Source organism: Streptomyces sp. NPDC055189 (genome assembly GCF_053606765.1).
On the sequence record NZ_JBSGSG010000007.1, the window covers coordinates 114,202 to 200,924 of the forward strand.

Here is an 86,723-nt window from a genome sequence, read left to right on the forward strand (position 1 = left end):
ACGGACGGGATACCCGGTACGCACGGGGCACCCGATACGGACGGAATACGCGGATCACGCGCCACCCGCAGAACCGTCCTGGCAGCCGCACTCGGCGGCGCCGCCCTCACGGTCCTGCCCGCCCGGACGGCGAGCGCCGCCGCCACCCTCACCAACGGGGGATTCGAGAGCGGCGCCACCGGCTGGAGCACCTACGGCACCGCCGCCGCGTCCTTCGCCGAGGCAGGGGGTCGCACCGGCGGCCGGCGCCTGTCGCACTGGTCGGCATCCGCGTACAAGGTCGAGACCTACCAGTACCTCACCGGCCTCACCGACGGCACCTACACGCTCACCGCCTGGGTCCGCTCCAGCGGCGGCCAGAAGTCCGCCTACCTGGCCCTCAAGAGCGGCTCCGCCGAACAGCGCACCGACCTGCCGCCCACCCCGAACGGCACATGGATCCGCCTCGTCACCTCCGTCACGGTGACCGGCGGCGCGTGCACCGTCCGGCTGTACTCCGATGCGAACGCGGGGAATTGGGCGAACTTCGACGACCTCACCCTCACGCCGGGATCGACCGGGCTGCCGATCAAGGGCGCCGACATCTCCTCGCTCAAGAAGAGCGAGGACCTCGGCGGCGTCTACCGCACCGGATCGGGCGCCGAGGCCGACGCGCTCGCCGTGCTCAAGTCCGCCGGGATGAACTACGCCCGCCTGCGCGTGTGGGTCGACCCGGCCGACGGCTACTGCGACAAGGCGCATGTCCTCGCCGTGGCCAAGCGCGTCAAGGCGCGGGGCATGAAGCTCCTCGTCGACTTCCACTACTCCGACACCTGGACCGACCTGGGTGCCCAGACGATCCCGTCGGCCTGGGCGGGACACTCCTACGCCCAGCTGACGAAGGACGTCCACGACCACACGTACGACGTCCTGAACGCGCTGAAGGCGCAGGGCACCACCGCCGACATGGTGCAGATCGGCAACGAGCTGAACGGGGGCATGCTGTGGCCCGCGGGATCGACCTCCGACTGGTCGCGGCTCGCCGGTCTCCTGACGGCGGGGGCGACGGCCGCGAAGGCGGTCTCGGCGGGCACGCTGGTGGCCCTGCACCTCGCCAACGGCGGCGACAACGCCCTGTACCGCACCTGGTTCGACAACGCGGTCTCCCGAAAGGTGCCCTTCGACGTCATCGGCCTGTCCTTCTACGGCTACTGGCACGGTGCCCTCAGCGACCTCCAGGCCAACATGGACGATCTCGCCGCGCGGTACGCCAAGCCGCTCTTCGTCGGCGAGACGGCCTACCCCTTCCGTCTCGACAGTGACGACGACTGGGAGGACGTCATCGACAAGACCGGGGAACTCGTCGGCGGTTATCCCGCGACCGAGGCGGGCCAGGCGGCCTGGTTCCGCGACATCCAGAGCGTCGTCGAGGCGGTCCCGTCCCGCCGAGGTCTGGGTGTCTTCTGGTGGGACGCCACCTGGACCGCCGTCGAGGGCAACGGCTGGGACCCGACGGACCCCTCGACGGGCAACGCCTGGGAGAACCAGGCGCTCTTCGACTACGACGGCGTGCCGACCGATGCCATGAGCGGATTCACGCACCGCTAGCCCGGGTTGCTCAGGCCCGCATCACAAGGCGGTCCACCGCGGGGTTCCCCGAGCCGTACGCGTGGTTCCCCGAGCCGTAGGGCACCGGAAGCAGTCCGCCGTCCCCGGTCGCGTACAGCGCCTGTTCGAGTCCGCTCACCAGGTGCTGTACGTCGATCGGCGGCCGGACCACCAGGCGCAGGAAGCGGCTGGAGCTGCCGATCTTGTTGCCGCACTCGCGGACCAGGATGCCGTGCTCCACGAGGAGCCGGTCCCGCAGGACCGCTCCGTCGACGCCGTCGGGCAGCCGCACGTACACGAAGTTGCCCTGTGAGGGATAGCTGGTGAGGCCGGGGAGGCGCCCGAGGTGCCAGATCATCTCCTGGCGGTCCCTGCGCACCTGACGCAGGCTCAGGTCATAGGCGTGGCGGTGCTGCTTCAACATGAACACCACCGTCTCCGCGAAGGAGTTGAGGTTCCACTTCGGCAGCGCGGCACGCACTCTGCCCGCCAGGCCCGGATTGGCCACGAGATAGCCGAAGCGCACCCCGTGCAGCCCGAAGTTCTTGCCGAGGCTGCGCAGCACGATGACATTGGGCCGCAGGACCGCCTCGTCGGCGACGCTCGACTCCGGTCCCGCGTCGGCGAACTCCAGGAACGACTCGTCCACGACGACCAGATCGAGATCCTGCAGCGCGTCGAGCAGCGCGAGCACGGAGCGGCGCGGGAGCATGCCTCCGTCCGGGTTGTTGGGGTTGCAGATGACCGCTGTGCGAGAACCCCGCGAGCGCACGAAATCCACGAAGGCTCCCGGATCGAGCACGAAGCCGTCGGACTCGGGAAGCAGGAACATGTCCACGCGCTTGCCGGTCTCCATCGACTGATCGGTCCACCGCCCGAACGTCGGCACGGGCACGGCGAGCGCGTCGCGCACCAGCAAGTGGTCGATCCAGGTGATGAGTTCGGTCGAGCCGTTGCCCATCACGACGGTCTGCGGGTTGAGCCCGAGCACGGCACTGAGCTCGGCGGCGATGGTGTCCGCGCCGCTCGGGTAGTACGTGAGGATGTCCCGCAGCCGCCCGCCGAGCTCCTCGTACATCTCGGGAGTCGGGAAGTAGGGATTGCACGGGATGCAGAAGTCGACGAGCGGCTGTCCGCTGTGCGCAGCCGCCCTGTTCAGCGCGGAGTACGAGGGGGTGTGCGCGGTGGACGCGCGGAAGAGAGCGGTGACGTTGCCCGCGTCTGCCATGGGAGGCCTCCGGATGGGGGAGGTGGTGTCTCCCGTACATACGTACGCGGGAGCGCGCATGCTCAACCAGTGGGGCGCCAGGGGGGATTGAGACAGCTCCCGGCGGCCGGGGGAGCCCCGGTCAGCTCTCCGGGATCCAGACCCGCATGGCCCCCTCCTCCCGGTTCGCCCACGCGTAGTACGGCACCGCGGTCAGCCGCGTCTCCCGCCCCCGGGACCGCACGCGGCCGGATGCGGTCACGACGGTGACGCCGCCCAGGAGATCCGGGCGGTGGCCGGTGGCGATGCGGGCGGCCGGCGCGAGGGTCACGTCGTCGAGACGCAGGCCCGCCTCCTGGTCGACGCTCTCCAGGCAGTACACGAGGGGCCCGCGCTCCAATGCCAGGCAGCCGCGGACGGCGTCCACCCGCGGATCCGGTTCCTTGAGCCGTACGTCCAGGGCCAGGTCCAGGACGACGCGCTCGCCGGGGCGCCAGCGGCGGCGGATCCGCAGCCAGCCGGGGTCGGTCTCGGTGCGGTCCTGCCGGTCCTGCCGGTCCGGCGCGGCCACCGTGAACTCGGCGCACCAGGCGGGGATGCGCAGCGAAAGCGTCCATTCGCGGTCCGCCGGAGCCGTGTCGACGGTGACCGTGACGCGGCCCTTCCACGGGTACTCCGTCTCCACGGTGACCGCCCCGCCACCCACTGTGCCGCCCGCGCCGTCGGTCGCGTACGTACCCGTCGCGTACTGGTGCAGCTGCAGGCCGTCCGCGTCGCCGCTCGCCACATAGTGGGGGAGCGAGGCAAGGAGGCGCATCACGTTCGGCGGGCAGCAGGCGCAGCGGAACCAGGGCGTGCGGCGGGCCGTTCCGTCGCCGGGAAGGGCCTCGTGGTCGTCGCGGACCTGGAGCGGGTTGACGTACAGCCAGCGGTCGCCGTCCAGGGAGACTCCCGACAGGAAGCCGTTGTAGAGAGTGCGCTCGATCAGGTCGGAGTAGCGGGTCTCGCCGGTGAGCAGCGCCATCCGCCAGGACCACTGCACGGAGGCGATGGCCGCGCAGGTCTCCGCGTACGCCCGGTCGGGCGGCAGCTCGAAGGGCTCGCCGAACGCCTCGCCCTCGTGCCGTGCGCCGACCCCGCCGGTGAGGTACGTCTTCTCGGTGGTCATGGCGTGCCAGAGCCGCTCCAGGGCCTCGCGCAGCGAGGTGTCACCGGTCTCCATGGCCAGGTCGGCGGCCCCGGCCAGGAGATACAGCTGCCGCACGGCGTGCCCGGTGACCGTCGGCGCCTCGCGTACGGGGAGATGGTCCTGCCAGTACGCCGGACCCGGATCGCGGTGGCGGTCGGCGCCCGCCGCGAGCAGTCCGTGGCCGCGACGGTCGGTGAAGTGGCCTGCGAGGTCGAGGAAGCGCCGCTCGCCGGTCTCGCGGTACAGCTCCACCAGGGCGGTCTCGATCTCCGGATGCCCGCAGATCCCGTCGGTCTTCCGGTCCGGCGTGGCGTCCGCCCCGAAGACGGAGTCGATGTGCGCGGCGAACCGCACGGCCACGTCCAGGAGTTCGCGGCGGCCTGTGGTGCGGTGGTGCGCAACGGCCGCCTGGATCAGATGACCCGCGCAGTACAGCTCGTGGCCCCAGTCGAGCTCGCTCCAGCGCCGTTCGGGGCGGGCGACCTGGTAGTACGTCTGGAGATAGCCGTCGGGTTCCTGGGCGGCGGCGACGAGCGACACCAGGCGGTGCACGTCCCCGCCGGGCCCGTCCCCGCCGGGTTCGTCGGCCAGCTGCCAGGAGGCGGCCTCGAGCCACTTGTGGACGTCGGAGTCCTGGAACGGGTAATCCCCGGCGAAGGCGCCGGAGCCCTCCGCCGCCGCACGCAGATTGGCCAGGTTCCCCGCCTGTTCGAGGCGCCCGGGGCCCTGCGGGATGCTCACCGAGGCGTTGACGCGCCGACGGGCCGCCCAGAATCCGCCGGTGATGCGCGCCCCGGACGCCGGGCGCAGGGCGGTGTGCGCGTTCGCACGGAGACGGATCGGTCCCGCGGGTATGTGCGGGGGCGTGAGATCGGGCATGCGTGCCAATTCCTCTGCGCCACGTTCGTTCGGCATCTGGAACATCGTTCGGAAATTTGCTGCTGCCGCCGACGCTACCCCTCGCCGCCGGGCGCGGGGGAGGGGTCGACCGCATGGGCTTCTACGATCAGGGCCCATGAGCCCCCGTCTGCTGGTCTACAGCCGAACGACCGCCTACCGGCACGCGTCGATCCCGGCCGGAATCGCCGCCCTGCGCGAGCTCGCCGGCACAAGCGGCTGGTCCGCCGACGCGACCGAGGATCCGGCCGCCTTCGAGCGGGACCTGTCCGGCTACGCGGCGATCGTCTTCCTCTCCACCAGCGGCGACGTCCTCACGCCTGCCGGGCGGGCCGCGCTGCGGGCGCACCGGTCGGCGGGCGGCGGCTTCATGGGCGTCCACGCGGCGGCCTGCACCGAGTACGACTGGCCGTACTACGGCGAGCTCCTCGGCGCGCGCTTCGCCCGCCACCCCGCGTACCAGCCCGGTCGCCTGACCGTCGAGGATCACGCACACCCCGCCACCGCGCACCTCCCCGCGACGTGGGAGTTCACCGACGAGTGGTACGACTTCCGGTCCTCGCCGCGCGGTGCGGTGCGGGTCCTGGCGTCCGCCGACGAGTCCTCGTACGAAGGGGGCGGGATGGGCGCCGACCATCCCCTGGTGTGGTGCCGCGAACAGGGCGGAGGCCCGGTGTTCTACACGGCACTCGGCCACGCCGCCGAGGCCTACGCGGACCCGGTCTTCCGCGCCCACCTCCTTGGCGGCCTGCGGTATGTGACCGGGCACGGGTGAGCCCCCGCCCGGCGGGGGCGGGGGCTCGTACCTGCCGGCCGGTTCGTACCGGCGGCTAGAGGGTGCCGGAGGCGGCGATGGTGACCTCGGCCTTGGTGGCGCCGGACTGCGAGCCGTAGCTCTCGATCTTCTTGACGAGGGCCAGGCTCTCCTCGTCCGCGACCTCACCGAACACGACGTGCTTGCCGTCGAGCCAGGTCGTGGCGATCGTGGTGATGAAGAACTGCGAGCCGTTGGAGTTCGGGCCCGCGTTGGCCATCGACAGCTGGCCCGGCTTGGTGTGCTTGAGCGTGAAGTTCTCGTCGGGGAACTTGGCGCCGTAGATGCTCTTGCCGCCCGTGCCGTTGCCGGCGGTGAAGTCGCCGCCCTGGAGCATGAAGTCCGGAATGACGCGGTGGAACGACGAGCCCGCGTAACCGAAGCCCTTCTCGCCGGTGGCGAGCGCGCGGAAGTTCTCCGCGGTCTTCGGCACGACGTCGTCGAAGAGGTTGAACGTGATGCGGCCTTCGGGCTTGCCGTCGATGGTGATGTCGAAATAAGCCTTGATTGTCATGGTCCTCATCCTGTCATTGCCATGTCCCCGCCCGCCAACCGAACCCCCTAATACCTCCCCCATGGCTCCGGTGACCAGGCATAATGCCCTCCGGACCCGGGCCGTGTCAGTCCATGGTCGAGCCGATGGACGTGCTGCCGGTCGTCAGGAACGCCGTCGCGGGCAGGGCTCCGCCCGCCTGGCGGGCGCCGTACACCGTGGTGGCGTCCTTGGAGCGGAAGGCCGGGGTCGCGACACCGCTGTCCCAGTTGTTGGCGGCCGAGACGGTGCCGGAGCCGGGCTTGGCCGGGCCCGTGCCGTTGCCGACGGCCAGATTGCGGGCCAGGCGGCCCTTGCCCGTCGCGAAGTAGAAGCCGGTCTCCTTGTTGGCGTACGCGGTGTTGCGGTTGAGGTTGATCGCGCCGGGGTTGGAGTTCTCGGTGAAGCCGTGGAGCGTGTTGTCCCAGGCCGCGTTGTTGTTCACCACGTGCGCGGCGCTCGCACCGCCGCCGCCCAGCTTGAACCCGTTGCCGTTGCCTTCCCAGGCGGAGTCGTTCCAGCGGTTCTTGCCGTTGCCGAAGGCCCAGGTGTGCTCGACGGTGACGGGGGACGCGTACTGCCACAGGTCCAGGCCGTCGTCGGCGTTGTTGAACAGACGCGCCCCGGTGATCTTGTTGCCCGTGCCCGAGCCGAACTTCACCGCGAGGCCGTCCGCGTTCTGGCCGTGCGTGGCGGCGTCGTAGTTGCCGTGGCTGTCGAGGTTCTGCACCAGGTTGTCGGTCGTGCCGTCGCCGCGCAGGGTGAAACCGGAGTCGCCGTTGTCGGCGGTGACCAGGTTCTTGAAGATGCCGCCCACGGACGAGGTGGCGACGAAGCCCTGCGCGGGGGAATTGCGGAAGGTGAGGTTCTGCACGGTCCAGTGATCGCCGTAGATACCGGCGAGCCAGGAGCCCTCGGCGAGCTTCGAACCGTCGATCGTCACCTTCTCGGTGCCGTACGCGGCGAGGGTGATGCGCGCGGAGGCGCTGCCGTTCGCCGTCGACTTCAGGGTCTTGGCCGGGTAGTACGTGCCGCCCCGCACCTGGATCGTGGTCCCCGCCGACGCGTTCGCCACCGCGGTTTCGAGGGCCGCGGCGGTCGAGACGACCACGGTGCCGCTCGCGGCCTCCGCGTCGTCCGGGGCGAGACCCAGGTGGACGCCGCCCGCTCCCGCCGCCACGGCGACGGCGGCGGCGAGGGTGATCGTGCGGGTCCTGCGGTGGCGTCCGGTGCTGCTGCTCACAGCAGACGTTCCTCTCCTAGGGGGTGTGGTGCGGCGGCTGCCCGGGAACCCCATGACCTCCGGGCAGCCGCCACCCCCTAGTGCCCGCCGCGCGCCGGAAAGGTTGCCGCGCGGAAGGATCTTCCTCAGCCGGTCCGCGACCCCCTCACTCGGTCCTGATCCTCATGAAGGTGATCGAGTTCGCCGGGAAGGTGTACGAGAAGGACTCGGACACCCCCTTGAACGTCGAGGTCACCGGCTTGACCGGCGTCGCGTCCTTCGTGTTCTCCGCGGCCGGGTCCGCGGCCAGCGTGGTCACCTTCGCGCTCCGCCCGACCCGCGCGCCCGGGCCGAGACCGACCTTGGTGCGCGCCTCGGAACCCTGCGCGTTGACGACCTTGACGATCAGGTCACCGGTGGCCTTGTCGCGGGTGACGACCTGGCGGAACGGCTCGGCGATCTTGTCGTCCGTGAACGAACCCCACTTCTTGCCGTCGAGGAAGAGCGTGACCTGGCGGCCGCGCACCTCCACGCGCAGGTCATAGGTGCGGCCCGTCTCGATGGCCGTGGTGTCCTGGACCATGGTCTGCTTCGCGCCGTCGACGCTCTTCTCGACGGCCGACTGGGTGTTGTTCCAGCCGCCCAGGTTCCACCAGTAGTGGTTGCCGGAGTCCTTGACCCCGAAGGCGACCATGAAGCCCTCCTTGCCGGACTTCTTGGTGGCCTTCACGTTCAGGTCGTAGTTCTGCCAGCCCTTGTCGCCCGCCGTGACCAGGGTGTTCTCGGCGGCCTCGTCGGACTGGACGTACGCGCCGTCCTGGACCGCCCAGGTCCCCTTGTCCGCCGCTCTGCTCCACCGGCCGTCGTCGCCGGAGAAGTCGTCGCTCAGGAGCGTCTCGCCGTCCTCGCCGGTCACCTTCACGTCGTCGTACGCGGCGCGGGTCGCCCAGGTGGACAGGCCGACGGCGCCGGTGATGGGGCCGGACGTGGCGGGGGTGGCCGATGCCGTGGACGGCACGACCTCGTCACCGACGTGGCGCATGAAGAGCTTCTGCGTCTCGTAGTTGGCCGAGCCCCATGACTGGTCGTTGTCGTACCAGATCATGTTCGGCTTCCACTGCACGTAGTCCTCGTTGGCGAGCAGCGGGGCGTACGAGGCGAGCTTGACGACATCCGCGTTGCGCTCCAGGCCGGTCATGAAGGCCGCTTCGGACAGGGCGTTGGAGAACTTGTTGCCCTGCGAGGCGTACTCGCCGAGGAAGACCTCGGGGCCCTTGCGGTCGTAGGAGTCGTAGCGGTCGTTGTTCTCCAGGAACCACTGCGGGCTGTTGTAGTAGTGCTCGTCGACCATGGCGACGTCGGCGTCGCGGTTGAGCTGCCATGCCTTGTCGAAGGTCGAACCGCTGTCGTCGGGACCGGAGTTGGAGATGACGGTGATGTCCGGGTACTTCGCCTCGATGGCGGCGCGGAACTCCTTGAAGCGGGCGAAGAACTCCTCGGGGAGGTTCTCCTCGTTGCCGACCTCCAGGTGGGTGAGGCGGAAGGGCTTCGGGTGGCCCATCGCCGCGCGCTTCTTGCCCCACTCGCTGGTCACCGGGCCGTTGGCGAACTCGATGAGGTCCAGGGTGTCCTGGATGTGCCGCTTGAGGAGTGCCGGGTCGTCGGTGGCCTTGTTCTGGCCGCAGCCGGTCACCAGGGCGGGCACGACGGGCAGCGGCATGGCGCCGGTGTCCTCGGCGAACTGGAAGTACTCGTAGTAGCCGAGGCCGTAACTCTGGTTGTAGCCCCAGAAGTTGGCGTTGGTGGCGCGCTGCTCGACGGGCCCGATGGTGTCCTTCCACTGGTAGGAGCGCTTGCGCTGCCAGCCGGACTGCTCGTCGTACGCCTCGTGGGAGCCGGTGTTGACCAGGCAGCCGCCGGGGAAGCGCAGGAAGCCGGGGTCCAGGTCGGCGATCTTCTGGGCGAGGTCCTTGCGCAGGCCGTTCGCGCGGCCCTTGAACGTGTCGCGGGGGAAGAGGGAGATCTCGTCGAGCGAGACGGGGGCCGCGTCCGAGGCGACCGTGAGCCGGCCGGTGTCGGAGGTGCGGTCCGCGGTGAACGTGGCCTTGTACTTCGCCCAGCCGCCGCGTGCGGTGACGCGACGCGCCGGGGCGAGGTCGCCGGAGGCGTCGCGCAGGGCGATGGTCAGTGGCGCCTTCTGCGTTCCGCTGGTGCGCGCCCAGACCGAGAAGTCGTAGCGATCGCCCTTGGTGACCGCGAGACCGGTGTTGTAGCCGGTGTTGGTGACGGACGAACTGCCGCTCAGAGAAAGGTAGTTGCGGTTACGGGCGTTGAGGCGGCCGTCGTCGTTCACCACCTCGGCGGAACCGGACGTGTCCCATGAGGTCAGCGGCTTGTAGGCGGAGTTGTCGGCGGTGCTGTACTCGAAGGAGCGGTTCTGGACGAGCTCGGCGTAGAGGCCGCCGTCCGCCGCGCGGTTGATGTCCTCGTAGAAGACGCCGTACATCGAGTCGTCGATCTTCGCGCCGGTGCGGGCCGGGTCGACGTCGATGGTGTAGTCGGTGGGTTCGGCCGCGGCGGTGGGTCCCGCGGCGAGCGTTCCGGCGAGCAGGGCTCCCAGGGTGAGCCCGAGTCTCCATCGTCTGCGTGCCATGCGTACCCCAGTCCTCGTCTGCCATCGTGCGGCGTGTGCGGTATTTCGAACACTGATCAGTAGGTCGAACGGTCGAACGGCAACTTAGGTAGCGAAGAGCGGCTCGTCAACGCATTGCGCAGGAAGTGACGGAGGTGGACCCCGGGGTTCGTGATCTCGAACAACTGCCGTGAAAATCCTGGGACTTCGCCGCCGGCTCTGTCCGAACCGTTGACGCGCCCCGCGTTCGACCTTACGGTCCGTTCGAAGTTGCGAGCAGCATTCGAAATATCGAACAGAAGTGAGCCGCAATGTCACCACCCCTCCCGAGCCGACGAGGTGTGCTCGGCTCCATCGGAGCGCTCGCCGTCGCGGGCAGTTTCGGACTCGCCGCCGCCAATCGCAGCGCGTCGGCGATCGCGTCGGACGCGGACGTACGGGTCCGCTACTGGAACCTGTTCTCCGGCGGCGACGGTGCCAACATGATCGCGATGCTTGACGCCTTCCGCGCCGCGAACCCCGACGTCGACGTCAAGGACTCGACCCTCCAGTGGGGCAATCCGTACTACACCAAGCTCGCCATGGCGGCGTCCGGGAACCGCGCCCCCGACCTCGCGGTGATGCACCTGGGCCGGATCCCCGGCTTCGCGCCCGGACAGCTGCTCGACCCCTGGGACGTGCGGCTGCTCGCGAAGTACGGGGTGCGCGAGGCGGACTTCAACCCGGTGCTGTGGAAGCGCGCCGTCGTCGACGGCAAGCTCTACGGCGTCCCCCTCGACATCCACGCCCAGCTCTGCTTCTACCGCAGGGACGTGTGCGAGCAGGCGGGACTGCTCGCCGCGAACGGCGATCTGGCGGAGGTCACCTCGCCCGAGGACTGGTTCAAGGCGCTCAAGGCCGCGAAGAAGGCCGTCAAGGGAGACGTCCACACCATCGGCATCAAGGCCGACGAACCCAACTTCTCCTGGTGGTTCTTCCTCTCCTTCTACACCCAGCTCGGCGGCACCTGCCTCAGCGCCGACGGCCGGGACGTCACCCTCGACACCGACAAGGCCACCCGGGTCCTGGAGTTCCTGCGGCAGCACCTGACCGACGGCTACTCCACCGCGATCGGCATCGCCGACGCCGAGGCCTTCGTCAACGGATCGGCCTTCACCTGGGAGGGCAACTGGTCGGTGCCGGTCTTCAGCGGGGCGAAGCTCGAATACGGCGCGACCCCGCTGCCGCCGGTCTTCGGCAAGCCCGCCACCCACACCGAGTCCCACTGCTTCGTCCTGCCGCACCAGTCGCAGCGCGGCGGCGCCACCAACGAGGGCGCGCACCAACTGGCCGCGTACGTCGTCAAGAACGCCACGGCCTGGGCGCGGGGCGGTCACATCCCCGCCTACCTGCCCACGCTCGACGACAGGAAGTACCTGTCGCTCGAACCGCAGTCGGAGTACGTCTTTGCGATGGACCACATGGCCGTCGAGCCGCCCGCCTGGTTCGCCGGATCCACCGGACTCCTGGCCCAGCGCATCGGCCCCGTCATCGCCTCCTCCAACGTCGGCTCCGCCAAGCCGGACGCCACGGCCCGCCGCATGAAGGACGTACTCGAAAAGCTGGTCGCCATGAAGAACCCGATGGAAGGCAGATCCGCCACCGAGGGAGGGGCAGCCGCGTGAGCGCCCTGGACACCGCGGTCGCACCGGCCGCCGTACGGCCCGCCCCGGCGACGGACGCCGCATCACCCCGGACGCGACTGACCCGCCGCCTCCAGCACGGCGGCTGGTTCGTCGCCCCCTTCCTCGTCCTCTTCGCGCTCTTCGTGCTGCTGCCCATCGGCCGCGGCCTGTGGCTGAGCTTCACCGACGCCAACATCTCCGGCACGGGCGAGAGCTTCGTGGGCCTCGACAACTACCGCGAGGCCTTCGACAACCCGCTCATGTGGGACGCCCTCGGGCACAGCGCGTACTTCACGCTGCTCGTGGTGCCCTGCATCGTCGTCCTCGCCTTCCTCCTCGCGATGCTCGCCCACCACATCGAGCGCGCCAAGTGGCTGTGGCGGCTGTGCTTCTTCGCGCCCTTCCTGCTGCCGTCGACGGTCGCGGGAAACCTGTGGCAGTGGCTGTTCAACCCGGCCACCGGCATGATCAACCATGTCTTCGGGCTCGACACGCCCTGGCTGACGCAGAAATCCACCGCCCTGCTCGCCGTCGTGATCACCACCCTGTGGTGGACGGTCGGCTTCAGCTTCCTGCTCTTCCTCGCGGCACTGCAGAACATCCCGAACCACCTGTACGAGGCCGCCGCCCTGGACGGCGCGAACGCCTGGCACCGCCTGGTGCACATCACCCTGCCGATGCTGCGCAACATCACCGGCCTCGTGATCACGCTGCAGATCCTCGCCTCGCTCCAGGTCTTCGACCAGGCCGTGGTGATGCAGGACTTCGGTCCTGGCCCCGAGGAAAGCACCCGGACCTTCGTGCAGTACACCCTCGAAGAGGGCTTCACCGCCTACCGCGTCGGCTATGCCTCCGCGATCTCCATCATCTTCTTCGTGCTCATCGCGGCCGTCGCCCTCGGCCGGATGTGGCTCCTGCGCAAGCGTGAGGAGGGCGTGCGATGAGCACGGCCGTCGACGTACGGAAGAACAGCGGCAAGAAGCACAGCGGCAAGAAGAAGTGGACCCCGAGCCAGATCGTGCTCACCGCGCTCGGCGCCGCCGTCTCCGCGGTGTGGATGACACCGCTCCTGTGGGCCCTTTTCACCTCTCTCAAGTCGGAGACCGAGGCCGTCGAGGTGCCCACCCACTGGGTGCCCGAGGAATGGACGGGCCAGGCGTGGAAGGCGCTCTTCGAGAGCGGCAACATCACCAACTGGTTCGTGAACTCACTCGTCGTCTCGGTCTGCGTCACCTTCATCGTGGTGCTCGTCAGCGCACTCGCCGGCTACGGCTTCGCGCGCACCGAGTTCCGGGGCAAGAACGCGCTGCTCGGCCTGGTGATGGCGGGCCTGATGGTGTCGCCCGCCGTGCTCGGCGTCCCGCTCTTCACGACCGTCCAGTCCATGGGGATGGTCGACACCTACTGGGGCATGATCCTGCCGCAGTGCGCGCCCGCCGCGATGGTCTACATCCTCTACAAGTTCTTCCAGTCCATCCCGCACGAACTGGAGGAGGCCGCGTACATCGACGGCGCCGGACGCTGGCGGGTCTTCTTCACCATCGTCCTGCCCCTGTCCAGGCCCTCGCTCTCGGCCGTCGGGATCTTCACCTTCATAGCGTCCTGGAACAACTTCCTGTGGCCCTACATGGTGACCAACAACCCCGACCTGATGACCATGCCGAACGGCATCGCGACCGTCATGAACTCCTACGGCATCCAGTGGGCGCAGCTCATGGCCGGCGGCCTCATGGCGGGCCTGCCCCTGGTCGTCGTGTTCGTCTTCTTCCAGCGCCAGATCATCAGCGGCGTGGCCCATACGGGCCTGGCCGGCCAGTGAATCCCCTGCTGCCACGCTCTGCCGAAAGGTTCCACATGGCCCCCCGTTCCGCCCGCTTCACGCTCGACCCCGCCTTCGCCGTCGGCGACGTGGACCCCCGGCTCTTCGGCTCCTTCGTCGAGCACCTGGGCCGGTGCGTCTACACCGGCATCTACGAACCGGGCCACCCCTCGGCGGACGAGGCGGGGCTGCGCACCGACGTGCTCGGACTCATCCGCGAGCTCGGTGTGACGGCCGTGCGCTATCCCGGCGGGAACTTCGTCTCGGGGTACAAGTGGGAGGACTCCGTCGGGCCCGCCGACGAGCGGCCGCGCCGTCTCGACCTGGCCTGGCACTCCACGGAGACCAATCGGTTCGGGCTCTCCGAGTACATCGCCTTCCTGCGCAAGATCGGCCCGCAGGCCGAACCGATGATGGCGGTGAACCTCGGCACGCGCGGTGTGGAAGAGGCCCTGGAACTCCAGGAGTACGCCAACCATCCCGCCGGCACCGCCCTGTCCGACCTGCGCGCCGCGCACGGCGACAAGAACCCCTTCGGCATCCGCATGTGGTGCCTGGGCAACGAGATGGACGGGCCGTGGCAGACCGGCCACAAGACCGCGGAGGAGTACGGCCGTCTGGCGGCCGAGACCGCCCGCGCCATGCGCCAGATCGACCCGGACGTCGAGCTCGTCGCCTGCGGCAGCTCGGGCCAGTCCATGGAGACCTTCGCCGAGTGGGAGGCCACGGTCCTGGCCGAGACCTACGACCTCGTCGACCACATCTCCCTGCACGCCTATTACGAGGAGACCGACGGCGACCGGGACTCGTTCCTCGCCTCCGCCGTCGACATGGAGTCCTTCATCGAGAACGTCGTCGCCACCTGCGACCACGTGGGCGCCCGCCTGAAGTCCAAGAAGAAGATCAACCTTTCGTTCGACGAGTGGAACGTCTGGTACCAGTCCCGGCCGCACCCCGAGGTCGAGGAGAGCCTGCGCGACTGGCCCGAGGCGCCGCGTCTCCTGGAGGACAACTACACCGTCACCGACGCGGTCGTCGTCGGCTCGCTCCTGATCGCGCTGCTGCGCCACGCCGACCGGGTGGCCGTCGCCTGCCTGGCCCAGCTGGTCAACGTCATCGCGCCGATCCTGACCGAGCCGGGCGGCCCCGCCTGGCGCCAGACGTCCTTCTTCCCCTTCGCGCAGGCCTCGCGGTACGGCCGCGGCCAGGTCCTGGACGTGCGCGTGGACTCACCCGCGCACGAGACGCGGAAGTTCGGCGAGGTGCCCCTGCTGCACGCGACGGCCGTCCGCGCCGAGGACGGCACGGTCACCGTGTTCGCCGTCAACCGGAGCCAGAGCGAGGAGCTGTCGCTCGAAGTCGCGCTCCAGGAGCTGGAATTGAGCGACGTCATCGAGCACAGCGCGCTGTCCGACGCGGACCCCGACGCCCGCAACACCCTCGCGGAGCCGGAGCGCGTCACCCCCCACGGGGTGAGCGGCACGGCACTCCGGGACGGGACGTTGAACGCCGTCCTGGAGCCGCTGTCATGGAACGTGATCCGGCTCGGCTAGCCCCGGCCTCCGGGGGTGGACCGGCGAGGGGCGGGGCCGCGAGCGGGTCAGTAGGCGACGGGCCATCCGGAGCTCCAGTTCAGGAGGTTGACGCCGAGCTTGGGGGTGCCGTTGTCCTGGCCGTCGTAGTAGTGGTAGACGAGCAGGTCGCCGTCGGTGTCCTTCATGACCGACTGGCCGCCGGGGCCGATGTAGCGGCCGTGGCTCTCCTGCACCGGGGTCCCGCCGTTGTTCATCATGCCGACGCCGTTCTTGTCGACGTAGGGGCCGGTGACACCGGAGGAGCGGCCCACCTTGATCTTGTACGTGGAGCTGGTGCCCGCGCAGCAGGTGTCGTATGAGGCGAAGAGGTAGTAGTAGCCGTTCCGCTTGACGATGTAGGGAGCTTCGACGGCCTTGGTGCCGGTGGGACGCGAGGCGAGCGAACGCCGGGTCGTGTCGCCCGCGTACTGCTTGCCGGTCGAGGGGTCGATCCGGATCATCTTGATCCCGGTCCACCAGGAGCCGAAGGACAGCCACCACTTGCCGTCGTCGTCGACGAAGAGGTTCGGGTCGATGGCGTTGTAGTCGCTGGACGTGGTCGAGGTGTACACGGCGCCGTAGTCGGTCCAGGAGCCGGGCTCGCCGGTGGTGGAGCCCGCGAGGCCGATCGCGGATTTGTTGGAGCCGAAAGACGAGACGGAGTAGTACATCAGGTACTTGCCGCCGTGGTACGAGATGTCGGGTGCCCAGACGTCCCCGGTGGAGTTGTAGTTGTTCCACCAGCTGGGGCGGGTGGGGAAGGCGGAGCCGCTGCGGCCGAAGGCGATCCGGTCGGTGGAGGTGCGCAGTTGCAGGCCGTCGCCGGTCGAGTAGAGCAGGTACTTGCCCGACGAGGTGCGGGCCAGGGTCGGGTCGTGTACGACGATGTCGCCGGTGACCTGGCCCGGGTTGGGGTAGGCGGTGGCGCTGCCCGGGATGAGGGCGAGCAGCGCGGCGGCGGGCAGGGTGATGAGGGCTCTGCGCCGGAAGGGGGAACGGTTGGGGGTGCGGATGGGGATGCGGTTGGAGGTGTGGATGGGGGTGCGGCTCACTCCGGACTCCTTGCGTGGCGGCTGTAACTCCCCCTGTTCGTAGGGGAGTTGAGCGGAGGCGGTACGACAAGTGGTCGCCGCCCGCCCCCGCGAGGTTGCCGCCCGCGCACGTATTACAGCGCCGGATACGCGTTCTTCAGCAGCTCCTGGAACTGGGCCGAGAACCACTTGCCCGAGATCGGCGCGTCCGGGAGCGCGCCGGAGGGGTTGAAGCCGTTGCGGGGATTCCCCTCGTATGTCGGGTCACACATGCGGTCGAAGCCCTTGCCCTCGTCGTTCGGGATCTCCTTGCTCGCCCCGTCGGACTCACCCGGCGGCTTGATCCACACATAGGCGTCGATGCCGGCCTCCGGGGCGGTCTTCGGCCGCTCGCCGAGGCCCGCGCCAGACTGGTTGCACCAGTTGCCGATGTGAATGCGCCGGTCGTATCGGCCGCCTTCCACGTACGAGTCCACGTCCGTCGTCGGGCCGGGGCCCGCGGGCCGCGCCGAGCCGCCCCAGCCGTTGCGCGAGGTGTCGATCAGCATGCCGATGTCGGACCTGAAGCCGGTGGAGACGAGCTGATCGCGGAAGGACTGGGCGAAGGAGAGCTCGTCGACGGAGCGGTTCCAGTCGACCCACTTGGACTCGCGGACCGACCGGCCGTTGACCGTGTCGCCTATCTTGAAGTTGTTCTCCTTCAGGGCGCTGTAGTTCGCCGTGTTGGTGATGAAGCCGTGCACGTTGTCGACGCTGCCGCCGTCGGCGGTCGCCGCCTGGTGCATGACCTGGGCGGAAGCGGCGAAGTTGTCGTCCCAGCCGATCCAGCCGTGGTGGCCCGCGTCCACGTAGTTGTAGACGTTCTGGACGGCGCCGAGCTTGCGCAGCGCGTATCCGACGCCCTTCACGTAGTTGCCGTTGGCCTTCATCACGTCGCACTCGGGCGTCGCGGTGGGGCGGCTGCCGGTGTTGGTGACCAGGTTGGGCAGCGAGTCGATCTCGACGGTCGTGACGATGCGCAGATTCGCGTACTTGGAGTCGGCGAGGATCGCGGCGATGGGGTCGATGTAGTCGGTCTGGTACTTGTCGATCTCGGTGGGGCCGAGTTCGCCGTTGGAGGCGAGGGCGGCACAGTCCCGGCCCGGCAGGTTGTAGATGACGAGCTGGATGACGCCCGCGCCCTGCGCGATCGCCTCGTCCAGGTGGTCGCGCAGGCCCATCGATTCGCCGGCGCCCTCGATCGCGGCGATCCGGTCGAGCCAGACACCGGTGGGCTGGTCCGCGATGGCGCTGCCGCCCGGCTCGGCGGCGGCCTTCGCCGACCACTCGGGGTTCACGTAGGGCTTGGCGCCCGCGTACGGATTGTCGACGCGCGCCGCCGCTGCCTGAGTCTGCGTACCGCTGCTCGCGCCGTCGCCCACGGCAAGCGCGGTGCCGCCGGTGGTGGCGAGGACGGTGGCGAGTGCGGCCAGGAAGAGGGCGCGGGATCTGCGGTGCCTGGTGTGCGTGCGGCTCATGGTGGGGGTGATTCCCTTCAGGTGTGGGGTGTGGGGTGTGGGGTGTGGGGTGCGGGGGTCTTCGTGGGGGTGGCGCCCCGTAAGGGGCCCGGGGAACTGCGCGACAAGCCCCCACCGGCCTGCGGGTTCATCACCGCGACGGCAGCGAAGCGCTCGGTGGCGCCTGTGGCCATCACGCCGCGGTAGACGCCGCACCCTCCGTCGCCGCGACGGAGGGCGGCGCCGGTCCGGCGGCGACGAGGACGGCGCCCGCAAGCACGGCAAAGGTGCGGAACAGGCGCGGGGGACGGGGCATGAGCGACTCCTCGGATCGAACCGGAATCGCTCCCACTGGTGCCGTGGAAGCTAGCAGGAAGTCGCCGCCGGGAACAGAAAGGTTGGCGTGTTCTTCAGATTCTCCGGATCCGCGTCGTCGAATTCATTCGACAACTCCCTTTCGTGTGCGGGCTCTTGACATCACGGCGAATCGGCTGAACTTTGGGAGCGCTCCCACTGCCGCTCCCACTGGTGCTCCCGCTCCCCAAGCGGAGCACGCCCCCCCCCCATCGAGCCGTCAGGAGACATCCCCGCATGTCCGCATTCCCCCAATCCCCCCGCTCCGGCCCCTCCAGACCGGAAATCAGCCGCCGCAACCTGCTGACACTGGGCGCCGGCGCCGCCCTGGCCCCTGTCATCGTGGCGCTCAACCCCGCAGGTCACAGCGCCCATGCCGCACCCGCGGCGACCGAGTACGAACAGCGCTTCCTCGACCTCTACGCGAAGATCACCGATTCCGCGAACGGCTATTTCTCGCCGGACGGAATTCCGTACCACTCGGTCGAAACCCTCATTGTCGAAGCCCCCGACCACGGGCACGAGACGACATCCGAGGCATACAGCTATCTGCTCTGGCTGCAAGCCATGTACGGCAAGGTCAGCGGCGACTGGAGCCGTTTCAACGCGGCCTGGGAAACCATGGAGAAATTCATGATCCCGACCCACGGCGACCAGCCGACGAACAGTTTCTACAATGCGGCGAAACCAGCCACGTACGCCCCCGAGCACGACCAGCCGTCCCAGTACCCGGCCCGGCTCGACCCCGCGGTCGGGGCCGGCGCCGACCCGATCGCAGCCGAGCTGAAGAGCGCGTACGGGACCGACGACATCTACGGCATGCACTGGCTCCAGGACGTCGACAACACCTACGGCTACGGCGGCGACGCCGCGGGGCCCGTCTACATCAACACCTTCCAGCGCGGCTCCCAGGAGTCGGTCTGGGAGACCGTCCCGCACCCCACCCGGGACGAGTTCGAGCACGGCGGCAGGAACGGCTACCTCGACCTGTTCACCGGCGACGCCTCCTATGCCAAGCAGTGGAAGTACACCAACGCCCCCGACGCCGACGCCCGCGCCGTCCAGGCCGCCTACTGGGCCCACGTCTGGGCGTCGGACCAGGGCAAACAGGCCGACGTGGCGGCAACGGTCGCCAAGGCGGCCAAGATGGGCGACTACCTGCGCTACGCCCTGTTCGACAAGTACTTCAAGACCATCGGCGACTGCACCGACCCCTCAGGCTGCGCACCGGGCAGCGGCAAGAACAGCTCGCACTACCTGCTGTCCTGGTACTACGCCTGGGGCGGCGCCACCGACACATCGGCGGGCTGGGCCTGGCGCATCGGATCGAGCCACAGCCACGGCGGCTACCAGAACCCCCTGGCGGCCTTCGCCCTCAGCGCGTACGCCCCGCTCGCCCCCAAGTCGGCCTCCGGAAAGGCGGACTGGGGCAAGAGCCTGACCCGGCAGATCGAGTTCTACCGCTGGCTGCAGTCTGCCGAGGGCGCGATCGCGGGCGGTGCCACCAACAGCTGGCAGGGCCGCTACGCGAAGCCCCCGGCCGGCACCCCCACCTTCTACGGCATGGCCTACGACGAGAAGCCCGTCTACCACGACCCGCCCTCCAACCAGTGGTTCGGCTTCCAGGCCTGGTCGATGGAGCGCGTCGCCGAGTACCTCCACGAGACCGACGACCCCGCCGCGAAGACGGTCATGGACAAGTGGGTGAAGTGGGCGCTCTCCGAGACGAAGATCGCCGCCGACGGCACCTACAGCTTCCCCTCGACGCTGAAGTGGTCCGGTCAGCCCGACACCTGGAGCCCGGCAAGTCCCGGCGCCAACACGGGACTTCATGTCTCTGTCGTCGACCGCACCAATGACGTGGGTGTGGCCGCCGCCTACGCCAAGACCCTCACGTACTACGCCGCCGCCACCAACCACACGCAGGCCGCCACGACGGCCAAGGCGCTCCTGGACGGCATGTGGCAGCACCACCAGGACCCCCTGGGCATCGCCGTGCCCGAGACCCGCGCCGACTACGACCGGTTCGACGACGGGGTGTACGTCCCCGGCGGCTGGACCGGCACCATGCCGAACGGCGACACCATCGACTCCGGCGCCGACTTCACCTCCATCCGCTCCTTCTACCGCGACGACCCCGACTGGCCGAAGGTCGCGGCCTATCTCGCCGGGGGAGCGGCGCCGCAGTTCACCTATCACCGGTTCTGGGCGCAGGCGGACATCGCCCTGGCCATGGGGGCGTACGCCGAGCTCCTCGAACCGGCGTCGGGGTCGCGGTGACCGCCCGTACGACGCGCGCCGGGAAACTGCTCGGCGCCCTGTGCCTGATACCGGGGCTGCTGCTCGTGGCCGCCCCTTCCTCCGGAGCCGACGACACCGAGGAGAAGGCTGCCGCGTACACGAAGGCCGCCGCGTACACCTGGAAGAACGTGCGCGTGGACGGCGGCGGATTCGTCCCCGGCATCGTCTTCAACCGGTCCGAGAAGAACCTCGCCTACGCCCGCACCGACATCGGCGGCGCCTACCGCTGGCAGGAGAAGTCCCGCTCCTGGACCCCGCTGCTCGACTCCGTGGGCTGGGACGACTGGGGCCACACCGGAGTCGTCAGCATCGCCTCCGACACCGTCGCACCCAACAAGGTGTACGCCGCCGTCGGCACGTACACCAACGACTGGGACCCCGGTAAGGGCGCCGTCATGCGCTCGGCCGACCGCGGCAGGACCTGGAAGAAGGCCGGCCTGCCCTTCAAGCTCGGCGGCAACATGCCCGGCCGCGGCATGGGCGAACGCCTCGCCGTCGACCCGCACGACAACCGCGTCCTCTATCTCGGGGCGCCCAGCGGCCACGGCCTGTGGCGCTCCACCGACTCCGGAGCGACCTGGTCGGAGGTGACCGCGTTCCCCAACCCCGGCAACTATCAGCAGGACCCGTCGGACTCGACCGGCTACGCCTCCGACAACCAGGGCATCGCCTGGGTCACCTTCGACGAGTCCACGGGCGCATCCGGCTCGCGCACCAAGACCGTCTATGTGGGCGTCGCCGACAAGGAGAACGCCGTCTACCGCTCGACGGACGCGGGCGTCACCTGGTCCCGCGTCGCGGGGCAGCCCACCGGCCACCTCGCCCACAAGGGCGTGCTCGACGCGGAGAACGGCTACCTCTATCTCGCCTACAGCGACAAGGGCGGCCCCTACGACGGCGGCAAGGGCCAGGTGTGGCGGTACGCGACCCGCACCGGCGAGTGGAAGAACATCAGCCCCGCCACCGACGCCGACACCTACTTCGGCTACAGCGGGCTGACCGTCGACCGGCAGCATCCGGGCACCGTCATGGTCACCGGCTACAGCTCGTGGTTCCCCGACACCCAGATCTTCCGCTCCACCGACAGCGGCGGAAGCTGGACCGGTGCCTGGAGCTATGCCGCCTATCCCGAGCGCACCAACCGCTACACGATGGACGTCTCGTCCGTGCCGTGGCTGTCGTGGGGCGCGAACCCCGCGCCGCCCGAACAGACCCCGAAACTGGGCTGGATGACCGAGGCCCTGGAGATCGACCCCTTCGACTCCGACCGGATGATGTATGGCACCGGAGCCACCGTCTACGGCACCGGGAACCTGCGGCAGTGGGACAGCGGGGGCAAGTTCACCGTCACCCCGATGGTGAAGGGCCTGGAGGAGACCGCCGTCAACGACCTGGCGGCACCGGCCTCCGGGGCGCCGCTGCTCAGCGCGCTCGGCGACATCGGCGGCTTCCGGCACACGGACGTCACCAAGGTGCCGCCCCTGATGTACACCGGGCCCAACTTCACCACCACGACCAGCATCGACCACGCCGAGTCCGACCCGAATACGGTGGTGCGGGCCGGCCAGCTCGACAGCGGGCCGCGCGTCGCCTTCTCCCGTGACAACGGCGCCTCCTGGTCGGCGGGCAAGGAACCGCCGGGGGTCTCCGGCGGCGGCACGGTCGCCGCGTCCGCCGACGGCAGCCGCTTCGTGTGGAGCCCGGAGGGCACGGGTGTGCACGCCAGCGGTGACCGGGGCGCGTCATGGACGGCGTCCACCGGCATCCCGCAGGGCGCGGTCGTCGAGTCCGACCGGTCCGACCCGAAGACGTTCTACGGCTTCAAGTCCGGGACGTTCTACGTCAGTACGGACGGCGGGGCCACCTTCACCGCGAAGGCGTCCGGCGGGCTTCCGGCCGAGGGCCCGGTGCGCTTCAAGGCCGTGCCCGGAGCCAAGGGCGACATCTGGCTCGCGGGCGGAAAGACGGGCGGCACGTACGGCCTGTGGCACTCGACCGACTCCGGTGCGAGCTTCACCCGCGTCCAGGGGGTCCAGGAGGCCGACACGATCGGCTTCGGCAAGGCCGCTCCCGGCTCCGGCCACCAGACGCTCTACACCAGCGCGAAGATCGATGGGGTGCGCGGCATCTTCCGCTCCACCGACGCCGGCGAGAGCTGGGTGCGCGTCAACGACGACACCCACCAGTGGGGCTGGACCGGCGCGGCCATCACCGGTGACCCGCGGATCTACGGGCGGGTGTACGTCGCCACGAACGGCCGTGGCATTGTGTACGGGGATACCAACTCCCCGGACTGACAGGGGTAGTCGAAGCGCTTCGATACGCCTATGGACAGTACATGGGTGTCCCTCTAGGGTCGAGAGGGTCCGAAGTCGAAGCGCTTCGCCACCGCCTCTAACCCCCCAGGAGAGCCGTATGGTCACCCTTGCCGAGGTAGCCCACCACGCCGGAGTCTCGGCCAGCACGGTGAGCTACGTACTGAGCGGCAAGCGGTCCATCTCCGCCTCCACCAAGGACCGCGTCGAACGGTCCATCCAGGAGCTCGGCTACCACCCGAACGCCGGCGCCCGGGCCCTGGCCAGCAGCAAATCCAACATCATCGCGCTCATGGTGCCGCTGCGCACCGACATGTACGTGCCGGTGATGATGGAGATAGCCATCGCCGTCGCCACCACCGCACGCACCCACGGGTACGACGTCCTGCTCCTGACCGGCGAGGAGGGCCCCGAGGCGGTCCGCCGCATCGAGGGCAGCGCGCTCGCCGACGCGATGATCCTGATGGACGTGGAGCTGCACGACGAACGGCTCCCGCTGATCCGCGAGACCGCCAGGCCCGCCGTCCTCATCGGCCTGCCCGCCGACCCGACGGGACTGACCTGCGTCGACCTCGACTTCGTGGCGACCGGCGCCCAGTGCGTGGAGCACCTCTTCGGGCTCGGCCACCGGGAGATCGCCGTGATCGGCGAGGCCCCCGCCGTGTACGAGCGGCACACCGGCTTCGCCGAGCGCACCCTGGACGGGCTGCGCGCGCGGGCCGGCGAGCTCGGCGTGCGGGTGCTGCACCGGCCCTGCGAGGGGACGTACGACGCGCTCGCCGCGACCCTGGCCCGGATCTTCGACGAACGCCCCGGCACCACGGGCTTCGTCGTGCAGAACGAGTCCGCCGTGGAACCCCTCCTGAGCCTGTTGCGCCGGCAGGGCCGCGCGATTCCGGAAGACGTCTCCGTCATCGCCGTCTGCCCCGACCAGGTCGCCACCCAGGCCTCGGTGCGGCTCACCTCCGTCGCCATCCCCGCACAGGAGATGGGGCGGCAGGCGGTGGAGCGCGTCGTCGCCAAGCTGCGGGGACAGGGGGCCGATGAAGTGGCGCTTCTCGTACCGGAGTTGACGGTGCGCTCCAGCTCGGGCCCCGGACCCGCGCAGGGCTGACGGCGGGCCGGTGACGGGACGGGGGAGCTGCCCCGCCACCGGCCGCGCGGAACCCCTCAGGGGGTGGTCACGTCAGGGGGTGGTCACGGCGGGACGCGGCGCCTTCGCCATGCCGGAGCCGATGAAGAAGCTCGGGTGCGGGGGCTGGTTGTAGGCGGTGTTCTGCCAGGCAAGCGCCGTGCGGTACTGGATGTCGTGGAGCAGTGTGGTGATCTTCGTGCTCGTTTCGTGCGGGGTGGAGTAGATCCGCAGCGCCTTGTTGTCGGAGGTGCGCCACACGACCTCCTCGCGCCAGTCGCCCAGGATGTCCCCGGAGAGCGCGGGAGTCGCCTTCGTGCCGTTGTTGGACGCCACGGAGGTCCCCGTCAGGAGCCGGGTCTCGCCGCCCGTGCCGTACTTGTCGATGCGGGTGCCGTCGAGGAGTTCGCGGGTGGTGTCGCCGTCCCACCAGTTCACGAAGTTGACGCTGGACGGCTCGCGGCCGACGGAGGCTCCGGACGGCGAGCGCAGGGTGCTGTCGGCCGCGGACCACGACTCGGCGCCCGCCGAACCGGCGTAGATGTCGGCGGACACACCGCGCCCGTTGTCCGAGCCGGACGCCGTGGTCCACAGGCGCTGTCCCGTGCGGGCGTCGGCCATCCAGGAGCCGGGCTTGGAGCTGTCCTCGGACACCTTGAAGTACTCCAGGCCCGTGCGCGAGGGATCGAGGTCGCCGACGTGCCCGGCGTCCCCGTGCCCGAGCTTGGTGGTCCACAGTCCGCTGCCGTTGTCGTCGACGGTCATCGCGCCGTAGACGATCTCGTCCTTGCCGTCGGTGTCGACGTCCGCGACCGAAAGGCTGTGGTTGCCCTGGCCGTCGTACCCCTTGCCGGTGTTCGTCGAGGAGTTGGTGTCGAACGTCCAGCGCCGGGTGAAGGCACCGTTCCGCCAGTCCCAGGCGGCGATCACGGACCGTGTGTAGTAGCCGCGCGCCATGATCAGGGACGGCCTGCTGCCGTCCAGGTAGGCCGTTCCGGCGAGGAAACGGTCCACGCGGTTGCCGTAACTGTCGCCCCAACTCGACACGGTGCCGCGCGCCGGGACGTAGTCGACGGTGTCGAGCGCGGCGCCGGAGCGGCCGTCGAACATGGTCAGGTACTCGGGGCCGGCCAGGACGTAGCCGCCGGAGTTGCGGTGGTCGGCGGACGAGCTGCCGATCACCGTGCCAGCGCCGTCCTTCGTGCCGTCCGCCGTCTTCGTGGCGACCTCGGCCCTGCCGTCACCGTCGTAGTCGTACACCTGGAACTGCGTGTAGTGCGCGCCCGAGCGGATGTTGCGGCCCAGGTCGATCCGCCACAGGCGGGTGCCGTCCAGCTTGATGCCGTCGATGACCGTGTTGCCGGTGTAGCCGGACTGGGAGTTGTCCTTGGCGTTGGTGGGCTGCCACTTCAGTACGAAGTCCAGGGCGCCGTCCCCGTCGAGATCGCCGACGGACGCGTCGTTCGCCTCGTAGGTGTACGCCACGCCGTCCGGGGTCGTGCCCCCGGCGGGCGGCGTGATCGGCACGTCCTTGTACCCGGCGCGGAACTGCACCGCGTGCACGGAGTCGCCCTGCTCGCTGCCGTCGACCACCGCGCGCACGGTGTAGTCGGCGCTGTTGGGGGCGCCCGCGTGGAAGTAGTTCGTCGAGCCGGTGACCGGCGAGGAGTTGACCTTCGTACCGCCCCGGTAGACGTTGAAGGCCACGTCGTCGTCATCGGTGCCGAGCCAGCGCCAGCTGACCAGGTTCCCGGCGTCGGTGTGCACGCTGACCACCCCGCGGTCCAGTGCCTCGGCCTGGCGGGTGGTCGCCGCCGACGAGGTGGACGACAGGGCGATGAGCCCTCCGGCGGCCAGGGCGCCCGCGACGACGGCGGTGAGCAGGACCCGGCCGCGGGCCCGCCGTGCTCTTTTGCCCCGGCGTCGGCGGAGTGAGCTGTGCGGGTGATCGGACATCGGATGCTCCTGCGGGGGAGAGGGTTCGGGGGAGAAGGTGCCTGGGATGTGTCGCCGCAGGACGCGCGGAAGGTTGCCGCCCGGATGAGGCGGACTGAGCGGAGCGGCCCGCGCAGATCACCCGCCCCCCGGGGCTCCGTGCGGGCCTTGGCTCAGATCTGACTGGGATTCCGGACATTGTTCGATCTCTCGCACGGACGTTGCTATGCTCGCGCACCGCACTTCGGCGGCACGGGGGCCACCGGTGCGCGTGCAGAGCCGCGCAAGCACAGAAAGAGGTCACCCGTGGGGACAGCCGTCGACGACGCAGCCGCCGCGGAGTTCCATGAGTTCTTCGAGCGGCACTACACCGAACTCGCCCGCCTCGCGCACATGTTGACCGGTGAGAAGGACGCCGCGGACGATCTCGCGGCGGACGCCCTGGTCGCGCTCTGGCACCGCTGGGACCGCGTGCGCGCAGCCGAGCACCCGGCCGCGTACGCGCGGGGAGTCGTCGCCAACATGGCGCGCAGCCGCATCCGCAGCGCCGTCCGCGAGCGCCGCCGGGTGGCGCTCTTCTGGGGGCAGCGCGCGGAGGGCGTCGACGACCCCGACGTACCCGCGGTCGTCGACGTCCAGGAGGCGTTGCGTACGCTGCCGTTCCGTAAGCGGGCCTGCGTGGTCCTGCGGCACGCCTTCGACCTCTCGGAGAAGGACACCGCGCTCACCCTCGGGATATCGGTCGGTACGGTGAAGAGCCAGACGTCCAAGGGAATGGCGGAGCTGCAACGGCTCCTGGGCGAGCTGGCCGCGTCGCAACTCGTGGGAGGGAGGCAGTGATGGACGACGTACGCAAGCAGCTGCGCGATGCCGCGGCGGAGCACCGCCCCGACCGGGAACGGATGCTCGCCCGGATCGAGCGCGGCATGGAGCGCGACGCCGTCGGCCCCGGCGCCCCGCCCCGCGGCAGGCTGCCACGGCCCGCCCCCTGGCTGCGTATCGCGGGCGCCACGGCCGCCGTCGCCGGGGTCTTCGCGCTCGGCGGCTACGCCGTCGCCTCCGTCGTCCGGGGCGACGAGCCGCCGCCCCGCACCGTGGGCACACCCGCAGCCCCCGAATCCCCGACCGGGCCGAGCCCCTCCGCGTCGGTGCCCGAGGACGAGAACGCCAAGCCGAGCTCACCGGCCGAACCCACGCACTCCTCGGGCAAGACGACGAACAGCCCGCCGGGGAAGGACAAGGACCGGGACACGAACCGGCCGCCGAAGAAGTCCGCACCCCCGCCCGACACGCGGCGCGTCGCCCCGGACGCCAAGGGCGTCGAGGACGGCTACCTCTGGAGCGACGGCTCCATCGACCCGCAGAGCAACGACTTCTGGGCGCAGAGCACCCTCACCTTCAAGACGGAGAAGCCCCTCACCGCGCTCACCGTCGAACTGCGCGTCGCCCAGACCGGCGGAGTCGCCGACGCGGGCAACTGGCGCTCCCTGCCCGCCGAGGACTTCACCGTCTCCGTGCGCGAACAGGACGGCGAGCTGGTCTACCGCTGGACGCTGAAGGCGGGCCGGACCGTCCCCGCGGGGGAGCACGTCTTCGCGGGCCAGTACAACCACGCCGAGGGCGGCAGGGACGCGGGCGAGGACACCTACGCGGCGGAGGCGACCGCGTCGGGCCAGAAGGCCGCCGTACGCGGCGACTTCGCCCGCACCTCGTAGAGCGCGGGAGAAATCTTTCCGCGGGGCGGCAACCTTCCGCATCCGGGCGGAGACCAGCAGACGCAAGGTCATCCCCCCAGCGAAAGAGCGGTCCCCATGACCACGCAACGAGCCGAACTGCGCAAGAGCCGCAAGCGCCGCCTCACCCGCCGCCGCGCCGTGGGCGCGGCGGGCGGCGCGCTCCTGCTGACCGGCGCCACCCTCGGCGCCAACATGCTGCTCTCCCCGGCCGGAGCGGCGACCACCGCCGCGGCCGACTGGCCCACCCCCACCGGCAGTAAGGCCGTCACCAAGACCATCGAGGTCTCCGGCACCTACGACGGCGCACTCCAGCGCTTCTACGGCAGCGGAGACCTCGGCGGCGACGGCCAGGAAGAGGGCCAGGACCCGATCTTCAAGCTGAAGGACGGCGCCGTCCTGAAGAACGTCGTGCTCGGCAAGCCGGCCGCCGACGGCGTGCACTGTTCGGGCAGCTGCACCATTCAGAACGTGTGGTGGGAGGACGTCGGCGAGGACGCGGCCAGCTTCAAGGGCACATCGACCAGCTCGGTCTACAACGTGACCGGCGGCGGCGCGAAGGGTGCCGACGACAAGGTCCTCCAGTTCAACGGCGCGGGCAAGCTGAACATCACCGGCTTCCAGGTCTCGGACTTCGGCAAGCTGGTCCGCTCCTGCGGCAACTGCTCCAAGCAGTACAAGCGCACGATCAGCATCAGCGACGTGGACGTGACCGCGCCCGGCAAGTCCCTGGCCGGCATCAACACCAACTACGGCGACACGGCGACCCTGAGCAAGATCCGCATCCACGGCGACAGCAGCAAGAAGATCAAGCCCTGCGTCCGCTACACGGGCAACTCCTCGGGCGACGAGCCCACGGAGACGGGAAGCGGCCCCGACGGGACGTACTGCAAGTACAGCGCCTCGGACATCAGCTACCAGTAGCGGCTGTCGGCGGAGAACCCCGGGAATAACAGATCGCTCGCACCGGCGGTGAGTGATTGAGTCTCTACTTCATGAAGTAGACCTCAGGGAGACCGAGTTGCTCCGCCTGCATCTGACGGCCGCCACGCTGCTCAGGGTGTCCGCCGAGGGAGTGGCGACCGCGCTGGTGCTCACCGTCCAGTCGCGCACGGGGGACGCGGCGAGCGCCGGTTTCGTACAGACCGCGATGACGCTGCCGTATGTCGTCAGCGGGCCGGTCATCGGCCACGCCCTCGACCGTACCGACCGGCCGCGACGCCTCGTGATCGCGCTGGCCTGCGGCTATGCCGTCGCGACCGCGCTGCTCATGGCGTCGGCGGGGCGCTCGCCGCTGGTGCTCGTGCTGATGGTGGCCGCCGTGGTCGGCTGCGTCGAGCCGGTCGTGGCGGCCCTCACCGGTCTGCTGCCGCGGTTCGTCCCCGCGCGGCGGCTCTCGCGTGCGTACGGCCTGGAGGCGTCGAGCTACAACGTCGCGGCCATCGCGGGGCCCGGCCTCGCCGCGCTGGTCGCCGCGTTCGCCGGTGCGGGACACACCGGCATCGTGATCGTGGCCGCCGCCGTGCTCGGCCTGCTCGTCCTGCCCCTGCTGCGGATCCCGCCGCCGCAGGGCGGGGCGGAGCGGACGCGGACGGGGCTCGCGCAGGTCGTGGGGGGCGGGTTCTCGGTGCTCGGGGCCAACCGGGTGCTGCGGGCCCTCACCGTGTCGACGATGTTCGCCTGGTTCGGCTACGGCGGGTTCGCGGTGGCGGCGGTGCTGCTCGGCCAGGACATCGGCGCGGGTGCCGCGGCGGGCGGACAGCTCCTGGCCTGTTTCGCGCTGGGATCGCTCGTGGGAGCGCTGGCCTCCTCGCGCCGGCTGACACCCGAACGCGCCGAACGCGTTGTGAGCATCGGCCTGTTGGGGTTCGGCACGTCACTCGCCGCCCTTGCTGTGGTGCCGTCGCTGCCCTGGGCGTGGGTGGTCTGCGCTGGGGCGGGACTGGCCGAAGGACCGCTGTTCGCCGCGACGCTGATGCTCCGTCAGCGCGAGTCGCCGCCGGAGCGGCTCGGCCAGGTCAACACCACCGGCGGCAGCCTGAAGATCGGCGCGTCGGCGGGCGGCGCGGCGCTGACCGGGGTGTTCGCGGGCACGCTCGGAGCGGACGGGATGATGCTGGGCATCGCCGCGTGCCAGTTGGCGGGGGCGGTGCTGTGGCTCGTGCTGCGGCGGCTCCCCGCATCCGCGGCGGCGGTGTCCCGCAGCGCGTCCTGAACCGGGGCGGCCGTGACAGCCCCGGTCCAGGATGCGACGGCGCGTCTCAGCGGTCCTTTCGCTTCGGTGTCCAGTCGGTGAGGTAGGCGGCGCGCGTCGCGGACGTCGCCTGTGCGCGCGTGAGTTGGGGGCGGTTCTCCGGCACGGTGACGGCCGCTCCCGGACCCGTATTGCGGTACTCGGCGAACCGCTGGTCCTGCCAGGGATAGGCGTCCCGCATGTTCGCGTACGGGGCCACCGCGTCGATGCCGCGCCCGAGGTGGCTCTCGCGCACCGTCAGCATGGGGCGGGCCGTGGTGTCCGAGCTGGGGACCCAGGGGCGGGCCAGCTTGTAGTACGCGTCCGGGGCGCCGCTCGTCACCCGGCTGCGGGTGACCAGGTAGCCGCGCGGATTGGCGACGGCGGTGGACGGCGCGAAGACGAAGCCGTACGGCGCCGCCGCCAGGTCGCTCCGGGTCAGTGTGTGGAAGCGGCAGCGCTCGAAGACCGCGGTGGCCCGCCCGAAGACGAAGTCGACGTCGCCCTCCACATAGCAGTCGTCGAAGTACTGGCGGGCGAAGGAACCCGGGTCCGCGGTGTCGGCGTAGAGCGTGTCCTGGTGGCCCAGGAAACGGCAGCCGAAGAACGCCGAGCGGTCGCCCGTCACCTTGATGGCGACGGCCTGGGTCCCGGTGTAGTCGGGGTGGTCGGCCCGCAGCCAGTCGTTGGCGAACGTGACGGCGTGGGCGGTGAAACCGGCGGCGCGCACGGTCGTGGTGGCCGAGCCGCTGGTGCCGTAGGTGCCGGACCCGTCGGGCTTCGGGGTGCCGGCCGCGTTGTCGTACACGATGACCGTGTCGCGCGGGTCGCCGCTCGCGCCGATGAGGGTGAGCCCGGCGCTCGCCTCGGGCACGGTCACCGTCTCGCGGTACGTGCCAGGGGCGAGGACCAGGGTGAAGCCCGGGCCGGACGCGGCGCTCACCGCGGCCTGGACGGTGGTGTGGTCGCCGTGGCCGGCCGGATCGACGTACAGCGTCCGGCGGCCGGGGCGTGACCCGGCGGCGCGGGCGGGGACGGTGGCGCCCAGGGCCAGGGCGGCGCCGACACCCGCGCCCGTGGTGAGCAGCGTACGGCGGCTGAGGGGTGTCGGAGGGGAGTGGTGCGAGGGCATGGCTGATCCTTCGCTGTGCGGCTCGGTTCAGGAAATGCGGGACGGGAGGGGATCAGCGGCGCTTGCCCGCGCCGGCCTCGCGCTCGAGCAGCTTCGGCAGCTTGCGCGGGTCGTCCACCCGCGTCCGCAGGCCCGGCGTCCAGCCCGCGCCCGACCGCAGGGTCTCCTGAGGCAGCTCCGCGTTGTGGACGGCGATGAGATCCACCCGCTTGCCGTTGACGTAGTTGGCGTCGGCGGTGACCGGCGCGTCCTTCCACTTCTTGAGGATCTTCGCGGCGCTGACCCCGGCCGGGAGCGTGAACGCGTTCTTCTGCGCGACGAGCTGCGACTCCTGGCCGATGCCGAAGGAGTACTGATAGCCGCCCGCGGGGACCACGTAGTGGTTGTTGTACGTGTCGACCTGTCCGAAGCGGACGCGCGGTGCCCGCTCGACGATGTCCCGGAAGACGTTGTGATGCAGGGTGACCCGCAGCTTGCCGCGGTCCGTGTCGCCCGCGCTGTCGCTGTTGCCGATCATCAGGGTCTTGTCGTGGTCGGCGAAGACGTTCCAGGACGCGGTGACCAGGTCGGCGCCGCGCACGACGTCCAGCTCGCCGTCGTGCTGCTGGTAGATCTCGCCGTAGTAGGACGGCAGCGAACTGTCCGGGTGCTCGCCGTCGGTGAACGTGTTGTGATCGACCCACACATGCGTCGAGCCGTACACGACCATGCTGTCGTACTCGGAGTTCCAGGCGCCCGTGTCCCCGTCCGTGGGATCCCACTGCGGGAAGCAGTCAAGGGGGCTCTCCAGGGTCAGGTTGCGGACGACGACGTTGTCCACGCCCTGGATCTGCAGGCTGCCGCCGACGATCCCGGCGTTCCTGCCGATGCCGACGATGGTCGTGTCGGCGGGGACGTACGCCTTGATCGCCGCTGCCTGCCGGGTCGCCGACGCCGCCCGCAGATCCTCCTGCGCGCCGCTGACCGGCGTGTCGTGGCCCCACACCGCGGGGTCGTAGTCGGCGAGGTACCGCTCGAAGTCGTAGCCAGCGGCCTCGAAGGCGGCGCAGCCCTGCGCCGTGGCGTCGAGCGTGCCCCTGACCTCGATGATCCGGGGAGCGTCCGCGTCGTCCGCGAGCGCGGCCCGCAGTTCCTCCCAGGTGGTGACCGTGTAGGTGTGCGCGGCATCGGCCCCGGCGCCGCCGGTGGTCCCGCCCTCGGCGGACGCCCAGCCGTCGCCGCGCGGCAGCACGTCATGTGTGCCCGCTGCCGAGGCCGGGGCGCCGGTGACGGCCACGACCAGCGCGGTGCATCCCGCGAGCAGGGTGAGAGATCTGCGTACGGCTGTGCTCGTCGTCCTCGTCGGTCTCTTCTTCACGTTTTCACGGTCCTTCCGGCCAGGTGATCCAGGAGTCGGGTATCGCGTCGTCCAGACGCCGCACGTCGCGCGGCGCGAGCACCCCGCGGTGCAGCAGCTCCGCCGCCACGAGACGGGCCACGGCGATCGCGCCCGGCGGATTGAAGTGCGTGTTGTCCTGCTCGGTGGCGGTCCAGTTGAAGTACGCCTTGGTCTCCTCGGCGCCGAGCTTCTGCCACAGGGCGAGCGACAGGGCCTGCACGTCGAGCAGCGGCACGTCCTGCGCTTCGGCGAGCGCCCGCATCGCCGCCGGGTAGTCGCCGTGGGTGGGCAGCGCGGTGCCGTCCGCGCCGAACTTCCTGCGCTCGACGGCGGTGGCGAACAGCGGCCGCGCGCCACGGGAGCGCGCCCCGTCGACGTATCGCGTCAAGTACTCCTGGTACGTGGACCAGGGCTCGGTGTAGCGCGTCGGGTCGGCGCTCTTCTCGTCGTTGTGCGCGAACTGTATGAGGAGGCGGTCGCCGGGACGGATCGCTTCCAGGATCACGGCGAGGCGGCCCTCGTCGGCGAAGCTCTTCGAACTCCGGCCGTTCACCGCGTGGTTGGCGACCACCTGCCGGCGGTCGTGGAGGAAGAAGGGCAGGGCCATGCCCCAGCCGGTCTCGGGCGCCGCGTCCGCGTACTTCTGCGCGGCCGTGGAGTCCCCGGCGATGTAGAGCGTGCTCGCGCGACCAGCTCCGGGACCCGGTCTTCGTGCGTGGCCGAGCGCCGCCGGGGCCGCGGCCACCGCGAGCGGAAGGCTCGCGAGGGCCGCGACCGCACGGCGTCGTCCGACGCCGTGCGCGGGGCGCGATGTCACTTGTTCTGTTCTTTCCACTCGGCCTGGGCCTTGTTGAGCTGCTCGGCGAGCGTGTCGAGGAAGTCCTTCGCGGACATCTTGCCGAGCAGGACCTTCTGGTAGTTCGGCTCGTTGTCGGCCTTGCTGATGGTGTTCCAGTCGGGCAGGTAGTACGGCAGCTGCACGACCTTCAGGGAGCCGTCGTTGAGCGCGGCGGCGGCCAGCTTCGTGGGCTCGGCCTCCTTCACCCAGGCGTCCTTGGACGCCGCGGTGTTGGCGGGGATGGCACCGGCCGACTTGTTCCACTTGCTGTTGGACTCGTGCGATGCCGCGAACTCGATGAACTTCCAGGCGGCGGCCTTCTTCTTGCTGGACTTGAACAGGCCGAGCCCGTCGACCGGATTGGAGACCTGGACGCGGACGCCGGCGTCGGTCGTCGGGTTGGGCAGGCCGCGGAACTTGCCTTCGCCCAGAGCCTTCACGTGATCCGTGTAGGAGCCGAGATTGTGGCTGAGCATGCCGATCTGGCCCGTGTCCCACTGGGCGTTCATCTTCTTGAAGTCGTTGTTGACGTCGGCCGCGGGGGTGTTGTTCTTGTACAGCGCGACGTACTTCTTCAGCGCCTCGACGTTCTTCGGGTCGTTGACGGTGGTCTCGTCGCCCACCCAGAACGATCCGATGCCGGACTGGCCGTAGGCCGCGTCGAGGGCCTGGGCGATGGAGCCCTCGCCGCCGCGGATGGTGTAGCCGAACTTGTTGTCGCCCTTGGCGGTGAGCTTCTTGGCCGCCTCGTAGAACTTTTCCCAGTTGGTGGGGGCGTCCAGGCCTGCTTCCTTGAACAGGTCGGTGCGGTAGTAGAGGACGCCGTTGCTCGCCGACGTCGGCACCGTGAAGAGCCGGTTGCCGCCGCCCGCGGCCCGGACGCTGTTGACCATGCCCGAGTTCAGCTTGCCGTCGAGGGAGCTGCCGTTCAGCCGGTCGTCCAGCGGCTCCAGGGCGTCCTGCGCGGAGATCCCGGCGAGCATCGCGGCGCCGACACCGCCGACATCGGGCAGCCCGCCGCCCTGGATGGCGGTGTCGTACTTGGACTGGACGCTCTCGGCGGGAATCGGCACGTACTTGACGTGGATGTCCGGGTTCTTCGCCTCGAAGTCCTTGATGATCTCCTTCCAGACGTCGGTACGGACACCGCCGTTGTTGTCCCAGAAGGTGATCTCGCCCTTCCCGGAACCCTCGTCGCCCTTGTCCCCGCCCGCCCCGCTGCCGTCGTCGCCACAGGCGGTGGCGGTCAGCGCGAACGCGGCGGTGAGCGCGACGGCGGCTGCCGCGCGACGGCTTCTGGTTCTGTTCCCGCTGGTGTTTCCGCTTCTGTTTCCACGGATCGTGAGGTTCATGGCCGGCTCTCTTCTCCAGATGTACGGGTGTGCTTGTACGGGCGTGCTTGTACGGGTGGTGCGAGGTGCTGTGGGGTCAGGGGGCGATCGCCTTCTGCGGCCCGGAGAACTTCTTCACCAGGCGGGGGACGGCGGCAGCCGGATCGAGGTCGTAGGCGTAGAAGTCGCGCGGGTCGAAGGCCGCCCCCCACGCGTCGTGGCGTCCCGTCGTGTTCTTCACGATCGAGCCGCGCTGCACCAACTCGGCCGTGTCATCGGCCTGGTAGGGGTGCTGGACGTCCTCGTAGAAGCTGTTCTCGATGACCATCTTCGTCCTGCCGCGCGCCCAGTTGCCGTAGGTCCACATGGGGTCGCCGTCGGGGACCTGCGCCGACACGTAGTTGTTGTAGAGGTGTGCGTAGGCGCAGTTGTCGGCGGAGGGATTGCGCTGCTTGGTCCCGCTGAACCAGTTGTGGTCGATGGTCACCTGCGTCTTGACCTGGTCGGTCCAGCCGATGCCGAAGGCCTTGTTGTGGTTCTCGAAGCGGTTGTACGAGACCGTGATGTACTCGCTGTCCTTGCGCAGGTCGATCAGGCCGTCGCCCATGCGCGTGAGCCGGTTGTGGTCGATCCAGACGTGGTCGACGGAGTCCAGCTGGATCGCGTCGAAGTCCTGCGTCTTGCCGTCCCAGTCGCCGGCCACGTACGAGTCGCGGATGGTCAGGTTGCGGATGATGACGTTGCTCGTGCCGGGGTTCAGATGCAGCTCGCCGTGGACGATCTCGCCGGTTCTGCCGACGCCGACGATCGTCTTGTCCGAGGCCACCACGATGTCCGAGCCGAACGGTTCGACGGCCACCGTGCCCTTCACGCGGATGACGTAGGGCTCCTCGGCGCCCGCGTACTTGGCGAGCGATGCCTGGTCGGTGACGGTGACGACCTTGCCGCCCGCGCCCCCTGTGGTGCCCCCGGCCAGTGAGGCGAAGCCGTGCGGGGTGCCGGAGACGCGGCCGTGGGCCGGGGCCGCGTCGGCGCGCGCCGGATCGTGCAGGGTCGTCAGACCGAGGACGAGGGCCAGCGCGGCGACCGCCGCGAGGGCGCGGGCCCCCAGGCGTCCGGTGCTGTGCAGGTGCTGCTCCATTGCGGCTCCCAACAGGCTTACGGGCAGGGTCAGTCGGCGGTGGTGATGCGGAAGTGCGTGAACAGGGCTGTCCCGGCCCCGTTCCGTCCTGCCGGTGCCGTGGCGAACAGGCCGAGCAGGGCGCCCACCCAGCGCCACGGCGACGCGGCGAAGACCGGGCCCGACGCCCGGAAGCCGTCGCCGGTGTCGGCCGAGAAGCGGCAGCGCGCGCCGTCCGTGATGTCGATCCGCAGGCGTGCGGTGCCGTCGGGAGCGGGGCGCGGATGCCCGGCGTCGCGCTCCCGTTCGGCGACGGACTCGGCGAACCGGTGGACGAGGCGGACCGTCCCGTCGCCGTCGCGTTCGAGGCCGATCCAGTTGAAGGCGTCGCCGAGCACGGCGAGCCCGGCCCTGGCGTCGGCCGCCGTGGCGTCGAGGCGCAGACCGACCTCGACGGTGCACGGCGTGAGCGGCAGGCGCTGGGTCAGGACGTGCGGCAGGCGGCGCAGGTCGTGGGCGTCGGCGGACCGTACGCAGGCCAGGCGCAGACCGTCCGCGCCGTGCGAGGTCGCCCAGCCGTCACGGGGGTTGGCGGACCACTGCCACTGGCGGCCGTGCCGCCCGCCGGGGAAGTCGTCGTCGGTGGCGGGCGCCGAGGCGGGCTGCGCGGGCAGGTCCGGCTTCTTGTGTACGGCGACGGGGGCGCCGTCGTCCCCGATCACCGGCCAGCCGTCCGTGTCCAGGCTCAGTGGCTGGAGGTGGACGACACGGCCATAGGCCCCGCGCTGCTGGAAGTGCAGGAACCAGTCCTCGCCGGCCGGGGTGCGCACCCAGCCGCCCTGGTGGGGGCCGTTGATGTCGGTGCCGCCCTGCTCCAGGATGATCCGCTGCTCGTAAGGGCCCTGGAAGGTCCGTGAACGGAAGGCGCCCTGCCAGCCGGTCTCCACGCCGCCGGCGGGGGCGAGGATCCAGAACCAGCCGTCGTGGAGATACAGCTTGGGCCCCTCCAGGGTGAACCAGCCGGGAATCAGGTCGGCGTCGATCAACACCTGCCCCTCGTCCAGGAGTTCACGGCCGTCGGGGCTCATGCGGTGACCGGTGAGCCGGTTCTTGACGCCGGAGCGCGACTTGGCCCAGGCGTGCACCAGATAGGCCTCGCCGCGCTCCTCGTCCCACAGCGGGCAGGCGTCGATGAGCCCCTTGCCCGCCTTGACGAGGTGCGGGCTGCTCCAAGGGCCGCGGATGTCGGGGGAGTTGACCTGGTACACGCCGTGGTCGGGGTCGCCCCAGAAGATCCAGAACCGGCCGTCGTGGTGCCGGATCGACGGCGCCCACACCCCGCAGTCGTGCCGCGGCGATGCGAACGCCTCCGCGGGTTCCAGGCGATCGAGGGCGTGCCCGATCAGGGTCCAGTTCACCAGGTCGCGGGAGTGCAGGAGCGGCAGGCCCGGCGCGCGCCCGAAGCTGGACGCGGTGAGGTAGAAGTCGTCGCCGACGCGGACGACGTCGGGGTCGGACCAGTCGGCGGCCAGGACGGGATTGCGATAGGTCCCGTCACCGAGGTCGCCGGTGCGGCGACCGGGGAGGGCGTTCACGCGGTCACCGCCTTGCGGACGAGCCCCGCGCACTCGGCACGGCCCGGCCGGCCGTCGGAGACGACGGTGATGACACGGCGTACGACGGTCTCGCCGGGGCCGATCGGCAGGCGCCGGGTGTGCGCGAGCGAGGAGCCGACGCCCGGATACTCCGCGGTGCGCACGAACCACGGGTCGCGTCGTGTGCCGGGCGTCGCCCCGGCGAAGACGAGGGTCCAGCCCTGGCCGGCGAGCGCCAGCCAGTCGGCGGTGGAGCCGTGGACGGCGGCCTCCCCGTCGGCGTCCGCGGTGAACACCTCGGGTGCCCGCGTCTCTTTGGGGGCGCGCCAGAAGAAGCCTCCGTAGGCGGCGCCGGGGCGGCCGTTGGTGGCGGGGCTGCCGATCGAGATCTCCGTGTCTGCGGGGTTGGTGAGGGAGAACGTGAAGTCGAGGGCCCAGGCGGACGGGGTGAGGGGCGTGACGGCGACGGTGCGCCGCTCGCGCAGCAGCTCGCACTCCCCGTCGAGCCAGCCGACCTCCTCGACGAAGCCGTCCGGGTCGCGCAGCTTGAACTCCAGGTGGCGCTGTTCGCCGTGGTTGTCGAGTTCGGTCGGGCCCTGGTCGCGTACGTAGGTGCGCCCGCCCCAGAAGTTGCGGCCCGCCGCGTCGGGCACGGCGACGCCGACGCCGAGGTGGTGCGGGTGGTCGGCCGGGCCCGACTCGGTGACGGCGAGGCCGCCGAAGGTGCGCACGGGGTGGAGATAGGGGCGGGGCGCGAGCCGCGGTGCGGCCGAGGGGTGGATGACGTACCGGCCGACGGGGCGGCCCGAGCAGCGCAGCATGAGCGCGGTGTCGGTCGCGGTTCTGTTCATGGCGTTCTCACCTCGGTGGGGTCTCGGCGGTGGGGGAGCGAGAGGTGGCGGGCTCGGTGGCGGGGATCTGGGAGCCGGACACGGGCGCGGGCGGCTGGTCGGGCAGGGCCCAGAACGCGCCGAGCTCCGCGTAGCCGCACAGCGTGTCGGCGCTCGCCGCGACGAGCCCGTCGATGCCGTGCACGACCCGTCGCCGTACGCCCTCCTGCTCGGTGGGCAGGACGCGCCAGGCCTCGGCCGGCAGGGCGCGCGGTTCGGGTGCCGTGCGTACCGCCTCGACGACCTTCATGAAGGCGCCCGTCGACGCGGGCGGAACCAGCAGCCCGGCGCGGCCCGCGAGATGGTCGACGAGGTTTTCGAGGAGGTCCGTCCGCCCGTGAAGGACCTCCTCGGGTCCGTGACCCGCGCGCTGCACGAGCACCCGGTCCTGCTTGTACCAGAAGGTGATGCGGCCCCGGGTGCCGTGCGCGATGACGTACGGCTCGTCGGGCCGCTCGGCGCAGAGGGTCGCGGCGACACCGACGCGGCCGCCGCCCGCGGTGGTGATCCCCACGAACGAGGTGTCGTCGGACTCGATGGCGTTGGCGCGGAACAGCTCCGTGTCCACCCGCGTGACGTCCTCGGCCCGGCCGGCCCCGGCGACGGCCAGCGCGGTGGCCACGGCGTGGGCGAGGGGGTTGGTCAGGACCCCGTCCACGACGTCCGCGCCGCCCATCCGGCGCCGCCCCGCCCAGGGCGCGCGCCGGTAGTACGCCTCGTCACGCGCCCAGGCACCCGCCGCGCCGACACCCGTCGGCTCACCGATGGCTCCGTCGGCGATCAGGGCGCGGACGGCGGGCACGGCGTGCGAGCCGAGCGACTGGAAGCCGACCTGGCAGACCACGCCCGCGGCGTCCACCGCGTCGGTGATCCGCTCGAAGTCGGCGTACGAAGGGGCGGGCGGCTTCTCCAGGAGCAGGTGCACGCCGCGCGCGGCGGCGGCGAGGGCCAGGTCCGCGTGGGTCGGGATGGGCGTGCAGATGACGGCGACGGCGGCCCCGGTGGCGTCGAGCAGACCGGCGAAGTCCGCTGACTGCGCGGGCTCACCCAGGCCTTCGAGCTCGGCGCCGGTCAGCGGATCGAGCTCGCAGATTCCCACGAGCCGTACGAGACCGGCCTGTTGGAGTCGCCGGATGTTCTCCAGGTGCCAGCGGCCGTGTCCGCGCGCACCGGCCAGGACGAGCGGCAGCGGGGTGCGGTGCGCCGCGGCGGCCGGCTGGGAAGCCCGGCCGCTCATCCCTTCACCGCCCCGGCGCTGAACCCGGTGACCAGCCACTTCTGGATGAAGGCGAAGACGATCACGACGGGCAGGGCGGCGATGACGCCGCCCGCGGCGAGCGCCCCGAGGTCGACGCTGTCGGCGCCCATCAGGGTGGCGAGGCCGACCGGGATCGTCTGCTTGTCCTGGTTGGAGAGGAACATCAGGGCGAACAGGAAGTGGTTCCAGCTGTGCACGAAGGCGAAGGAGCCGACCGCGATCAGACCCGGCCGCAGGAGAGGCAGGACGACGGCGCAGAAGGCGCGGAAGCGTCCGCAGCCGTCGACCCAGGCGGCCTCCTCCAGGGAGTACGGCACGTTCTTGATGAACCCGCTGATCAGGATCATCGAGAGCGGCAGCTGGAAGACGGCCTCGGCGATGATGACGCTGCCGAGGGAGTTGATCATCTGGAGGTTGGCGAAGATCTGGAAGAGCGGCACCAGCATCAGCGCGCCGGGGATGAACTGCGAGCAGAGCAGCGCCAGCATGAAGCCGCGCTTGATCTTGAAATCGAAGCGGGCCAGGGCGTAGCCGCCGGCCAGGGCGACGAGCGTCGTCATCAGCATCGACAGGAGGCCGACGATGAGGCTGTTCTGGAAGAAGAGCGCGAAGCTGCGCTCGGTCCACACCTTGTCGAAGTGCTCGAAGGTGATCGGCCAGGGCAGCAGCGAGGTCGAGCCCGCCGGGCGGATCGCGAAGAGCAGCATCCAGTAGAAGGGGATGAGGGTGAACAGGAGATAGAGGCCGAGCGGGAGATAGATCTGCCAGCGGGGGGCCTCGTCCCAGGGGCGCCGCTTGGGGGTGCGCGGGCCGCCGGTGAGCGGCCTCGCGGGCTCGGTGGGTTCCGCGGTGTCGGCTGCCCTGTTCAGGTGCTGTGTGGTGCTCACTTGTCCTGCCCTCCGAACTTGCTCAGCCGCAGATAGACCATCGAGCAGAAGAGGAGGATCACGAACGCGATCGACGTCAGCGCGGAGGCGTAGCCGAAGTCGTGCGAGTCGACGGCGATGGACGCGATGCGCAGCGGCAGGGTGGTCGTCTCACCGGCGGGTCCGCCGCCGGTGAGGGTGTAGAGCAGGTCGACGTTGTTGAACTCCCAGACCGCGCGGAGCAGCGTGGAGAGGATGATCGCGTCCTTCAGGTGCGGCAGCGTGATGTGGAAGAACTGCCGGAAGCGGCTGGCGCCGTCGACCTCCGCCGCCTCGTACAGGTCCTTCGAGACGGACTGCAGGTCGGCGAGGATGAGGATCGCGAAGAAGGGCACACCGCGCCAGAGTTCGGCCACGACGACGGCCGGGAAGACGGTGCCGGTGTCCGAGAGCCAGGACGTTCCGTACGAGCCGATCCCCATGTCCGCGAGGTAACGGGTGATGCCCGTCTGCGAGTTGAAGATCAGCAGCCAGATCGTCGAGGTGAGCACGCCGGAGACGGCCCACGGCGAGAAGACCAGGGCACGGGCCATCGCCCGGCCGATGAAGGTCTGGTTGACGATCAGCGCGAGACCCAGGCCCAGGAGCAGCTGCAGGACGACCTCGACGGCCACCCACTGGAGGCTGAAGCCGAGCGTCTGCCAGAACTGCGGGTCGTCGGTGAACGCGGTGACGAAGTTGTCGAAGCCCGCGAAGCCGTCACGCCAGGGCTTGGTGGGGTTGTAGTGGCGCAGGCTGTAGTAGAAGACGCTGATGACCGGGTAGGCGATGAAGCCCACCATCAGGAGTCCGGCCGGCGCGATCAGCAGATACGGGAGGCGGCGCGGGGTCGCTCCCGTTCGGCGCCGGTGCGCACCCGGCGTGCGGCGCCGGGGCGGTGGCTGCGGTGGCGATTTCGCCACAGCTGAGGCCATGTCTGCTTCTCCGTTCTCATGGGCGGCACACAGTCGGCGAGATGAAGCGCTTCGCAGACGTTGTTCGAAATCTCGTACAAAAAGTGCGCGTACAGAAAGCGCGTACAGAAAGCTCGTGCAGAGGTGCGGCGGGGGTGCTCGGCTCAGCCCGCGTACGGGTCGGGGACCTCGCCCTCGCGGGCCAGGAACGCGAAGTCGCAGCCGGTGTCGGCCTGCGTGATCTGCTCGCTGTAGAGCGCGCCGTAGCCGCGCCCGTAGCGGGCGGGCGGCGGTGTCCAGGCCTCGCGGCGCCGCTCCAACTCCTCGTCGGACACGTCGAGATGGAGCGAGCGCGCCTCGACGTCCAGGGTGATCAGGTCTCCCGTACGGACCAGGGCGAGCGGTCCGCCCACGTACGACTCGGGCGCGATGTGCAGCACACACGTGCCGTACGAGGTGCCGCTCATCCGCGCGTCGGAGAGCCGCACCATGTCGCGCACCCCCTGCTTGAGCAGGTGGTCGGGGATCGGGAGCATGCCGTACTCGGGCATGCCGGGACCGCCCAGGGGGCCGGAGTTGCGCAGCACGAGGACGTGCTCCGCGGTGATGCCGAGCGCCGGGTCGTTGATGGTGCGCTGCATGTGCCGGTAGTCGTCGAAGACGACCGCGGGGCCGGTGTGCCGCAGCAGGTGCGGCTCGGCGGCGATGTGCTTGATGACGGCGCCGTCCGGGCAGATGTTGCCGCGCAGGACCGCCACACCGCCCTCGTCGGCCAGCGGCTTCTCGCGGGGGCGGATGACCTCGGGGTTGTGCACGACGGCGGACGCGAGCTGTTCGCGCAGCGTGTCGTGCGCGACGGTGGGCCGGTCCAGGTGGAGCACGTCGGTCAACTGGGCCAGGAACGCCGGGAGTCCGCCCGCGAAGTGGAAGTCCTCCATGAGGTACTGCCCGCCGGGCCGCAGGTTGGCCAGGACCGGCACGGTCCGCGCGATCCGGTCGAAGTCGTCGAGCGTGAGTCGTATGCCGCTGCGGCCCGCCATCGCGATCAGGTGGATCACGGCGTTGGTGGAGCCGCCGAGCGCGAGGACGGTGGCGACCGCGTCCTCGTATGCCTCCGCGGTGAGCAGCTTCGACAGCTTCAGGTCCTGGCGCACGAGGTCGACGATCCGCAGCCCGGACGCGGCCGCCATCCGGTCGTGCCCGGAGTCCACCGCGGGGATGGAGGAGGCGCCGGGCAGCGTCACGCCGAGCGCTTCGGCCGCGGCGGTCAGCGTGGAGGCCGTCCCCATGGTCATGCAGTGGCCGGGGGAGCGGGCCAGACCGCTCTCCAGCTCGGCCAGCTCGCAGTCGCCGATGAGGCCTGCGCGCTTGTCGTCCCAGTACTTCCACATGTCGGTGCCGGAGCCCAGGACCTCGTTGCGCCAGTGCCCGGGCAGCATCGGCCCGGCCGGCACGAACACGGTCGGCAGGTCGGCGCTCGCGGCGCCCATCAGCAGGGCGGGCGTCGTCTTGTCGCAGCCGCCGAGCAGTACGGCACCGTCCACCGGATACGACCTGAGCAGCTCCTCGGTCTCCATGGACAGGAGATTGCGGTAGAGCATCGGGGTCGGCTTCTGGAAGGTCTCCGAGAGCGTGGAGACGGGGAATTCGAGGGGGAAGCCGCCCGCCTGCCACACCCCGCGCTTGACCGCCTGCGCGCGATCACGCAGATGGACGTGGCACGGGTTGATGTCCGACCAGGTGTTGAGGATCGCGATGACGGGCTTGCCCAGATGCTCCTCGGGCAGATACCCCAGCTGCCGGGTGCGCGCCCGGTGGCTGAAGGACCGCAGCCCGTCCGTGCCGTACCACTGGTGGCTGCGCAGTTCCTCGGGCGCCTTCATATCGCCCACGCCTTCACCAGCGCCGCTATCTCGTCCCGCCGCTCGACGGGCAGGACACGGCTCGGCGGGCGCACCTCGCGGCGGCACAGACCCAGCGCGGCCAGGGCCTCCTTGACGACGGTGACGTTGTCCGCGGAACTGTCGGCGGCGCGCAGCTCCTCGAAGCGGCGGATGCGCTCCCAGACCTCCATGGCCGCCGGATAGTCACCCGCGCGCAGGGCTTCGAGCATGTTCAGGGACACCTCGGGCGCGACGTTGACCAGGCCCGACGTGAAGCCGGTCGCGCCCACGGCCCAGTACGCGGGCGCGTAGAGCTCGGCGAGCCCCGCCACCCATACGAAGCGTTCGAGCCCCGCGTCCCTGGCGAACGCGGCGAAGGCGGCGGCGTCCGGCGTCGCGTACTTCGCGCCGATCACATTGGGGCACAACTCGCCGAGATCGGCCAGGCGCCGGCCGTCGAGACGGGGATTGCGGATGTACGGGACGACGCCGAGCCCGGGCACGGCGGCGGCGATGGCGCGGTGGTAGTCGACCCAGCCGTCCTGGGAGACGTACGGATGCACCGGCTGATGCACCATCACCATGTGCGCCCCGGAATCCCGTGCGTGCCGGGCGGCGGCGATCGCGGTCGGCAGGTCATGGCCGACGCCGACGAGCACGGTGGCCCCGCTGCGGCCTGCCTCCTCCATGGTCAACTCGGTGACCAGGCGGCGCTCGTCGGGGTCCAGGGCGTAGAACTCGCCGGTGTTGCCGTTCGGCGTGAGGGTGTGCACGCCGCCGTCGGTGAGGCGGCGCACCAGGGTGCGGTAGGTGTCCCGGTCCACGGAACCGTCGTCGGCGAACGGGGTCACCGGGATCGCGACGACGTCGGCGAGCGCGGCACGCAGGGCGGCGAAGCGGGAGTTGTCGAAAGGCGCGGTCATGAAAGATCCCCCTCCGGGAACGCCCGCTGCACGAACGAGGCGATGTGGTCGTGGAGCCCGCGCGCCGCCGCGTCGGCCTCACCGGCGAGCGCGAGGCGCAGGATCTCCCGGTGTTCGGCCGCCTCCCGCTCCCAGGACGGCAGGGCGGCCCAGGCGACGGCGGAGACCAGGGCTGCCTGGTCGCGCACGTCGTCGAGCATCCGGGAGAGCAGCGGGTTGCCGCACGGGACGTAGAGCGCGCGGTGGAACTCGCGGTTGGCCAGCGAGCGTTCGGCCGCGTCCGACGCGGTGTCGGCCCGCTCCAGGGCGTCGCGCGCCTCCTCCAGGAGCGCGCCGGAGCGGACGGTGCGCCGCAGTGCCTCCGGTTCGAGCAGCAGGCGTACGTCGTAGACCTCCTGCGCCATCGCCGCGTCCACCGTGCGCACGGTGGCGCCCTTGTACTGGCTCATGACGACGAGCCCGGTCCCGGCGAGCGTCTTCAGCGCTTCCCGCACGGGCGTCTTGGAGACGGCGAACTGGGCGGCCAGTTCGGTCTCCACGAGTGGCTGGCCCGGAGCCAACTGCCCGGTGAGGATGCGGTGCTTGACCGCCTCGAGCACGTACTGCGTGCGCGAGGGGATGGGGTGGGGCGCAAAGTTCATCGATGCTCTCAGTCGTCGTGCAGCCGTCGTGTGGCCGTCGTGCAGACATCATGCGTGCAGTCGTCGTGCGGCCATGATCGTGACGGCCATCGCGTATCGCGTCTCATATATGACGTACGAAGTACGACGCGATGAAGTTAGGTCGCGGACAGCCCCGCGTCAACGTTTCGCGCAGGAAAACTCGTTCGGGATTTCGGAGTCGGCGTGATCGGACTCGAAGCGCTTCGACAGTTCCTGTCCGAACCGTTGACGTACTGACTCGGGCTCCCTACCTTGTCCCGGCAAGCGCTTGCCTAAAACGATTCAATCGCGTGCTGACGCACTGACGGAGGACGAACTGTGCCGATGAATGGGGAAGTTGACAGGCGCGGCCTGTTGAAACTGGCCGGCGGTTCGTTGGCGGCCCTCGGACTGACCGCCGCCGGCTGCGGCGGCGGAAGCGGGTCGGGGGACGGCACCGTCACCATCCGGTACGCGTGGTGGGGCTCCGACGACCGCGCCAAGCGGATCAACCGCACCATCGAGCTCTTCGAGAAGAAGTACCCGAAGATCAAGGTGAAGACGGACTTCCAGCCCTATCTCGACTTCTGGAAGAAGTTCAACACCCAGGCCTCCGGCGGCAATCCGCCGGACGTCTTCCAGAACGCGATCGGCTTCCTGCGCAAGTACGACCAACGCAATGTGCTGCTCGACCTGAACGCGCAGGCCAAGGCGGGGAACCTGCGCCTGGACGGCTTCCGTGCTGGCCTGGAGAAGTTCGGCGAGGTCGACGGCAAACTGCTCGGCGTCCCGGTCGGCAGCAACTCCATGGCCCTGGTGATCGACAAGCCGGTCTACGAGAAGGCCGGGGTCACCCCGGAAATGGGCTGGACCTGGGACGACTTCCACGCCGCGATGGAGAAGATCCGTAAGCAGGGCAGGGCGGGCGACAGCGGGCTCTACGGCGTCATGTACCTCTACGACCCCTACCTGCGCCAGCAGGGCAAGGCGTTCTTCACCAAGGACGCTCTCGGCTTCGACGAGGCCGACCTCAAGGACTGGTGGACCAAGGGATACGCCGGGGTGAAGTCGGGGATCTACTCCGACCCGAAGAAGGTCGCCCAGATCAAGCCCAAGTCGGCCGTCGCCGCCGAGATCGCCGCCTCCGAGTTCACCTGGGACAACTTCACCGTCCGCTACACCGCCGAGGGCAAGAGCAGCTACGGCCTCGCGCCGCTGCCCACCACCGACGGCAAGAAGACGGGCCAGTATCTCGGTTCGCTGATGCTCAGCGGCTCCAAGCGCACCCAGCACCCCAAGGAGGTCGCGCAGTTCATCGACTTCATGGTGCACGACCCCGGGGTCGCAAAGATCATGGGATACGACCGCGGGGTGCCCACCACGACCGCGCAGTACGAGGCGTACAAGCCCGCCGAGGAGAAGGACAAGGTGATCGCCGAGGTCAACAAGGAGATCGCCGCGTACGAGGAACAGCTGGTCGACGCCGGTGTCCTGGAGACCATCACGCCGCACCCGGCGGGCGCGGACGTCTGCGAGGCCGCGTTCCTGCGCATCGCCGAGGAACTGGCCCTGGGGGAGCGATCGGTGGACGAAGCGGTGAAGCAGTTCTTCACCGAGTGCAAGACCGCGCTCGGTACCTGATGGGCGGCACGATGACGTCCCTGCGGACCCCCGCGGCCCCGGTCGCCACCGAGAAGCCGAAGCCGCCGCGCGGCGACCGCCTCCCCGCGGCCGCGCGGCGGCGACGGCGGGGCGAGAACATCGCCGGCCTCCTCTTCATGTCGCCCTGGCTCGCGGGCTTCCTGCTGCTCACCGCGGGCCCCATGGTCGCCTCGCTCTACTTCGCCTTCACCGACTACAACCTGTTCGACGCCCCCAAGTGGATCGGCCTCGACAACTTCACCGAGATGTTCGGCGACCCGCGCTGGCGCAAGTCGGTGGAGGTCACGCTCTGGTACGTCGTCGTCGGCACCCCGCTCAAGCTGGCCGCGGCGCTCGGCGTGGCGCTGCTCCTCAACCAGAAGCGACGCGGACAGGCCTTCTACCGGGCCGCGTTCTACGCCCCGTCCCTGATCGGCGCCAGCGTCTCCATCGCTGTCGTCTGGAAGGCGATCTTCTCCGACGACGCCATCGTCGACCGTACCCAGCGGGCGGTCTTCGGCATGGACGTGGGCGGCTGGACCGGCGACCCGCAGTGGATCATCTACAGCCTGATCGCGCTCACCGTCTGGCAGTTCGGCGCCCCGATGGTCATCTTCCTGGCCGGTCTGAAGCAGGTGCCGCGCGAGCTCTACGAGGCGGCGGAGGTGGACGGCGCCGGCACCTGGCGGCGGTTCTGGAACATCACCCTGCCGATGATCTCCCCGGTGCTCTTCTTCAACGTCCTCCTGGAGACCATCCACTCCTTCCAGATCTTCGCCTCGGCCTACATCGTCGGCGGCGGCGCGGGCGGCAACGCCTGCGGCCCGGCGGACGGTTCGCTCGTCTACACCTGTTATCTCTACGTCCAGGGCTTCGAGAACAGCCGGATGGGCCTCGCCTCTGCCATGGCCTGGATGCTGCTGCTCGCGGTGGCCCTGGTGACGGCGGTCCTGTTCTGGTCCCAGAAGCGCTGGGTGCACTACGAGGAGGCATCCCGTTGAGCAGCGCAGCACGCGGTCCCTACACGGGACTCGCCGCCCGTCGTCGGCGCGGGGCCGGTTCGGCGGCCTGGCACATCGGGTCCCTCGCGGTCCTGGCCGTGGTCCTCTACCCCGTGGTCTGGGCGATCGGAGGGTCGTTCAAGCCGAACGAGGAGATCGTCGGAAGCCTCGACCTGTTCCCGACGGACCCCATCGTCGCCAACTACGCCGGTCTCGCCGACGGCATCGCTGACATCTCCATCTCCACGTTCTTCTCCAACTCGCTCTTCCTGGCCCTCGGTTCGGTGGTGGGGGTGCTCTTCTCCTGCTCCCTCGCGGGCTACGCCTTCGCACGGATCAAGTTCGCGGGCCGCAATCTGCTCTTCGCCCTGATGATCGGCACCCTGCTCCTGCCGTACCACGTGCTCCTGATCCCGCAGTACGTGCTGTTCCAGAAGATGGGCCTGATCAACACCTATACGCCGCTGCTGCTCGGCAAGTACCTCGCGGTGGACGCCTTCTTCGTCTTCCTGATGGTGCAGTTCATGCGGAACCTGCCCAGGGAACTCGACGAGGCGGCGCGGCTCGACGGCTGCGGGCATCTGCGGATCTACTGGTCGATCGTGCTTCCGCTGTGCAGGCCCGCCCTCATCACCAGCGCGATCTTCACCTTCATCAACTCCTGGAACGACTTCATGGGGCCGCTGATCTATCTCAACGACCCCTCGAAGTACACCGTCTCGCTCGGTCTGAAGATGTTCGTCGACCAGGAGGGCCTGGCCAATTACGGCGGCATGATCGCCATGTCCCTCGTCGCGCTGCTGCCCGTCCTCGCGTTCTTCCTGGCCTTCCAGCGCTATCTGATCGACGGTATGGCCACGTCGGGTCTGAAGGGCTGAGGCGGGGTGAGCGGGACATCCGTCAAGAGGTCCCTCTTCATGGACCGTTTCGGCGCCTTCGCCGAGTGTCTGCTGACCGGGGTGTGGATCGCGCTCGCCGCCCTGCCCCTGGTCACCCTGCCCGCTGCTTTCGCGGCGGGGTCCCGTCACCTGAAGCGGCATCTGGCCCATGAGACCTCCGGGTGGCGGGAGTTCACCGCCGACCTGCGCGCGGCTGCGCGGCGCGGCTGGCTGGTGGGCCTCGCGGGATGGGCGGCGCTCGCCCTGCTCCTGGCCGACATCGCGTTCGTACGGGCGGGGCTTCCCGGCGGCACGTTCGTCGGCGCGGTCGGGGTCGTCGCCTTCTTCGTCCTAGTGGTCGCGGGGCTGCGGGCGGCCGCGAACTGGAACCCCGGCGCGTCATGGCGCGCGCTCCTGACCGGGGCGGTGCGCCGCACGCTGCGCGATCCCGCCGGCTCGCTGGTGATCGTCTGCGGCTTCGCGGTGGTCGCTGCGTCCGCCTGGTTCGCCCTGCCGCTGGCGGCTCCCGCCCTGGGGATGGTCGCGGCGGCCGCGCTGGCCGTCGAACGGCGCGGAACGGCCGCCTGAGGCCCGCATTCCGGAGCCGAGCACCCCCGTACGCACATCGCAGTCTGTCATGCCCACGTAAAAAGAAAGGATCGCCATGTCCCCGATTCCCCGCAGGTCCCTGCTCAAGGCCGCCGCCGTGGCCGGTGCCGCCGCGCAGTTCAGCTGGGCGCTCGGCCGCAGCGAAGCCGAAGCGGCGCCCCGCGCGGCGGCGGACGACGGCCCCGTCACCGTCGGCTGGCTGGAGAAGGGCGGGCTCGGCGCCGCGCCCGGCTCCACCTTCGGCGTCCCCTGGCCCAAGGGCGCCCACCCCGCCGGGCAGAAGTTCGCCCTCGCCACCGCCGACGGCAAGGACGTCCCCGTACAGACCTGGACCACCGCCCACTGGCCCGACGGCTCGGTGAAGTGGACGGCGCACGCGGTGGGACCGGAGGCAGCAGGCACGGAGAAGTTCCGCCTGAGCGCCGGGGCGCCCGCAGGGTCCGGCAAGGGCAGGAAGGTCACCGTCACCGAGACCCGCAGAGCCATCACCATCGATACGGGCGTCATCAAGACCGTCATCTCCAAGGACGGCGAGAAGCTCGTCGAGTCCGTCACCCGCGACGGCGTGAAGATCGCCGCCGACGGGCGCCTCGTACTCCTCCGGCAGAGCGACCTCGACGACGGCGACCACGGCAACGCCAAGTGGGACCGGTTCGACGGCGAGATCAGCGGCGCGAAGGTCGAGCAGGACGGTCCGGTGCGCGCCGTGGTCCGTATCGACGGCAAGCACCGCAAGGGCAGCCGCAGCTGGCTGCCCTTCAGTGTGCGCCTCTACTTCTACGCGGGCGCCGACTCCTTCCGTCTGGTGCACACCATCACCTACGACGGCGACGCGGAGAAGGACTTCATCCGCGGCCTGGGCGTCCGCTTCAGTGTGCCGATGCGCGACGCGGCGTACGACCGGCACATCCGCATCGCGGGAGAGGGCAAGGGGTTCCTGACCGAGGCGGTCAAGGGCATCACGGGCCTGCGCCGTGACCCCGGCGCCGCGATCCGTACCGCCCAGGTAAAGGGCGAGAAGCTGCCGGACCCGGCGACCTGGGACCAGCGGGTCACCACCCGCCTCCAGTACATCCCGACCTGGGGCGACTACACCCTCGCCCAGCTCTCGGCGGACGGCTTCACCCTGCGCAAGCGCACCAAGCCGGGGCACACCTGGATCACGGCGGGAGGCGGCGGCCGGGCGACCGGATTCGGATACGTCGGCGGGGTCGGCGGCGGCCTCTCCTTCGGCCTTCGCGACTTCTGGGAGAAGCACCCCGCCCAGCTCGACATCCGGGGCGCCGCCGGTGACACGGCCGAGGTCACGCTCTGGCTCTGGTCGCCCGAGGCGCAGCCGATGGACCTGCGCACGTACCACGACGGCATGGGGCAGGACACCTACCCCGAGCAGATCGAGGGCCTCAACATCACCTACGAGGACTACGAGCCCGGCTTCGGCACCCCGTACGGCATCGCCCGTACCAGCGAGCTGATGTTCTGGGCGAATGCCGCCACCCCCTCGGCGGCCACCCTCGTCGACCAGGCCGCCGCCGTCCGCACCCCGCCGCAATTGGCTGCCGCCCCCGAGCACGTGACGAAGGCCGGCGTCTTCGGCGGTCTCTTCTCGCCCGTCGACCGCTCGACCCCCGCGAGGGCGATGATCGAGGACCACCTCGACTTCCTCTTCACGTACTACAAGGACCAGGCCGAGCAGCGCCGCTGGTACGGCTTCTGGGACTACGGCGACATCATGCACACCTACGACGAGGACCGTCACCAGTGGCGCTACGACGTCGGCGGCTACGCCTGGGACAACTCCGAGCTCTCGCCCGACCTGTGGCTCTGGTACGCCTACCTGCGCTCGGGCCGCGCCGACATCTTCCGGTTCGCGGAGGCCATGACACGGCACACCGGCGAGGTCGACGCCTATCACCTGGGCAAGTGGGCGGGCCTGGGCACCCGGCACGGCGTGCAGCACTTCGCGGACAGCGCGAAGCAGCAGCGGATCTCCACGGCCGTCTACCGCCGCCCCTACTACTTCCTCACCGCCGACGAACGCGTCGGCGACCTCATGCACGCCCTGGTCGACTCCGACGAGACCTTCCTCGTCCTCGACCCGCTGCGCAAGATCCGCACCGAGCCCTACGAACCCGACCGCAACGCCCTGTCCATCGGCTTCGGCACCGACTGGAGCGGCCTCGCGGCGGCCTGGCTCACCGAGTGGGAACGCGGCGGCCCCAAGGCGGCGAAGGCGGAGGCGCGCCTGCGCTCCACCATGGCGACCATCGGCGCCCAGCCCAACGGCTTCGTCCAGGGCAGCGGCCTCTACGACCTCGACACCGGGAAGTTCGCGGTGGCCGCCGAGCCCGTCGTGAGCGTCTCCCACCTCTCGGCGATGTTCGGCCTGGTCGAGATGTGCGCCGAGCTCATCGACCTCGTGGACGAGCCGGAGTTCAAGGAGGCGTGGCTGGACTACTGCCGCTACTTCAACGCCACCAAGGCCGAGCAGAAGGAGCGCTACGGCACGGACTTCGGCAGTCTGCTGCTCTTCCAGGGGCACTCCCGCCAGGACGCGTACGCTGCCGCCCGGTCCAAGGACGAGAAGCTCGCGGCACGCGCCTGGCAGAAGTTCCACGAAAGCGACGGCTATACGAAGGCGATGAGCTGGGGCAAGACCGACCTGGAGGGCCCGGCGGTCCTGGAGCCCGGCTACGAGAATCTGCGGATCAACACCAACGAGACCGCGCTCTTCGGCCTCGCCGCCATCCAGAACCTCGCCCTGGTCGGCGACAAGCTGCCCGGCTAGCTCCCGGACACCGTAAGGGAGTTGGTGGTGAAGTCCAGGCCGCCGGCCGAGCCGCTGATCTCGTAGCCGAACTGCACGTCGCCGATGGTCTCGTTGCCCATCCAGCCCTTGGTGTTCTTGATCCACTTGAGGATCGGCAGGATGTCGACGGTCCCGGACGAGGAGTCGGAGGTGCGCAGGAACGAGAAGACCTCGTTGGCGCCGTTGCTGCCCTTGTAGACCGCCCAGGTGTGACCGCCCAGGCTCACCGTGCCCTGGGCGGTGCCGAGGGGGCCGACGTTTCCGTTGTAGTTGACCCAGAGCATGATCTCGTAGTCGTAGTCGGTGTCCCAGATGTCGTACGAGGAGTTGTAGTCACCGGCCGACGGGACCTTGACGTTGTACGAACTCTTCAGCGAGGACAGCGAGTCGACCGGCTTGCCGATGACCTTCTTGGAGTTGGGGTAGGACTTGATGCCGCTCGTGTTGGGGTGGTCGGCGCGCACGCTCCACTTGGTGCCGGAGTCCGCCGATATGCACTGGTTGCCCGCGCCCGAGCCCCAGATGTTGTTGTAGAGGGTGTAGCCGTTCAGGCTGGTGTTGCCCCACTGGTCGCAGGAGCTCCAGACGGCTGCCTGGGCGGGGGCGGATGCGAGCCCTAAGGTCGCGCCCGCCGCCAGCGCGGGGGCGAGCAGCAGTCGGGTGAGGGCGTGGCGGGGGTGTCGTGTCATGTGTCGTCTCCAGGGTGGGGCGAGGAGTGCCGCGGGTCCGGGGCGGGCCCGCGGTCGTCGTCGGCGCGGCGCAGGACGGCCACGCCGTGGCGGCCGAGGGAGATCGTGTCCTCGGCCTTCCTGCCGGTCAGCAGATCGAGGTGCCGGCCCGGTACGGGCACGGTCACCGGCTCCCGGCCGTGGTGCAGGAGGAACAGGAGATCGCCGCGGCGTACGGCCTCCACTCCGCGGGGGAGGCCTGCGAGCAGAGGCCGTACGCCTGCTTCGGCGGCCACGCGCGCGAGCAGGTCGCGCAGGGCCCCGGGCTCGGGAAGCGTGGACAGGTACCAGGCGCGGTCGCGGCGAAGCACCGCCGGTAGCCCGTCGAGCTCACCGCCCCGGTAGGCGCAGACCGTCTCGGCGCCCTCGTCGGCGAGGAGTTCCTCGGACCAGAGGGTGCCGGTGAATTCGCCGCAGTCCACGCGCTCCCCGTCTTCCAGCGGCCACCACTCGTGCACGGTGCGGATGCCGAACAGGGCACGCAGGCGGGCGTCCATGCCGCCGGGCCGCACCCGGTCGTCCGCGTCGGCGACGCCGGTCAGGAAGCCGCAGACGAGGGTGCCGCCGTCGCGTACGTAGATCAGGAGGTTGTCGATCGCCGTGTCGGTGAGGAGATAGAGATGCGGGACGACGACCAGGCGGTACGCGGTCAGGTCGTGCTCGGGGTGGGCGAAGTCGACGGGGGTGTTGGCCTCCCACAGCGCGCGGTGCCAGGCGCCAAGGACCTCCGGGTAGTCGACCAGGGACGAGGGCCGGCCGTCCTGCTGGCTCGCCCACCAGGAGTTCCAGTCGTGCAGAACGGCCACATCGGCCGTGACGCGGGTGCCCGCGATCTCGGGTCCCACGGCGGCGAGTTCGGCGCCAAGCTCCTTGATCTCCTGGAAGGTGCGGCCGTCCTCGCCCGCGTGGCTCACCATCCCGGAGTGGAACTTCTCCGCGCCCTGCCGGGACTGGCGCCATTGGAAGTAGCAGGCGGCGTCCGCGCCGCGGGCCACCGCCTGCCAGGTCCACAGGCGGTTCAGGCCGCGCGGCTTGGGGTGGTTCACCCCGCGCCAGTTGACGGGGCCTGCCGCCTGCTCCATCAGCATCCACGGACCGCCGCCCGCCTGAGAACGCGTCATGTCCTGTACGAGGGCGCCGTGTTGCGCGCCGAGCGGATCGCGCGGGTCGGGGTAGATGTCGACGGAGACGACGTCCTCCTGCGCGGCCCACGTCCACGCGTCCTGCCCCGACCACAGCGGCATGAAGTTGGTGGTGACCGGCAGGTGCGGGGTGTGCGCGGTGACGATGTCGCGCTCGGCGCGGAAGCATTCGAGCAGGGCGTCGGACGTGAAGCGCTTGAAGTCCAGGACCTGGGCGGGATTCTTCAGGTAGTGGGCACGGCGGGGCGGCAGGATCTCCGCCCAGCTGTCGTAGCCCTGCCCCCAGAAGGCGGTGCCCCAGGCCGAGTTGAGGGCGTCCAGCGAGGGATGCTTCGCCAGGAGCCAGCGGCGGAACGCGTCCGCCGCCTCGTCGCCCCAGTCGTAGGTGCAGTACTCGTTGTTGATGTGCCACATCGTGAGCGCGGGGTGGTGCGCGTACCGGGCCGCCAGGTCCTCGGTGATCGCGGCGGCGAAACGGCGGTAGACGGCGCTGGAGTGCGCGAAGTGCTGGCGCGAGCCCCACCACTCGATCTGCCCGTTCTCGTCCCGTGGCAGGGTCTCGGGGTGCAGGCGGCCCAGCCACGGCGGGGGAGCGGAGGTGGGCGTCGCCAGGACGACGCCGATGCCGTTCTCGTGCAGCAGATCCATCAGCCGGTCGAGCCAGCCGAAGTCCCGTGCGCCCGGCCGGGGTTCGATCCTGGCCCAGGAGAAGACGCCGAGCGTGACGGAGTTGACCGAGGCCTCGCGCATCAGCCGTACGTCGTCGCGCCAGACCTCCTCGGGCCACTGCTCGGGGTTGTAGTCGCCGCCGAACAGGATGCGGCCGCGGGTGGTGTCGTCCAGGGAAGGCATCGGACGGGTCAGCCCTTCACTGCGCCGGTGAGCATGCCCTGCTTGAAATGCCGCTGCACGAACGGTGAGAGCACGGCGACCGGCAGGAGCGCCAGGACCATCACGGCCATCTGGATGGCGAGCGGCGACAGATGCCCGGTGTTGATGGCCTGGGCCAGGCCCGTCGGCTTCTGCTGCTTGATGACCAGCTGCTGCATGACGTTCTGCAGCGGCATCATGTCCGGGTCGCTGAGATAGATCGACGCGTTGAACCACGCGCTCCAGTAGCCCACCGCGTAGAAGAGGGTGATGACCGCGATCACCGCGCGGGAGAGCGGCATCACGATCCGCCACAGGATGCGCAGGTCCCCGGCCCCGTCGATGCGGGCGCTCTCGATCAGCTCCTGTGCCGTGCCCATGAAGAACGCACGCAGGACGAGGATGTTGAAGACGTTCAGGGCGCTCGGCAGGATGAGCGACAGATAGGTGTCCGTGAGGCCGAGGCCCTGCACCACCAGATACGTGGGGATGAGCCCGGCGCCGAAGAACATCGTGGCGACGATGACGAGCAGGATGGGGCGGTGCAGGACCGACCCGGGGCGCGAGAGGCCGTACGCGCACAGGACGGACACCACCATGCTGAACAGCGTTCCGGTGACCGTGACGGCCACGCTGACCAGTGCCGCCCGCGACACCTGGCCGCCCCCGAGCAGCTCCTGGTAGTGGACGAAGGTGACCCCGCGCGGGATCACCACGAGGCCGCCCGTCTCGGTGATCGTCCTGACCGAGGAGAGGCTGGTGACGACCACCACCCACACCGGGAAGAGGACCGCCAGGCAGACCAGGGCCAGCGTCACGCCCTTGGTGGCGAGTCCTGCCCGCGTCGGGGGCTCCTCCCACACCGGGCGCAGACCCGACCTGCTGCCCGGCTTGATGCCGAAGTTCAGCACGCTCATCGCTTGTAGACCCCCTGCTCGCCCATGAGGTGGGCGGCCTTGTTGGCGCCGAGCACCATCAGGAGGCCGAAGACGCCCTTGACGATGCCGATGGCGGCGCCGTAACCGAAGTTGCCGTTGTCCAGGCCGGTGTTCCACACATAGGTGTCGAGGACCTCGGAGGCCGTGGGACCCACGGCGGTGCGCTGGAGCAGGATCTGCTCGAAGCCGACGGTGAGCGCGTTGCCGACCTGGAGCACGAGCAGCAGGGCCACCACCGGGCGCAGTGCGGGCAGCTGGATGTGCCACATGCGCCGCCAGCGGTTCGCGCCGTCCATCGCCGACGCCTCGTACAGGTCGGGGCTGACGGCGGCGAGGGCCGCGAGGAAGACGATGACGCCCCAGCCCGCGTCCTTCCAGACCATCTCGAAGGTGACCAGGAACTTGAAGAGAGCCGGGTCGGTCATCAGGTCGAAGCCCTCGTGCCCGTGGTCCCGCAGGACCTGCGCGACAAGACCCGCCCCGCCGAACATCTGCTGGAAGACCGTGATGACCAGGACCCAGGAGAAGAAGTGCGGCAGGTACAGGATCGCCTGGGCCACCGCCCGCACCCGGGGGCGCACGAAGCTGTTGACGAACAGCGCGAGCGCGATCGGCAGCGGGAAGAACAGCGTCAGCTGGATCGCGAAGATCGCGAAGGTGTTCCTGACCGCCTGCCAGAACAGCCGGTCCTCGACCATGTGCCGGAAGTGCTCGATGCCGATCCAGGGGCTCTGCGTCATCGCCTGGAACGCGTTGTCGGCGATGTAGGGGTCGTAGTCCTGGAAGGCGACGACGTTGCCGATCAGCGGCACGTAGTTGAAGACGATCAGGAGCAGCAGCGCGGGCAGCACCATCAGGAGCAGGACGCGGTCACGGCGCAGCCGGTGGCGCAGCGGGACGCGGGCGGGTGCCTTCTTCGCGGGGGGCGCGGCTCCGGCGGCGGGCTCGGCCCGTGCCTGCTCGGTGGTGGTGGTCTCGCGCGCGTGAGTCGTGCTCTGAGCCATGTCAGGACGCCGCGTCGCCGGTCTCGTCAAGCAGCTTCTTGTACCAGTCGCGCAGCTTGTCGCCGCCGCCCGACTTCCAGTCCGCTGCCGCCTGCTGCATGTCGCCGACCTTCTTGCGGCCGCGCACGACGTCCTTCTCCAGGTCCTCGAACTCGGCGTTCAGCTCGGTGTACCGGTTCGGCTCGATGATCTGCATGCCGTGGAAGAGCGGCTTCTTCGTGTGCGCGCCCTGGCGCTGCTGCCACTCGACCATGCCCTCGGTGACGTCCGGCAGATCGGGGTAGGCGACGAACGGCGCGGGCGAGGCGAGGTACTCGTACGTCGAGAAGACCTCGTTGTTGCCCTTGCCGTTCTTGGTGAGGACGCCGTCCTTGAACGTGTGGTGGACGCCCTCGACGCCGTACATGCGAAGGCGCTGCTCCTTGGAGCCGTAGGGAGCGGCCGTGAAGTTGGCGAGGGCGAGAATGTCGCGGACGGTCTTCTCGTCGGCCTTCTCGCTGATGAACGTCCAGATGTCGGCCGGCGGACGCGCGTACAGCGTGGGGGCGCCGCCGTCGGCGGCGAAGTAGTCGAACGCCTCCATGCGGAACTTCTTGTTGTCCACGCGCTGCACGGCGGCCTTGCCGTACCAGTCGGACAGGTCCTGGCAGTACATCCAGACCTTGCCCGCCGCGCACAGGTCGCCGATGCTGCCGGTCTCGGCCTTCGCGTCGGGGTGCACGAAGCCCGCCGAGTACAGCTTGCGCGACCACTCCAGGGCTTCCAGGTACTCGTCGGTCTCGTAGCGGTTGACGAGCTTGCCGTCGACGAGCTTCCAGTAGTACGGCTTCTCGGGCAGCACCCCGAAGATGTGCCAGGCCGCCCAGGTCATGTCGCCGCACGCCCACACCTTGCTCTTGGGGGCGTTGAGCTCCTTGCACAGGTCGTAGAACTCCTGCGCGCTCGTGGGCGCTTCGAGCCCCTCCTTCTCGAAGAGGTCGGTGCGGTAGAACGGCGCGATGTTCAGCGTGGTGGCGGCGGGCATCGGCAGGCCGCGCAGCTTGCCGGCGAAGATGGAGCGCTGCCAGGCGCCGGTGGGGATCGCGGCGAGGTTCGGGTACTCCTTGACCTTGTCGCCGCTCAGGTAGGGGCCGAGGTCGGCGAACTTGTTCGCGATGGCGCTCGGTATCTTGCCGGTCAGCTCCCAGCCGGGCACGACCACGGCGTCCGGGACACCACTGGAGGCGAGCACCGCGCCCAGCTTCTGGCCGTACGTGTCGCCCTGCTGGTTCTGCCACCTGACGCGGACACCGGCGGCCTTGTCCATCGCCGTCCAGTAGGGATTGCCCTGCTTGGGCACGTTCCCCCAGATCGGCGCCATGACGGTGAACTCGCTGCCCTTGCCGAGCTTCCGCGGCACCGACTGCTTGAGCTCGGAGGCGGGCAGCGCCTTGGTGAAGCCCGCGGCCGAGCCGTTCTTGGCGGGGATGTCGGGGCCTGTCAGCTCCGACGCGACGTACGCGGGCAGCAGGTCCTTGAGCTTCTTCCCCGTCGTGGTGCCCTCGTTCTTCGACCCGCTGCCCCCGCAGGCCGTGAGCAGTGGGGCCCCGCCGGCCACGACGAGCGCGGCGAGGCCGGATGAGGCGAGGAAAGATCTCCGGCTCGAACGAGAGCTGTCGGAGAGGGAGTTCGGCGTCATTGCGTCAACCCTTCGTGGCGCGTGCCCGGACACACGGCGGTCACCGCCGGTCGGCATTCGAAGCGCTTCGATGTTGCTGCGAGGTTAAGTGAAGGCTTGAGCCGTAACAAGACTCGGTTCCGAATTCCTCCGAGGGGTCGCCGAGTTCCCTGTTCGCGCCAAGTCGCAGTGGATTGAGGGGTGCTGGAGGTTCGCTGCCTTGACACGGGCTTCAGTGGCGCAGAGCATCGAAGCGCTTCGAACAATGAGTTGTTCCTCCGTGCCCGCCGCTCGCCGCCCGCCAAGGGGATCCGTCCGTGACCGCAAGCCCGCCGCCGCCCCACGTCCCGCAGCCGCCGCCCTTCCGCGACCCCGAACTGCCGCTTGACCAGCGCGTGGACGACCTGCTGTCCCGGCTGACCGTCAGCGAACGCATCGCGCTCCTGCACCAGTTCACGCCCGCCGTCGAACGGCTCGGCATCGCCCCGTTCCGCACCGGACAGGAGGCCCTGCACGGCGTGGCCTGGATGGGCCCCGCCACCGTCTTCCCGCAGGCGGTCGGCCTCGGCGCCACCTGGAACGACGACCTCGTGCGCAGGGTCGGCGAGGCCGTCTCCACCGAGGCCAGGGCCATGCGCGCCGGGGACGACCGCGTCGGACTCAACCTCTGGGCGCCGACGGTGAACCTGCTCCGCCACCCGCTGTGGGGCAGGAACGAGGAGGGCTACTCGGAGGACCCCCGCCTCACCTCCGCGATCGCCGTCGCCTACACCCGCGGCCTGCGGGGCGACGATCCGCACCACTGGCGCACCGCCCCCGTGCTCAAGCACTGGCTGGCCCACAACAACGAGACGCTGCGCGACACGTCCTCCTCCTCCGTGCGACCCCGCGTCCTGCACGAGTACGACCTGCGGGCGTTCAAGGCCGCCGTCGAGGCGGGCGCGGTGGCCGGGGTGATGCCCGCCTACAACCTGGTCAACGGCCGCCCGAACCACGTCTCGCCGTACCTGCGCGAACATCTGCGCACCTGGACCGACCAGGAGCTGCTCGTCTGCTCCGACGCGGGGGCGCCCAGCAACCTCGTCGACTCCGAGAAGTACTTCGACACCCACGAGGAGGCCACCGCGGCGGCGCTCGCCGCGGGCGTGGACAGCTTCACCGACCACGGCACCGACGCGAGCATCATCACCGGGCGCATCCAACGCGCACTGGAAAAGGGCCTGTTGACCGAGTCCGACATCGACACCGCGGTGCGCCGGCAACTTTCGGTGCGCTTCCGGCTCGGCGAGTTCGACCCCGGCCAGGGCCCGTACGCGGACCCCGCCACCCACGCCTTCGACACCCCCGCACACCGCGCGCTCGCCCAAGAGGCCGCCGAGCAGTCCGTCGTCCTGCTGAAGAACGACGGACTGCTCCCGCTGCCCGAAGGCACCCGCATCGCGGTCGTCGGGCTCCTCGCCGACGAGTGCAAGACCGATTGGTACAGCGGAACCCTCATCCGCCGCAGCAGCCCTCTCGACGGCCTGCGCGAGCGGTTCGGCGCCGACCGCGTCACCTTCACCGAAGGCACGGACCGGGTGCGCCTGAAGTGCGCGGCGGGATGGCTGCGCGTACCGGACGCCGCCTCCGACGGGGGCGGTCGCGTCCAGGACGCCGAGATCGCCCTGGACCCGGCGCTGCTCACCGGCCGTACCGACCTGGCACCGCTGACCTGCGGCCCCGAGCCGGCCGAATTCGCCCTCGTCGACTGGGGATGCGGCATCTGGACCCTGCGCGCCCCCGACGGCCGCTATCTCTCGGTCGCCGACGACGGATTCGTGCGCGCGTCGGCGGACCAGCCGGGCGGCTGGGTCATACAGGAGACGTTCGCGCTGGTCGGCCACGGGGACGGGTACCTCATCGAGCACAAAGGGACGGGTGGGTACGTCTCTGTCGCCGCCGACGGCGTGAAGGTTGCCGACGAGCCCGAGGTCTTCACCGTCGAATTCCTGGAGCGCGGCGAGGACGCGGTAACCCGCGCCGCCGCGCGGGCCGACGCCGTGATCGTCGTCGCCGGGAACGACCCCCACATCAACGGCCGCGAGACCGAGGACCGCACGACACTCGCCCTGCCGCCCCACCAGGAGCGGCTGTGGCGCGCGGCACGGGCCGCCAACCCGCGCACCGCCCTCGCCCTGGTCTCCGCCTACCCGTACGCGGTCGCCGACGCCCACGACCAGCTGCCCGCACTGCTGTGGGCCGCGCACGGCGGACAGGCGGCGGGCACCGCGCTCGCCCGGATCATCGCGGGCGACGTCTCCCCGGCCGGCCGTCTCCCGCAGACCTGGTACGCCGCGGACACCGACCTCCCCGACCTGCTCGACTACGACGTCATCGGCTCCCGGCAGACCTACCTCTACTTCGACGGCACCCCGCTCTACCCGTTCGGGCACGGCCTGGGCTACTCCTCCTTCGCCTACGACGATCTGGTGGCCGCCCGCGAAGGCGATGCGATCCGGGTCGCGTTCACCGTCACCAACACCGGGCCCGTCGCCGCGGACGAGGTGGCCCAGCTCTACACCCGGGCACCCCGCGATGCCGCCGGGACCCGGGCTCTGCCGCACCGCCAGCTCGACGCGCACCGCCGCATCCACCTCGGGGCCGGATCAGCACGCCGTCTGGAGTTCCGACTGCCGCTGGCCGACCTGGCGTTCTGGGACGTGCGGCACGACCGCCTGGCCGTGGCGCCGGGCGCTCACGAGGTACTCGCGGGTGCCTCCAGCAGTGACATCAGGCTCACGGCGACCGTCGGCATCGAGGGTGACCCGATCGCCGCACGGCCGGTGCGTGAGGGCGGCCTGACGGCAGCCGCGTACGACGAACAGATGGGCACCGAGATCGTCGACCGCACCAGGACCAGCGGCGACGCCGTGCGCGCGGTCGAGGGTGGTACGGGCGAACTGCTGTTCAGCGACTGCGACTTCGGCGACGGGGTCTGCGGCGTCTCCGTCGAGGTCGCGGGGTCCGGAGCCGTCGACCTCATCTCGGGAAGCACCGCCACCACCGTCACCGTCCCGGCCACCGGCGGCGCGTACGACTACACCTCGCACACCTCCCGTTTCACCGCCGCCGGGGTGCGCGATCTGCGCGTACGGCTGCGCGGCCCCCTGCGGCTCGCACGGCTCGCCTTCACCGCCGCCGTACAGCCGGGGGACGGGCAGAGGAAGACCGCATGAAGTTCACCGACGGCTTCTGGCTGATGCGTGACGGGGTGCGTGCCTCGTACGCGACGGACGTGCGAGACGTCCGGGAGGGGGAAGGACGGTTCACGGCCTACGCCGCCGTTCACCGGGTGCGCGAGCGCGGCGACACCCTCAACACACCGCTCATCACGGTCGAGTGCTTCTCGCCCGCCGAAGGTGTGATCGGTGTCCGGGCGACCCACCACGCCGGGAAGGTGGCGCCCGGGCCGGAGTTCGGTCTGCGCACCAGCGAGGGCGCGGGGATCGTCAAGCGCGAGGGCACCGTCACCGAGCTCGTCAGCGGCCCGCTCACCGTGCGCCTGGACACCGACAAGCCCTGGAGCCTGGAGTTCCTCGACGCCGACGGGCGGCGACTTACCGCCGTGGAGCGCAGGGGCACCGGCTTCGCCACCGCGCCCGACGGCAGTCACCACATGATCGGCCAGCTCGCCCTGGGCGTCGGCGAGTACATCTACGGCCTCGGCGAACGCTTCACCCCGTACGTCAAGAACGGCCAGAACGTCGACATCTGGCAGGCCGACGGCGGCACCAGCAGCGAGCAGGCCTACAAGAACATCCCCTTCCATCTCTCCTCGCGCGGCTACGGCGTCCTCGTCAGCCACCCCGGCAAGGTCTCCTACGAGATCGGCTCCGAGTCGGTCGGCCAGGTCCAGTTCAGCGTCGAGGACCAGACGGTCGAGTACTACGTCATCGCGGGGCCGGCCCCCAAGGACGTCCTGCGCCGCTACACCGGACTGACCGGCCGCCCCGCGCTGCCGCCCGCCTGGTCGTTCGGCCTGTGGCTGACGACCTCCTTCTGCACGCCCTACGACGAGGAGACCGTCACCGCCTTCGTCGACGGCATGGCAGAACGCGACATCCCGCTCGGTGTCTTCCACTTCGACTGCTTCTGGATGCGCGAGTACCAGTGGTCCGACTTCCGCTGGGACCCGGAAGTCTTTCCCGACCCTGAGGGCATGCTGCGCAGACTCCGCGAGCGCGGCCTGAAGGTCAGCGTGTGGATCAACCCGTACATCGCGCAGAAGTCCGGGCTCTTCGCCGAGGCCGCCGCCAACGGGTACCTCGTCCGGCGGCCCGACGGCGACATCTGGCAGTGGGACCTCTGGCAGCCCGGCATGGCGCTCGTGGACTTCACGAACCCGGCCGCACGCGAGTGGTACGCGGGCCTGCTGCGCACCCTGCTCGACCAGGGCGTCGACTCCTTCAAGACCGACTTCGGCGAACGCGTGCCCACCGACGTCCGCTGGCACGACGGCTCGGACCCCGGCCGCATGCACAACTACTACGCGCAGCTCTACAACAGCACGGTCTTCGAACTCCTGGAGAAGGAACGCGGCCCGGGCCAGGCGGTCCTGTTCGCCCGCTCGGCGACGGCCGGCGGCCAGCAGTTCCCCGTGCACTGGGGCGGCGACTGCTTTGCCTCGCTCGGCGCGATGGCCGAGTCGCTGCGCGGCGGCCTCTCCCTCTCGCTCTGCGGCTTCGGCTTCTGGAGCCACGACATCGGCGGCTTCGAGGGCACACCCGACCCCGCGGTCTTCAAACGCTGGCTCGCCTTCGGCCTGCTCTCCTCGCACAGCCGCCTGCACGGAAACGTCTCCTACCGGGTGCCGTGGGCGTTCGGCGACGAGGCGGTCGACGTGGCCCGCAAGTTCACGCGGCTCAAGCACCGCCTCATGCCCTATCTGTACGGAGCCGCCGTCGAGGCCCACCGCACGGGCGTGCCCGTCATGCGTCCGATGCTCCTCGAATTCCCGGACGACCCCGCCTGCCGCACCCTCGACCGCCAGTACATGCTCGGCCCCGACCTCCTGGTCGCCCCCGTCTTCACCGCCGAGGGGGACGTCGAGTTCTACGTCCCCGAAGGCACCTGGACCCACCTGCTGACCGGCGAGACCATCCAGGGCCCGGGATGGCACCGGGAGACCCACGGTTTCGACAGCCTCCCCCTGTACGTACGCCCCGGCGCGCTGCTCCCGCTGGGCGCGGACGACCGGCGCCCGGACGGCGACTGGCTGCGGGACCTCACGCTCCTGGTCACGCCCGGCACCAAGGACGGCACGGAGGTCACCGTGCCCGACGGGGAGGGCCGGCCCGCGGCCGTCTTCCGCGCGGTACGGGACGGCGACGGCGTCCGGGTCACCGCGGAGGGGACCACGCGGCCCTTCGAGGTGCGGACGGCGGCGGATTGGCCGGACCAGGGCGGCAACCCATTGCCGGACGGTGGCGACAAGGACGTGTAAGCCGTCCACCACCGAAGGAATGATCCGGGAACATGACCCCACGAGCGAACAAGCGCGTCCGTCATCGCCGAGGTCTCGGCAAGCGCCGTGCCGTCGTCGGAGGCATCGCCGCGCTCGGCATGACCGGCGCCGCCCTCGTCACCACCACCCTCATGCCGAGTGCGGGGGCGGCGACCGCCTGGCCCGGGGCCAAGGGCGAGAAGCCGACGTCGAAGACCATCGAGGTGTCCGGCACCTACGACGGCGGACTCAAGCGCCACTACGGCACCGGCGACCTGGGCGGCGACGGCCAGGACGAGGGCCAGGACCCGATCTTCAAGCTGAAGGACGGCGCGGTTCTCAAGAACGTCATCCTCGGCTCACCGGCCGCGGACGGCGTCCACTGCTCGGGCAGCTGCACGCTGCAGAACGTGTGGTGGGAGGACGTCGGCGAGGACGCCGCCACGTTCAAGGGGACGTCGGCGGGCTCGACGTACACCGTCTACGGCGGTGGCGCGAAGAAGGCCGACGACAAGGTCTTCCAGTTCAACGGCGCGGGCAAGCTGGTCGTCACCAAGTTCCAGGTCTCCGGCTTCGGCAAGCTGGTGCGCGCCTGCGGCAACTGCTCCAAGCAGTACCAGCGCAACATCATCGTGAACGACGTCGACATCACGGCGCCGGGCAAGTCGATCGTCGGCATCAACACCAACTACGGCGACACGGCCGCGCTGCGCAACATCCGTATCCACGGCGACAGCGGCAAGAAGATCGCCACCTGCGACCGCTTCACCGGCAACAACACCGGTGCCGAGCCGCCGAAGACGGGCACGGGCCCCGACGGCAAGTACTGCAAGTTCACCGCATCGGACATCAGCTACCAGTAGCGGACGCAGCGATGCGGCACGGCCGAACCCCCCGGCCGTGCCGCATCGCTGTTCATCAGGTGCCCGGCCGCTCAGGTGCCAAGGAGCCGGTCGTACTCCGCCTGTGTCACCGGCAGGACCGTGCCGTGCCGGGCGCCCGGAGGCAGAGCGGCGTCCTTCGTCTCGGTCCACCGGCCCGACGCGAGGTCCGTCGTCTCGAAGAGGACATAGCCGCGCCCGCCGAACTCGTCGATGAGCATGTACCACTTGTCCCCGGTGTTGGCCCTGAACACCGCGGGCCCCTCGCCCCGGTCGATGACGCCCTTCCCGATGCAATCGGCCACGAAGTCGTACGACGTGTCCGTGAGACTCCGCGACTTCTCCGCGGTGATGAACTTCGAGCAGGGGGTGCCGGACGCGGGGTCCCGCTCGTCCTTGGTGAAGCGGTAGTAGTCACGGCCGTCCTTGACCACCGTGGAGTCGATCACCGAGTAACCCGGGTCGTTCCAGACCTTGGGCTTGCTGAAGGTGCGGAAGTCCTTCGTCGTCGCGTACAGCATCTTGTTGTACGTCGACCCCGTGTGGTCCGGGTCGTCGGCGTCGTAGACCTTGGACGCCCAGAAGACGACGTACGACTTCAGCTTCTCGTCGTAATACGCCTCCGGGGCCCAGGTGTTGCCCGCCGTGTCCGGGGCGACCTTCACCAGGCGCTGGTCGGTCCAGTGCACCAGGTCGGTGGACTCCCACACCATGACCGACTTGCTGCCGGTGCGCTGCACCTGGTCCCAGCTGCCGCCGCTCCCGCCGTACATCCGCAGGTCGGTGGCTATCTGGTAGAACTTGTCGCCCTTCGGCGAGCGGATGATGAACGGGTCGCGCAGCCCCTTGGTGCCGAGCTGCGAGGTGAGCACGGGCTTGCCGCCGTTCAGCTCCTGATACCGCGTGGGATCGTCGCCCCGGCTGAGCGCCATGCGGATCTGCTCGCCGTCCGCGGTGCCCTCACCGGTGAAGTAACTGAAGAGGTAGCCCGCGTACTTCTGCTCGGCGTGCTGCGGCTGCGCATACGCGGGAGCCGCGAGCAGACCGGCCATCAGGGCAAGCAGCGGGATCAGGATTCTCGGCGTTCTCTGGGTCCTCGGATGTCTCGGGCGCACGATGTGTCCTCTCGAAGGCCGGGGGCGCCGCTCAGCGCGCCGAGAAGCTGTGCACCGTGCTCGACCGGTAGGTCTGGCCGGGCCGCAGCACCGTCGAGGGGAACTTCGGCTGGTTGGGGGAGTCCGGGAAGTGCTGCGTCTCCAAGCAGAGCCCGTCGCCCTGCCGGTAGGTGCGTCCCGAGGGCCCGGTGAGGGTGCCGTCCAGGAAGTTCCCGGAGTAGAACTGCACCCCCGGCTCGGTCGTGGCGATCTTCAGGGCGCGGCCCGACTCCGGGTCCCGCAGCGTCGCGAAGTGCTCGGGGCGCTTCGTGATGCCCTTGTCCAGGACCCAGTTGTGGTCGAATCCCTTGGCGGTCACCAGCTGCTCGTGCGAGACCCGGATGTCCTCGCCGACGGTCTTCGCCCGCCGGAAGTCGAAGGGCGTGCCCGCCACCCGGGCAAGCTCGCCCGTCGGGATGAGGCCGGCGTCGGTGGGCGTGTACCGGGCGGCGGCCAGGGCCAGTTCGTGCCCCAGGATGTCGCCGCTGCCCTCGCCCGCGAGGTTGTAGTACGTGTGGTTCGTCAGGTTCACCACGGTGGCCTTGTCCGTGGTCGCCGCGTAGTCGATGCGCCAGTCGCCGCGCGCGTCGAGCGTGTACGTCACGGTCACCCGCAGCGTTCCCGGGTAGCCCATCTCCCCGTCGACGCTCGTGTAGTGCAGGCGCAGGCCGACGCCGGAGGAGTCCTTGAACGGCTCGACGTCCCACACCCGCGTGTCGAAGCCCTTGGCCCCGCCGTGCAGGCTGTTCTCGCCGTCGTTCACGGACAGCTGGTGGGTCTTGCCGTCCAGGGTGAAGCGGCCCTTGGCGATGCGGTTGCCGTAGCGGCCGATCGTCGCGCCGAAGAAGGTGGTTCCGGCGACGTACGCCTCGATGTTGTCGTAACCGAGGGAGACGTTGGTGTACCGGCCTTTCCGGTCGGGCAGTTCGAGGGACTGCACGATGCCGCCGTACGAAAGCACCTTCATCCGGGTGCCTCCGTTGGCAAGGGACCAGCGGTACACCTTGGTCCCGTCGGCCAGCTTCCCGAACAGCTCCTTGGTGGGGGTACGGCCCGCCGAGGCATACGAGGTGCCCGCGGCGGCGGCGGAGAGCCCGACGGCGGCGGCCGAGGCCAGGACGGTACGTCTGCTCGTTTCCATGTGCGGCTCCTCATTCTCAGCCCGTCCGGCGTTTGAGGACGAGCCCGCAGGGCGATCTGCGGTGCGATGAATCTCGGGGCGAGACAGGGTCGGTCAACTGGGGCTCAGCGCCCCACCTTGCGCTTGTTCCAGACGTCGAAGCCGACCGCCGCAAGCAGCACCAGGCCCTTGATGACCTGCTGGTAGTCGGTCCCGATGTTGACGAGGGACATGCCGTTGTTGAGGACGCCGAGGACCAGGCCGCCGATCACGGCGCCCATCACCGTGCCGACGCCGCCGCTCATCGACGCGCCGCCGATGAACGAGGCGGCGATCGCCTCGAGTTCGAAGTTCAGGCCCGCCTGCGGGGTACCCGCGTTGAGCCGGGCGGCGTAGACACAGCCCGCGAGCGCGGCGAGCACACCCATGTTCACGAAGATCAGGAAGGTGACGCGCTTGTCCTTGACGCCGGACAGCTTCGCCGCCGCCTTGTTGCCGCCGAGCGCGTACACATGACGGCCGACGACCGCGTTGCGCATCACATAGCCGAGAGAGATCAGCAGGCCGCACATGATGAGCAGCACCACGGGCACGCCGTGGAAGCTGGCGAGAGTCAGCGTGAAGGCGATGACGGCGGCGCAGATCGCCACCAGCTTTGCCGCCCACAGGCCCGTCGGCATCACGTCGAGGTCGTAGGCCAGCTGCTGCTTGCGGCTGCGCCACTCGCGGAAGAGCAGGAACACGACCGTCACGAAACCGAGCACAAGGGTCGGGTTGTGGTACTGCGTGTACGGGCCCATCTCGGGGATGAACCCCTTGGCGATGTTCTGGAAGCCCTCGGGGAACGGCGAGAGCGACTGGCCCTCCAGGACGATCTGCGTGAGACCGCGGAAGAGCAGCATGCCGGCGAGCGTCACGATGAACGACGGGATGCCGACGTAGGCGATGAAGAAGCCCTGCCACGCTCCCGCCACCGCGCCGATGAGGAGCGAGAGGACGAGCGCGAGCACCCAGGGCATGTCGTGTTTGACCATCATCACCGCCGACATGGCGCCGACGAAGGCGACCAGTGAGCCGACGGACAAATCGATATGACCGGCGATGATCACAATCATCATGCCGATGGCAAGGATGAGGATGTAGCCGTTCTGCTGGATCAGGTTGGACACGTTGTTCGGCAGGAGCAGCGTGCCGTCGGTCCAGATCTGGAACAGGATGACGATGAAGGCCAGGGCGACGAGCATGCCGTACTGGCGCATGTTGGAGCGCACGCTCTGCAGCAGCAGAGCACCGGTGGATTCCTTGGCGGACGGCTTGCTCGACGTGTCACTCGGTGGCGTGGTCGTGGTGGTCATGGCGGATGCCTCAGCTTCTGTTCTTGGTCATGTGGCGCATCAGGAGTTCCTGGGTGGCGTCCGCGCGGTCGACCTCGCCGGTCAGCCTGCCCTCGGCCATCGTGTAGATCCGGTCGCACATCCCGAGCAGCTCGGGCAGTTCGGAGGAGATGAAGAGCACCGCCTTGCCCGAGGCCGCCAGCTTGTCGATGACGGTGTAGATCTCGTACTTGGCACCGATGTCGATGCCGCGCGTCGGCTCGTCGAGGATGAGGATCTCGGGATCGGCGTGGATCCACTTGCTCAGGACGACCTTCTGCTGGTTGCCGCCGGAGAGCCGCCCCACCTGCTCGAAGACGGTGGGAGCCTTGATGTTCATCGACTTGCGGTAGCGCTCGGAGACGGAGCGTTCCTTGTGCTCGTCGACGAAGCCGTCCTTGCGCCGCATGCCGGAGAGCGAGGCCAGGGAGACGTTGCGGTTGATGTTGTCGATGAGGTTGAGGCCGTACTGCTTGCGGTCCTCGGTGACGTACGCGATCCCGGCGTCGACCGCGGCGGGCACGGTCTTCGTCGTGACCTCCTGCCCGCCGACGGAGACCGTCCCGGCGACGTACTGGCCGTAGGAACGCCCGAAGACGGACATCGCGAGCTCTGTCCGGCCGGCGCCCATCAGGCCCGCGATGCCGACGATCTCGCCGCGCCGCACGGTCAGCGACACGTCGTCGACGACCTTGCGCAGGTGGTCGACCGGATGCCGCACCGTCCAGCCCTGTACGGACAGGGCCAGGGAGCCCGCGTCCTCGCCCTCGTAGGGCGTGCGGTCGGGGAAGCGGTTGTCGAGGTCGCGGCCGACCATGCCGCGGATGATGCGGTCCTCGGACAACTGCGGTTCGGCGGACGGGGTCTCACGGACCGTCAGGGTCTCGATGGTCTGCCCGTCGCGCAGGATCGTCACCGAGTCGGTGATGGCCCGGATCTCGTTGAGCTTGTGCGAGATGATGATGCAGGCGATGCCCTGATCGCGCAGCTCCAGGATGAGATCGAGGAGCTTGGCGCTGTCCTCGTCGTTCAGGGCGGCCGTCGGCTCGTCCAGGATGAGCAGCTTCACCTCCTTGGACAGGGCCTTGGCGATCTCCACCAGCTGCTGTTTGCCCACGCCGATGTCGGCCACCGGAGTCTGCGGCTTGTCGCGCAGGCCGACCCGCTTGAGCAGCGCGCTCGCCCTGCGCAGCGTGTCGTTCCAGTCGATGAAGCCGCGGGTGCTCTGTTCGTTGCCTAGGAAGATGTTCTCGGCGATGGACAGATACGGGACGAGCGCCAGCTCCTGATGGATGATCACGATGCCGTGCTTCTCGCTGGCACGGATGTCCTTGAAGGCCATCTGCTCGCCCTCGAAGTGGATCTCACCGTCGTAACTGCCGTGCTCGTGGACGCCGCTGAGGACCTTCATCAGCGTCGACTTGCCCGCGCCGTTCTCGCCGCAGATCGCGTGGATCTCCCCGGCGCCCACGGTCAGGTTCACGTCGGAGAGCGCCTTGACGCCGGGGAACGTCTTGGTGATGTTGCGCATCTCCAGTACGGGCCCGCTCATGAGAGCTGCCCAGCCTTGAAGTAGCCCTCGTCGATCAGGAGCTGGGTGTTGGACTTGTCGATGCTGACCGGGTCGAGCAGGAAGGACGGCACGGTCTTCTTGCCGTTGTCGTAGTCCTTGGTGTTGTTGACCTTCGGCTTCTTGTCGTTGAGGACCGCGTCGCCCATGGACACCGTCTGCGCGGCCAGCTTGCGGGTGTCCTTGAACACCGTCTGCGTCTGCTCGCCGCGGATGATGGACTTCACCGATGCGAGCTCCGCGTCCTGCCCGGTGATCACCGGCAGCGGGTCGCTCTTGGAGCCGTAGCCCGCGCTCTTCAGCGCGGAGATGATGCCGATCGAGATTCCGTCGTACGGCGAGAGGACCGCGTCGACCTTCGCGGAGCCGTAGTTCTTGCTGATCAGGTCGTCCATGCGCTTCTGCGCGGTGCCGCCGTCCCAGCGCAGCGTGGTGGCCTGGTTCATCTTGGTCTGCTTGCTGCGCACGACGAGCTGACCGCTCTTGAAATACGGCTGGAGCACCTTCATGGCGCCGTTCCAGAAGTACTTGGTGTTGTTGTCGTCCGGCGAGCCCGCGAACAGCTCGATGTTCTTCGCGTCGCCGCCCTTCTCCGGCTTGCCCAGCTTCAACTTCTCGACGATGTACTGGGCTTCGAGGCGGCCGACGCGCTCGTTGTCGAACGACGCGTAGTAGTCGACGTTCTCGGTGCCGAGGATGAGGCGGTCGTAGGAGATCACGGGGATGCCCGCGTCGGCCGCGCGCTGCAGGACCTCGGTGAGCGCGGAGCCGTCGATGGCGGCCACCACCAGGAGGCTGCGCCCCTTGGTGATCATGTTCTCCAGCTGGGCGATCTGGTTCTCGACCTTGTCGTCGCCGTACTGCAGATCGGTCTTGTAGCCGGCCTTCTGGAACTGTTTGGCCATGTTGTTGCCGTCGGCGATCCACCGCTCGGAGGACTTGGTGGGCATCGCGAGGCCGATGGTGCTGCCCTTGCCCTCGTCCGGTTTGTAGCGGCTGCCGCCCTTGGCCTCCTGGCCGCAGGCCGCCAGTGAGCCGATCATGACGACGGTGGCCACGGCGGCGGTGAGTCGCATGCGGGATATGCGGGTTCTCATGGATCAGTCCCCTTCCGGGACGGGGAAGCGCTGGAGCTCGCCGGGCAGGCGTGCGCCGAGCGGCGACATCCCGCCGTCAGCGCCGTGCCGGGCGAGCAGATCGAGGGTGAGGCGTCCGCGGCGGACCCGCTCGCGGGCGGTGGCCAGGGTGTGGTCGCGCAGATGGGCGCCGTAGGGGTAGATGCCGGGGGACTTGCTCAGGCCGAACTTGAGGTAGAGCGGGGCGCCGCGCCGGATCAGCTCGGCCGCCTCGTACGTCCGGATGTAGCCGCCGAGGTCGTCGGGTGCCTCCACGTACAGGTCCATCGGGGCGCGGCTGGCCCGGCGGATCTCCGTGAGGTGGGTCAGGGTGAGGTCGGAGGGGATGTTGAGCGAGTCGGCGCCGAGGCGCTCGTAGACCGCGTACGAGGCCGGGTTGACCGGGCCGATCAGGGCCGAGACCTTGAACGTGGTGTCGGCGGGCAGCACACCGGCGACGCGCAACCGGTGCAGGGTCCACAGCACGCCCTCGTCGGCGACGAGCAGGCACTTGACGCCCAACTCCGTTGCGCGCACGGCGTCTTCCACGCATCCGGCGAGCGCGTCGTGGCCGCGCGAGCGAAGGCCCGCGCCCCCGGAGTCGGTGCGCGTCGCGGCGCCGATGTCCCAGGTGCCGCGCGGTCCCGTGAACAGGCAGAGCTCGATGTCCCGTTCGGCGCAGGCCTCGACCATCTCGGTGATCTCGACGTCGGAGAGCATCCAGATGCCGCTGCCCTGGCTGATCCGGTGGATCGGCACATCGAGCCGCGAGCTCTCCTTGAGGACGACGGCGAGCGCCTCGGGTCCCTCCACGGAGGGGATCTCGGTGCGCCAGGTGCCGCCGTCGGGGAACGCGTGCGGCGACGCGTCGGCCGGATCGGTGGCGGGTACGGGGTGCCCGATGCGGGCGAGGGCGTCGACGCCGGGGCGGCGGGGGGCTGACGGGCTGGTCACGGGACTCCCATACGCAGTGGATTCTGCTGTGTTCGATATTTCGTACGTTGGTCGGTTCAAAGGGTGTGTACGGCGGCCGTACGGCTCAGGGGAATCTCAGGGGCACTTCAGGGACGCAGGAGCACCTTCCCGGTCTTCGGATCGCCGCCGCCGACCAGCGCGACCGCCTCCCCGAACTGATCGAGCGGGAACTCGTGCGTGATCAGCGGGGCGGGGCCGAGCAGTCCGAGCCCGAACGCGCGGACCGCGTCCGACCAGGCGGAGGACGGCGCGCCGAAGACGCTGCGCACCTCCAGCTGGCTCAGCGAGAGATGCACCGGGTCGATGCCGACGGCGCCGGGCGTGAACATCCCGGTCAGCACCACCCGGCCGCCCCTGCGCGCGAGCAGACAGGAGGAGGCGGCCGTGCTCGGCGCTCCCGCGGTCTCCACGACCAGATCGAAGCGGCCGTGGTACGCCTCGGCCTCGCCGGGCGTCAGGCTCTCGCTCGCCCCGAAGTCGAGGGCCTGCCTGCCGCGTTCGGCCCGCGGGTCGATCACCACGAGCTCGCCGGGGGACGAGGCGGCGAGCAGCTGCACCGCGAGCATCCCCAGGGTGCCAGCGCCGACCACCGCGATCCGCTCGCCGGGGCTCGGCCGCCCCGTCCGCACCGCGCCGGCGATGACCGCGGCGGGTTCGAGGAGGGCGGCCGCTGCGAGGTCCGCGTCCGGATGCAGAAGATGCAGGAGCCGGGCGGGGACGACGACGTGGTCGGCGAAGGCGCCGGGCTCGGTGAACCCGGTCTCCGCGTATCCGCCGCCGCACAGGCTCGTCTCGCCGCACCGGCAGCGCTCGCAGGTACCGCAGGCGCGGAACCCCTCGGCGACCGTCTTCCGCCCGGTGAGCGCGGGGTCGACGCCTTCGCCGGTGGCCTCGACGGTGCCGGACCACTCGTGCCCGGGGATCACGGGATAGCGCACATAGGCGGCGTCCCGGTGGCCGTCGTACACCTCGCGGTCGCTCATGCAGATCCCGGCCGCCGCCACCCGGACCAGGACCTCGCCGGGTCCGGGCTCGGGCCGCGCGCCGACCGTGAGCCGGTGCGAGCCCGGCCGGTCGACGACGATCGCGCGGGAGTCGGTGCTCACTTCGCGGCTGCCTTGGGGGCGCGCTTCTCCCAGCCCTCGGCCCACAGGTCGAAACGGGCCTGCTGCTGCGGGAACTCCGCCGCCGCTTCGGTGTCGAGCTCGACGCCGAGGCCCGGCTCGTGCGACACCTCGAAGTAGCCGTCGACCACCTGGGGCGCGCCCTTGACGACCTTCTTGATCTCCGCGTCCGCGAAGTCGTTGAAGTGCTCCAGGATCTTGAAGTTGGGCGTGCAGGCGGCGAGTTGCAGCGAGGCCGCGGTGAGCACGGAGCCGCCCACGTTGTGCGGGGCGATCAGCGTGTAGTGCGTCTCCGCGGTCGCGGCCAGCTTGCGGGTCTCCAGGATGCCGCCGATGTGGCCGAGGTCCGGCTGGATGATGTCGGCGGCCTGCGACTCGAAGAGCTCGCGGAACTCGATCCGGTCGTGGATGCGCTCGCCGGTGGCGATCGGCATGTCCACCTTGGCGGCGACCTTCTCCAGGGCCTTGAGGTTCTCCGGCGGCACCGGCTCCTCCAGCCACGCGGGCTTGAACGGTGCCATCTCGCGGGCCAGGCGGACCGCGGTGGACGGGCTGAACCGGCCGTGCATCTCCAGCATCAGCTCGGTGTCCGGGCCGATGGCGTCCCGCACCGCCTCGATCAGCGAGACCGCGTAGTTCGTGCCCGCCTGGTCGAGCTCGAAGTGCCCGGTCCCGAACGGGTCGATCTTCAGGGCGCGGTAGCCGCGCTCGACGACGGCCGTGGCGGCCTTGTGGTACGCCTCCGGGGTGCGCTCGGTGGTGTACCAGCCGTTCGCGTACGCCTTGACCTTGTCGGTCACCTTCCCGCCGAGGAGCTGCCAGACCGGCACGCCCAGAGCCTTGCCCTTGATGTCCCAGCAGGCCATCTCCACGCAGGCGATGCCCGACATGACGATCTCGCCGGCCCGGCCGTAGTCGCCGTACTTCATCTTCCGCACGAGATCCTCGACCGCGAACGGATCGGACCCCACGATGTGGTTGGCCGCCGCCTCCCGGAGGTAGCCGACCAGGGCGTCGGTGCGGCCGAGCATGCGGGTCTCGCCGACGCCGGTGAGGCCTTCGTCGGTGTGGACCTGGACGTAGGTGAGATTGCGCCACGGCGTTCCCACCACGTGCGTGCTGATTCCCGTAATACGCAAGGCAGTTGCCCCTTGGTTGTTCGGTATTTCGTCACACGTTCGAAATGTTGGCGTGACCGTATTCATGCAGGCGGCAGGGTGTCAATGGGTCGCGCAAAACGGTCTTGAGCTCACAGCCGGGACCCGGGCCGTTGCGCGCCGAACCTCGCTATGGCTAGCCTGTGTTCGTCATATCGATCGTTGACCGAAGTTTCGGACACAACTTCGGACGCACGGGGTGGGAGGCCGACCATGGGACGACTGGTTCCTGCGGTGACCAGAGCACTGGACATACTGGAGCTGTTCCTGGAGGGCGACGGCACGCTGTCCGCCCCCGAGGTGACCCGCAGACTCCAGCTGCCGCGCACCACCGTGCACGAACTGCTGACCACCCTTGCCGCCCGCTCGTACCTTGTCCAGATCCCGGACCAGAGCGGCCGCTACCGCCTCGGTGTACGCGCCTACCAGCTCGGCAGCCGGTATGCCGAGCAGCTCGACCTGGCCGCGGAGGGGCAGCAGGTGGCCCGCGAGGTCGCCGAGACCTGCGACGAGACGGTCCACGTGGCGGTCCTGGAGGACACGGACGTCATCTACATCGCCAAGGTGGACTCCACCCACGCGGTGCGCATGGTCTCCGCCGCGGGCCGCAAACTGCCCGCCCACTGCACGTCGGTCGGCAAGATGCTCCTTGCCTCACTGCCCCCGGCCGAGCTCGAGAACCGCCTGGCGGGGCGGGAGCTCGTGGCGATGACCGAGAACAGCATCACGGAGCAGGAGGCACTGCTCGCCGCGCTCGCCGGCATCAGGGAGCGCGGGGTCGCGGCCGAACACCGCGAGTCGAACCCCGACGTGAGCTGTGTGGCCGCCCCGGTCCGCGACAGCGCGGGCCAGGTCGTCGCGGCGCTTTCCATCTCCGTGCCGATGATCCGCTGGAGCGAGCAGCGCGAGGACGAACTGGCCGAACTCGCCGCCAAGGGCGCGGGCGACCTCTCGGAGCGCCTGGGCCACCGGGGCGTGCGCTAGATCCCCGGTAAGTTCTACGGGCGGCTCTTCGACTCCAGGTCAAGGAGCCGCCGCTTGGCCTCCAGGCCGCCCGCGTACCCGGCGAGCGAGCCGTCGGCACCGATGACCCGGTGGCAGGGGCGCACGACAAGGAGCGGGTTGCGCCCGATCGCCGTGCCCACGGCGCGGACCGCGGCGCGCGAGATCCCCAGCTGCTCGGCGAGCTTCCCGTACGAGGTGGTCGTGCCGTACGGGAGGGCGTCGAGGGCGTGCCAGACCCGCTGCTGGAAGTCGGTGCCGACGCCGCTCGCGTACTCGACGTCGAAGTGCGTCAGCGTCCCCTCGAAGTAGCCGCGCAGCTGCCCGGCGATCACGGCGAAGGCCCCGTCGTCGCGCACCCACCCGTCCTGCACGACCGCGCCGCCCTTCTGCCCCGGCATGGACAGCGAGGCAAGGGCGGTGCCGCCGTTCGCGGTGGCCGACTCCTCGCCGACCAGCAGCAGCTCGCCCAGCGGGCTTTCGACGGTCGTGTAGACGGCCTTCGCCATGACCTCGGTCATCAGATGCTCCCTGTTTCCCCGGTGGCCTTTCCCCGGTGACGCCCCCCAAGTCTGCGGGGTGCGGCGGCGCGCGGCTGGCGGGATTCGGACGTGGCGCTCATGCGGGTGACAGGGTCAGCAGGGCACCGCTCGTACGGTCGGAGGAGGGCCCGGTCTCCAGGAGGACCTCGCCGGGTTCCACGACGTACTCCAGGGCCCGGTCGAGCGAGGCCAGGGTATCCGCCTCGACGACGAAGGCGACCTCGGCCTCCTCGCCGGGGGCCAGGTCGACCCGGGCGAAGCCGCGCAGTTCCCGCACGCGCGGCCAGGAGCTCGCGCCCGAGACGCGGCGCACATAGAGCTGCACGGTCTCCCGTACGGCACGCGCCCCCGTGTTCGTGACGGCGACCGTGCAGGTGAGCGCAGGATCGGTGACCGGAACGTCCGTACGCGAGAGCCGGGGCTCCCCGTACTCGACGCTCGTGTACGACAGGCCGTGGCCGAAGGCGTGCAGTGCGGTGGCCGGCTGGTCCACGTAACCCCGGTAGCCGTGATCCTTGGCGTTGTAGAACACCGGCAGCTGGGCCGCCGAGCGCGGCACGGACACGGGCAGCCGCCCCACGGGCTCCGCGCGCCCGAAGAGCACGTCGGCGACGGCCCGCCCGCCCCACGGCCCCGGATACCACGCCGAGAGCACGGCACCGGCCCGCCCGGACAGCTCCGGCACCGCATGCGGACGCCCCTGGACGAGGACCACGACGACCGGCGTTCCGGTGGCGGCCACGGCATCGAGGAGCGCCGACTGCCCCTCCGGCAGACCCAGTTCGGCAAGGTCGACGCCCTCCCCGCACGTCATGCCCGCCGGAGCACCGGAGGCCACGACGGCGGCGCCGTTGCTCTCGAAGCGGGTGTCGCCCTCCCGCGCGCTCGACCCGCCGAGCACGAGCACGGCCGTATCCGCAGCGGCGGCAAGCGCCACCGCCTCCGGGATGCCGCCACGGTCGCCGCCGACCAGCTCGCAGCCCCGCGCGTACGTCACCTCGCTGCCGGGCGGCGCCACGGCTCGGATGCCGTCCAGGACGGTGAGCCCGGTGCCGGGGCGCTGCGGCGCGGTGTAGTCGCCGAGCTGCTGGGGGAGCGAGTCGGCGCCCGGGCCGATGACGGCGATGCGTGCCGGTTCCGCGAGGGGGAGCGTGGTCCCGTCGTGGCTGAGCAGGACGATGGACTCGCGGGCCAGGCGCCCGCTCAACTCACCCAGAGCAGCACGCCGTTCAGGTTTCTCCTCCACGTACGGCCGCTCGAAGAGCCCCAGGCGGAACTTCAGCGTCAGGACCCGGGCGACCGCCGTGTCCAGGGCCTGCTCGGAGACCAGACCCCGCTCGACCGCCTCGGCGATCCGCGGGAACGAGGCGTCCCACAGGCTCAGGTCCGTGCCCGCGTCCAGGGCGAGGGCGCCCGCCGCCACCGGGTCACCGGCGAGGCGTACGAGCCGGTCCAGGGCACATCCGTCGGCCATGACCAGGCCCTCGAACCCCCAGCGCTCGCGCAGGAGGCCGGTGAGCAGTTCGCGGTTGGCCGCGCACGGCAGACCGTCGTACTCGTTGTACGCGGCCATGACGCCCGCCGCCCCGGCGCGGACTCCGGCCCGCGCCGCCACCAGGTGGATCTCGTGGAGTTCGCGCGGCCCGAGCTCGGTGGCCGCGCTGTTGCGGCCGCCGATCGTCGCGCCCTGCCCGGCGAAGTGCTTGAGCACGACCGCCGCCCGGTCCGGGGCGAACACGGCGTCGTCGCCCTGCATGCCCCGGACCAGTGCCTGCGTGAAGCGCGCCGCCAGATACGGGTCCTCGCCGAAGCACTCCTCCGCGCGTCCCCAGCGCGGGTCGCGCACCAGGTCGAGAGCCGAGACGAGGGCGACATGGCCGCCGCGGGCGCGCAGCTCGGCGGCGGCGCCCGCCGCGGCGGCCTCGTAAAGTTCCGGGTCCCAGGTCGCGCCCACCGCGAGGTTCACCGGCAGGACCGTGCCGTCCAGGGCCTGGTGGCCGTGCGGCACCTCCTCGACGAGCAGGACCGGAATGCCGAGCCGGGTGCTCGACATGACGTGGCGCTGCACCGAGTCGGCGACTCCGGCCGCGTCCGCGGCGGTGATGCCGTCCGTGAACGTCACGCCGGACCACGGGTCGGCGCGCTGCAGGCCGTAGAGCGCGCCCATCCCGTCGAACGCGGCGACCTCGGCGCGGAAGGCGTCGGTCAGGCGGTGCCCTGCGGGCGTCCGCTCGTAGGCGTCCCAGCCGTACATCCGCTGGTTGACCTGGCCCGCCTTCTCGGTGAGCGTCATCCGGGAGAGCAGGTCGCGCACCCGGTCGGCGACCGGAACGCCCGCGTCCCGGTACAGCGGCGCGCTCATCGCACTTCGAGGACGCACACGCCGAACGGGACGAGCCGTACCTCCGCCACCGCCTCACGCGTGTCCAGGTCGTGCAGCGATCCGTCCACCGCAGGGCGCACCGTCACTTCCTCGTCCGCCTGGCTGACCAGCCACACGAAGCGCCGCCCGTCCTCGTGCACCATGACGTCCGCCGAGACGTACGGGCTGTCGACCGTCACCGTCCGCCGCACGCCCGCGATCTCCGCCAGGGCCGCGTAAAGGCGGTGCGTCTGCTCCGGGTTCACGCGGGCCGTGCGCGCGGCCATGTGCTCAAGGGGGTAGGTGGCCAGGACCGTACGGCCGCGGCCCGTCTCGTTGACCAGGAGCGCCGGGCGGCCGTGGGCGTCCTTCGCCACGACCCGCGCCCCCGTCGGGACGACCGGCAGGTAGGCGCGGCTGTCCTCGTTGCCCGCCACCGGGAAGCGCAGTGTCTCGCCGGCGGGGATGCCGCCGAACTCCTCGGTGAACGTCAGCTCCAGGACATCGTCCTCGATGGGCTCGGCCACTCCGTAGGAGAGTTGGAGCTCGACGCCGAAGAGCCCGTCCAGGTCGTCGAACCACGGGCCGCGCGTGCCGGGGTGCTCGCCGGAGCAGAACGACAGGTAGACGGTGGCGCCCTCGCGGGCCCGGCGCTCGAGTTCGCGCCGCGTCCGGGTCGTGAACTGCCGGGTGGACGGCAGGAGATACATCGCCGCGTCCCCCGGGAGCCCGTCCGCCTCCCGCGTGAGGGCCACCGGGAGATCGGCCCCGCGTGCGGCGACATACCCCTGGTGCAGGGAGGTGAAGATCAGCGGCCGGTCGGCGGGGCGGCTGTAGGGGTAGCCGCGCTCCAGGAACGCGGGCACGACGAGCGCCGCGTCCGCGTCCGAGCGGCGGCAGCGCGCGAAGTCCACCTGCTCCAGGACCTCGGAGAACGCCGCTATCTCGACGAGCGGGGTCTTGGGGGCGCCGGTGCTGTCCGTGATGCCGAAGTGCATCTCGAAGGGATGGTGGTCGTAGGGCGACTGGTCCCACAGGTCGTCGTAGTCGGTGTTGTTCCAGGCCATCCAGCCGGTCGCGCCGCCCAGGAGTGAGTTGTGGAGCGTCTGGCGGTAGTAGATGCCCGCGTTCTGTGCCGACACGGTGTCCGTGGAGAGCCCGAACTCCTCCAGGATCACCGGCTGCCCGGTGACCCCGGCCAGCTCGCACTCGAACGCCGCGCGGTAGTGCTGGCGTACGCGGTCCGTGTCGGAGCGGTAGACGTGCGGGCCCACGAAGTCGACGTACTCGGCCGTGTCCCGCAGCGAGAAGCCGTTGTCGCGGCCCGTCACCTCGATGCCCCACGCGCCGTCGCCCAGCGACACCGGCTGGGTGCCGCCCGCCGCGCGCACCGCGTCGCACATGAACTGCGCCCAGGCCGTGACGACATCGCTGGAGGGCGGGTCCACCTGGTAAATGCGGCCGTAGCCCGGCATCTCGTTGGTGATGAGCCATCCCGTCACCGCCGCGTGGTCCTTGAAGCGGCGCGTCATCTGCGAGACGAACCAGGACTGGCGGCCCACCAGCCACACGTCCTCGTAGAGGTCGCGGTCCCCGCGCCACGCCGGGTCCCAGTTCTCGCCGGACATGTGCCCGACGATGAAGGTGGGCACCGTGCCCATCCCCAGCTCGGTGTGCGCGTCGAGGAAGTCGCGGAAGCGCTCGCACAGCTCCTCGTCGATGCGGTGCGGCTCGGGGTGGAAGTCCGGCCAGTAGAAGAACGAGCGGGTCATCGTCATGCCGTGCTCGCGCAGCACGGACAGTTCCTCGCGGACCGTCTTCGGGTCGTAGTTCCGCCACATCAGCGGACCGCCGGTGCGGGACCAGAAGTTGGCGCCGATCCAGGGCAGGACGGCGGAGTCGTGGGTGAGGTGGGCGCTGTGGCGTCGCATGGCGGTACTCAGGTCTTTCCGTACGGGGGTGGAGAGATGATCGGTAGCGGAGGTCAGCGTGCGGGCCCCGTCGACTCGCGGACCACGAGGCGTGGCCGTTCGTCGAGCGCGACGGGCGGTACGTCCTCGCCGCACCGCGCGAGCAGCACCCGCGCGGCGGCGGCGCCGACCCGCTGCACCTGCTGGTCGACGGTGGTCAGACGCGGGTGCAGCCAGTGGCCGATGGGGAGGTTGTCGTAGCCGACGACGGACAGGTCGTCGGGGACACGAAGGCCGGCGCGCTGGGCCGCGCCGATGCCGCACACCGCCATGGAGTCGTTGGCGTACATCACGGCGGTGGGACGCTCCGTCATGCCGAGCAGCTCCTCGGTCGCGGCGACGGCCGCGGCCTCGGAGAAGTCGGTGCTCAGGACGGCCGCCGGGGCAAGCCCCTTGAGCAGCAGGGTCTCCTCGAAGACCGCCCGGCGCAGCCCCGTGTGCAGCAGTTCGCCGGGCCCCGACACATAGGCGATGCGCCGGTGGCCGAGCTCCATGAGGTGGTCGACGGCTTCGTGTATGCCGGCGCCCTGGTTGCCCAGGCCCACGGTCGGCACGGGTGCGTCCGGGTTGGGCGCGCCGAGCAGCACGGCGGGCAGGCCGAGGCCCCGCAGGAGCGGCGGGCGCGGATCATCCGCGCGGGCGTCGGTCAGGACGGCGCCGTCCACGCGGCCCTCGGCGGCGAGACGCTCGTACAGCGCGCTCTCCTCGGCCACATCGGTGACCAGGTGGAGCAGCAAGCCGTAGCCGCGCGGCGCCAGTTCGCCCTCCAGACCGGTGATCAGCTCGGTGAAGTGCGGGTCCGCGCCGAGCACGTCCGTGGGGCGGCGCACCACGAGGGCGAGCGTGCGCGTCCGGGCGCTGCGCAGGGCCGTCGCCGTGGCGCTCGGCGACCAGCCGAGCTCGGCGGCGGCGTCCTGGATGCGGCGCCGGGTGGCCTCGGAGATACGGCCCTTGGCGTTGAACGCCTGCGAGACGGCGGCCGTGGAGACCCCGGCCGCCGCGGCGACCGCCTTGATCGTCGGACGTGCGCCGCTGCTGCCGCGGGATGTCTCGCTGTCCCTGCGGGATGCTTCCGGAGTGTTCACATCTTCACCGCCCCACTGACGAGGGCCTGCTGCATCCGCTTCTGCAGCACCGTGTAGACGGCCCATACCGGTACGAGAGTCAGTACCGTACCGGCGGTCAGGACCCCGTAATCCGTGCCCGTCAGGGACTTGAGGGTGGGCAGGGCGACCTGCACGGTGCGCTGCGAGGGGTCGGGGCCGATGATGACGAGCGAGTACAGGTACTCGTTCCAGAACGTCAGGAAGTTCAGGAGCAGCACCGTCGCGATGCCGGGCATGCACATCGGTGTGTAGACGTGCCGCAGGACCCCGAACGTGGAAGCGCCGTCGATGCGTGCCGCCTCCTCCATCTCCTGGGGGATGGTCCGCATGAACTGCACCAGGATGACGACGGACAGCGGCATCGCGGTGGCCGGCAGGAACAGCACCATGAACAGGCGGGTGTGGAAGAGTCCCGTCGCCGCGGCGAGCAGGAACGTGGGGAAGAGCGCGGCGAACGTCGGGATGAGGAAGCCGAGCGAGAAGACCTTCTCCACGAAGGCGCCGAGCCGGCCCGTCGCGCGGGCGATCGCGAACGCCGCAGGAATCGCGAGGGCCAGCGTCAGCGCGAGCGAGAAGAATGTCACCAGGGCCGAGTTGACGACCGCGAGCCCCAGATCGGCGCTCTCGAAGGCCGTACCGAAGTTGCCGAACGACAGCGAGGTGGGCAGCGAGAAGGGGCTCGCGAAGATCTCTTCGTTCGTCTTGAAGGCGGAGGCGAGCAGATAGTAGAGGGGGACGACGAGCAGCGCCGCGTACGCCCAGGCCAGGATGTGCGCGGGCAGCCAGGACTTTCCGTGCTTCATGGTGACCGTCTCCAATCGGGGTCGGGCGGCGTCAGTAGTTCTGGCGGAACGCGCGGCGGATGGTGAGCAGGCCGACGAGGCCGACCAGGAAGAGGATCACGCCGACGGTCTGGCTGTAGCCGAGGTCGGCCGCGATGAACGCCTTCTGGTAGACGAGGAAGGACAGCGTGGTCGACGAACTGCCGGGCCCGCCCTGCGTGAGCAGCAGGACATGCTGTGCGGACCCGAAGAACGTCCAGAGGAACTGGAGCATCGTCACCACGCCCACGTAGTCGCGGATGACCGGAAAGTGCACGCGCCACATCGTCCGCCAGTGCCCGGCGCCGTCCAACTGCGCCGCCTCGCCGATCTCCTCGGGCACACTGCCGAGCCGCGCGGCGAACAGGACGGCGGTGAAGCCGATGCCGCCCCAGATGTCGAGCACGATCAGACAGGCGAGCGCCGTCGAGGGAGAGGCCAGCCAGGCGTCGGTCACCGAGCCGAGCCCCACCGACTTCAGCGCGCCGTTGACCAGGCCGTCGGGGGAGAGGGCCGCGTAGAAGACCATCGCCTTGGCCGGGGTGGAGATCAGGCCGGGGATGAAGAGCAGATAGCGCAGGACGCGGTGTCCCGGCGGCTTCTGCGCCACGTAGTAGCCCAGCATGTACGCGCACACGATCATGATCGGCAGTGCGACGGCGAGCTGGACCGCCGTATTGCGCACGGCGTCCCAGAACACCGGATCGTCGAAGACCGTACGGACGTTGTCCCACCCGGCGAACGAGACGGGCTGGAGCATGCCCGGCCAGTGCAGGGCCGCGATCACGAAGATCGCGATCATCGGGCCGACCATGAAGACCAGGTACCAGGCCAGGGCGGGGACGGCGAGGATCGTGCCGCCCTCGCGGCGGCGCTTGTTCACGGGCGGCTCGGAGGGTGCGGGGCGGACCTCGGTCCCGCCCGGCGTCGACATCGTTGTCGTCATCTCGGGTGACTCCCAGAAGGCTCGGGCGGCTCGGGCGGGCGGCTCATGCGGTGCGGTACGCGGCTTCGAGCACGGAGCGCACCTTGGCGGGGCTCGTGCCACGGGTGAACGCCGTGCTGGTCGCGGTGATCAGCGGCTGTGTCGCCGCCGGCGGGACGTAGATGTCGGGCAGCAGGGCCTGGCTGACGTCGGTGCCCAGCTTCTGCGCCTCGGCGACCAGCGGGAAGTCGGTGCTCAGGGTGCCCGAACGCAGGGCCATGTCGCGTCCGCTCTCCTTGATGAAGCGCGAGACGGTGTCCGGGCGGTACATGAACCGCAGGAACTTCTCGACGGAGTCCAGCTTCTTCGTGCCGTTCGGGCTGATCCAGAAGCCGATGAGGGTGTAGGTGCGCAGGATCGTCGGCTTCTCGTGCGCGGCGCCCGGCGCCAGCGGCCAGCCGCCGACCTCGGTGTGCCGGGCGATGTTCTCCGGGACCTTGGCGAGGGCCGAGGACATGGCGGACTGGATGGCGGCGTGGCCCGTGTTGAACTGCGTCGTCATCGTGTCGGAGGTCAGGCCCTGCGCCTTGTCGGCGAAGACCCCGGCATCCCGCAGGGCGGCGAAGTACTCGATGCCCTCGCGGGCGCCCCTGCTGCCGCTGAAGTCGCCGCTCCGGAACACCTTCTCCGCCTCCCCGGGGGTGAGGAAGGTCTGGATGATCTGGGCGAGGAGCTTCTGGCCCGTCCAGTCGTTGCCGCCGACGGTCACCGGTGCGATGCCCTTGGCGCGGAGCTTGCGGGCCGCGGAGATCAGCTGGTCGCCGGTGGTCGGGATGGCGTCGACACCGGCCTTGTCGAGCAGCGCGGTGTTGTAGGCGACCGGCCAGTTGGTGGCGAAGTACGGGAAGGCCTGCAGCCGTCCCTTGCCGTCGGTCCAGGCATCCAGGGCGACGGGCAGGACGCGCTTTCGCAGCCCCCAGTCGTCCATGTAGCCCTTGACGTCGACGGTCGCCCCGACATCGGTCCAGGCCAGCGTCTTGTCGTAGAGGTTCACCATGACGACGTCCGGCTCCTTGCGGGCCAGCCGCGAGGTTTCGTAGACCTGCGCGAGGTCGTCGCCGTTCACGAGGTTCTTCACCTTCAGGCCGGGGTTCTCGTCCCGGAAGGTGTTCAGGGCGGACAGATACGTGGGCGAGCCCGGCGCGGTGGTGCCGAGCTGGCTGTGCACCACGAGCGTGTCGGGATCGGAATCCGCCGACGCCAGCGTGGAACAGCCGGCGAGGGCGGGCAGGGTGGTGGCGGCGGCCAGGCCTGAACCTGCGGCGAGGAAGCCGCGCCGACTCATCGTTGAGCGCACAGCGGGATGTCTCCAACCAGGACGATGACAACCAGGGGTTAATCGATATACCTGCGGGGGTGCGAGGAGACTAGAAGCGCTTCGTTGAATGGTCAATCCCCTGTTGCACACCGTGAATCTTCCGGCGAAAGCCGCAAATCGGTCGCGGTGAGGCGCGAGATCTGCGTCTCGCTTTTTATGCAACTAGTTGCACAAGGGTTCGGCGTCCTCTAGAACTGTCCTGACGACACACCCCGTACGGAGGGCCCGCATGAGCCGCTACCCGAACCTGCTGAACCCGCTCGACCTGGGCTTCACCACCCTGCCCAACCGGGTCCTCATGGGATCCATGCACGTGGGCCTGGAAGAGGCGCCGAACGGTTTCGAGCGGATGGCGGAGTTCTACGCGACCCGTGCGCGCGGCGGTGTCGGCCTCATCGTCACCGGCGGCATCGCCCCGAACGAGCTGGGCCGCCCCTGGGACGGCGGCGCCAAGCTGACCACCGAGGCGGAGGCGCAGAAGCACGCGGGCGTCACGGCGGCCGTGCACGCGGCCGGCGGCAAGATCGCCATGCAGATCCTGCACTTCGGGCGCTACGCCTACCACGAGGGCCTGGTCGCGCCGAGCGCGATCAAGGCGCCGATCAGCCCCTTCGTGCCGCGTGCCCTCGAAGACGACGAGGTCGAGCAGACCGTCGAGGACTTCGTGCGCGCCGCCGAGCTGGCCAAGCTCGCGGGCTACGACGGCGTCGAAGTCATGGGCTCCGAGGGCTACTTGATCAACGAGTTCATCGCGGCCCCCACCAACCGGCGCGAGGACCGCTGGGGCGGCGCCTACGAGAACCGCATCCGCTTCCCCGTCGAGATCGTCCGCCGCATACGCGAGCGCGTCGGCGCGGACTTCATCATCATCTACCGCCTGTCCATGCTGGACCTGATCCCCGGCGGCTCTACCCTCGAAGAGGTCGTCCACCTCGCCAAGGAGATCGAGGCCGCGGGCGCCACGATCATCAACACCGGCATCGGCTGGCACGAGGCGCGCATCCCCACCATCGCGACCTCGGTGCCGCGCGGCGCGTACACCTTCGTCACGAAGAAGGTCATGGGCGAGGTCTCCGTACCGCTCGTCACCACCAACCGCATCAACACCCCCGAGATCGCCGAGCAGTTGCTCGCCGACGGCGCCGCCGACATGGTGTCCCTGGCCCGCCCGCTGCTCGCCGACCCGGACTTCGTCGCCAAGGCGCGGGCCGAGCAGTCCGACGCCATCAACACCTGCATCGGCTGCAACCAGGCCTGCCTGGACCACACCTTCAACCTGCAGATCACCTCCTGCCTGGTGAACCCGCGCGCCTGCCACGAGACGGAGCTCGTGCTCTCGCCGACCCGGCACAAGAAGCGCGTCGCGGTCGTCGGCGCGGGCCCGGCCGGGCTCGCCTTCGCGGTGTCGGCGGCCGAGCGCGGCCACGACGTCACGCTCATCGACGCCGCCTCCGAGATCGGCGGCCAGCTCAACGTGGCCCGCAAGGTCCCCGGCAAGGAAGAGTTCGACGAGACCCTGCGCTACTACCGCACGCAGCTCGAACTGCACGGCGTGAGCGTCCAGTTGAACACCCGCGCCACCGCGGACGACCTGGCGAGGGCCGCGTACGACGAGGTCGTCGTCGCCACCGGCGTCACGCCCCGCACCCCCGAGATCCCCGGCATCGACCACCCCAGCGTGGTCGGCTACCTCGACGTGCTGCGCGACAGCGCGCCCGTGGGGGAGCGGGTCGCCATCATCGGCGCGGGCGGCATCGGCTTCGACGTCGCCGAATACCTCACCGACGGCGGCGAGAAGGCGAGCCTGGACCCGGCGACGTACTTCCGCCAGTGGGGCGTCGACATGGACTACAAGGACCGCGGCGGCCTCACCGCGCCCGACCGCCCCACCCCGCCGCGCAGCGTCCACCTCCTGCAGCGCAAGACGTCCAAGGTCGGCCAGGGCCTCGGCAAGACCACGGGCTGGATCCACCGCACCGAGCTGCGCCACCGCGGCGTGACGATGGTCGCGGGCGCGAGCTACGACCTGATCGACGACGCGGGCCTGCACATCACGGTCGACGGGCAGTCCACGGTCATCCCCGTCGACACGGTCGTCCTGTGCTCCGGCCAGGACCCGCGCCGCGACCTGTACGAGGCACTGCTCGCCGCCGGTCTGAGCGCCCACCTCATCGGGGGCGCGGACGTGGCCGCCGAGCTGGACGCCAAGCGCGCCATCAAGCAGGGCACGGAGCTGGCCGCGGCGCTGTGACACCGGATGTCCCCTGAGGCCGGGCGCCCTCTTGCACAGGGCGCCCGCGCCGGACGCCGTACTTAGGATGGCCGCCATGTCACTCCCGCACGCGATCCTCACCGCCCTGCTCGAAAAGCCTTCGTCGGGCCTTGAGCTGACCCGCAGGTTCGACAAGTCGATCGGCTACTTCTGGTCGGCCACGCACCAGCAGATCTACCGCGAGCTGGGAAAACTGGAGCGGGACGGGGCCATCCGCGCCCTAGAGCAACAGCAGGCCACCCGCGGGCAGAAGAAGGAGTACGAGGTCCTGCCCGCGGGCCGCGCCGAACTGGCCCGCTGGACGGCCGCGAGCCAGGATCCCAAGCCGCTGCGGGACACGCTGCTGCTGCGCCTGCGGGCCGCGGCGGTCGTCGGCACGGACGGCATCGAGGCGGACCTGCGCCGCCATCTCGCCCTGCACCGGCAGCAGTTGGCCGAGTACGAGGGGATCGAGAAGCGGGACTTCCCGCCGGGCAAGGACACGGTGGAGGACCGGCTGAGGCATGTGGTGCTGCGGGCCGGGATCGACCTGGAGACGTTCTGGACGCGGTGGCTGGAGCAGACGCTGGAGGAGCTGGGGGCGCCCGAGGCGTGACTCTCCTTCCGTACGACGGCTGCCGCCGGCCCGGCCAGAGCCGGGAC

Annotated in this window: 63 protein-coding genes and 3 pseudogenes (1 of these 66 running past the window's edge); 24 read left to right on the forward strand and 42 right to left on the reverse strand. The window is 70.0% G+C overall.

Features of this window, described 5'->3' with window-relative positions:
• Positions 1-1,587 carry the 3' portion of a glycosyl hydrolase 53 family protein gene (locus tag ACWFR3_RS07790; protein WP_453733664.1) on the forward strand. The gene continues 24 nt to the left of window position 1, outside the view, so 1,587 of the gene's 1,611 nt are visible here — the last part of the coding sequence; its start codon lies off the left edge, out of view; its stop codon occupies positions 1,585-1,587.
• 10 nt (positions 1,588-1,597) lie between these two features.
• On the opposite strand, the gene ACWFR3_RS07795 is transcribed toward ACWFR3_RS07790, so the two are convergent.
• Positions 1,598-2,815 carry a pyridoxal phosphate-dependent aminotransferase gene (locus tag ACWFR3_RS07795; RefSeq protein WP_453733665.1) on the reverse strand — a complete coding sequence of 406 codons (1,218 nt, stop codon included), beginning with the start codon at positions 2,813-2,815 and terminating at the stop codon, positions 1,598-1,600.
• Between the two features lie 121 nt (positions 2,816-2,936).
• The gene (locus tag ACWFR3_RS07800) at positions 2,937-4,862 is read right to left on the reverse strand and encodes a glycoside hydrolase family 127 protein (protein ID WP_453733666.1); all 1,926 of its coding nucleotides are present in this window, start codon (positions 4,860-4,862) and stop codon (positions 2,937-2,939) included.
• A 136-nt stretch (positions 4,863-4,998) separates the two neighbouring features.
• Here ACWFR3_RS07800 and ACWFR3_RS07805 point away from each other — a divergent pair, with 136 nt between their 5' ends.
• Positions 4,999-5,655, forward strand: a complete 657-nt coding sequence (locus ACWFR3_RS07805; RefSeq protein ID WP_453733667.1) for a ThuA domain-containing protein — start codon at positions 4,999-5,001, stop codon at positions 5,653-5,655.
• A gap of 55 nt (positions 5,656-5,710) precedes the next feature.
• On the opposite strand, the gene ACWFR3_RS07810 is transcribed toward ACWFR3_RS07805, so the two are convergent.
• From ACWFR3_RS07810 to ACWFR3_RS07820, 3 genes are all read right to left on the reverse strand, one after another.
• Positions 5,711-6,208 (reverse strand): peptidylprolyl isomerase, encoded by a 498-nt coding sequence (locus ACWFR3_RS07810; RefSeq protein ID WP_453733668.1) that lies wholly within the window; start codon positions 6,206-6,208, stop codon positions 5,711-5,713.
• 106 nt (positions 6,209-6,314) lie between these two features.
• Positions 6,315-7,469 (reverse strand): right-handed parallel beta-helix repeat-containing protein, encoded by a 1,155-nt coding sequence (locus tag ACWFR3_RS07815; RefSeq protein ID WP_453733669.1) that lies wholly within the window; start codon positions 7,467-7,469, stop codon positions 6,315-6,317.
• A 145-nt stretch (positions 7,470-7,614) separates the two neighbouring features.
• Positions 7,615-10,101, reverse strand: coding sequence for an alpha-L-arabinofuranosidase C-terminal domain-containing protein (locus ACWFR3_RS07820; protein WP_453733670.1), 2,487 nt, complete (start codon positions 10,099-10,101; stop codon positions 7,615-7,617).
• 290 nt (positions 10,102-10,391) lie between these two features.
• Here ACWFR3_RS07820 and ACWFR3_RS07825 point away from each other — a divergent pair, with 290 nt between their 5' ends.
• The 4 genes from ACWFR3_RS07825 to arfA are packed head-to-tail and all read left to right on the forward strand — an operon-like array spanning position 10,392 to position 15,116.
• Complete coding sequence (locus tag ACWFR3_RS07825) at positions 10,392-11,744, forward strand: extracellular solute-binding protein (protein ID WP_453733671.1); 1,353 nt, start codon at positions 10,392-10,394, stop codon at positions 11,742-11,744.
• Positions 11,741-12,688 (forward strand): carbohydrate ABC transporter permease, encoded by a 948-nt coding sequence (locus ACWFR3_RS07830; RefSeq protein ID WP_453733672.1) that lies wholly within the window; start codon positions 11,741-11,743, stop codon positions 12,686-12,688. Before ACWFR3_RS07825 ends, ACWFR3_RS07830 begins: the two co-directional genes overlap by 4 nt.
• Positions 12,685-13,563: a carbohydrate ABC transporter permease gene (locus tag ACWFR3_RS07835; protein ID WP_453733673.1), complete on the forward strand. Its 879-nt coding sequence runs from the start codon at positions 12,685-12,687 to the stop codon at positions 13,561-13,563. Before ACWFR3_RS07830 ends, ACWFR3_RS07835 begins: the two co-directional genes overlap by 4 nt.
• 35 nt (positions 13,564-13,598) lie before the next feature.
• A complete protein-coding gene (gene arfA / locus ACWFR3_RS07840) occupies positions 13,599-15,116 on the forward strand; it encodes an arabinosylfuranosidase ArfA (RefSeq protein WP_453733674.1) in 1,518 nt (505 codons plus the stop codon).
• Positions 15,117-15,163: 47 nt separating this feature from the next.
• On the opposite strand, the gene ACWFR3_RS07845 is transcribed toward arfA, so the two are convergent.
• The 3 genes from ACWFR3_RS07845 to ACWFR3_RS07855 form a co-directional block, all read right to left on the reverse strand.
• On the reverse strand, positions 15,164-16,150 hold the full coding sequence (locus ACWFR3_RS07845; RefSeq protein ID WP_453733731.1) for an arabinan endo-1,5-alpha-L-arabinosidase: 987 nt from the start codon (positions 16,148-16,150) through the stop codon (positions 15,164-15,166).
• Positions 16,151-16,302: 152 nt separating this feature from the next.
• Entirely contained in the window at positions 16,303-17,685 is a 1,383-nt protein-coding gene (locus ACWFR3_RS07850; RefSeq protein WP_453733675.1) for a glycoside hydrolase family 6 protein, read from the reverse strand.
• A 172-nt stretch (positions 17,686-17,857) separates the two neighbouring features.
• Positions 17,858-17,980, reverse strand: a complete 123-nt coding sequence (locus ACWFR3_RS07855; RefSeq protein ID WP_453733676.1) for a hypothetical protein — start codon at positions 17,978-17,980, stop codon at positions 17,858-17,860.
• A 434-nt stretch (positions 17,981-18,414) separates the two neighbouring features.
• Here ACWFR3_RS07855 and ACWFR3_RS07860 point away from each other — a divergent pair.
• The 3 genes and pseudogenes from ACWFR3_RS07860 to ACWFR3_RS07870 all read left to right on the forward strand — a co-directional run.
• Positions 18,415-20,298 (forward strand): annotated as a pseudogene (locus ACWFR3_RS07860) (glycoside hydrolase family 48 protein); the annotation flags it as partial.
• Positions 20,295-22,616: a xyloglucanase gene (locus tag ACWFR3_RS07865; RefSeq protein ID WP_453733677.1), complete on the forward strand. Its 2,322-nt coding sequence runs from the start codon at positions 20,295-20,297 to the stop codon at positions 22,614-22,616. The pseudogene ACWFR3_RS07860 and the gene ACWFR3_RS07865, both read left to right, overlap by 4 nt.
• 118 nt (positions 22,617-22,734) lie before the next feature.
• Entirely contained in the window at positions 22,735-23,748 is a 1,014-nt protein-coding gene (locus ACWFR3_RS07870; protein ID WP_453733678.1) for a LacI family DNA-binding transcriptional regulator, read from the forward strand.
• 72 nt (positions 23,749-23,820) lie between these two features.
• Here the strand turns inward: ACWFR3_RS07870 and ACWFR3_RS07875 are convergent, their stop codons facing one another.
• The gene (locus ACWFR3_RS07875; RefSeq protein WP_453733679.1) at positions 23,821-25,722 is read right to left on the reverse strand and encodes a rhamnogalacturonan lyase; all 1,902 of its coding nucleotides are present in this window, start codon (positions 25,720-25,722) and stop codon (positions 23,821-23,823) included.
• A gap of 285 nt (positions 25,723-26,007) precedes the next feature.
• On the opposite strand from ACWFR3_RS07875, the gene ACWFR3_RS07880 reads away from it, so the two are divergent.
• From ACWFR3_RS07880 to ACWFR3_RS07895, 4 genes are all read left to right on the forward strand, one after another.
• Positions 26,008-26,541, forward strand: a complete 534-nt coding sequence (locus ACWFR3_RS07880) for a SigE family RNA polymerase sigma factor (protein WP_453733680.1) — start codon at positions 26,008-26,010, stop codon at positions 26,539-26,541.
• Positions 26,541-27,416 (forward strand): hypothetical protein, encoded by an 876-nt coding sequence (locus tag ACWFR3_RS07885; protein ID WP_453733681.1) that lies wholly within the window; start codon positions 26,541-26,543, stop codon positions 27,414-27,416. The genes ACWFR3_RS07880 and ACWFR3_RS07885 overlap by 1 nt, the downstream gene beginning before the upstream one ends.
• Positions 27,417-27,512: 96 nt before the next feature.
• Positions 27,513-28,358 carry a pectate lyase gene (locus ACWFR3_RS07890; RefSeq protein WP_453733682.1) on the forward strand — a complete coding sequence of 282 codons (846 nt, stop codon included), beginning with the start codon at positions 27,513-27,515 and terminating at the stop codon, positions 28,356-28,358.
• Between the two features lie 97 nt (positions 28,359-28,455).
• Positions 28,456-29,649 carry an MFS transporter gene (locus tag ACWFR3_RS07895; protein ID WP_453733683.1) on the forward strand — a complete coding sequence of 398 codons (1,194 nt, stop codon included), beginning with the start codon at positions 28,456-28,458 and terminating at the stop codon, positions 29,647-29,649.
• A 46-nt stretch (positions 29,650-29,695) separates the two neighbouring features.
• Here ACWFR3_RS07895 and ACWFR3_RS07900 read toward each other — a convergent pair whose 3' ends face one another.
• The 13 genes and pseudogenes from ACWFR3_RS07900 to ACWFR3_RS07960 all read right to left on the reverse strand — a co-directional run bounded on the left by ACWFR3_RS07900 (position 29,696) and on the right by ACWFR3_RS07960 (position 44,475).
• Entirely contained in the window at positions 29,696-30,799 is a 1,104-nt protein-coding gene (locus ACWFR3_RS07900; RefSeq protein WP_453733684.1) for a pectinesterase family protein, read from the reverse strand.
• 52 nt (positions 30,800-30,851) lie between these two features.
• Positions 30,852-32,156, reverse strand: coding sequence for a pectate lyase family protein (locus ACWFR3_RS07905; RefSeq protein ID WP_453733685.1), 1,305 nt, complete (start codon positions 32,154-32,156; stop codon positions 30,852-30,854).
• 4 nt (positions 32,157-32,160) lie between these two features.
• Complete coding sequence (locus tag ACWFR3_RS07910) at positions 32,161-32,994, reverse strand: rhamnogalacturonan acetylesterase (protein ID WP_453733686.1); 834 nt, start codon at positions 32,992-32,994, stop codon at positions 32,161-32,163.
• Positions 32,991-34,367, reverse strand: coding sequence for an ABC transporter substrate-binding protein (locus ACWFR3_RS07915; RefSeq protein ID WP_453733687.1), 1,377 nt, complete (start codon positions 34,365-34,367; stop codon positions 32,991-32,993). Before ACWFR3_RS07915 ends, ACWFR3_RS07910 begins: the two co-directional genes overlap by 4 nt.
• 85 nt (positions 34,368-34,452) lie before the next feature.
• Positions 34,453-35,487 (reverse strand): annotated as a pseudogene (locus ACWFR3_RS07920) (pectate lyase family protein); the annotation flags it as partial.
• A gap of 29 nt (positions 35,488-35,516) precedes the next feature.
• Positions 35,517-37,061, reverse strand: coding sequence for a family 43 glycosylhydrolase (locus ACWFR3_RS07925; protein ID WP_453733688.1), 1,545 nt, complete (start codon positions 37,059-37,061; stop codon positions 35,517-35,519).
• Positions 37,058-37,912, reverse strand: a complete 855-nt coding sequence (locus ACWFR3_RS07930) for a DUF6807 domain-containing protein (protein ID WP_453733689.1) — start codon at positions 37,910-37,912, stop codon at positions 37,058-37,060. Before ACWFR3_RS07930 ends, ACWFR3_RS07925 begins: the two co-directional genes overlap by 4 nt.
• A 7-nt stretch (positions 37,913-37,919) precedes the next feature.
• Positions 37,920-39,188, reverse strand: a complete 1,269-nt coding sequence (locus ACWFR3_RS07935; RefSeq protein ID WP_453733690.1) for a Gfo/Idh/MocA family protein — start codon at positions 39,186-39,188, stop codon at positions 37,920-37,922.
• Complete coding sequence (locus tag ACWFR3_RS07940; protein WP_453733732.1) at positions 39,185-40,078, reverse strand: carbohydrate ABC transporter permease; 894 nt, start codon at positions 40,076-40,078, stop codon at positions 39,185-39,187. Before ACWFR3_RS07940 ends, ACWFR3_RS07935 begins: the two co-directional genes overlap by 4 nt.
• A gap of 14 nt (positions 40,079-40,092) precedes the next feature.
• Complete coding sequence (locus ACWFR3_RS07945; protein WP_453733691.1) at positions 40,093-41,049, reverse strand: carbohydrate ABC transporter permease; 957 nt, start codon at positions 41,047-41,049, stop codon at positions 40,093-40,095.
• 143 nt (positions 41,050-41,192) lie between these two features.
• Positions 41,193-42,911: an L-arabinonate dehydratase gene (gene araD / locus ACWFR3_RS07950; RefSeq protein ID WP_453733692.1), complete on the reverse strand. Its 1,719-nt coding sequence runs from the start codon at positions 42,909-42,911 to the stop codon at positions 41,193-41,195.
• On the reverse strand, positions 42,908-43,834 hold the full coding sequence (locus tag ACWFR3_RS07955) for a dihydrodipicolinate synthase family protein (protein ID WP_453733693.1): 927 nt from the start codon (positions 43,832-43,834) through the stop codon (positions 42,908-42,910). The genes araD and ACWFR3_RS07955 overlap by 4 nt, the downstream gene beginning before the upstream one ends.
• Positions 43,831-44,475 (reverse strand): GntR family transcriptional regulator, encoded by a 645-nt coding sequence (locus ACWFR3_RS07960; protein ID WP_453733694.1) that lies wholly within the window; start codon positions 44,473-44,475, stop codon positions 43,831-43,833. The genes ACWFR3_RS07955 and ACWFR3_RS07960 overlap by 4 nt, the downstream gene beginning before the upstream one ends.
• Before the next feature lie 345 nt (positions 44,476-44,820).
• Between ACWFR3_RS07960 and ACWFR3_RS07965 the strand changes: the two genes are divergently transcribed.
• The 5 genes from ACWFR3_RS07965 to ACWFR3_RS07985 all read left to right on the forward strand — a co-directional run bounded on the left by ACWFR3_RS07965 (position 44,821) and on the right by ACWFR3_RS07985 (position 51,392).
• Positions 44,821-46,116, forward strand: a complete 1,296-nt coding sequence (locus ACWFR3_RS07965) for an ABC transporter substrate-binding protein (RefSeq protein ID WP_453733695.1) — start codon at positions 44,821-44,823, stop codon at positions 46,114-46,116.
• Positions 46,116-47,117 (forward strand): carbohydrate ABC transporter permease, encoded by a 1,002-nt coding sequence (locus ACWFR3_RS07970; RefSeq protein WP_453733733.1) that lies wholly within the window; start codon positions 46,116-46,118, stop codon positions 47,115-47,117. Before ACWFR3_RS07965 ends, ACWFR3_RS07970 begins: the two co-directional genes overlap by 1 nt.
• Positions 47,114-47,995 carry a carbohydrate ABC transporter permease gene (locus ACWFR3_RS07975; RefSeq protein ID WP_453733696.1) on the forward strand — a complete coding sequence of 294 codons (882 nt, stop codon included), beginning with the start codon at positions 47,114-47,116 and terminating at the stop codon, positions 47,993-47,995. Before ACWFR3_RS07970 ends, ACWFR3_RS07975 begins: the two co-directional genes overlap by 4 nt.
• 39 nt (positions 47,996-48,034) lie before the next feature.
• Positions 48,035-48,583, forward strand: coding sequence for a hypothetical protein (locus tag ACWFR3_RS07980; RefSeq protein WP_453733697.1), 549 nt, complete (start codon positions 48,035-48,037; stop codon positions 48,581-48,583).
• Between the two features lie 76 nt (positions 48,584-48,659).
• Positions 48,660-51,392 carry an exo-rhamnogalacturonan lyase family protein gene (locus ACWFR3_RS07985; protein WP_453733698.1) on the forward strand — a complete coding sequence of 911 codons (2,733 nt, stop codon included), beginning with the start codon at positions 48,660-48,662 and terminating at the stop codon, positions 51,390-51,392.
• Here the strand turns inward: ACWFR3_RS07985 and ACWFR3_RS07990 are convergent.
• From ACWFR3_RS07990 to ACWFR3_RS08010, 5 genes are read right to left on the reverse strand one after another with little or no spacing between them, the layout of a single operon-like run.
• Positions 51,389-52,102 carry a glycoside hydrolase family 12 protein gene (locus ACWFR3_RS07990; protein WP_453733699.1) on the reverse strand — a complete coding sequence of 238 codons (714 nt, stop codon included), beginning with the start codon at positions 52,100-52,102 and terminating at the stop codon, positions 51,389-51,391. The two genes, ACWFR3_RS07985 and ACWFR3_RS07990, sit on opposite strands and share 4 nt — an antisense overlap.
• Positions 52,099-54,135, reverse strand: a complete 2,037-nt coding sequence (locus ACWFR3_RS07995) for a beta-galactosidase (RefSeq protein ID WP_453733700.1) — start codon at positions 54,133-54,135, stop codon at positions 52,099-52,101. The genes ACWFR3_RS07990 and ACWFR3_RS07995 overlap by 4 nt, the downstream gene beginning before the upstream one ends.
• Positions 54,136-54,143: 8 nt before the next feature.
• On the reverse strand, positions 54,144-55,070 hold the full coding sequence (locus ACWFR3_RS08000; RefSeq protein ID WP_453733701.1) for a carbohydrate ABC transporter permease: 927 nt from the start codon (positions 55,068-55,070) through the stop codon (positions 54,144-54,146).
• Complete coding sequence (locus ACWFR3_RS08005) at positions 55,067-56,095, reverse strand: ABC transporter permease (RefSeq protein WP_453733702.1); 1,029 nt, start codon at positions 56,093-56,095, stop codon at positions 55,067-55,069. The genes ACWFR3_RS08000 and ACWFR3_RS08005 overlap by 4 nt, the downstream gene beginning before the upstream one ends.
• 1 nt (position 56,096) lies before the next feature.
• Positions 56,097-57,773, reverse strand: a complete 1,677-nt coding sequence (locus tag ACWFR3_RS08010; protein WP_453733703.1) for an extracellular solute-binding protein — start codon at positions 57,771-57,773, stop codon at positions 56,097-56,099.
• A gap of 296 nt (positions 57,774-58,069) precedes the next feature.
• Here ACWFR3_RS08010 and ACWFR3_RS08015 point away from each other — a divergent pair, with 296 nt between their 5' ends.
• From ACWFR3_RS08015 to ACWFR3_RS08025, 3 genes are read left to right on the forward strand one after another with little or no spacing between them, the layout of a single operon-like run.
• Positions 58,070-60,967: a glycoside hydrolase family 3 C-terminal domain-containing protein gene (locus tag ACWFR3_RS08015; protein ID WP_453733704.1), complete on the forward strand. Its 2,898-nt coding sequence runs from the start codon at positions 58,070-58,072 to the stop codon at positions 60,965-60,967.
• On the forward strand, positions 60,964-63,234 hold the full coding sequence (gene yicI / locus ACWFR3_RS08020) for an alpha-xylosidase (RefSeq protein WP_453733705.1): 2,271 nt from the start codon (positions 60,964-60,966) through the stop codon (positions 63,232-63,234). Before ACWFR3_RS08015 ends, yicI begins: the two co-directional genes overlap by 4 nt.
• Before the next feature lie 32 nt (positions 63,235-63,266).
• On the forward strand, positions 63,267-64,097 hold the full coding sequence (locus tag ACWFR3_RS08025) for a pectate lyase (protein WP_453733706.1): 831 nt from the start codon (positions 63,267-63,269) through the stop codon (positions 64,095-64,097).
• 80 nt (positions 64,098-64,177) lie between these two features.
• On the opposite strand, the pseudogene ACWFR3_RS08030 reads toward ACWFR3_RS08025, so the two are convergent.
• From ACWFR3_RS08030 to ACWFR3_RS08065, 8 genes and pseudogenes are all read right to left on the reverse strand, one after another.
• Positions 64,178-65,230 (reverse strand): annotated as a pseudogene (locus ACWFR3_RS08030) (glycoside hydrolase family 43 protein); the annotation flags it as partial.
• A 31-nt stretch (positions 65,231-65,261) separates the two neighbouring features.
• Positions 65,262-66,410, reverse strand: coding sequence for an aldose epimerase family protein (locus ACWFR3_RS08035; RefSeq protein WP_453733707.1), 1,149 nt, complete (start codon positions 66,408-66,410; stop codon positions 65,262-65,264).
• Positions 66,411-66,514: 104 nt separating this feature from the next.
• Complete coding sequence (mmsB, locus tag ACWFR3_RS08040; protein WP_453733708.1) at positions 66,515-67,744, reverse strand: multiple monosaccharide ABC transporter permease; 1,230 nt, start codon at positions 67,742-67,744, stop codon at positions 66,515-66,517.
• A 10-nt stretch (positions 67,745-67,754) separates the two neighbouring features.
• Positions 67,755-69,314 carry a multiple monosaccharide ABC transporter ATP-binding protein gene (gene mmsA, locus ACWFR3_RS08045; RefSeq protein WP_453733709.1) on the reverse strand — a complete coding sequence of 520 codons (1,560 nt, stop codon included), beginning with the start codon at positions 69,312-69,314 and terminating at the stop codon, positions 67,755-67,757.
• Complete coding sequence (gene chvE / locus ACWFR3_RS08050; RefSeq protein WP_453733710.1) at positions 69,311-70,429, reverse strand: multiple monosaccharide ABC transporter substrate-binding protein; 1,119 nt, start codon at positions 70,427-70,429, stop codon at positions 69,311-69,313. The genes mmsA and chvE overlap by 4 nt, the downstream gene beginning before the upstream one ends.
• A gap of 3 nt (positions 70,430-70,432) precedes the next feature.
• Entirely contained in the window at positions 70,433-71,401 is a 969-nt protein-coding gene (locus tag ACWFR3_RS08055) for a hypothetical protein (protein ID WP_453733711.1), read from the reverse strand.
• A gap of 107 nt (positions 71,402-71,508) precedes the next feature.
• Complete coding sequence (locus tag ACWFR3_RS08060; protein WP_453733712.1) at positions 71,509-72,528, reverse strand: zinc-dependent alcohol dehydrogenase; 1,020 nt, start codon at positions 72,526-72,528, stop codon at positions 71,509-71,511.
• Positions 72,525-73,685, reverse strand: coding sequence for a mandelate racemase/muconate lactonizing enzyme family protein (locus ACWFR3_RS08065; protein ID WP_453733713.1), 1,161 nt, complete (start codon positions 73,683-73,685; stop codon positions 72,525-72,527). Before ACWFR3_RS08065 ends, ACWFR3_RS08060 begins: the two co-directional genes overlap by 4 nt.
• Positions 73,686-73,916: 231 nt before the next feature.
• Here ACWFR3_RS08065 and ACWFR3_RS08070 point away from each other — a divergent pair, with 231 nt between their 5' ends.
• The gene (locus ACWFR3_RS08070) at positions 73,917-74,687 is read left to right on the forward strand and encodes an IclR family transcriptional regulator (protein ID WP_453733714.1); all 771 of its coding nucleotides are present in this window, start codon (positions 73,917-73,919) and stop codon (positions 74,685-74,687) included.
• A gap of 14 nt (positions 74,688-74,701) precedes the next feature.
• Here the strand turns inward: ACWFR3_RS08070 and ACWFR3_RS08075 are convergent, their stop codons facing one another.
• From ACWFR3_RS08075 to ACWFR3_RS08105, 7 genes are all read right to left on the reverse strand, one after another.
• Positions 74,702-75,226: a methylated-DNA--[protein]-cysteine S-methyltransferase gene (locus tag ACWFR3_RS08075; RefSeq protein WP_453733715.1), complete on the reverse strand. Its 525-nt coding sequence runs from the start codon at positions 75,224-75,226 to the stop codon at positions 74,702-74,704.
• A 97-nt stretch (positions 75,227-75,323) separates the two neighbouring features.
• The gene (locus ACWFR3_RS08080) at positions 75,324-77,609 is read right to left on the reverse strand and encodes a glycoside hydrolase family 3 N-terminal domain-containing protein (RefSeq protein ID WP_453733716.1); all 2,286 of its coding nucleotides are present in this window, start codon (positions 77,607-77,609) and stop codon (positions 75,324-75,326) included.
• A complete protein-coding gene (locus tag ACWFR3_RS08085; protein WP_453733717.1) occupies positions 77,606-79,540 on the reverse strand; it encodes a glycoside hydrolase 5 family protein in 1,935 nt (644 codons plus the stop codon). The genes ACWFR3_RS08080 and ACWFR3_RS08085 overlap by 4 nt, the downstream gene beginning before the upstream one ends.
• A gap of 53 nt (positions 79,541-79,593) precedes the next feature.
• On the reverse strand, positions 79,594-80,595 hold the full coding sequence (locus tag ACWFR3_RS08090; RefSeq protein WP_453733734.1) for a LacI family DNA-binding transcriptional regulator: 1,002 nt from the start codon (positions 80,593-80,595) through the stop codon (positions 79,594-79,596).
• 65 nt (positions 80,596-80,660) lie between these two features.
• Positions 80,661-81,488: a carbohydrate ABC transporter permease gene (locus tag ACWFR3_RS08095; protein WP_453733718.1), complete on the reverse strand. Its 828-nt coding sequence runs from the start codon at positions 81,486-81,488 to the stop codon at positions 80,661-80,663.
• A gap of 31 nt (positions 81,489-81,519) precedes the next feature.
• Positions 81,520-82,452, reverse strand: a complete 933-nt coding sequence (locus tag ACWFR3_RS08100) for a carbohydrate ABC transporter permease (protein WP_453733719.1) — start codon at positions 82,450-82,452, stop codon at positions 81,520-81,522.
• 43 nt (positions 82,453-82,495) lie between these two features.
• The gene (locus tag ACWFR3_RS08105; protein ID WP_453733720.1) at positions 82,496-83,788 is read right to left on the reverse strand and encodes an ABC transporter substrate-binding protein; all 1,293 of its coding nucleotides are present in this window, start codon (positions 83,786-83,788) and stop codon (positions 82,496-82,498) included.
• Between the two features lie 250 nt (positions 83,789-84,038).
• On the opposite strand from ACWFR3_RS08105, the gene ACWFR3_RS08110 reads away from it, so the two are divergent.
• Together ACWFR3_RS08110 and ACWFR3_RS08115 are read left to right on the forward strand one after the other, a co-directional pair.
• A complete protein-coding gene (locus ACWFR3_RS08110) occupies positions 84,039-86,060 on the forward strand; it encodes an oxidoreductase (RefSeq protein WP_453733721.1) in 2,022 nt (673 codons plus the stop codon).
• A 76-nt stretch (positions 86,061-86,136) separates the two neighbouring features.
• Positions 86,137-86,676, forward strand: coding sequence for a PadR family transcriptional regulator (locus ACWFR3_RS08115; protein ID WP_453733722.1), 540 nt, complete (start codon positions 86,137-86,139; stop codon positions 86,674-86,676).
• Positions 86,677-86,723 lie beyond the last annotated feature (47 nt).

Bases quoted from the DNA above. Each gene is read 5' to 3' on its own strand.
- mmsB (WP_453733708.1), bottom strand. From the start codon at position 67,744: ATGACCACCACGACCACGCCACCGAGTGACACGTCGAGCAAGCCGTCC.
- mmsA (WP_453733709.1), bottom strand. From the start codon at position 69,314: ATGAGCGGGCCCGTACTGGAGATGCGCAACATCACCAAGACGTTCCCC.
- ACWFR3_RS07870 (WP_453733678.1), top strand. From the start codon at position 22,735: ATGGTCACCCTTGCCGAGGTAGCCCACCACGCCGGAGTCTCGGCCAGC.
- ACWFR3_RS07955 (WP_453733693.1), bottom strand. From the start codon at position 43,834: ATGACCGCGCCTTTCGACAACTCCCGCTTCGCCGCCCTGCGTGCCGCG.
- ACWFR3_RS08070 (WP_453733714.1), top strand. From the start codon at position 73,917: ATGGGACGACTGGTTCCTGCGGTGACCAGAGCACTGGACATACTGGAG.
- ACWFR3_RS07800 (WP_453733666.1), bottom strand. From the start codon at position 4,862: ATGCCCGATCTCACGCCCCCGCACATACCCGCGGGACCGATCCGTCTC.
- ACWFR3_RS08110 (WP_453733721.1), top strand. From the start codon at position 84,039: ATGAGCCGCTACCCGAACCTGCTGAACCCGCTCGACCTGGGCTTCACC.
- ACWFR3_RS07875 (WP_453733679.1), bottom strand. From the start codon at position 25,722: ATGTCCGATCACCCGCACAGCTCACTCCGCCGACGCCGGGGCAAAAGA.
- ACWFR3_RS07885 (WP_453733681.1), top strand. From the start codon at position 26,541: ATGGACGACGTACGCAAGCAGCTGCGCGATGCCGCGGCGGAGCACCGC.
- ACWFR3_RS08005 (WP_453733702.1), bottom strand. From the start codon at position 56,095: ATGGCTCAGAGCACGACTCACGCGCGCGAGACCACCACCACCGAGCAG.
- ACWFR3_RS08035 (WP_453733707.1), bottom strand. From the start codon at position 66,410: ATGGAAACGAGCAGACGTACCGTCCTGGCCTCGGCCGCCGCCGTCGGG.
- ACWFR3_RS07980 (WP_453733697.1), top strand. From the start codon at position 48,035: ATGGACCGTTTCGGCGCCTTCGCCGAGTGTCTGCTGACCGGGGTGTGG.
- chvE (WP_453733710.1), bottom strand. From the start codon at position 70,429: ATGAGAACCCGCATATCCCGCATGCGACTCACCGCCGCCGTGGCCACC.
- ACWFR3_RS07945 (WP_453733691.1), bottom strand. From the start codon at position 41,049: ATGGCCTCAGCTGTGGCGAAATCGCCACCGCAGCCACCGCCCCGGCGC.
- ACWFR3_RS08115 (WP_453733722.1), top strand. From the start codon at position 86,137: ATGTCACTCCCGCACGCGATCCTCACCGCCCTGCTCGAAAAGCCTTCG.
- ACWFR3_RS07795 (WP_453733665.1), bottom strand. From the start codon at position 2,815: ATGGCAGACGCGGGCAACGTCACCGCTCTCTTCCGCGCGTCCACCGCG.
- ACWFR3_RS07850 (WP_453733675.1), bottom strand. From the start codon at position 17,685: ATGAGCCGCACGCACACCAGGCACCGCAGATCCCGCGCCCTCTTCCTG.
- ACWFR3_RS07890 (WP_453733682.1), top strand. From the start codon at position 27,513: ATGACCACGCAACGAGCCGAACTGCGCAAGAGCCGCAAGCGCCGCCTC.
- ACWFR3_RS08010 (WP_453733703.1), bottom strand. From the start codon at position 57,773: ATGACGCCGAACTCCCTCTCCGACAGCTCTCGTTCGAGCCGGAGATCT.
- ACWFR3_RS07985 (WP_453733698.1), top strand. From the start codon at position 48,660: ATGTCCCCGATTCCCCGCAGGTCCCTGCTCAAGGCCGCCGCCGTGGCC.
- ACWFR3_RS08025 (WP_453733706.1), top strand. From the start codon at position 63,267: ATGACCCCACGAGCGAACAAGCGCGTCCGTCATCGCCGAGGTCTCGGC.
- ACWFR3_RS08075 (WP_453733715.1), bottom strand. From the start codon at position 75,226: ATGACCGAGGTCATGGCGAAGGCCGTCTACACGACCGTCGAAAGCCCG.
- ACWFR3_RS07915 (WP_453733687.1), bottom strand. From the start codon at position 34,367: ATGAACCTCACGATCCGTGGAAACAGAAGCGGAAACACCAGCGGGAAC.
- ACWFR3_RS07965 (WP_453733695.1), top strand. From the start codon at position 44,821: ATGAATGGGGAAGTTGACAGGCGCGGCCTGTTGAAACTGGCCGGCGGT.
- ACWFR3_RS07900 (WP_453733684.1), bottom strand. From the start codon at position 30,799: ATGCCCTCGCACCACTCCCCTCCGACACCCCTCAGCCGCCGTACGCTG.
- ACWFR3_RS07855 (WP_453733676.1), bottom strand. From the start codon at position 17,980: ATGCCCCGTCCCCCGCGCCTGTTCCGCACCTTTGCCGTGCTTGCGGGC.
- ACWFR3_RS07820 (WP_453733670.1), bottom strand. From the start codon at position 10,101: ATGGCACGCAGACGATGGAGACTCGGGCTCACCCTGGGAGCCCTGCTC.
- ACWFR3_RS07930 (WP_453733689.1), bottom strand. From the start codon at position 37,912: ATGAACAGAACCGCGACCGACACCGCGCTCATGCTGCGCTGCTCGGGC.
- arfA (WP_453733674.1), top strand. From the start codon at position 13,599: ATGGCCCCCCGTTCCGCCCGCTTCACGCTCGACCCCGCCTTCGCCGTC.
- ACWFR3_RS08085 (WP_453733717.1), bottom strand. From the start codon at position 79,540: ATGCGACGCCACAGCGCCCACCTCACCCACGACTCCGCCGTCCTGCCC.
- ACWFR3_RS07990 (WP_453733699.1), bottom strand. From the start codon at position 52,102: ATGACACGACACCCCCGCCACGCCCTCACCCGACTGCTGCTCGCCCCC.
- ACWFR3_RS08100 (WP_453733719.1), bottom strand. From the start codon at position 82,452: ATGACGACAACGATGTCGACGCCGGGCGGGACCGAGGTCCGCCCCGCA.
- ACWFR3_RS07935 (WP_453733690.1), bottom strand. From the start codon at position 39,188: ATGAGCGGCCGGGCTTCCCAGCCGGCCGCCGCGGCGCACCGCACCCCG.
- ACWFR3_RS08000 (WP_453733701.1), bottom strand. From the start codon at position 55,070: ATGAGCGTGCTGAACTTCGGCATCAAGCCGGGCAGCAGGTCGGGTCTG.
- ACWFR3_RS07835 (WP_453733673.1), top strand. From the start codon at position 12,685: ATGAGCACGGCCGTCGACGTACGGAAGAACAGCGGCAAGAAGCACAGC.
- ACWFR3_RS07825 (WP_453733671.1), top strand. From the start codon at position 10,392: ATGTCACCACCCCTCCCGAGCCGACGAGGTGTGCTCGGCTCCATCGGA.
- ACWFR3_RS07805 (WP_453733667.1), top strand. From the start codon at position 4,999: ATGAGCCCCCGTCTGCTGGTCTACAGCCGAACGACCGCCTACCGGCAC.
- ACWFR3_RS07995 (WP_453733700.1), bottom strand. From the start codon at position 54,135: ATGCCTTCCCTGGACGACACCACCCGCGGCCGCATCCTGTTCGGCGGC.
- ACWFR3_RS08095 (WP_453733718.1), bottom strand. From the start codon at position 81,488: ATGAAGCACGGAAAGTCCTGGCTGCCCGCGCACATCCTGGCCTGGGCG.
- araD (WP_453733692.1), bottom strand. From the start codon at position 42,911: ATGAAGGCGCCCGAGGAACTGCGCAGCCACCAGTGGTACGGCACGGAC.
- ACWFR3_RS07810 (WP_453733668.1), bottom strand. From the start codon at position 6,208: ATGACAATCAAGGCTTATTTCGACATCACCATCGACGGCAAGCCCGAA.
- ACWFR3_RS07960 (WP_453733694.1), bottom strand. From the start codon at position 44,475: ATGAACTTTGCGCCCCACCCCATCCCCTCGCGCACGCAGTACGTGCTC.
- ACWFR3_RS08080 (WP_453733716.1), bottom strand. From the start codon at position 77,609: ATGAGCGCGCCGCTGTACCGGGACGCGGGCGTTCCGGTCGCCGACCGG.
- yicI (WP_453733705.1), top strand. From the start codon at position 60,964: ATGAAGTTCACCGACGGCTTCTGGCTGATGCGTGACGGGGTGCGTGCC.
- ACWFR3_RS07970 (WP_453733733.1), top strand. From the start codon at position 46,116: ATGGGCGGCACGATGACGTCCCTGCGGACCCCCGCGGCCCCGGTCGCC.